Consider the following 107991-nt stretch of genomic DNA (forward strand, 5'->3'; position numbering starts at 1 on the left):
GGTCCGGCGTGGTCCGCGCTGCTGCAGCGGATGACCGCCACGGATCCCGAGGACCGGCCGAGTGCCGCCGGCGTCTTCGCGGCGGTGTCCGCGCTCGCACAGGATCCTTCGCTGCCGCCCCGCCCGCCGGTGCCGGCCCCCATCGCCGCCGCAGCATTCGAGGATCGGACACCGACCGGCCCCTCCGCGCCCCCGACGCAGACCCGCGTGCTTCCCGTTCGTCCGTCTGCCGAGGGGGCGATGCTCCGCGCCCGGGCCCCTCGCACGCAGCGCGTCCGGCGGCGCCGCGGGCTCCTGACCGGCGCGGTCGCGGTCGCGGTGGCGCTCACCGTCGCCGGAACGCTCTGGGCGGCGGGGGCGCTCAACCCGAATCCCGCGGTGACGCCTGTCGACACCGAGCCGAGCCCTCGTTCATCGCCCACGCCGGCAGTCGTGGTGCCCGTGACCGTCCCGGAAGACGGGGAAGAGCCGTCGACACCGGCCGAGGCTCCGCCCGCGGCACCGGAACCCGCGCCCGGCGTGCCGGCCGACAAGAAGGCGGAGAAGGCTCAGGAGGCCGCGGAGAAGGCCACGCAGAAGGCCGCCGAGGAGCAGCGGAAGGCTCAGGAGGACGCGCAGAAGAAGGCCGAGAAGGCTCAGGAGCGCGCAGAGAAGGAGGCGGAGAAGGCCCAGGAGGAGGCGGAGAAAGCGGAAGCGGAGGACGCCGACCTCGAGGACTGAGTCCTCGGGCCTGCGACCTCCGCGTCGGCGGAGCCGGTGTCAGACGGTGAGGTCCGCGAGCTGCCGGGAGGCACTGCTCGTCTCGGTCGGCTCCGGCACCAGGTACAGGCCGTTCGTCGTGTTCGCGGTGTACGCCAGAGCGTCCACCCACCGCCGGTTGATGGCCGGGGGCCTGCTGCCGAAGAACTTGAACACGATGTTCGCGTTCGCGTGCACCCAGACTGTCGTCCGGCCGCCGCCGACGGAGGCGTCTTCCTTCCACGAGAACGGCATCGGCTCTCCGCGCCGGAGCTTCGTCATCATGACGAGCTGGATATGTGTGAGAGCGCGGTCCTCGATCTCGACCTTCGGACCGCCCTCGTAGATGAACTTGCCCATTGGATGGATCCTTCGTTCCATCACCACAGGAACCCGTTGCCAAGAGGCGCAACCACGCTGATCGCTGGTGGGGATATCTCTACGGTCTCACCTATCCCGGATTCGCAACACCCCACCTTCGTCCAGGGAGTCGCCCGATATCGCGCCGGAAGGTCGTCGCCGGTTCATCCCCACGCTGAGGAGATGGTCGGCTGCGGTGGCGACCGCGGCGAGGGCGACGACCCCGACGGCCGCGACGAGGAGGGTCGAAGGAGCGGAGGGGGCGACCAGGCCGGCGAGCGCGACGCCGCCGGCGGAGCACGCCACCTTCACGCCCGCCATCGTCATGAACACCTGCGCGCGGGCGGCGGACGCAGCGTACTCGACCCTGGCAGCGAGGCTCGCGGTGAATTGGACGGCGCTCGCGGCACCCGTCACCGCGAACGCGGCGGCCGCGAGGCTGACGGTCGGGGCCAGGGCGCACAAGGCCAGGGCGCCGGCGACGACGGCCGTCGCCGCGGCGACCGCACGCTCCGGCGATCCCCGCAGGGGTGCGGCGGTGACGACGAGCGAGCCGAGGAGGGTGCCGATGCCGAACGCCGTCGCCAGCAGTCCGGCGACCTGCGCACCCCCGAGCTCACGCGTGGCGGTCACCGCCAGCGCCAGGATGGGTATCGCCCCCAGCGCGATCGCGGTGAGAGAGGTGCTGATGAGGACGCGGCGGAGCGGGCCGGTGGTGAGCAGCAGCGCCGCGTTCCGCCACGAGCTCCCGACCGTCGCGACGCCCTGTGTGCTCCCCATCGACCGGGCCACCGGCAGGGTGAGGAGCGCGACGGCTCCGGCGATCGCAGCGGCGGCCATCGCGAGGACGCCGATGAGGGGGGAGAGCGCCCCGGAGGCCGTGACGACGAGAGGTCCGCCGGCGGCTCCGAGACCATAGGTGAGCGCATCGAGGCCCTGAGCGCGGCGCTGCCGGCGGTCGTCATGTCCGACGAGTTCGGCGAGGCGACTGCTGAGTCCCCCGGTGTGGAGGGGACCGCACAGGCCGGCGACGGTCGACAGGGCGATCGCGGCGAGGAGCCACCCGGCCGTGACCGCCATCGCCGCGGCGCCGATGCTCAGCCCGAAGATGAGGAAGGCGGGGAAGAGCACCCGGAGCGGCCGCCGGGCACGATCGAGCAGGGGAGCCACGAAGGGGCCGGCGAGATGAGGAGCCGTGAGTGCCGCCACGAGAAACCCTGCGGCTTCGGGTGGGAGCGGCGCTGCGGATGCCAGCAACACGAAACCGACCGCGGCACCGGCATCGGCGCTTCGGACGAGGGTGGCCGTGAGGACGTAGAGGCCGAGCGTCCCTTTATGTACCGTCACCGCACCCTCCTCGTCGTCACCTCCTCGACAGGTGATGGGGTGCACAAGTCTTGCGCTCGGAGTCGTCACCCGTCAAGGTGGTGATGTGGAGTTCGCATTCGTCGCGGGAAACCTGGCACTCGACTTCGTCGCGACCGTCGCTTCGCGGGACACGGTTGCCGTCGAGCGCGTGCCGACACCCGCCGCCCTCGCGGAGTGGTTCGCCCTCAGCGGGGCCGTGTCCGAGCCGCCGGAGGTGTCGTCGGCGGACTACAGTCGAGCGATCGCGCTGCGGGAAGCGCTGTATCCCGCTCTGCGTGCGCGGGCGTCCGCCGCCCCGGTCGATGAGGAGACGGTGGCTCTCGTGAATTCCCTGGCGTCTCGTCCGACCCCCGTCCCGGAACTCGTCGACGGCCGGATCCGCACCTTCGGGTCGGCCGAGGGTGTCCTGGCGCTCATCGCCCGCGCCGCACAGAACGCGCTCACCGATCCCCGCCTGCGGTTCTGCGACGGACAGGACTGCACCCGGCCGTTCGTCGACGCGTCCCGTGGTCGCACGCGACGCTGGTGCGGAATGGCGGGATGCGGCGATCGCGCGAAGGCCGCCGCCTATCGCCGTCGTGTCACCCGGAGACCGCGGAACGCCGGCGCCGAGGACTGAATGGCGGAGCGCGCCGAACGGTCAGATGCGGCGAGGGCCGGGACCGTTCTCGCCCAAGGCGTCCTCGGGGTTCAGCAGGCGGCAGGCCTTGAGGGACAGGCAGCCGCAACCGATGCAGCCCGCGAGCTCGCGCTGCAGATGCTCGAGCTGCGTCCGTCGCTCCTCGAGCTCGGCGCGCCAGCGTTTGGCCACGCGGCGCCAGTCGCCGTGCGAGGGCGGCGCGTCCACGGGCAGGGTCTGGAAGAGCTCCTGCACCTCGCTGAGCGGGATGCCGATGCGCTTGGCCACGACGATGATGGAGATCCGGCGCAGCATGTGTCGGCGATATCGCCGCTGGTTGCCGGGCGTGCGCGTCGAGGCGATGAGACCGAGCTGCTCGTAGAAGTGCAGCGCGGAGGGGGCGACGCCCGTGCGTCGGGTGACCTCTCCGATCGGGAGGAGATCGTCGGGTTCCATCCGCCGCCCTTCCGTAGACCTCAACAATAGTTGAGGAACGGGCGGAACGGGTCAGCGCGACGTGGGCGGAAGCTTGTCTACGCCGTGGCGGTTCGGCTTGTCCGGCTCTGCCGCCGTCTCCGGCGTCACGTCCGGGCTGTCGGCGGGTGCGCCGGACGTCGGATAGTGCGGCTCGTCGATCTCGACGGCCTTGTCCCGCTCATCCGCCGGGGGGAGGTGGTCCAGGGGCTGCTTGATGTCATCGGGGTGGTGGCTCATGGACCCAGGGTGCGCTGTTCCGCCTCCATCGCCCAGGGGGTTGTCATCCGGTCGGCGGTGTGGTCGGTGGGGAGCGCTACGGTGAACGGACACGACCACGGAGGGTTTCCCACATGGCATCCGTCCTCACCGGACTCGACCACATCCAGCTGCCCGTCGCCGATCTGGCCGCGTCCATCGCGTGGTACCAGCGCCTGCTCGGCTTCCGCGTCCTCACCGACTACGGCACGAGCGCCATGCTCCGGGCCGAGGGTGGCCCGGACCTCATGCTCTGGGAAGCGCCGGGGCACGCGCCGATGAAGCTGACGGTGGCGGGGGAGGAGCGGCCGATCTTCTTCCTGCGCACGACCGAGATCCACGCCCTCGCGGAGCGGTTCGCGGCAGAGGGCGTCGATGTCGTGAGCTTCGACGACGGCGGCTTCGCTCTCTTCCTGAAGTTCTTCGACCCTGACGGCACCCTGCTCGGGGTCATCCAGCACGCCGCCTGACGCAGAGGCCCCGCCACCCTGTCGATGCCCGCCCGCCTGGGCTATCGTCGGGGCACGGCTCCGTGCGGCGGGGCTGCGAGGAGGGGCGCATGGAGCAGGTCGACGCGGTGATCGTGGGCGCGGGCGTGGCGGGCTTGACCGCTGCGCGGCTGCTGCAGGGCGAGGGGCGGACGGTCGTGGTGCTCGAAGCGCGCGACCGGGTCGGCGGCCGGGTGCATACGGACCGGACCGACGGCATCGTCGATCTCGGCGCCTCGTGGATCCACGGTGTCGACGGCAGTCCGGTGGCTGCCGCCGCCGAGGCCTTCGGCATGCGGACCGTGGAGTTCACCGTCGGCGGGTTCCAGGTGGACAGCCGGCCGATCGCGTATCACGGTCCCGACGGTCGCCCGCTCTCGGCGGAGGAGGCGCGCGCCTTCGCCGCGGATGTCCACGCGGTGGACGAGGCGCTGCCGGCTGTCATCGCCGCCTCCGGCCCCGAGGCCTCCTACCGCGACGTCACCGACCAGGTGCTCTCACGCCGGCAGTGGAGCGCGGACCGCGCCCAGCGAGTGCGTGAATACCTGGAGCATCGCGCCGAGGAGCAGTACGGGGCGTGGATCGAGGACCTCGCCGCGCATGGCCTCGACGATGACGCGATCGAGGGCGACGAGGTCGTGTTCCCGGACGGGTACGGGGTGCTCCCGGAGCGCCTCGCCGAAGGGCTGGACGTCCGGCTGGAGCACATCGTCACCCGCGTCGACTGGAGCGAGGACGGCGTCTGGGCGCGGACCTCGCGCGGGGACTTCTCCGGCGACACGACGGTCGTCACGGTCCCGGTCGGCGTGCTGCAGTCCGGGACCATGGAGATCGTCCCTCCGCTGCCGCCCGTCAACGCCGAGGCATTGGGACGGCTGCGCATGAACGCCTTCGAGAAGGTCTTCCTGCGGTTCCCCACCCGGTTCTGGCAAGACGGGGTCTACGCGTTCCGGCAGCAGGGGCCCGAGGCACGGTGGTGGCACTCCTGGTACGACCTCACGGCGCTGCACGACGAGCCGCTCCTGCTCACCTTCGCCGCCGGGCCCGCGGCCGTGGCGACGAGGGACTGGAGCGACGACCAGGTGCACGCCTCGATCATGGTCCAGCTCCGCCGGCTGTACGGGGACGGGATCCCGGATCCGATCGGCCTGCATCGTACGGCCTGGCAGGACGATCCGTTCGCGCACGGGTCGTACGCGTACATGACGGTCGGGTCGACCACCGCGGATCACGACGACCTCGCCACCCCGGTCGGCGGCGTGCTGCACCTGGCGGGCGAAGCCACCTGGACCGACGACCCGGCGACCGTGCCGGCGGCCGTGTTCTCCGGGCATCGCGCGGCCGAGCGCATTCTCGGACGGACGGTACCGATCGAACGGCTCTGGACGCAGGGATGACGCCCCGGCGCATCGGCAGTGTGGCCGTCGCCGTGTCCCCGGTCAACCCCCTGCGTCACCGGGGCCGGCGCGCATACGGTCGTCGGAACGAACAGAGGAGGAGAGCATGAGCGACCCCCAGAACACGCAGGGCACTCCCGGCGCCGACGAGGAAGCCGACACGGCCTCCGGCGGCGCTCCCGACGACAGCGGCGAGAGCACCGACGACGTGCTCGAGCGCGAGACGACGGACGACGAGGGCAAGCCCCTCGAGAACCCGTCCGGCGGCTGACCGCCGCACCGCCCGAGGGTCAGCCGCGCCCCAGGCGGCGCGGCTACCCTCGGGTCATGCGCCGAATCGCCATCGTCCCCCTGCTGCTCGCCGCCGGACTTCTGGCCGGGTGCGCCCAGGTCACTCAGGCTGCCGGAGACGCGTTCGGAGTACCGGTCGCGGAGACCTGCGCGACGATCGATGACGCATACGCCCAGTACCAGGCGCTGCTCGCGCAGGGCGACGTGTCCGCGGAGCAGCTCGACGCCGCTCGCGACGACCTCGTCGCCACGCTCGACCGCGTCGCCGACGGCATGGACGGACAGCTCGGCGACCTCATCCGCTCCGGCGCCGATCAGCTCGGCGGCATGACCGACCTTCAGGCTCCGGAGACCGTCGAGGCGATCGAACGCCTCCACGACGGGCTCTCCTCGTTCTGCGGCTGAGCCGAATCCCGCGGTCGCGTCGCCACGAACCACTGTCGGAGCAGCAGCACGATGAGCAGCACGTCCACCGCGTCACCGGCGTAGAACATCAGCTCCGCCCCGATCCGAGCGTCCCCGACGTCGACGCCGACGGGCGGGTGGGCCCACAGCCACTTGGCGAGGATCGAGTGCGCGGCGACGAAGACGATGAGGACCCCGGCCCGCACGGTGACCGACGCGCGGTGCGGATCCGGATCGAGCCCCACGATGCTCGCGGTGAACAGGTATCCGGTCAGCAGCACGTGAAGATGCACGGCGGCATGCAGCCATGGTGAGGCGTGCATCAGGGGGAACAGCGGTGTGGCGTAGAGGAGCCAGAGACCGCCGACATTGAGGGCGCCGGCGACCACCGGATGCGTGAGCACCCGGATCGGGCCGCTGCGCAGCACTCGGGACAGAGTGCGCGCCCGCGAGACGGGGAGGGCGCGCAGGGCCAGCGTGACCGGCCGCCCGAGCACGAGGAGGAGTGGCGCCAGCATCCCCACGAGCACGTGCCCGGCCATGTGCACCGGGAAGCTGCTGTGGGCCAGGGCGGCGAACGGTCCGACCATGCCGACTCCGGCGCAGAGCAGACCCGCCATCCAGGCGGCCGTCCGCGGCCGGGGCCAGGGGCTGCGGTCCCGGGTCCGCCGCAACCCGACGAGATAGAGAACGGCTGCGGCGAGGAGGGCGACGAGCGCGACCGGCGCGAGCAGATCGATCCCGCCTCCGACGGCGTCGGTGTCGATGCCCGGCGTCTCGGGCGGTCCGTGGTGTCCGTCGTGACCCTCGCGCATGGCCGTCACCGCGCCGGGTCCGGGCGGGTCCGCCACACCACGAGGATCCCTGCAGCGAGCAACAGGACGGCCGACACGATCCAGACGGTGTCGTAGAGCACGAGGTCGACGCCGTAGCGGATCTGGTGGATCCCGAGGAGCTTGTGATCGACCACGCCGTCGAAGAGCTGGAAGAACCCGACCCCGGTGATCACCGCGCCCGTCCAGCGCGTCCATCGCACGGGGCCACGACGGCGGACGTCGGCGAGGAGGAAGACGCCGAGGATCGTGATGAACCAGCCGAACGCATGGAAGAACCCGTCCGAGACGAGGGCCACGTCAGAGGTCGACAGATCGTAGAAGTGGTGCCAGTGCAGCACCAGGTGGAAGACGAAGAGGTCGATCATCGAGGCGGCGATCCCGCAGCCGAACAGGAAGCCCGACAGCAGCAGGCGCCGGTCGAGGTGGGGCATGGCTCCGGAGGTCATGCGGTCAGGGTCGTCCGTCCCGCCCACCCCGGCGACGTCCTTGACCCCGGCCTCCGAGTGCGGTAGCCGCCGATAGTTGCGAAACCGCAACTATCGGCGTATGGTTGATCTCGATCAACTTTCTATGCAGGAGCATTCCCCCGTGACACACACCTCATCCTCTTCCGAGACCACGCGCTCGGCCCGCGAGGTCTTCACCGCGATCTCCGGCCTCATCGTCGGCATGTTCGTCGCCGTGCTCTCCGGCACGGTCGTCTCGACCTCGATGCCGGTCATCATCGCCGACCTCGGCGGCACGCAGTCGCAGTACACCTGGGTCATCACCGCGAGCCTTCTCGCCACCGCCGTCTCCACCCCGATCTGGGGCAAGCTCGCCGACCTGGTCGACCGCAAGGTGCTCGTCCAGATCTCGCTCATCCTCTTCACGGTCGGCACCGTGATCGCCGGATTCTCGACCGATACGAACATGCTCATCGCTGTCCGCGTCGTGCAGGGCATCGGCGTCGGCGGTCTCATGTCGCTCGTCATGATCGCGGTGGCCCTCATCATCTCGCCGCGTGAGCGCGGCAAGTACATGGGCGTCGTCGGCGGCATCATGGCCCTCGGCACGATCGGCGGACCGCTGCTGGGCGGACTCCTCACCGACGTGTGGGGCTGGCGCTCCAACTTCTTCGTCGGCGTCCCGTTCGCGATCCTCGCCCTCGTGCTGCTGCAGTTCACGCTGCACCTGCCCAAGCCGCAGCGCGGCACGAAGGTCTCGATCGACTACTTCGGCATCGTCCTGCTCGCCGTCGGCGTCTCGACGCTCCTCATCTGGGTGTCCATGGGTGGCAACCAGTTCGACTGGGACTCCGGGACGAGCATCGCGCTCATCGTGACCGCGGTCGTCGCGATCGCCGCCTTCATCGTGGTCGAGTTCTTCGTCAAGGAGCCGATCGTCCCGATGACGCTGTTCCGCAACCGCACCTTCACGCTGTCGGTCATCGCCTCGATCGCGATCGGCGTCTCGATGTTCGCGACTTCGGTCTTCCTCGCGCAGTACTTCCAGCTGGCCCGGGGCGCGACGCCCACCGAGTCGGGCCTGATGACCATCCCGATGATCATCGGTCAGATGGGCGCGTCGATCATCATCGGCCAGCTCGTCAGCCGCTTCGGCAAGTGGAAGAGCTGGATGGTCACCGGCTCCATCCTCGCCACGATCGGCGTGAGCCTGATGGCGACGCTGCGCTACGACACCCCGTTCCCGCTCGTCGCTGTCTACATGTTCGTCCTCGGTGCCGGGCTCGGCATGGTCATGCAGAACCTGACCCTGATCGTGCAGAACGACACGGCTCCGCAGCAGCTGGGCGCGGCCTCGTCGAACGTCAACTTCTTCCGTACGATCGCCGGCACCATCGGTGTGACCGTCATGGGGTCGCTGCTCTCCACGAGCGTCGCCGACTTCATGAAGGACGGTCTGAAGGGCTTCGTCCCGACCACGCCCGACGAGATCAGCGCCCTGGAGCGCCTGGGTTCCGGCGACGTGCCGAAGGTGGGCGAGCTGCCCGACACGATCCGCACGATCGTCGAGAGCGCCTACGGGCACGGCATCGCGGACGCGTTCATCCTCGCCATCCCGCTGGCCGTGATCGCGATCATCGCGATCGCGTTCATCAAGAACAAGCCGCTGTCCACCAAGAACGCCGCGGAGCAGCTGCGCGAGCAGGCCGAGGAGTCCGTCATCGAGGTCTCCGAGGCCGAGGTCGGCGCGAACCTCTCGACCGGGACCATTCGCACCGGGCAGGCCGAACCGGCGACCACCACGGGGTCCGTGAGCGTGCTCGAGCGCGACGATCGGAAGCAGGAGCGCTGACATGAGCGCGTCCGAGGCGGTCGGCACCCCCGACGTCGATACCGCCCTCAGCGACCTCCAGGCGCATCTCAACCTCATCTTCGCGCGGACCCGGTCGCTGTGGAAGGAATCGGCGTCCCGGGTCCACCCGGAGCTGCAGGTGGCGGGGTACAAGCTGCTCACCTTCATCGACCGGGCGGGCTCGGCCAGCGCGCACGAGCTCGCCGAGCGCTTCGAGATGGACAAGTCCGTCGTCAGCCGCCAGGTGCGGATGCTGGAGGAGCTCGGGCTGATCGCCTCGGTGCCGGATGAGCGCGACGGCCGGCTCCGGGTGCTCACCGCGACACCGGCCGCGTGCACTGCGCTCACCGATGTCCGCCGGGAGTACGGCAGCCGACTCCGCGCTGTCATCGATGAGCTCACGCCCGCGGAGATCGACGCCGCATCCAAGGTGTTCCGGCTCCTCGCCGAGGTCTGAGCACAGCCCCGCGACCGCATCCGGTCGCGGGGCTTCGCCGTACACTGGCGATATGAGCGCCCCGTCCGACGAACCCGCCGACGGCGCTCCGATCGACGACCTCGACCAGGCGGTCGCCCGCGTCGAGCACGAGCTCGGCCGGCTGTTCGCCCGCATCCGCGTCGGGTGGCGCGAGGCCGCGGTCACCGTGCATCCGGATCTCCAGCCGCTGGGCTACCAGGTGCTGACCTCGATCCTCGCCGGACGGGCGACCTCGGCGGGAGCACTCATCGAGCGCCTGCAGACGGACAAGTCCGCGGTGAGCCGGCAGGTGCGTCAGCTCGAGCAGCTCGGGCTCGTCGAGAGCATCCCCGATCCCGAGGACGGTCGCGCCCGGGTGCTGGTGGCGACCCCGCTGGCCGAGGAGCGCGTGGCTCTCGCCCGCTCCCGGTATGAGGGGCGCATCGGCGAGCGCCTGCGCGGCTGGACCGCCGCCGACCTCGACCACTTCGCGAACCTCGTCGCCGATCTGGGCGGTTGATACACCGGAATACGTCATCGATTCACGGGAATACAGTGGCGGTCGGACGCCTTGGCCCCACTGTGACTCTCTACGACTCCGCCGACTTCGGCTCGCTGCACCTGTCCAACCGCGTCGTCATGGCGCCGCTCACCCGCACCCGTGCGGACGCGGAGGGCGTGCCGACCGCGATCATCGAGGAGTACTACCGCCAGCGGGCCGGGCAGGGACTCATCATCTCGGAGGGGGTCTGGCCGGTCCTCGAAGGCAAGTCGTACCCTGGGCAGCCGGGCATCGTGACCCCCGCGCAGATCGATGGATGGCGCCGCGTGGCCGACGCCGTGCACGCCGAGGGCGGCACCATCGTCATGCAGCTCATGCACGGCGGCCGTGTGGGCCATCCGGACATCTCCGGCGAGCCCCGCGTCGTCGCGCCGAGTGCTCTGGCGGCCCCCGGGCAGACGCGGACCCTCAAGGGCAAGGCCGATCTGCCCGTCGCGCATGCCCTCACCCTGGACGAGATCCCCGTGGTCGTCGAGCAGTTCGTCCAGGCCGCGCGTAACGCGATCGCGGCCGGCTTCGACGGCGTCGAGGTGCACGGTGCCAACGGCTACCTCGTCCACGAGTTCCTGTCCCCGGTGTCCAACGTCCGCGACGACCGGTACGGCGGCTCGCCGGAGAACCGTGCGCGCTTCGCGGTCGAGGTGACCACGGCGGTCGCAGCAGCCGTGGGTGCCGACCGCACCGGAATCCGCCTCTCACCGGCCCACGGCATCCAGGGCGTCATCGAGGACGACCCCGCCGACGTGCTCGCGACCTACACCGCGCTGGCCGAGGGACTTGCGCCGCTGCGTCTGGCCTTCGTCGACGTGCTGCACGCCGAGCCGGCCGGAGAGCTCGTGCAGGCCATCCGCCGAGCGGCGGGCGCTCCGTTCATCGTCAACACCGGCTTCGGCGTCGAGACCACCCGAGCCGCGGCCGAGGAACTGGTCGCGGAGGACTGGGCCGACGCGGTCGCGGCCGGGCGTCCCGTCATCGCCAACCCCGACCTCGTGGAGCGGTGGCGGACCGGGGCCGAGCTGAACGAGCCCCGCCCCGAGCTGTTCTACGGCTCGACTGCCGAGGGGTACATCGACTACCCGTCGCTCGAGGGCGTGCGCGCCGGCGAGTGATGCGGGGTGCCCGCTGTCACAGGACGATGTCGTCGGCGGTGTGCAGCGGGCGCCATGCCGTCTCGCGGAGTCCGCGCCGGGGGAGCACATCGGCGTCGGGAAGGGGGCCGAGGTCGACCCCGGTGAGGGCTGTCACCTCGGCGACCGGTACCTGGAACGTGCGGAAGGCGCCGAGGCTCGCGACGGCGAAGGCACCCTCCCGCGTGTCCACGAGCTCGGTCTGGTCGAGGATGAATGCGGCGGCCGCGAGTCGGTCCTCGGAGCGCCACGCCACGATCTTCCAGTACCGCAGGGGCACGCGGATGCCGCGGTACGGCGGGTCGGCGTCCGCGAGCACCGGGGCCGTGAACGCCGATAGGCGCTGCGCCGTCGCCTCTGCATAGGCCAGCACGTGGTCCTCCAGCCCGAGCCAGAGGTCCTTCGACTGGTTGAAGGCGGCCGCCTGCGGGGCCGCGTTGGGGTAGGTGAAGGTGGCTTCCGCGGCGGCGCGGGCCTCGTCGAGCTCCCCCCATCCCGGGTCGCGGCGACGGACGAGGTGTCCGCGGTCGAGGTCGTTCCGGGCGTAGACGGCGGGCCCCGCCTGTTCCTCCGCGGGCACCCGGGGGTCGAGGCGCCACTCACCCGTGCGCGGGAGATCCCGCAGGCGGGCGCCGTCTATGGTCACGGCCGTCACCGCGGCGAGGCGCCGTTCCGGATCGAGCAGCACCGTGAACCGGGGCGCAGGGAGCGCGCGCACCGGCATCGGGGGCGCGGGCAGCGGCAGCGGGATGCCGAGGAACGCGGGGTCGTAGCCGTCCGTCATGCCTCCATCGTGCCCCGATCCGCCGACATCGCACCCCTTCCGCGGGCAGGTCCGCCCCGCTACTGTCGGGGTTCAGGCGGAGCCGATTCGCGCAGTACGGGAGCGCGCTGACAGAGGGGGACGGATATGACCGGAGCGAGCGGACTCGACGGGGTACGGAAGGACGGCGAGCTGCCGGCGCGGGAGTCGATCCCCGCGATCTTCGACGAGGTGGACTTCCAGTTCGCCTGCCAGGCCTACCTCTGGGCTCTTCCGCTCGTCTCCTACGCGCAGTGGAAGTCGCAGCACGAGGAGGTCTTCGGTGCGACGAGCAGTGATCTCGTCCGATACCTGACGTATCGCGACCGCCTCGGCCTCATCACGGCGAATGCCACGACGCCGTACATCCTGAACTTCTTCGACCTCGCCGAGACCGGAGCGCTGGTCATCGACCTGCCCCCGGGGCACACGGCCGGCGGCGTCTCCGACTTCTGGCAGCGGGAGGTCGGGGCGATGGGGGAGATGGGGCCGGACCAGGGGCGCGGCGGCAAGTACGTGATCGTCGCGCCCGGGGCGACCGTCCCCGCAGACATCACGGCCGAGTTCCGGATCCTGCAGTCCTCCGGGGTCAACATCATGTTCGGCTTCCGCACGCTCGACCCTGATCCGGAGCGCGCCGATGCCCTCGTGCGCGCCGTACGGATCTACCCGTACCGCGATCGGGAGGACCCCGCACCGACGCGCATCATCTCTCCGGACGGTCGGCCGTGGAGCGGCGATCAGCCGCGCGGCATGGACTACTGGCGTCTTCTGCACCGCATCTACCAGTCGGAGGTCGTCGACGAACGCGATCGCTTCTATCTCGCGATGCTGCGGCAGCTCGGCATCCGCGTCGGGGAGCCCTTCGCGCCGGACGACCGTCTCACCCGCATCCTGGAGCGCGGCGCCGAAGCGGGTGAGCTGATGGCGCAGGCGAACACGTTCGCGAAGCGCTTCGCGCAGGGGAGCTACTGGCCCGACCGTGTGTGGGAGCAGGCGATCGTCCTGGACAACTCCGCGCAGCGGGGCGACGGCTATGACGAGCTCCTCGAGAGGGCCTTATGGTTCTACGAGGCCGTCAGCTTCTCGGAGGCGATGAAGAGCACCACACCCGGTGTCGGGCAGGCCTACCTCGGTGCCTACACCGATGCCGACGGAGAGTGGCTCGACGGTGCCCGCACCTATCGCCTGCACGTGCCGGCGGACGTGCCGGCGAAGCTGTTCTGGTCTGCGACGGTGTACGACTCCGACACCCGCTGCCTCATCGACAACGAGCAGCAGCGCGGCGACCGCGGGTCGCGCGATGAGGACCTCCGATACAACGAGGACGGCTCCGTCGATCTGTGGTTCGGCCCGGAGCCGCCGACGGAGGGGCGCTCGAACTGGGTGCAGACGATTCCGGGGCGGCACTGGTTCAGCTACTTCCGTTTCTACGGGCCGCTGCAGCCGTACTTCGATCGGGCCTGGAAGCTCGGCGACATCGTCGCGGCCGACGCCGCCGGCTGACACCTCGTGACACGAAGCCGCGCGGGGGAGGGGCCTCAGGCCTGCCCGTTGTCCTCTGCCCGCCGTGCCGCGGCCTCGCGCATGCGGCGGCGGATGCGCAGCGCGATGAACACCAGAAGCAGCAGGATGAGCACGCCGACGACCACATCGGAGATCACGCCGCTCCACTGCTCGAGGATCGGCCGGATGGCAGGGCCGAAGGCGAAGCCCAGGCCGATCCAGATGCCGTTCCAGACCGCCGAGCCGACCAGCGTGTACAGCGTGAACTTCCACAGCGCCATGCGCTCGATGCCGGCCGGGATCGAGATGAACGAGCGCACGAGGGGCACGCAGCGACCGAACAGCACGGCGCCGCCGCCCCAGCGCGCGAAGAACGCCTCGGCCTTGTCGAAGTCGTCGTGGTCGAGAAGGGGGATGCGTCCGACGATGCGCCGCGTGCGGTCCCGGCCCACGGCGGCGCCGAGCGCATACCAGATCCATGCGCCGACGAGTCCGCCGATGGTGGCCGCGGCCCAGGCGCCCCAGGCGTTCATCCGCCCGTCATAGGCGAGGAATCCCGCCGCCGGGAGGATCGCCTCCGAGGGGATCGGCGGGACGAACGTCTCGATGAGCACGGCGAGGCCGACGCCGACCTCGCCCAGGGTCTCGATCAGGCTGAGCACCCAGCCGATGAATCCGTCGTAGCCGGGGGCGGAAGCGGCGAGGGGGAGAGTGCCGGGGGTCATCGTGTCCTCTGTCGGGGGATCGCGGTGATCGTGCGGGATGCGGGAGGAGATCCGTGGGGACCGACCGCTCCTGAACGGTAACCGGTGTACCTGGGCTCCGCCTGCGTGCATCGGGAGCCGGGCCACCGGAGGCGGCGTTGTCAAGGTGCTCGCTCCGGCAGCGCGGCGGGCCGATCATGGAGTCCCATCAACCGAGGAGGCATCATGACCGATCCGCGACAGGACGAGACGACCGGATTCCACGGCGAGCCCCCGACCGCGAACAACGGGGAGGGCGACGCGCCCGAGGTCGACGTGACCGACCTGGAGCCTGAGGAGATCGAGGACGGCGTGGAGGTCGACGACCGCCCCTGATCCCCGGGGAGATTTTGACATAGGTCAAAATCTCCCCTACCGTCGAGTCATGGCAGCGGCGGAGAGCAGAGACGACGAGACCGACGGGATCAGCGGCGTCACCGCCGCGGAGATCTCGGAGAGCGTGCGCGACCTCGTCGAACGGGGGACGCTCGTCGCCGGAGACCGCTTGCCGCCGGTCCGCACGCTGGCCGAGCGGCTCGGCGTCAATCGCAACACCGTGCTCGCCGCCTACCGCGCACTCGTCACCGCCCGCATCGCGACCACCGGCGGGCGCACAGGGACGACCGTGCTCGGACCCGCCGCCACGCCGGACGAGGGCTTCACGCCCGGAACCGCGCTCCGCGACATCGCCAACGGCAACCCTCAGGCGGCCCTCCTTCCCGACCTCGCCGCCGCTCTCGCAGCCGTGCACCCGAGCCCCGTCCTCTACGGCGAGTCGGTGATCGATGCCGGTCTCGCCGAGTGGGCGACCCGATGGATCGCGGAGGACCAGCCTCGCCCCTTCCGTCTTTCGGTCACCGCCGGGGCGGTCGACGCGGTGGAGCGCCTGCTCGCTCAGACGCTCGTGCACGGCGACCGGGTGGGTCTCGAGGATCCGTGCTTCCTCTCGAGCATCCAGACCGCGCGTCTGGCGGGGTACACGCCCGTCGCGATACCCGTCGACGACGAGGGCATGACCGTGGAGGGCGTGCGTGACGCTCTGGAGAGCGGTGTGCGCGCGATCGTCTGCACGCCCCGCGCGCACAACCCCACCGGGGTCAGCATCAGTCCCGCGCGTGCCGCGGCGCTGCGCGAGGTGCTCGCTCCGCACCCCCACGTCCTGGTGATCGAGGACGACCACTTCTCGCTGCTCGCCCCGACTCCGTACGCCACCGTCATCGGACCGGGCCACGAACGGTGGGCTCTCGTGCGGTCGGTGTCCAAGTTCCTCGGACCCGACATGCGGCTGGCCCTCACCGCGTCCGACCCCGTCACCGCCGAGCGCCTCGCCCTCCGGCTCAGCCCCGGCACGATGTGGGTGAGCCACGTCATGCAGCAGCTCGCCGCGACCATGCTCCGTGACGAAGACGTGCACCGGCTCATCGCGGAGGCGGGGGCCCGATACGCCGCGCGCAACAGGTCCTTCGCCGCGCTCGTCTCCGCCCGTGGATCGGCCGTCACCGCGGAGAGCGGTCTGAATGCGTGGGTCGATGTCCGCGAGGAGGCCGCGGTCGTCGCCGAGCGGCTCGCGCACCGCGGATGGCTCGTTCGACCGGGGTCCGAGTTCGCGCTGGAGGACGGCTCGACCGGCGGCCACCATCTGCGTCTGACGGTGCACGACCTCGACGACGCCGACCTGCGACGACTGGCCGACGACATCGCCGCCGCTTCCGGTCCGGCCGAGGCCGAGGGGGACGAATGACGGCCAGGGCCCCGTTCCGGATCGGCCGATCATCGCGCCTGGACGGCGTGCTCTACGACCTGCGGGGTCCGGTGGCCGAGCGTGCGGCCGAGTTGGAAGCCCGCGGCGAGCAGATCCTCCGCCTGAACATCGGCAACCCGGCCCCGTTCGGTTTCGAGGCGCCGCCGGTCATCGTGGACGCCCTGCGCGAGGCTCTTCCGCACGCCCATGGGTACTCGGAATCACCGGGCCTTCCGGAGACGAGGGAGGCGATCCGCGTGCACTACTCGCGCCGGGCCGGGTTCCCGTCCCTCGGGATCGAGGCGGTGACCGTCGGCAACGGCGTGTCCGAGCTGGTGGGTCTCACGTTGCAGGCGCTGCTGGAGCCGGGCGACGAGGTCCTCATCCCGAGTCCCGACTATCCGCTGTGGACCGCATCGACTGTCCTCGCCGGGGGTGAGCCCGTGCACTACCGCTGCGCGGAGGAGGCCGGGTGGCTCCCGGATCTCGAGGCCATGGCGGCGGCGATCGGCCCACGGACCGTGGCCATCGTCATCATCAACCCGAACAACCCCACCGGCGCGGTCTACCCGCGGGAGACCCTGGAGGGCGTGGCGGAGCTCGCCCGTCGCCAAGGTCTGCTGCTGCTGTCGGACGAGATCTACGACCGTGTCGTGTACCCCGGATTCACGCACGTCTCCACGGCGCAGGTCGCCCCCGACGTGCCCTGCGTCACCTTCGCCGGCCTGTCGAAGACGCACCGCGTCGCCGGGTATCGGGCCGCCTGGGCGTTGACGACCGGGTTCGCTGCCGATGACCCCTTCCTCTCCGGTCTGCGGCTGCTCGCCTCGATGCGGATGTGCGCGTCCGTGCCGGCACAGCACGCGATCACGGCGGCCCTGGAGCACGACGCATCGCTCGACGCGCTCGTCTCGGCCGAGGGGCGGCTGACAATGCAGCGCGACGCCGCCACGGCCGCGCTCCGAGCGATCCCCGGCGTCGACGTGCAGGAGGCGGGTGGCGGGCTCTACCTCTTCCCGCGCCTCGACCCTGAGGTGTTCGGCATCCGTGACGACGAGCGTCTGGTGCTCGACTTCCTCGACGCGGAGCACATCCTGCTGGTGCACGGCCGCGCCTTCAACGGCGCCGACACCGATCACGTGCGCCTCGCCTTCCTGCCCGAGACCGACACGCTGATCGATGCGGTGCAGCGCTTCGGCCGCTTCCTGCAGGGGTACTCGCCGCCGGGCGCGTGAGGACATCTGACCCGGTGGAGTGACCGAGTGGCCAGGTCGCGGTCCGCAAGACCGTGCACGCAGGTTCGATTCCTGCCTCCACCTCCGATCCGGCTCGCGCCGAGCCGTTCCCGACGAAGGACATACCCATGCAGAAGGACTTCATCCCGGCCGCCGCGCCGCTCATCGGCGACGACGAGGTGGCAGCCGTCGAACGCGTGCTCCGCAGCGGCATGCTCGCCCAGGGCCCCGAGGTGGCGGCGTTCGAGCGCGAGTTCGCGATGCACTTCGTGGGAGGCCGCACCACCGTCGCGGTGAACTCCGGGACGAGCGGTCAGCTCCTGGGCCTGCTCGCCTCCGGTGTCGGCCAGGGCGACGAGGTGATCGTGCCGTCCTTCACCTTCGCGGCGGTCGCGAACTCCGTGGTCCTGGCCGGCGCGACGCCGGTGTTCGTCGACATCGAGCCGAGGCACTTCACGCTGGATCCGGCGCGGGTCCGTGCCGCCGTCACCGCCCGCACGAAAGGCATCATGCCGGTGCACCTGTACGGGCATCCGTTCCTCGTGGACGACATCGAGGAGGTCGCCGAGGACCATGGCCTGGACATCTACGAGGACGCCGCGCAGGCCCACGGCGCCGCCTGGCGAGGGCGGCCGGCCGGGACCATCGGCAGGTTCGGCATGTTCAGCCTCTACCCGACGAAGAACATGACGGCGATCGAGGGCGGCATGGTCTCGTGCGTCGATGAGCAGGTCGCGCGCCGGGTCCGACTGCTGCGCAACCAGGGTATGGAGACCCAGTACGCGAACGAGGTCGTCGGCTACAACAACCGGATGAGCGAGGTGCACGCCGCGGTCGGTCGGGTGCAGCTCGGGCGGGTCGCCGCCTGGACCCGCCAGCGCCAGGAGAACGCCGCATTCCTCGACGCCGCGCTCGCCGGCATCGACGGGCTCACCGTGCCTGCGGTCGCGGAGGGCGCCGAGCACGTCTACCACCAGTACACGGTGCGGGTCGCCGCGGGGGAGCGCGACCGGGTGCGCGACGCACTCCGCGACGAACACGGGGTGGGCTCCGGCGTCTACTACCCGATCCCGAACCACCGGCTGCCCTCGCTGGCGCGCTTCGCGCCGGCCGACGAGCTTCCGGAGACCGAACGGGCGGCGCAGGAGGTGCTCTCCCTCCCCGTGCACCCTTCGCTCACGGCCGGCGACCTCGACCGGATCGTGACCGGGGTCGCTGCCGTGATGTCAGCCGGCGGCTGAGCTCAGGCGGCGAGGCCGAGCCAGGCCCGCGGAGAGCGACCGAGCCGCTGGGCGAACGCGCGGGAGAAGGCGGAGGCGCTCGCATAGCCGAGGTCGGCGGCCACAGCGCTCACGGACATCCCCGCACGGAGCTGTTCCTGGGCGATCGTGAGACGCCACTCGGTGAGGTAGTCGCCCGGCGCTCGGCCCACGACCTCCTTGAAGCGCGCCGCGAAGGCGCTGCGCGACATCGCGGCGGTCCGCGCGAGAGTGTCGAGCGTCCACGGCTCGCCGGGGGCCTCATGCATCGCCACGAGGGCGGGTGCGAGGCGTTCGTCCGCAAGGCCGGGCAGCAGCCCCGGCGGGAGGGTGAGATCGCCGGAGTGGTCGAGCATCCAGCGCAGGAGCTGGATGAGCACGACCTCGAACATCCGGTCTGCCAGCAGCGGACGACCGCAGCGCACGTTGTCGACCTCGGCGAACAGGAGGTCCAGCGCGGGGGCGAGGGTGGACACCTCGTCGAGCGGCAGGACGATCACCGGGGGGAGGGTGCGGACGAGCGGGTGCGTGGCTCCGCCGTCGAAGTCGATCGTCGCGCAGGCGAAGTCGGATTCATCGGTCGGGGCGCTGAGGAAGGTGTGGTCGACGGGGCGGGGGAAGAACAGCAGGCTCGGGCGGGTGATCGTCTCGCGCTCGATGCCGCCGTCCGGGCGCTGGTGCGTCACCTCCATCTCGCCGCGACGCAGCACGTGGAGGAAGCCGTGGCCCGCACTCGCGGCGAAGACCGTGGTCCCGCACAGGGGTCCGGTGTGGAACAGGCGGCTGCGCACCCGGAAGCGGTCGAGCAGCGGGGTGAGGCGGTCCAGCGGTGGCATGCTTCCATTCTTCTGGACGATATGTCACGAACGCAAGACCAGATGATGCGTATCGTACTGCGCGGCGAGCAAGACTGAAGGGGAAGCCGAATCCGGCCCGTCCCGACACACAAAGGAGCACCCCATGCCCAACGTCCCTCTCGTCGACCGTGAGACCGCCACCGGCCCCGTCAAGGAGCAGCTGGAGCAGATCGGCTCCGTCTTCGGCGCCGTCCCCGCCATGTTCCGCGCGGTCGCGAACTCGCCCGCCGCGCTCACCAGCATGTGGAGCGCCTTCGGCGCCTACGGTGGGGGCACGCTCGGCGCGGCCCTCGGTGAGCAGATCGCGGTCGCGGTCGCGAACCGCAACTCCTGCGGCTACTGCCTCGCGGCGCACACCGCGCTCGGCAAGAAGGCGGGCCTCACGACCGAGGCGCTCGCCGAGGCCCAGGCCGGCAACTCCGACGACCGCCGTACGGCCGCTCTGCTGGCCTTCGCGCTCAAGCTCGTCGAGGAGCGGGGTCAGGTGACCTCGGCCGACGTCGACGCTCTCCGCGCGCACGGCTGGAACGACGAGCAGATCGTCGAGACCATCGGCCAGGTCGCGCTGAACCTCTTCACGAACTACGTGAACATCGCGCTCGACGTGCCGATCGACTTCCCGACGGTGCCGCTGCGTCGCGCCGCCTGAGGTCGAGGGGAGCAGAGGCCGGATTCGCTGGGGGTCCGGCCTCTTCCCCTGCCCGCCTGCTACGCCTCGACCTCGTCGAGCCAGTCGCTCAGCACACGGATGGCGAGGGCCTCGAGCCGCGGGCCGTGCCGCTGCGCCTGCTCCCGGATCGTCCGCGGGTCGATGCCGTGGTGATGGAGCTCGTGCGCGTGACCGATGAGCCAGCGCTCGATGACGCGGTGGTCGGCTTCCAGGTGGAACTGGAGTCCGAGCGTGCGCGCGACGGCGAAGGCCTGATGGGGGAAGCCGGGCGTGTGCGCCAGGGAGTGCGCCCCGGCGGGGATCGCGAACTCGTCGCCGTGCCAGTGCAGCACGGGCTCGCCGTCGAGAGGGGCGAGGACGGACTCCCGGCCCTCGGGGGTGAGTGCGAGTGGGCCGTAGCCGATCTCGACGGCCCCGGTCGGGCGTACCTCTGCGCCCAGAGCCTCGGCCAGGAGCTGGGCGCCGAGACAGACGCCGAGCGTGGCGCCGCCCGTGGCGAGCCGGGTCGCGAGAGCCGCCTTCGAGGAGTGCAGGAAGGGATACCGATCCTCGTCGTACACGCCGATCGGTCCGCCGAGGACGAGGAGCAGGTCTGTGTCCGCGACGGCGTCCGGGTCGATCGCGTCGATGCCGGCGTCGAGCAGTGTGGTCTCGTAGCCGCGCGCCGCCAGCAGCGGGGCCATGATCCCGAGGTCTTCGAAGGGGACGTGGCGGACGGCGATCGCCGTCCGGGGCGTGCGGGACGCGGACATGCACTCTCCTCGGATAGATTTGACCTATGCCAAAACTAGCACACGAGGTTCGAGGTGCCGAGGTGATCGTGCGCGCCGCGGGGGTCCTGTTCGACTGCGACGGCGTGCTGGTGGATTCCGTCCCCTCGGCGGCGATCGCGTGGGACGCCTGGGCGCTCCGGCACGCCCCGGGATTCGACTTCCTGCGGGACGCGCCTCATGGCATGCGGCCGAGTGAGGTGGTCGCGGCGATCGTGGGGCCGGAACGGGCGGCCGAGGCGACGGCCGACCTCCTCGCTCGGGAGCTCGCCGTCGCCCCGGCGACGACCGGGATCCCCGGCGCCGCTGCCCTGCTCGCGGCGCTGCCCCCCGAGGTGTGGGCGGTCGCGACGAGCAGCAACCGAGCTGTCGCGGCCGCCCGGATGGGTGGAGCGGGCATCCCGGCGCCCGCGGTGCTCGTCGCCTCCGAAGACGTGGACAGAGGCAAGCCGGCGCCCGACCCGTACCTCCGCGCCGCACGGCTCCTCGGGCGGGACCCGGGGGAGTGCGTGGTCTTCGAGGACTCGGCGCCGGGGGTCAGCGCGGCGCGAGCGGCCGGTGCCGGCCTCGTGGTCGGGGTGGGCGCAGGCTCCGGGGCGGCTGACCCCGACCTGGTCGTGCACGACCTCGCCCGCGTGCGGTGGAGCGGGGAGGCGCTGTGCCTCCGCGTGCTCAGCGGAGCGCGCTGAGGGCCTCGTCGATCACGTCCACGGCGACGTCGAGCTGCTCGTCGGTCGTGGTCAGAGTGGGGAGGAAGCGGATCACGTTGCCGTCGCTGCCGGCAGTGAGGAGCAGGATGCCGCGCTGGGCGGCGAACTCCGCGATCATGGAGGCGGCCCCGGCCAGCGGTCGCGTCGTCCCGGGGGTGCTCAGCTCGAAGGCCTGCATGGCGCCGACCCCGCGCACGTCGCCGATGACCGCATGGCGAGTGCGCAGACCCTCGAGTCGGGCGGACAGGTGGGCGCCGATCCGACGGGCGTCGGCGAAGAAGGTCCCGTGCTCGAGCTCGTCGAACACTGCGAGGGCGGCGGCGATCGAGACCGGGTTGCCGCCGAATGTGCCGCCGAGGCCGCCAGGGTCGGGCGCGTCCATGATCTCGGCGCGGCCGGTCACCCCGGCCAGGGGCAGCCCGCCGGCGATGCCCTTCGCCGTGAGCACGAGGTCCGGCACGAGGTCGAAGTGCGTGCTCGCGAACCACGTCCCGGTGCGCCCGAGGCCCGTCTGGATCTCATCGGCGATGAACACCACGCCATTCTCCGTGCACCACTCCTGCAGGGCGGGGAGGTAGCCCGCGGCCGGGACGACGAAGCCGGCCTCGCCCTGGATGGGCTCGGCGATGACGGCCGCGAGGTCGTGGACGCCGATCCGCTGTTCGAGATGGGCGATCGTGCGCGCGGCGGCTTCCTCGCCGTCGAGGCCGTCGCGGTAGGGGTACGAGTTGGGGAGGCGGTGGACATCGGGCGCGAACGGACCGAACCCGGTGCCGTACGGCGCCGCCTTGTGGTTCATCGCGAGTGCGAGGTTGGTGCGCCCGTGGAAGGCATGGTCCAGGGCGGCGACGGCGCGCCGTCCCGTGTGCCTCCGGGCGATCTTGACCGCGTTCTCGACGGCTTCGGCGCCGGAGTTCGCGAAGGCCGTGCGGGTCTCGTGGGTGCCGGGGACCTTTTCCGCGAGCAGTTCGGCGAGGCGCACGTAGCCCTCGTAGGGGGTGACGGTGAAGAGCGTGTGCGTGACCCGGTCGAGCTGCTCCGCCGCGGCGGTGACGGCTGCGAGATTGGTGTGGCCGATGGTCGTCACGCCGATCCCGCTGCCGAGGTCGAGGAAGCGGTTGCCGTCGACGTCGGTGACCCAGGGGCCGTCGGCGTGCTCGATGTAGACGGGGAGCACGCTGCCGACGCCGCGCGGGACGACCCGCTGCCGGCGCTCGTGCAGCGCCCGGCTCTGCGGCCCTGGCACCTCGGTGCGCAGGCGCGGGGTCGACAGGGCGGTGTCGGAGAACAGGCCGGGTGCGGACATGGACGGGCTCCTTCGTGAAAGGGGCGTCGGCGGGTACGCGACGTGGTGTCGAAGCTATGTTAGATTTTGACCTATGTCAAAGATCGAGCGTGTGAGGGAGAGCGCCGAGCGCTACCCGACGGCCTTCACCGCCGCGGACTTCCGCGCCAACGTCGCCGACGTCCGCGCCCGCATCGACGCCGCCGCGGAGCGCGCAGGACGCGACCCCGGTGAGGTGCACCTGCTCCCGGTGAGCAAGACGGTGCCGACCGATCGGGTGCGGGTGGCCATCGACGCCGGGCTGCGCCGACTCGGCGAGAACAAGGTGCAGGAAGCCGTGCGCAAGCACCGGGAGACGGCCGACCTGGACGTGGACTGGGTGGTCATCGGCCACCTGCAGACGAACAAGGCCAGGGACGTCGCCTCCTTCGCCGCCGAGTTCCAGGCGCTCGACCGGCTGCGGGTCGCCGAGGCTCTCGACCGGCGCCTGCAGGCCGCGGGGCGCAGCCTCGACGTGTACGTGCAGGTGAACACCTCGGCCGAGGACTCGAAGTTCGGGATGCCGCCGGAGGAGCTTCTCGACTTCCTGAAGGCGTTGCCCTCGTACGGTGCTCTCCGTGTGCGCGGCCTGATGACGCTGGCGCTGCTCACACCGGACGATGCCCGGGTGCGGGACTGCTTCGCGCTGCTGCGGACCCTCCGTGACAGAGCACGTGAGGAGAACCCCGAACTCATCGGCGACGGCGCCCTGTCGATGGGTATGTCCGGGGATTACGAGATCGCGGTCGAGGAGGGCGCGACGTGCGTGCGGGTCGGGCAGGCGATCTTCGGTGCGCGCGCCATCCCGGACAGTCACTACTGGCCGGAGGGCTGACGCCCGCTCAGTCCTCGGTGCGGAAACCGGCCGCCTTGTGTGTGCCGTCGCAGAACGGCTTGAGCGCGGAGAGCCCGCAGCGGCACAGCGCCACGGTCCGCCGACGCGGGTCGATCACCGTGCCGTCGCTCGCGTGCAACTCGATCTCTCCGCGCACCAGGAGGGGGCCGTCCGGGTACGCCGTGACGGTGACCGGCTCGTCCCGGGCGGTCATGCCGTCGTCCTCTCCCGCAGCGCCGAGCGGCCCTCGGTCCACGCGTCGAGGGTGTGCGCACCCGCCCAGCCGTCGACCGTGAGGCACGCGGCCGCGCCGAACAGGATGTCTGCGAGCAGCTCCGGACGGTCCTCGGCGAGGCTGCCCGCGAGGTCACGGGCGGCGATCTGCTCGTGCACCGCGTCGGCCTCCACGTGCTCCTCGAAGTACGCGGCGACATCGTCGGCGAACCCCAGCCGGTGCAGGCCGTCGGCGTAGAAGCGGCACGGGATCGACGAGGTCATCTCGTAGGCGGCGAGGTGACCCACGATCGCGCCCACGAGGCGGCGGTTGAGGCCGAACAGGCTCATCATGTTGTGCGAGGCGAGCGTGATCGCGGGGGCGTCGTCGACGTAGGCGCCGTATGTGTCGTCGAGTCCGGCGGCGCGAAGGGCGCGGGCGTAGAGCTCCGCGTGCACCCGCTGCGGTCGGCCGCCGCCGTACTCGTCCGACTGGATCTCCACCAGCGCTGCCTTGGGGCGGCCGGTCAGCCGTGGGATCGCCCAGGAGTGCGGATCGGCCTCCCGCAGCGTGTACACGGAGCGGAGGATCAGCGACTCCTCGGCCTGCTCGCGGGTGGCCTTCCTGGCGATGTGCCGCGACAGGCTGGGGCCCGTATCGGCAGCGGCGAGGGCGAACAGGGCACGCCCCACGGCGTCGACTGTCGGCTCCGGAAGCTCGGGCACGGGCACGGTCTCGCGCAGTGCGGCCTCGAAGGCGTCCTCGAGGATCCGGCGCGCGGTGACCACCCCGGCCTCCCACTCCAGCGCCGCATCGAGCTGCGGCAGCGAGCCGTACGAGGACGCATAGAGGACGAAGAGGGCGAGCTGGATGTCGTCGTCCCGGACCACATCGCTGCTCCCAGCGACGGCTGTGGTGGCGAGGTCGGGCAGGGCGGCGGCGTCCTCGCCGCGACCGGTGAGGACGTCGAGCACGGCGCCCGACAGAGGACCGCGCGGCGAGAAGGCGACGGCGGTGTCGGGGTCGAGGGTGGAAACGGTCATGAGGAGGGGCTCCCATCGAGTCGATCACCGATATCCTCGTCCGCGCGAACGGGGGCCGCCAGGGACTTGACGCCGAGGCGCTCGGCAGGCAAGCGCCTCCGTCGATCGTCAGGGGCACCCGGCGAAGACGTACTCCTCGTCGTCCGGCGTGACGAGGTCGCGATCGCGGAGCACGAGGGATGCCGGGGCGTCCGGGTCGGCGCACAGCTCCGCGAACGACCGCGGGAGCTGGTCGGTGTACTCGATGTCGATCACGTGCGGCCCGTAGACCGCGGTGTATGCGCCGCACTCGGCGTACGCGGCGCACTCCTCCGTCACGGCGAAGTCGAAGCCCGCGCGCTCCTTCAGGGCCTCCGCATCCTCGGCAGCGTTCTTCTGTCCGGCGGCGAGCCCGACGCCGTGCGCCGCGTCGACGAGGAGCTCTGCGAGCGCGAGGTTGTGGTCCAGAGTCAGGAGGCCGAGCGAGCGTGAGAAGGAGTCGAGGTTGTCGAACTCGACCGCCTGGAAGCCGGAGTCCGCGCAGCCCTCGATCCAGGGGATCACGATCTCCGCGATGCGGGACCGCTGCGCTGCGCTGCCGGTATCCAGAAGGGCCTCGTCGGGCCAGTCCGGGTCGAAGACCACATCGTCACCGTCATGCAGGAGGAGGTCGTCGGGCCACTCGGCGAGCTCGCCCGGCTGGGTCTGGAATCCGTTGACGTAGCAGACGGAGTAGAGTCCCGCGACCGGCTCCGCGCTGCGGTCTCGCCCGACGATGCCCACACCCTCGGCCGGATCATACGCGCCGCCGAGCTGGTAATCCGGAAGGGCTCCGGCCGGAGGAAGCACGACGCCGGCCGATGACCCCGTTCCCTCCGCAGGGAGGGCGGTCGGGGCGGCGCAGCCGGCGAGAGCGAGGATCCCCATCGCGACGCACGCCGCCAGCGTCAGGGACACGCGTGCCGTTCTTCGACCGCGTCGAGAGCGCGGCGCGGTCATCGCGGCTGAGGCGTCGGCTGCGCGGGGGCGTCGACCGGCGGCGCCGCCGCCTCCGAGGGGTTCCGGCGGATGCCGATCCACGACACGACGCCGCCGAGCACGAGGAGCGCCGCGGTGACCCAGGCGGCGTTGTGGAACCCGTTGAGGTCGAGGGAGCCGCCGACGATGGTCGACAGCATCGCGACGACCAGCAGCCCCGCGACGCGGGAGACGGCGTTGTTCACGGCGGAGGCGATGCCGGAGTGGTTCTCGTCGATGGCCCCGAGGATCGCGGCCGTCAGTGGGGCGACGGTGAGCGACAGGCCCAGCCCCATCACGATCATGGCCGGGAGCACCTGCGCCCAGTAGTCGAAGGCGGTGTTCACGGTCAGCAGCATCAGCGCTCCGACGGCCATGATCAGCGGCCCGACGGTCATGAAGATGCGCGGGCCCCAGCGCCCCGCCCACCCGCCGGCGCGGGAGCTCAGCAGGATCATCAGGATCGTCATCGGCAGGCTCGCGAGTCCCGCCGCCGTCGCGCTGAGTCCCGCCCCCTGCTGGAGGTAGACGCCGACGACGAAGCCGTTGAGCGAGAGCGCGGCGTAGACGAAGAGCGTGGCGAGGTTGCCCCACCCGAAGTCGCGCACCCGGAACAGCCAGAGCGGCATGAGCGGCGTGGCCGAGCGGCCCTGCCGCCACAGGAAGACGGCGAAGAGCGCGGCCCCGACCACGGCGGGGATCCAGATCGCGGGGGAGGCCCACCCGAGGTTCGGCTGCTCGATGAGGGCGAACACGATGGCGCCCAGGCCCAGCGCGCACAGTGCTCCGCTCCACCAGTCCACCCGGACGCCCCGAGGGTGCTCCGGCAGGTGCAGGCGGGCGAGCAGCACCAGCGTCACTCCGATGGGGAGGACGTTGATGAGGAACACGAAGCGCCAGGAGAGGAAGTCGACGAAGAGCCCGCCGAGGAGGGGGCCGACCAGTTGGGCCGCCGTGGTGAAGGCGGTCCAGACGCCGATGGCCCTCGCCTGCAGGTCGCCGCGCATGGTCGCGGTGATGAGGGCGAGGGAGCTCGGGACGAGGAGGGCGCCGGCCGCTCCCTGCGCTCCGCGGGCCACGATGAGCATGAGCGGATCGATGGCTGCGGCGACCGCGACCGACGCGATGCCGAAGGCGATGAGCCCGATCCGCATCACCAGGACCCGGCCGTAGGCGTCGGACAGGGACCCGGCGAGCAGGATCAGCGCGCTGAGGGTGATGAGGTACGCGTCGACCACCCACTGCTGCGTGGTGATCCCGCCGCCCAGCTCTTCACTGATGGCGGGAAGCGCGACGTTCACCACCGTTCCGTCGAGGAACGTGACGAACGAGGCCAGCACGGCGATCGCGATGACGAGCCGCTGGAGCGGGGCGAAGGATGACACAGGCCGACCCTACTCCCGGGGTCGGACGCGAGGGGCCGGTCAGTCAGCCGATGTCCCGGTACCTTCCGCCAGCAGCCGTCGGAGTGCGGGGAGGCCGTCCCGTCCGTGCGCCGCGCGCTGCCGCGCCGCGCCGGTGCCGTCCGCCCGCATCCGGGCGAGTCCCGCTCGCACGGTGTCCGCATCGCCCTGCTCGTCCAGCACCGGGCCGATGTCGTCGAGCAGGTGCTCGGCCACGGTCCAGGCCGGGGCGACCTCGCCCGTGAGCGGATCCAGGATGCGGGCCGTCATCCCCGCTCTCGACGCCATCCAGATCGACGCGTCGATCGTCTCCGTCTCGTCGGCGACGATCCGCTGCGCGGACGACAGGGCGATGCCGCGGGTCAGCAGCGCGGAGAGAACGGCGTCCTCCGCGGTGAGCTGCGTGTCCGCGACGCGCGCCTCGACCGTCGGGTAGCGCTCGGACAGGCGCACCGCCCAGGAGAGGGAGGTCGCCTCCCCGATGGTCCCGAGATCGAGGAGCTGGTCCACGCGCGTGCGGTAGTCGTCGACATCGGCGAACCGGGGCGGGCACCACGACGAGGGGAGTCGGCGGATGAGCATGCTCCGCCAGCTGGCGAAGCCGGTGTCGATGCCGTTGCCGAACGGACTGTTCGTGCTGAGGGCGAGCAGCAGGGGCAGCCACGCGCGGAGTCGATTCAGCGCACGGACCCGCTCCTCCTCGTCCGGGACCTCGACGTGCACGTGCAGCCCGTTCACCTCGTGTTCGCGGGTGAGGTGCGCCAGGCGCCGGGCGACGTCGTCGTAGTGCGCCGACGGCGAGAGCCGGGGAGAGCGGAGAGTGGTGAACGGCGAGCCGGTCGGCGCCGCGATCGCGCGCCGCGCGCGGGCCTCCGCGCCGATGGCAGCCCGCAGCGTCGTCAGTTGCTGCAGGGCCTCGGCTCCGGTCCGCACCGGATCGGTGAGGGCCTCGAGCTGCGAGGCCAGGTACTCGGTGGTCACGCGTCCGGCGGCGACCTCGCCGCCGATGCGCTCCAGGATGTCACCGCTGAGGGCGACGGGGACGAGCGAATCCTCATCGAGCAGGAGGAACTCCTCCTCGATCCCGAAGCGCGTCATCCGGGTCAGTGGTTTCGCAGTTCGGAGATGAGCTCGGCCTTGCGCTTGCCGCTGTAGCCCGTGAGGCCCAGTTCCTTCGCGCGCTTCCGCAGCTCGGGGACGGTCCAGTCCTCGTAGTCACCGTGCTCCCCGCCGCGCCGGCCGACCGAGCTGCGGCCGTCTCGTGCGGCGGCGTTCGAGATGCGGGCGGCCTTCTCCTTCGAGGCGCCGTCGTCGCGGAGCTCCTCGTACAGTTCCGGATCCTTCAGGGAATTGTTGCGTCGTCCTGGCATTGCTCTGCTCCTTCGCGCATCGGGAGGGTCGAAGTCAACCCCCTCCAGGGAGGGTGTGGTTCGGGTCTAGCGTGGTGTCACCGCAGTCGGGCGCCCGCGCCCCCAGAGAAGGGAAAGACCGATGAACATCCTCCTGATCATCGTCATCGTCATCGCCGTGATCCTCGCGATCACCGGAGGACTGGTGCAGTCGCTCCAGTTCCTGCTGTGGGTCGGTCTGGTGCTCCTGGCCATCGCCGTGATCGCCTGGCTGATCCGAGCGATCACCGGCAGCCGCAAGGTCTGACCCGAGTGCGGAGGGGGAGGCTCGCCATCGGCGAGCCTCCCCCTCTTCATGGGTTCAGCGGGTGGGGGATCAGCGGTTGAACGCGTCCTTGACGCTGTCGCCGGCCTTGCCCGCGGCGTCCTTGACGTTCTCGCCGGCCTGCTTCGCGTCGGCCTTCACCTGATCCGCCTGGCCTTCGGCCTCGAGCTTCTCGTTGTCGGTCAGCTTGCCGAAGCCTTCCTTGGCCTTGCCACCCAGCTTCTCGGCGGAGTTCTTCATGTCATCTGCGCCACTCATAAGAGGCTCCTCTCCTTGACGGATCGATTGCTCTTCGAGCCTCCCACCGGCCCTCCGCACCGTCCACGGGATTGACATTCGCGCAGCGGCGTGTCAGCGTCCCGCGACCATCGACTCCCGTCCGCGCAGGGGTTAGCCTGGCGCCAGGCGGGTGTCCTGCCCGTCGTCCTCGACGAAGGGAGCGGTGTGCGATGGACGCGATGATGATGGGTGCCATGTCCAAGAACATGGAGTCGATGCCGGACATGGCGATGATGGACATGTCGGTGCTGCAGGCCTGCATGGATGCCTGCGCCGCCTGCGAGCAGGCCTGCACCGTGTGCGCGACCCAGGAGATGGACTGCGCTCCGGCCTGCATGAACTGCGCGGACATGTGTCACACGATGATGCGGTCGATGCTCCGCATGCAGGGGATGACGCCGGCCACGATGATGGCGATGCTGGACGCCTGCATCGCGATGTGCCAGATGTGCATGGACGAGTGCATGCAGCACGCCGATCACAGCGACGTCTGCCGGCTCTGCGCTCAGGCGTGTCAGGCCTGCATGAACGCTTGCATGGCGGTCCGCGACATGATGATGGCGAGCGCCTGACCCGAGGGGATCAGGGCATCGTCACACGACGGCGACGTTGAAGCGGGTGCGCCCGACGGCGAGGACGGCGTAGTCGAGGTGGAGGGCGACCGGGCTGCCGATCGCGGCCTCCAGCGCGGCGCCGGAGCCGTTCCACAGCGTATGCGTGGTGCCGTCGAGCGTGCGGACGACGAGGTCTCCGGCGACCGGATCCGCCGCGATCACGAACGCGTCCGCCCACCCTGCCGGAGTCGCCGCCGCGAGGCGCTCCTGGATCAGGTGCAGGGCGTGGCCGGGTGCCGACGACGAGCAGCGGCCGCCGTTCCCGCACATGCACGTCGCACGCTCACGCACCTCGAGGGGCGGACGGCGGTGCAGCGGCGTGGACACGGGGACTCCTTCGGATCGGCGTCCCGCCAGAGTACGTCGACCGGGTCGGGATCCCGCAGCGCCCCCGACACGCGACGAAACAAACGGGTGTAGGCTCGCCGGGTGCTGTCGTCGATGAGCGCCCTCGGGGCGCGGAGCGGAGCTGCAGGCGCGTTCAGCGCCGCAGGCAGAGGCTGAGGACCGGCCGGAGGCGGAATCCCGTCCCCGGTGCTGCGTCGTACCCCGGCACCGTCCGGGTGATCCTCCGATCCGTCTCGCCGTTCCGGCGATCACACCGAAAGCTCTTCCCCTATGCGTCCCATCGACGAGCGCGCTCTGCGCGCCTCCTTCCGCAACGCCTCCCGCAAGGAGATCTCCGACATCACCCTGCCGCCCGGCTTCGCCGAGACGGACTTCGACCGGCTCGACTACCTCGGCTGGGTCGACCCGAAGCTGCCTCGTCGCTCCTACGTCGTCACGTGGATCGACCACGAGCCGGTCGGTGTCGTGCTGCAGCGCGCCGAGCAGCGCGTGCTCGCCCGCGCGCAGTGCTCCTGGTGCGAGGACGTGACGCTCCGCAACGACGTGCAGCTGTACGTCGCCCGCCGCGCCGGGGCCGCCGGTCGCAAGGGCGACACCGTCGGCGTGCTCGCATGCGCGGAGTTCGGGTGCAATGTCGCGGTGCGCAGGCTCCCGCCGCTGGCCTATCCGGGGTACGACCGCGAGCTCGCGCGCGAGATGCGGATCCTGCGGCTGCAGGAGCACGTGACCGGGTTCGTCCGCGAGGTCGCCGGTCTGACCCTCTAGGCCGTCACGGCGCGCACGTGGGCGAGGGCGGGTGCCTCCCACGCCGCCGACAGCCGGGCGAACGCCTCGAAGCTGCGTCCGCCCGGCCAGTCGGCCGGCAGCATCGCCGGGGGCAGCCCGGGATCCGTGTAGGGCAGCACCCGCCACCGGTCGATGAGGTGCACGTAGGCCGGGAACGGCGCGTCGGGCAGGGCCGCGAGCGATGTCTGGAAGGACTCGTGCTCGGCGCGCAGCCCGTCCAGGTCCCACCACGCCGCGGCGGCCTCGGCCAGGGTCCCTGCCGCGGCCGGGGCCGACGCGTCGAACAGGGTCGCCCAGCGGCGGGCATCCAGCTCGTCGAGGATCTGCTCCGCTTCCTCCCGGAGATGTCCGGGGCAGATCCACAGGGCGGGGGAGACGACGCCGGCGCCGATCCAGTGCAGTCGGCGCCGCAGCTGATGGCGCACGCTGCGTGCGCTCTCCGGGATCGAGAACGACACGAGACACCACGGATCGTCGTCGGTCATCTCCCGCATCCGGAAGATCCGGCGGTCGCCCCGCTCCAGCATCGGCACCGCCGCAGGGCTGAGGCGGTAGCCGATCGCGTCGCGGCGCTCGGGGAGGAGCAGACCCTTCTGCTTGAGACGGGCGATGCCCGTCCGGGCGGGAGCCGCCGGGATTCCGAGGTCGCCGGCCAGCGCCACGAGATCGGCAGCGGAGATCCAGCCGCCGAGCGGGCGCAGATACAGGCCGATCAGGGTGCGCAGGAGCGAGGCGGTGCTGCCGGGGCGGGCGTCGATGTCATCGAGCACGACCGGTGCCGCGGGGTCAGGAGACACCGGACTCCAGTGCGTCCCTCACCGCGAGCACCCCGGCGACGGTCTCGGCGTGCGACGTGCTCAGCGGCGACAGCCCGAGCCGGATCCCGTCCGGGAAGCGGAAGTCGGGGATGACGCCGTCGGCCCAGAGCCGCCGCGTGACGTCGCGGAAGTCCGGGTGCCCGATCGTGATGTGTCCACCGCGCAGCGCGGGGTCGCGAGGGCTGAGCAGGCGGACGTCCAGGGGCGCGAGCAGCTCGTCGTACGCCCGGACCGCGAGCGCGGTGAGCGACTCCGACTTGGCGCGCACGCCGTCGATCCCCGACTGTTCGATGAGGTCGATCATGCCCTGCATCGCGAGCATCGAGGTCACCGGCGGCGTGCCGCTGAGGAGCTGACGGATGCCGTCCGCCGGGACGTACTCGGGGCCCATGGCGAAGATGTCGGCGGCGCTCCACCAGCCCTGGATCGGCTGCCGCAGCACGCCCTGCAGGTCGTGGCGGAGGTAGGCGAACGCGGGCGACCCCGGGCCGCCGTTGAGGTACTTGTACGTGCAGCCGACCGCCATGTCGACGCCCCAGTCGTCGAGCTGCATCGGCACGACACCCGCCGAGTGGCAGAGGTCCCACATCATCAGTGCCCCGGCCTCGTGGACGACGGCGGTGATGCCCGGCATGTCGGCGAGGGCACCAGAGCGGTAGTCGACGTGGCTGAGCGAGACGAGCGCGGTCCGCTCCGAGACCACGGCCGCGACGTCGTCGACCGTGACGCCGTGCACCGGATCGGGCGTGATCCAGCGCAGCGTGGCCCCCATCTCCGCCGCGACGCCTTCGGCGAGGAACCGGTCGGTGGGGAAGTTCCCCTCCTCGATCACGAGCTCCGTCCGCCTCGTGGGTCCCTGAGCCTCGCCCGTGGGTCCCTGAGCCGCGCCCGTGGGTCCCTGAGCCGCGCCCGTGGGTCCCTGAGCCTGTCGAAGGGCGCCCCGCATGAGCTTGTAGATGAGGACGCTCGTGGAGTCGGACACGACCGTCTGCCCCGCGCCCGCGCCGAGGGCGACGGCGCCGATGCGGTCGCCGAGTTCCATCGGCAGGGCCATCCACCGCTCGTCCCAGGAGCGGATGAGACGGGTGCCCCAGTCCTCGCGCACGAACGCGGCGAGCTTCTCCGGCACGTCGCGCAGCGGGCGGCCGAGCGAGTTGCCGTCGAGGTAGGCCGTGACGCCCGGGGCCTCGACGAAGGCGTCGAGGTGGGCCGCGAGGGGGTCGGACGCGTCCAGGGCGCGGGCGGCATCGAGGAGGGCGGTGTCGGCGGAGCGGTCGGTCATGTCACACCTTCAGGTCGGCGGGGGTGAGGGGGCGGGCGGCCAGAGGATCGGCGGATCCGGGTGGCAGCAGGAGGAGGAGAGAGCGGGGATCGAGCGGGTCGACGGGCGCGAGGGCGAGGAGGAGGGCGCCGTCGTCGAGGCCGGCGGTGCGGAGGGCGGCGACCTCAGCCGGGTTCAGGTCGACCGGGGTCGGGCCGTTGCCCATGTCGGTGCCGTAGCGGACGATGCCGCCGGCGGCGTGGAAGCGGGCGACGTTGTCGATCGCGATGGCCCGCGCGTGGGGGTCGTGGATGGCGAGGGTGCTGATCCAGGAGGTGCGGGCGGCCTGCTCCGCGATCTCCTCGTCGTCCAGGCGCTCGGAGAACGGGGCGTGGGCCAGCTGCGTCGCTCCGAGGCGGACGACGCGCTGCGCTTCGCCGAAGCCCTCCGCATGGGCGATCACCGGGAGGCCTCGGGCTGCGGCGAGGTCGGCGATCGTGCGGAAGAGGGCGTCGGAGAAGACCGGGCCGGCGGTGCTGTTGCTCGCGACCTTGACGCAGGAGACACCGGCCGCTGCCATCTCCTCGACCGCGGTCGCCGCTGCCGCGGGGTCGGCGATCTCCCGCACCGAACCCGCCGGCGCCCAGACGCGGTCCGAGGGGTATCCACCGGGAGGCGTGAGGAACGCGCCGGCGAAGTCGACGGTTCGCAAGTCAGGAGAATCCGGCCCAGGCGCACCCGGAACCGCCTCGGAAGCGCCTCCGCCGGTCGAAACTCCTGAGTTGTGAACGGCGATCCGCGCCACCGTGGACGGATCACCGCCGAGGTCGACCACTCGTCCGAGGCGGGACGAGGCCAGGAGCGCGTGGTCGACGAGCTGCAGGTGCACGTGGTGGTCCGTGAAGCCCCCGACGATGCGGCCGGAGAGGACCGGGCCCCCCGGCGCGGGTGTCTCCTCACCGAGCCGGGGGCGCCCGTCCTCGCCGAGTCCGACGACGCCGTCCCGCCAGCGCTCGCCGTCGAAGAACGTCGCCGTGAGCATCAGGAACCGATCTCGGTGCGGACGGTGTAGAGCTCGGGGAAGAAGGTCAGGTCGAGGGCGCGCTGCAGGAAGCCGACGCCGCTCGACCCGCCGGTGCCGACCTTCATCCCGATGGTGCGGGACACGGTCTTGAGGTGACGGAAGCGCCAGAACTGGAAGTTGTCCTCGAGATCGACGAGGTCCTCGCAGGCCTCGTAGAGGTCCCAGTGGGTGCGCGGGTCCTGGTAGATCGCACGGATGGCAGGTACGAGGTCCGGGGTCTCGCGGTAGGGCTCCCGCACGTCGCGGTCCAGGATCTCGCGGGGGATCGGGAGGCCGCGGCGAGAGGCGTAGCGGAGGAACTCGTCGTACAGCGTGGGCTTCTCCCACTCGGCCGTGAGGAGCGCGAGATTCGCCGGGTGGTCGCGGAAGACGCTCAGCATCTTCTCGTTCTTGTTGCCCAGCGCGAACTCGACGGCCCGGTACTGCACCGACTGGAAGCCGGACGAGTTGCCGAGGGCGCCGCGGAACTGGGCGTACTCCGTCGGGGTCAGCGTCGCGAGCACCGACCACTGCTGCGTCATCACGTCCTGGATCCGCTTGACCCTGGCGATGCGCTTGAGGGCCTCGCGCAGGTCGTCCGCCGCGAGCAGCTCCCGCGCCGAGCTGAGCTCATGCAGCAGCTGCTTCAGCCAGAGTTCCGTCGTCTGGTGCTGGATGATGAACAGCATCTCGTCGTGGTGCTGCGGGTCGCTCACCGGATGCTGTGCCGTGAGGAGCTGGTCGAGCGCGAGGTACGAGCCGTAGGTCATACGCCCGGAGAGATCCGTGACGATCCCCGACTCGAGTGCGCGTTCGTTCTCCGTGTGCATCCCGCGAACATATCACTTCCGTGCCGATCGTCACAGACATGTTATGTCCAGATCCCGCCCCGCCTGCACGACCCGGCGCCAGTGGCACGGGTATCTCCCGGATTCGGTCGTGCACCCGTGCCCGGGTCGTGCACCCGTTGCCCGGGTCGTGCACCCGTGCCCGGGTCCGTCTCCACCCGTGCCGAGGTCCGCCTGCACGACCGGGGAACGGATGAACAGACGTCCGGCCGAACGAGTCGTGCCGTCGTGTCGGGATCGTGCGACCGTGGCAGCCCCGCCGGACGACAGGGGCCGGGTCAGCGGGTGTGCGCGTCGAGGAAGGCGATGGTGTCCGCCAGGGCCTTTCGAGCCTCGGGCAGATCGAGGTGGAACTGGTACTCGTGCGGGAGGGCGGGCTCGTGCGGCGCGGGCCAGAACACAGGCGTCACATCGACGCCGAGCTCCTGCAGCCGCTTCGCCATCGGGATCGACTGGAGCCAGGTGAGTCCGTCACCGTTGCCGCCCGAGATGTACGTCGCGGGGAAGTCGGAGGTGACCCAGTCCACGGTCGACATCGTGGCGCCGGTCGAGTCCTCCGCCCAGGTCTTCGTCCCGGAGTACGCCCACATCGCCGACTTGAAGCCCCACCCCGGGACTCCGTCGAGCTCGGCCAGTGCGGCGAGGTCGTAGACGCCGCAGTTCAGCACGGTCGCGACGAGCTGGTCGGCGCGGATCGACGGGCGGATACCGAGGATCTCGGCGTAGTCCGGATTCGTGATGAGCGTGGCCATCTGGCTGGCGAGCTGAGCGCCCGCGGAGTCCCCCGCCAGCACGATGTGACGCGGGTCGACGCCGAGTTCCGCCGCGTGCGCGTCGATGTAGGCGAGGGCCTCGTCGAGCTGGTGGACGGCGAGCGGGTACACGCCCTCGGGTCCGCGGGTGTAGTTCACGCCGATGGTCGTGTAGCCCTCCGCGGCGAGGATGCGGAGGTAGGGATCGACGTCCTCCTTCGAGCCCGAGATCCAGGCACCTCCGTGGACCCACACGACAGTCGGCAACGCGCTGTCGGCGGAGGCGGGGCGGAAGACGTCCATCGTCGTGTCCGCGCCGGCATCCCCGTAGGCGATGTCCTTCCGTTCGTCGAGAGGCGTGTCCGGGACGTGCTTCGTCATCTCCGCCGCGGTCTCGTCGCCGCCCTTCGTGAACACCGAGCGGATGATCATCGCGGATGGCCACGGCGTGAGCGCCCCGATGATCGCGACGACGGCGGCGACCGCGGCGAGGACGCCCACGGCGATCTTCGTGCGACGCCAGGGCGACCGGTCGGTCTTCGCGGCCACGGTACCGGCGGTGCTGCGGGAGTCTTCCACGGCCTCAGTGTGCCAGTATCCGCCGTCGTGGGATCGAAAGCGTTCCGGAATCCCCGAACGAGGGCGCGCTTTCGATCCCGCGGCCGGGCTGCACCTCGTGCCGGGATCGAAAACGGGCCGGATGGGGCGCGCGAAGGTGCGATTTCCGTCCCGCACGGGCGCGGGGCCGGGGGCACGGGCACGGATGGGGCCGGGTCAGGGAGAGAGGAGGGTGGCGGTGTCGGTCACGGTGATCTGCGGGGGATACAGGGACATGACCTGCACGGCGGCGGCGTGGTTCTCGGCCGTGGAGCCGGCGCAGGCGTCGGCGGCGAGCGTCACCCGTGCTCCGGCATCGGCGGCGGCGAGAGCGGTGGACACGACGCAGCAGTCCGTCGACACCCCCGCCAGCACGATACGGCCACCGTGCCCGACGATCGCCTCGAGCTCCGGGCCCCACTTGCCGAACGTGGGCAGGTCGACGGTCGGATGAGGAGACAGGCCTTCCGCCTCGGGGACCAGTGCATAGAGCGGGTCGTCGGCGGACCGATCGGCGAACGGCCACGCCGCGAAGTACTCGCCCCAGGAGGTGGAGCGGTCGGCCGTCGGAAGCCAGCGGGTCACGAGCACGCGCTCGCCGAAGGCCTCCGCGAGCCGACGGATGTTCGCCATCGCCTCGGAGAAGAACGGCGAGCCCCAGGCGGAGTCGGGCGATGCGAAGATCACCTGCGGATCGATCACCACGAGCCAGCTCTCGGTCCCTGAGCCTGCCGCCTCCTGGGTCCCTGAGCCTGCCGACTCCGGGGCTCCTGAGCCTGTCGAAGGGCTCACGACTCCTGCCGCCGGATCCTCCCCGCCCGGGCGAACCAGGTCACGAGGAACGACAGCACCAGCGCCACGAACACCCCGAGGTTCGCATACGCCCAGTCCCCGTCCGTCCCGCCGACGAGGAACAGGAGGTACCCCTGCCAGTTGTTCCACGGCGCGGCGTCCGCGAAGCCGTTGAGGACGAGACCCCAGCCGATCACGCTCGCGACGACCATGGTGCCGATCGACGTCCAGTCCCAGGCGCCGTAGCGTCCGCGGCTGTCGAAGAGGGCCTCGTCGTCATAGTCCTTGCGACGGCGCAGGATGTCGGCGATGAGGATGCCGGCCCAGGAGGCCAGCGGCACGCCGAGGGTGATGAGGAAGCTCTGGAACGGGCCGAGGAAGTCGGTCGCGAAGAACACCACGAAGATGGTGCCCGCCGTGAGGATCGCGCCGTCGATCGCCGCCGCCGACGGCCGCGGGATGCGGATGCCGAGGCTGAGCAGGGTCAGGCCGGAGGAGTAGATGCCGAGCACCGCGCCGGAGACGAGCGCGAGCACGGCCGTGAACAGGAACGGCACGAGGACCCACACCGGCAGGATGCTCGCGAGCGCGCCGATCGGGTCCGCGGCGATCGCGTCCATGAGCTCGGCGTCCGATCCCGCGAGGAGCAGACCGAAGACGACGAGGATGACCGGTGCCACCGAGCCGCCGATCGTGTTCCAGGCGACGATCGCCCCGTCGGACGCGGTGCGCTTCTGGTAGCGCGACCAGTCCGCGGCGATGTTGATCCACCCCAGTCCGAACCCGGTCATCACCATCACGAGCGCGCCGACGACCTGGCCGATGCCGCCGTCGGGACGGGCCATCACCGCAGCGAGGTCGATACTCGGCGCCGCGAGGATGATGTACACCACCGTCACGACGCCCGTGATCCAGGTCAGCACCGACTGGAGCCGCATGATCGTGTGGTAGCCGAGCACCGAGGCGGCGACGATGAGTGCCGCGACGATCACGGTCGCGAGGATCTTCAGCCAGAGGCTGTCCCCGTCGCCGCCGAGCTGCGTGATGACCGTCGCCGTCGCCAGTACCGCCATGATCGCGAGGAAGGTCTCCCAGCCGATCGACGTGAGCCAGGACACGATCCCTGGGACCTTCTGCCCTTGGACGCCGAACGCGGCCCGGGAGAGCACCATCGTCGGCGCCGACCCCCGCTTGCCCGCGATCGCGATGAGTCCGCACAGCAGGAATGACACGACGATGCCGACGACCGAGACCACCGTCGCCTGCCAGAAGGAGATGCCGAAGCCGAGCACGAACGAGCCGTAGGACATCCCGAACACCGAGACGTTCGCCGCGAACCACGGCCAGAACAGGTCGCGGGGCTGGGCGGTCCGCTCGGACTCGGGGATGATCTCGATGCCTGCGCGCTCGATGAGAGCCGGCCTGATGTCGGTCATCCTCACATCCTGGCACTCCGCGAGCGCACTCGTGACGTGGATCAGGGCACCGCGCCGGGCGCGCGGCTCAGCCGGCGAAGAAAGCCCCGGCCACGCGCGTCAGGTCGTGCAGGTCCGAGACCCCGGCGAGCTCGCGCGCGGAGTGCATCGAGAGGATGGGGATGCCCACGTCGACCGTGCGGATGCCGAGCCGTGTCGCGGTGATCGGTCCGATGGTCGAGCCGCACGGCACGCTGTTGTTCGAGACGAACTCCTGCGTCACCACCCCGGCCCGATCGCACCAGTTCCGCCAGGACGCGGCGCCGACCGCATCGGTCGCGTAGCGCTGGTTGGCGTTGAGCTTGAGGATGGGCCCGGAGCCGAGCACGGGCTGCACGACGGGGTCGTGTCGGCCGACGTAGTTCGGGTGCACGGAGTGCCCGACGTCGCTGGACAGGCACCAAGACGACGCGTACGCCTGGCGGCGGGCGGAGCCGTCGGCCCCGAGCCCTGCGTAGAGCCGCTCCAGCACATCCTCGAGGAAGGGGCCCGCGGCGCCGGAGCGCGACTCGGAGCCGAGCTCTTCGTGGTCGAACGCGGCGAGGATCGCGACGGGGGCTCCCGCCTCGGGTTCATGGGCCGCGAGGGCCACCACGCCCGCGTGCACGGAGGCGAGGTCGTCGAGCCGACCGGAGGCGAAGAACGCGTCGTCCTTGCCGAACACCGCGCCCCGCGCGGCATCGGCGACGACGACGTCGTAGCCGCGGATCTCTGCGGGGTCCACGGCGGCGGATGCCGCGAGCTCGGCCAGCACGTCGGCCTCGGTCGGGTCGCCGAGACCCCACACCGGCTGCGTCTCGGTCTGCTTGTCGAGCGCGAGGCCGTTGTTGACCCCCCGATCGAGGTGGATGGCGAGCTGGGGGAGGCGCAGCAGGGCTCCGGTGTCGGCGAGGACGACCCGACCGTCGGCGAGGGCGAGCCGGCCGGCGAGGCGCAGCTCCCGGTCGAGCCAGGAGTTCAGCAGCGGACCGCCGTACACCTCGACGGCGGCCTGCAGCCAGCCGCGGGCTCCGGTGGTCGGCTGTGGCTTGAGCTTGAAGCCGGGGGAGTCGGTGTGCGCCCCGAACACCTGCACGGGCGTCGTGGCGGTCGCCCCCTCCGGCACCACCCACGCGATCGTCGCGCCGTCGCGGACCACGAGGTACCGGCCTCCGGGCTGCGCGGGCCAGGCGTCCTCCTCCTGCAACCGTGTGAATCCGGCCTCCTCCAGACGGCGGGCCGTCTCGGCGGCTGCGTGATAGCTCGACGGGGAGGCGGCGACGAAGTCGGCGAGGTCCTCGGCGTGGGCGAGGGCGTCCGGGGTGACGGGCATGGCGTGACCTTCCTGCGCGGGGTGTCCTTCGAGCGTAGTCGCGCCCCGTCACGAACCCCGTCTCGCGGCCTTCCCGGTCGGGGGTAGGGTGGTGGCGATAGCGCCTAGGGTTCCGGGGTCTGCACCCGTCTGGTCCGAGCGGCGCCACGGTCCTCCTCCGCAGGAGGGTCGTCATCTGACAGGACAAAAGCCCGGAGGACCCGATTCGTCGCGCCCGCGGCGGAGGGAAGGGTCTGCCGTGTCCGCCGTCGCTCTCGTCCTCGTCCTCGCCGCCGCGATCGCCCACGCGTCCTGGAACGTCATCGCGCACGGCATCAGCCGCGCCGGCTCGCCGTTCCTGTGGTGGGGTGCCGTCGCCAGCACGGTCGTCTGGATCGGGGCCGTGCCGTTCACGGGCGGACTCGGTGCGGCCGACCTCGGCTCGTTCGCGCTCGGAGTCTCCGTCTCCGCGGTCCTGCACGTCGCCTACATGGCCGTGCTGCAGCGCGGCTACCGGGAGGGCAGTCTGTCGACGGTCTACGCGACGGCGCGGGGCACCGGGCCTTTCCTCTCGGTCATCGTCGCCGTGCTCCTGCTCGGGGAACGCCCCTCGGCCCTGGCGCTCGTCGGCGTCGCCGCGGTGATCGTCGGGGTCGTCGCGATCGGGTTCGTCGACCGCCGGCCGGCAGGGAGCGGGCGCCGCATCGACCCCGGTCTGCTGTTCGGCGCCCTCACCGGCGTGGCGATCGCGGTCTACACGATCTGGGACGCCCACGCGGTGCGCGAGTGGGAGCTGGCACCCGTGGCGTTCATGGTCGGCACCACGCTGCTGCAGGTGCCGTTCTACTCCGTGGCGGTTCGTGGACGATGGGGTGCGGTCGTGGCGCTGGGGCGCACGCAGTGGCGCCGCATCCTGGCCTTCGGCATCCTGTCGCCGCTGTCCTACATCCTCGTGCTGACCGCCATCCAGATCGCTCCCGTGGCCCTCGTCGCACCGCTGCGGGAGGTCAGCGTCGTGCTCGTGAGCCTGTTCGGCGCCTTCGTCCTGCGCGAGTCCCGGCCGGGATGGCGGATCGGCGCCTCGCTGATCGTCCTCGTCGGGATCGTGCTGCTCGCGCTCTGAGGCCGCGCCTCAGCGGAAGGTGACGAGTCCGGCGTGGGCGGCCGTGACGAGGATCTGCACGCGGTCGCGCAGGTGCCACTTCGACATCATGCGGCCGAGGTGGGCCTTCACCGTCCCCTCCGAGACGATGAGCGCCTTCGCGATCTCGGCATTGGACATGCCCTTCGCGAGGCACTGGAGCACCTCCTCCTCGCGCTCGGTGAGCGGTTCGAGGGTCTCCGCGGCCGCAGCGGGCGTGGAGTCGCGCACGTGGCGGATCAACATCGACGCGATGCGGGGCGACAGCGAGCTCGCTCCGGCGAACACCTCGCGAACACCCGTGACGATCTCCTCCGCGCTGGAATCCTTCAGCAGGTAGCCGGAGGCGCCGGCGCTCAGCATGGGCAGCACGGTGTCGCTGCCGTCGAGCGTGGTGACGGCGAGGATGCGGACGTCCGGCCATCGTTCGGCGATCGCCGCGGTCGCTTCGATGCCGTTCATCTCCGGCATCTGGACGTCCATCATCACGACGTCCGGCTTCTCGCGCTCGACCGTCGTGAGGGCCTCCAGGCCGTCCTCCGCCTGCGCCACGACCGTGATCTCGGGCGCGCGCGACACGAAGTGCGACAGCGCGGAGCGGACCAGAGGATCGTCATCGACGATCACGACGCGGATTTCCTGCATGGAGGAAGCCTAACGGCGTGAAGCGGGCGCTCTGAGGATGTAGACCTTTGGCTATCGAGGTCTGGACGAAGGCCAGATGTGCGCTCCGCGCGCCGCCGAGAAGATGAATACAGACATCGACAAATGACCACATCAAGGAGGTGAACAGTATGTCTTTCTGGCAGCAGGTTGGCAAGCTCTTCGGTCTCTACCGCTAGAATAGCTGGCAAATAGGAGATAGTGCACCATGGCCTTCGACCAGACGAAAAGGGCGACGCCCGAAATCTTCCGCCTCGGTCGAGGGGAGCGGCTCAGCCGTGTGGAGCGCTATGTGATCCTCGCGATCATCTGCATCATGATCGCCGTTGACGTCAGCGGACTCATCACCGATCCGAACGTCAATCCCCTCACATCCGCGGTGAGCATCGCTTCGACCGCGGTCTTCGCCCTCTTTCTCTGGTCCCCCCTCGTCGCGACCTGCGCGATGGGAGTGGCCCTCGGGCTCTCCTTCCTCACCGGAACCGAGACCCAAGTGCTCATCACCGCCGCTTTCGCGGCGGCCCTGGTGATGCGGCTGGGATGGACGTCACTCGTCCTCTCGTACACGGCTGGATTCCTGGTCGCGACAGGCGTGATCGCCTACGGTGACTCGGAAGTGCCGGTGAACGTTGGCATCTACCTGATCTTCGCAACCGCGGCCGGTGCCGTCGGGCTCGCGCTTCGTCTCGCATTCGCGCGCGGACGTCGCCTCGAGCACGAGCTGGAGGCAGCGGCTGAGCAGGAACGGGAAGCCGTCCTCGCCGAGCGACGATGGATCGCCGGCGAGCTGCACGACAGCATCGCGCACCACCTCACCGTGGTGTCGCTGCACGTACAGATGCTCGAAGACCCCGACGCCAGCGATGGCTCCCGTGAGGCGATCCGCGTCGCCGCCCGCAAGGCCATGACAGACCTCCGTTTCGTGATCGACCTCGCCGACGACGGCCCGCGCGCTGCGGGCATGCCGACCGGTGACCTCGTCGCCGCGGTCGAGGAAGCGCGGACCGAATTCGAAGCGGCCGGGCACGACGTCATCCTCGACGGCGACCCCGGCGACGAGCGCATTCCCCGCGCGGTCGAGATCGTGCTCGCGCGCATCGTGCGCGAGTCGGCCACGAACGTCCTGAAGTATGCCGGCCCCGGAACCGTCGAGATCCGTCTCGCGGTGGACGACGACAAGGCGCACCTCTCACTGCGCAGCCCGCTCCCCACGACGCCGCGTCGGGAGCTCTCCTCCAGTCGGACCGGCCTGGGGCGGATGGCCGAACGCGTGATGGGCGCCAGCGGCGAGTTCAGTGCCGGGGAGGTGGACGGACACTGGCTCGTGTCCGCCGTGTTGCCGGTGGTCTGAGCCCCGCGTATCCTGAGACGACGCCCGTGATTCCGCCCCCGAGGCCGTAGACGAAAGTCTACGAGTGTCTCGACATTCGGCACTTCAGAGGCTTCGCGGCGCCGACATATCCTGAAGGCTCCCCAGATAAAGCGTCCCCAGCGCTGCGATCGCGGGCGCGATCTTTCTGGCTTCTTACACTCCCGCGCCCGCGGTCGCGAATCTGTCTCCGGCCTCAGCCGCCCACTGCTCTCATGTAGTGTCCGTCCGTCGATATACCGGACGCCGCCACGGTGAAGCGCACCACCTCGCTGAGGTAGCGGTCCTCCGATGCCTCGAAGATGCGCCCCTCGGCGTCCCGCGACGTGCGCGTCAGCCGCAGGATGGGCGTTCCTCGCGGCACGCGGAGAAGCGCGGCGTCCTGATCGTCGGCGGCGACCGCGTCGATGACGTGCTGCAGTGCGACGATCGGATGCCCGACCGACGCGAGGTACTCGGTGATCGACACCGCGTCGAGGTCGATCTCGAACAGCCGACGGCCGACGTCCTCGGTGTAAGCGAGGCGCTCCAGCATCGTGGGACGGCCGTCGAGGAGCCGCAGGCGCACCACGCTCACGATGGTGTCGTCGCGTCCGACACCCAGCGCCGGGCCGAGATCGCCCGCGCGCCGCAGACTCAGCTCCTGCGTCTGCGCGCCAGGGGTGACGCCGAGGTCGCGCGCCCATCGGGTGAACGGGACGGAGACGTCCACGGCCTGATTCGCCTTGCGCGCCACCACGCGCGCCGGCCGGCCGCGGGTCGTCTCGATGAGGCCTTCCGCGCGAAGGGCCGCCAGCGCGTTGCGGATCGGACCGCGCGACGTGCGCCAGTGCTCCGCGAGCTCGGCTTCCGTGGGCACGTCATCGCCGGGGCGGAGCGTGCCGTCCGCGATCCGCGAACGGAGGTCGTCGGCGATCTGGGTGTACACAGCTTCGGCCACATAGGTACATTACTTCGTTCGGTGCCACGAAGGGCGGTGTGTTGCGAGGGTGTTCACCCAGGCGAATGGCGGGTGAACGCCGACTGAACTCTTCTGAGATAGGTATACATCTCAGCGAGGCTGCTGGGAGAGTCGTCCGTGGATCACTCCTCCCACCCTGAAAGGTCCTCATGAAGCTCCGCGCTCTCCCCGCCCTCGCCGGCGCTGCGATCCTCGCGTTCGGTCTCGCCGCCTGCTCCGGATCGGCCGATGCCACCGACGCCCCCGGCGACGCACAGTCGGCCGGTGGATTCGCCGTCGACGAGAACACCCTCGTCTTCGGCGTCGTCCCCGACTCGGTGGACACCGAGACGAACTACCAGCCGCTCATGGACTATATCGCCGAGGTCACCGGCAAGACCGTCGAGTACCACGAGTCCACCGACTACGCCGCGCTCATCGAGGCCGCCGTCGCCGGGAAGGTCGACGTCGCCTCGTTCTCCGGATTCACCTACGTCACCGCGACCAACAACGGCGCGAAGCTCACCCCGATCTCGTCCATCGTCACCGAGGAGGGCCAGGAGCCCGGCTACTACTCGCAGGCGATCGTCCCGGCGGACAGCGACATCTCCAGCCTCGAGGACTTCGCGGGCAAGAAGGTGTGCTTCGTGGACCCCTCGTCCACCTCCGGCTACCTCTTCCCGTCGTACAACCTCATCGAGGCGGGCGTGGACCCGAAGTCCGACATCACGCCCGTGTTCGCGGGCAAGCACGATGTGAGCGTGCAGAAGGTCGGCGAGGGCGTCGAGTGCGAGGCCGGTTTCGCCGAGGACTCCGAGGTCGAGAAGTCCGACAAGGTGAAGGTCATCGCCGAGACCATGGTCCCGGGTGCTCCGCTCGTCTACTCCTCGTCCCTGCCGGATGACGTGGCGAAGCAGCTCGTCGACGCCCTCGGCGAAGTCACGATCGACGACATCATCGCGGCGGGCATCGACAGCGCGGACTCCGACGCGTTCCGCAGCGTGTTCTTCGCCACCAAGCCGGTGGACGACGGGTACTACGACCTCATCCGCGACATCTGCGCCGAGACCGAAGCCGAGCAGTGCCAGGGCTGACGCCCCGCGCCTGACGACAGGAGAAGCCATGACCGCGGCATCCGACCCCCTCATCCGCCTCGCCGGCGTCACCAAGACCTTCGGCAGCACCACCGCCCTGAAGGACGTCACGCTCGAGGTGGCGCGGGGAGAGATCGTCGTGCTGCTCGGGCTCTCCGGTTCCGGCAAGTCCACGCTGCTGCGCCATCTCGACGGCCTGGAGCTCCCCAGCTCCGGGTCGGTCGCGGTGCTCGGCGCATCCGTTCCCTCGACGAAAGGTCGGGCGCTGCGGGAACTCCGCAGCAGCGTGGGCTTCATCTTCCAGCAGTTCGAGCTCGTGCCCTCCCTGACCGTTCTGGAGAACGTGCTGACCGGATCGCTGTCGCGGATGCGCGGCCCGAGGCTCGGGCTGTGGAGCTACCCCCGCGCCGCGAAGCTGACCGCGCTGGAGCACCTCGATCGCGTCGGCCTCCTCGACCGTGCCTATCAGCGCAGCGACACCCTGTCCGGGGGTCAGCAGCAGCGGGTGGCGATCGCCCGGGCGCTCATGCAGAAGCCGGCGATCCTCCTCGCCGACGAGCCCGTCGCCTCGCTCGATCCGGAGTCGAGCGAGCAGGTGATGGCCCTCATCCGCGAGATCGCCGCCGATGAAGGACTCACCGTCGTGTGCAGCCTCCACCAGGTCGACCTCGCGATCAGCTGGGCCGACCGGATCGTCGGGCTCCGACACGGCGAGGTCGTCCTGGACACCCCGACGGACGGACTCTCCAAAGCCGAGGTGATGGAGATCTACGGCCGCGTCGCGACGACGACGGCGGAGATCCGTGCCGTGCAGGTGGAGCTCGTCGACGCCGTGACCGCGGTGGGGGCGTCATGACGGCGGTGGGGGCGTCGACACGGGGCGCTTCGACAGGCTCAGCGACCCAGGGCGGCGGCTCAGCGACCCAGGGCGGCGGCTCAGCGACCCAGGGCGGCGGCTCAGTGGCCCGGGGTGGCGGGAGCGTCGCGGAGCGGGCGCCGAAGCGGCCGCTGTCCGCGGAGCGCATCGCAGCGGGACTCACTCTCCTCGTCCTCGTCGTGCTCGGCATCCTCGCGGTGCGCGACGTGGGGATCTCGATCCCGGCGATGGTCCAGAGCTGGGGCAACGCCGAGAACTTCCTCGGCCGCGTCGGCGGGCTCTCCTTCCCCGCGCCGGCCGACCTCGCCTGGCTCATCGCGCTGACCGTCGGCCTCGTGCTCGTCGGCACGCTGCTCGCGGCCGTGCTCTCCGTGCCCATCGCCTACCTCGCCGCCGCCAACACCACCCCGGGCGCGGGCTGGCGCGCGGCCGCCCGATTCATCGGCGTCCTCACCCGCGCGCTGCCGGACGTGGTGCTGGCCATGGCGTTCGTGCTCATGTTCTCGCTCGGCACGCTGCCCGGCATCCTCGCCATCGGCATCCACTCGATCGGCATGATCTCCAAGATGTTCGCGGACGCCATCGAGCAGATCGACGAAGGGCCACGTCTCGCGATCCGCGCCGCGGGGGGCTCGAAGCTGCAGGAGTTCACGGCGGGCATCCTCCCGCAGGTGCTGCCGAGCTGGGTGGCCACAGTGCTGCACCGCAACGACATCAATCTGCGCGGGAGCGTCGTGCTCGGCTACGTGGGCGTTGCCGGCCTCGGGCTCGAGATGTCCTACGCCTTCAAGTCGCTGAACTACGGCAAGGGCCTCGGGATCGCGCTCGTGATCTTCGTGCTCTGCATCGTGATGGAGATCGTCTCGAGCACGGTGCGCGGCGCGATGCTCGGCGAGCAGAAGCAGACGCGGTCCTGGATGGACCGGATCGTGCATCCGCGCATGCGCCGGCGGCCGTCCGCCTCCGCCGCCGATCGCCCCGCGTGGGCGGAGAGCCCGCAGACCGCGGTGCGCCGTCCGTGGACCGCCCAGCGGGTGCGTCACACGGCCGCCGGGATCGTCGCGGTCCTCGTCGTGGTCGGCAGCGTCGTCGTGAGCCAGATCACCTGGTCGGATCTCTTCACCTTCTGGGCGAAGCTGCCCGACGTCGCCGCCCGGTTCTGGCCGCCGTCGTTCGGCAACTACGACACGGTCGCGATGCTGGAGGCCATGCGGGAGACCGTCGCGATCGCGCTCGCGGCCACCGTCCTCACCCTCCTGCCGTCGCTGCTGCTCGGCTCGTTCGCCGCGCGCAACGTGGCCCCGCATGCCGCAGGGCGCGGCACCGCCCGTCTGCTCCTCGTGGGCATCCGCGGCATCCCGGAGCTGATCCTCGCCATCGTCCTCGTCGTCATCACGGGTCTCGGCGCGCAGGCCGGCGTCATCGCTCTCGCGATCGGCGGGATCGGACTGCTCGGCAAGCTCATCGCCGACTCCTTCGAGGAGGTCGACCGCGGGCCCGAGCGCGCTCTGCGGGCGGTGGGCGCCACCCGGATGCAGACGTACACGTCGGCCACGCTGACGCAGGGCACCCGCGCGCTCATCGGGCACAGCTTCTACATGCTCGACACCAACATCCGCGCAGCCACGATCCTCGGCATCGTCGGCGGCGGCGGGGTCGGCTACTACCTGCTGAACGCCAGCCAGGGCTCGCGCTACGAGACGGTGACCGCGATCGTGCTGATGATCCTCGTGACCGTGCTCGCCGCCGAGGGGCTCGCGATGTGGATGAGGAAGGTGTTCCGATGCTCGCGATGTGGATGAGGAAGGTGTTCCGATGAACGGGGCGAAGCAGAACCCCGACGTCGTCGTCGTCGGTGCAGGCATCGTCGGCCTCGGGGCCGCGTACGCGGCCGTGCGCCGGGGGCTCCGCGTCGTCGTGGTCGACCGCAGCGCGACCCCGACCGGCGCCACGATCCGGAACTTCGGCCACCTCTGCATCGGCGCGCAGGGCGGGGAGGCACGGCGATACGCGGATGCCTCGCGCGATCTCTGGCTGCAGCTCGCCAGGGACGCGGGCTTCTGGATCCGCGAGTCGGGCACGCTCGTCGCGGCCCGGCATGAGGACGAGCTCGCCGTGATGACCGCGGCGGCGCAGGACGGCGGCATCCGGATGCTGGAGGCCGATGAGCTCCTCCGCCGCGCCCCGCTGCGTCGGGACGGCCTCGTCGGCGGCGCCCTCATCGAGGCCGACCTGCAGACGGACCCGCGGACCGCGGCGACGGCCATCGTGCGGCACCTGACGGCCCGGGGCGTCGAGTTCCGCTTCCGCACCGCGGTGACGGCGCTCGGCGCAGGGCGGGTGGAGACCACGCGCGGTGCGATCGACGCGGGGGCCGTCGTGGTGGCGGTCAACCACGACATCGATCAGCTCCTGCCCGAGGTCGCCGAGCGCCACGGCGTGATGCGTTGTGCGCTCGACATGATGCGGGCGGCGGTCTCGTTCCCGCGACCGCTGACCGCGCCCCTGCTGACCGGCTGGTCGCTCATCCGGTACGGGCGGTTCGCCGATGGACCGGAGGCCCGAGTCCTGCGCGAGCGTCTGCACGCCGAGCGCCCCGACCTCGCGGCCCTCGACCTCAACCAGATGTACACGCAGCTTCCCGACGGCACGCTCATCCTGGGTGACTCGCATGCCACCGGCGCCGCCCCCTCGCCGTTCCAGCCCGAGGCCGCGTTCACCGCGTTCCTCAGCGAGGCCGAGGCCCTGTTCGAGTGGGGTGCACCACGGATCATCGAGCGGTGGCAGGGCGTGTACGCGAAAGCCCCCGGCGAGTTCCTCGTCGACCGCGGAGACGACGGTGCGCTCGTGCTCGCCGCCACCACCGGCATCGGCATGACCTGCGGCCTCGGGCTCGCCGACCTGCACCTCACCGCCGCCCTCGGCGGCACCCCTGCTCTGGAAGGAACCCCATGACCACTCCCATCGAACTCGTCGTCCTCGACATGGCCGGCACCACCGTCGTGGACGACGGCGTGGTGGAGCAGGCGTTCCAGCGCGCCGCCGAACGCACCGGCGTCGCCGCACGGCTGCCCTGGGACGATGCCCTCGGCTATGTCAGGAAGACCATGGGACAGTCCAAGCTCGATGTCTTCCTGCACCTGGCCGACGGCGATGCGGTCGCGGCACGGCAGGCCACCGCGGCGTTCGAGGCCGCGTACGCCGAGATCGTCGCCGAAGACGGCGTCGCGGAGATCCCCGGGGCGGCGGACGCGATCCAGGGCTTGAAGGACGCCGGGCTCACCGTCGCACTGACCACCGGGTTCGCGCCGGTCACCCGACAGGCGATCCTCGACGGCCTCGGGTGGGGAGGGCTCATCGACCTCGCGCTCTCCCCGGTCGACGCCGGCCGCGGACGCCCCGCGCCCGACCTCGTCCTCACCGCCCTTCTGCGCACGGGAGCGTCCGCGGTGCAGGCTGTGGCCGTCGCCGGCGACACCGTGAGCGACGTCGAGTCGGGCCGCCGCGCGGGTGCCGGTTTCGTCGCAGGAGTGCTCACCGGCGCCCACGATCGCGCGGCTCTGAGCGGAGCGGGCGCCCACGCCGTGCTCCCCGACGTCACGGCGCTGCGGGGGGCTCTGGCCCAGCGAGAGCTCCTTCCCGCTGCCGTCGCCTCCGTCTGAGAGTCGAGTCATGGGAACGCTGCTGATCCGCCCGCCCGGACACCGGAGGGACGTCGCGCTGCGCCCCGCGGCCACCGCGATGGTCTGGGTCGGCGAAGGGCACCCGCACGAGACGATCGCGGTCCCAGGGGTCGCGCTCGGCGATCAGGACGTGCTCGTCGCCGTGGAGATGTCCACGATCTGCGGGTCGGACGTGCACACCGTGCAGGGGCGCCGGTCCGCGCCGGCGCCGCTCGTCCTCGGGCACGAGAGCGTCGGTCGCGTCATCGCGATGGGCGATGACGGTGCGGACGCGGTGGACGGCACGCCGCTGCGGATCGGCGACCGTGTGGTCTGGTCGGTGACGGTGTCGTGCGGCACCTGCGACCGCTGTCGGCGCGGCCTCACGCAGAAGTGCCGTGTTCTCGGCAAGTACGGCCACGACCGTGTCGGCGCCCACGGCGACCTGACAGGGGCGTTCGCCAGCCACGTGCAGCTGCGGGCCGGCACCGCGATCGTGCGCGTGCCGGAGGCGCTGCCCGCTGCGGTGCTGGCGCCGGCCGCCTGCGCGACAGCCACCGCGTGGGCCGCAGTGGCGCGTGCCGCCCGTGACATCGACCTCGACGGCGCCGCGGTGCGCATCCACGGCGCGGGACTCGTGGGGATCAGTGCCGCGGCGATCGCCGCCGAGCACGGTGCCGTCGTCGAGGTGCGCGATCCGGACGACGACCGGCGCGCCTTCGCCTCCCGGTTCGGGGCCACCGCGCTCGACCGCGACCCCGACGTCGTCATCGAGGCCTCAGGGCATGCCGTCGGGGAGGCCCTCGCGGGCGTCGCCGTCGGCGGGACGGTGGTCCTCGTCGGCAGCGTGTTCCCCGCAGCCCCGGTCCCGCTGGACGCGGAGGATCTCGTCCGCCGACTCATCACGGTCGCGGGGGTGCACAACTACGGTGCCGACGACCTCGCGGCAGCGGCGTCGTTCCTCGCGGGGCGCGGGCGCGCGTATCCGTTCAGCGAGGCCGTGGGTGCGGTGCGATCGCTCCTCGACATCGACGCCGCCCTCACGGAGGCCACAGCGCCGGGAGCCCCGCTGCGGGTCGGTCTCGTGCCGGGGCGCTGAGTTCTCAGTCCGAGCCGGAGCGCCGCGGTCCTGCGGGGTGCAGCCCCTCGGCGTGGAAGGCGAGCAGTCGTACTGCGGCGTCGACGCTCGCCGACAGGATCTCGTCCGGATCGCCGGTCAGGGCCAGCCTCCGGTGCCCCGCATCGTCGGCGGTCGCCCAGCCCAGGTAGACCGTGCCCGCGGGGTGACCGCCCTCCGGACCCGGCCCGCCCACGCCGGTGGTGGAGACGCAGATGTCGGCGTCGAAGAGCTCCCGCGCTCCCGTGGCGAGCTGCTCGGCGCAGGCCGCGGAGGTGGGGTCCGTCCCCGGGGTCAGCCCCAGCACCCGCTCCTTCACCTCCGTGAAGTACGCGACGATGCCGCCGGCGAACCAGCCGGAGGCCCCCTCGCCGGCGCCGATCGTGTTCGCGAGGCGTCCGGACGTGAGCGACTCGGCCACGCTCACGCGCAGGCCTCGGCTGCGGGCGAGTTCGCCGAGGCGTTCGAGGTCGGGGGTCTCGTTCGGTGCGGTCATCGGGCGCTCCTCTCATCGGTTCCGCCAGGCTACGGGTGCCGCGGAACCCTGATGGAGGGGATTGACAACCGTGTCCGCGTCAAGCCCCTGGAGGGCACTCATCCTGCGCGCCATCGTCGGACCGTGGTCACACCGACGAAGGAGGCGGACATGGCGGAGGATGCGCGCGACACCGCGGGAATGCGGGCGGTCTTCTGGATCTGGGCGGGGATCATCGGCGTCGGGCTCGCCGTGATGATCGGCCTGCCGCTGGGAGGGCGATGACGATGCGCTCGCGGATCAAGGACCATGCCCTCAGCCTCTTCTTCCTCGCGCTGTTCGCGCTCGCGCTCGGGGGCCAGGCGCTCGCGGGCTACCTCCGCAACAACGAGGAGCTCCTCGACCACGGGCAGCGGGCGATCGGCTTCGGGGACTTCCTCTGGTCGTCCGACTTCGCCGTCGACGTCGCCGAGAACTGGCAGTCGGAGTTCCTGCAGTTCTTCCTCTTCATCGCTGCGACGATCTGGTTCGTGCAGAAGGGGTCGCCGGAGTCGAAGAAACCCGGCGATGAGGGGCCGGGCAGCGATGCGGATCAGCTCGTCGGCCCGCACGCCCGCCCGGATTCGCCGCGGTGGGCCCGGGCGGGCGGATGGCGAGCCGCCGTGTTCGGCAACTCGCTGCTGATCGTGATGGGGGCGGTGTTCGTGCTGTCCTGGTTCGCGCAGTCGCTCGCCGGCACGGTCGTCATGAACGAGGAGAATGCGATGCACGGCGTCGCCGCGATCACCTGGGCCGACTACGTGACCAGCTCGGACTTCTGGGACCGCACGCTGCAGAACTGGCAGTCCGAGTTCCTCGCGGTCGGGACGATGGTCGCGTTCGCGATCTACCTCCGGCAGCGGGGGTCAGCGGAGTCCAAACCCGTCGGCACCCCGCACCATCAGTCGGCCTTGGAGTCCGACTGAGAGAGCTCGTCGTTGACGTCGGCCTGCGAGAGCCGCTCGTCGTCGGCGTCGTAGCCCGGACGCGCCTCCTGCAGCGGCTGGTCGGAGAACTCGCCACCGAGGCGTCCGCCGAAGGGCCGGCCGTGGTCGGCGAACTCCTCGCGGGCGAACACCAGCTCCCACGGGCCCACCGTGAAGCGGGATCCGGTGCGCAGCGTCTCGGTGCGCTCGCCGGGGTGGGTGGCGTCCGCGTCGGGGTTGGAGTTCATCTCGCCGTCGGCGTGCAGGGTCACCACGTACTCGTCACGGTCGTCGTGCACGACCGTCGCGTGCACGGGCTCGGTGTCGGCGAGGCGCAGCTCGTTCCCTGCGGCGGAACCGATGCGCACCTCCTCCATGTCGAGCGCGAACTCCGTGCGCTCGTCGTCGCGCCGCACGCGCAGTCGCGGGTTGCCCGCGCCGCGCTCGGCGTGGGTGGTGCCGGGCGTGTAGCCCTCCTCGGGACGGTCGTCGATGTGGCGGTCAGTCATGGCGGTGCCCTCCTCGGATGTCGATGATTCGAGGCTAACCCCCGCATGGATCGTGCGCAGGGCCTTGACTTCGACGCGTGCGTCGCCCTCCGAGGCCGATTTGCCGCGCGCCCCGTCCGAGGGCTTACCCTCTACCCATAGGCCGATCCCGGCAGTGTCCGCCGGGCTGAGGACCACCCGACCGAGGAGCATCACCCGATGGGCAAGTTCATCTACGAAGGCAGCGTGAAGACCGAGATCGAGGATCGGGCGCTCACGCACCTGCAGCTCGTGATCACGGCCAAGCTGCGCCGCGGCGAGCCGTTCCCGTTCAGCTGGCGTGAGGACGCCAGCGTGGGCGGCGGCCGGACCACCGTCTGGATCCAGCCGGGCAGCTCGCTCGTCTTCAAGTACTTCGGCAGCCGGCAGCCCGCCGTCAACCGGGCCTGGATCGAGGCGCTCGCCTTCACCGCCAACGCTCCCACCGGGCTCTACCTGGTTCCCGAGCCCGCCGAGAACGCCGAGCCCCCGCACGGCGACGCCCCCTCCGCCGGCTGAGGCGGGTTTCCCGGAGACCGCCCGGGGCTGTCAACCCCCTGCCGTCCGCCCTCCGAAGCCGCGAGGCTCGATCACGACCTGATCGTCAGCCCCATGACAGGAGGAGCGGAAATGACCGACACCACCCGCGACGGCGGCCTCACCGACCCCCGACACGCGCACCACGAGGACGGGTTCCCGGCGCAGAGCCAGGACCAGCCCGGCCTCACCGAGAAGACCACCCCGGAGCCCGATCACGGCGAGCAGTCCTACGTCGGCCACGGGCGGCTCGAGGGGCGGCGTGCCCTCATCACCGGCGGCGACTCGGGGATCGGGCGTGCCGTCGCGATCGCCTTCGCCCGCGAGGGTGCAGACGTGGCCATCGTGCACATGCCCGAGGAGCAGGAGGATGCGGAGGAGACGCTCGCGCTCGTCCGCGAGGCCGGTCGCACCGGCGTCAGCATCCCCGGCGACGTCCGCGAGGAGGCCTTCGCGACCGACGCCGTGCACCGCGCGCGCCGCGAACTCGGCGGACTCGACGTGCTCGTCCTCAACGCGGCCTACCAGCACGACATCGACGGGTTCGAGAACCTCGACACCGAGAAGATGCGTCGAGTGTTCGACACGAACCTCGCCGGTCTCGTCTTCTCGGCACGTGCCGCCTTCCCTGACCTCGAGCCCGGATCGAGCATCATCGTGACCTCGTCGGTGCAGTCGGCGCAGCCGTCACCGGGTCTCATCGACTACGCCATGACGAAGGCAGCACAGGTCGCGTTCGTCAAGGCGCTCGCAGAGGAGGCAGGGCCGCGCGGCGTGCGCGTCAATGCCGTCGCGCCCGGTCCGATCTGGACGCCGCTGATCCCCGCGACCGGATGGGGGCCGGAGCGCCTGGAGACGTTCGGGCAGCACACGCCGCTGGGGCGCGCCGGCCAGCCCGCCGAACTCGCCGGAGCCTACGTGTACCTCGCCTCGGCGGAGTCGTCGTACGTGTCCGGAGCAGTCCTCGCAGTGACGGGCGGCAAGCCGCTCTGATCCGCGTGAGGAGGGCGCAGGCGGCGGGGAGGCAGGACCCCGCCGCCTAAGCTTGTCTGGTGCAGAGACCCGCGACATCCGGACCCCTCGTGGGCGTCGCCCTCGTCATCGGATCCTGCCTCTCCTTGCCGTTCGGCGCCGCCGTCGCCGCGCAGCTCTTCCCCGTCCTCGGGCCGTGGGGCGTGACATCGCTCCGCGTCGCGATCGCCGCGCTGCTGCTGGTCGTCATCGTGCGACCGCGGCCCCGCGCCTGGACCCGGTCGCAGTGGCTCGCCGCGGTGCTGTTCGGGGTGTCGCTCGCGGCGATGAACGGCTTCTTCTACGCGGCCATCGACCGCATCCCCCTGGGGCCGGCCGTGGCGATCGAGTTCCTCGGGCCGCTCGTGCTCGCCGCCGTGCTGACCCGTCGTCTCCGGGATGCGGTGTGGGTGGGCGTGGCCCTGCTCGGCATGGCGCTGCTCGGCGTGGACGGCCTCGTCGGCGCCGAGCCCCTCGACCCGCTCGGCGTGGTCTTCATCCTCATCGCGGCCGGATTCTGGGTCATGTACATCCGGATGAGCGCGCGCGTCGGCGCCCTCATCCCCGGCAGCAGTGGGCTCGCGATGGGACTCGTCGTCGCGGCCGTGCTCCTCATCCCCGTGGGTGTGCCCGCGGCGGCGACCGTGGCGCTGGACCCGCAGCTCCTCCTGCTCGCGGCGGTCACCGCGGTGCTCTCGTCCGTCATCCCGTACAGCTTCGAGCTCGCGGCGCTCCGTCGGCTCCCGCAGCGGGTGTTCGGGGTGCTGCTGAGCCTCGAGCCGGCGTTCGCGACGCTCGCCGGGTGGCTCATCCTCGGACAGGACGCCACGCCGCTGCGGCTGCTCGCGGTGGCGCTCGTGATCGCGGCGAGCGTCGGGACCACTCTCGGCGTGCGCCGCGACCGGAGGGGCGACGGTGCCGCGGGACCGTTCACCGCTCCGATCCCGCTTCCGGACTGACCCCTCCGGCCGAGCGGCTCTCACGCCCGGACGACGGCCGGCTGCGGCAGCGGGTAGCGGCGGCGCAGGATCACCCGCTGCACGAGGGTCCACACCACCGTGACCGTGAGATAGAGCGCGGCGGCCAGGGGGACGAAGGCCGCGAACACCGCGGTGAGGTAGTGCAGCGCCGACATCATCCGCAGCATGCCGGGGGAGCTGAGCGGGGAGTCGTCGCCTTCGACGGGGACGGGCCGGAACACCCGCCGGGTGACCTCGGCGACGGCGATCATAACGGCCAGCAGCACGACGAAGACCGCGACCGTCGCCGGGGTCGCTGTGCCGCCGAACAGGGCCGACACCAGGCTCGTGCCGAGCGGGGCGCCGAAGAGGTCGTGGGTGAGCAGCTCGTTCGGGTGTCCGGCGATCTCCGGTCGCAGGAACAGGGTGTACAGCAGCCCGACGACGGGTGCCTGCGCCAGCACGGGCAGCATCCCCGCGAAGGGCGAGGTGTTCTCGGCCCGGTAAAGCGCCATCATCTCCTGCTGCAGGCGCTCCGGGTTCTTCCGGTGGCGCTGCTGCAGCGCGCGCAGTTTCGGGGCGAGGCGGGCTCTGGTCTGCTCGGCTCGGGCCTGGGAGATGCCGACAGGGATGAGGAGGGCGCGCACGAGGAGGGTCACCAGGACCACGGCGAGGGCGGCGGCGGAGGGGCCGGCGAGGGGTTCGAGAAGGGTGGAGAGGCCGTTCAGGGCGCCGTAGGCGGTGTCCAGGAGCGCGGCGAGGGGAGGGAAGGCGAAGATGTCCACGGGAAGGTCCGTTCGATGAGGTCGGGAAGGGTCGGCGAAGGCCGCGCGGTCCCGGTCGGACGGACTACGCGGCGGTCGCGACTCCCGGCGCTCGCGGACGAGGGTGCCCGGCGGCATCCGGATCGCTCTGCGGGAGGAGCGTTCCGACATCGATCGCCCGCAGCGGGTGCGGGGCATCGGCGGAGGCCTGGTGGCGCACGCTCAGCACGAGCGCGAGCGTGAGGACGGTGACGGCGAGCAGCGCGATCGCGAGCCCGAGCGCGGCGGCATCCGGCATCGTCACAAGGCCGATCGCGGCCGCGACGAAGCCGAGCATCTGCCCGAACCACTCGCTCATGCCGCGAGCTTACCCCGTTCGAATCGCCTGAATCGCTGTATCCGGGCCGCCGATGGAGTCATTCAGACGATTCGAAGGCGTACCGTCGGGGTATGGCGACAGAAGAACTTCTGGGAGTGGAGAATCCGATCGTGCTGGGGGCGTTCGGGGGGACCTCGTCGGTGGAGCTGACGGCGGCGGTGAGCGCGGCCGGCGGGCTCGGATCCTACGGTCTCTACGGCTACGACGGGGACCGGATCCGGGAGGTCGGGGCCGAGCTGCACCGCGCCACCGACCGCCCCTTCGCGCTGAACATCTGGCTGCCCCTGGGTGACGAGGCCGTGCCGAACCCGCAGCACACGGTCTTCGCGCAGGCGCTGGAGCCGTTCTACGAGGCCGTCGGGGTTCCGGTGCCGGCACGCCCCGAGCGCTACATGCCCGACCTCGACGAGCAGCTCGACGCGGTCTGGGAGGTCGCCCCCGCCGTGCTGAGCGTGGTGTTCGGGGTGCCGTCGCCCGCCGTCGTCGCCGAGGCCCGCGACCGCGGCATCCGGGTCGTCGGCACCGCCACCACGGTCGCCGAAGCGGTCGCGCTCGCCGAAGCCGGAGTCGATGCCGTCGTCGCGTCCGGAGCCGAGGCGGCCGGGCACCGCGTGTCGTTCCTGCGCCCCGCGACCGAGTCGCTCGTCGGCACCATCGCGCTCGTGCCCCAGGTCGTGGACGCGGTCGACGTGCCCGTCATCGCCGCCGGCGGGATCGCCGACCGCCGCGGGGTCGCGGCGGCCTTCGCCCTCGGTGCCTCCGGCGTGCAGGTGGGGACGGCGTTCCTCGCGACCGCCGAATCCGCCGCGACCGCAGCGCACCGCGACGCCATCCGGACCACTGCCGCCGACGAGACCGTGCTGACGAAGGCGATGAGCGGACGCCTCGCCCGCGGAGCCCGCAATCGCGCGGTGCGGGCGATCGAGGCGAGCGGCACGATCGCCCCGTTCCCGATGCAGAACTGGCTCACCGGACGCTTCCGCGCGGCGGCAGGAGAGCAGAATCTCGGCGAGCTGCAGTCGCTGTGGATGGGGCAGGCCGCCCCGCTCGCGCGCGGGACGACCGCCGCCGAGGTCTTCGCAGAGCTCGCCGCCGGAGTCCCCGGCCGGTGAGGAACGCCGACCGCTGAGCGGCCGGTGCGCTAGAGGATGACGGTCGAGCGGCCGTGCACGATCACGCGGTCCTCGGCATGCCACTGCACGGCACGGGCGAGCACCAGACGCTCGACGTCGGCGCCCCGGCTCTGCAGCTCGGCCGCGGACTCGGAGTGCGTGACCCGCGTGACGTCCTGCTCGATGATCGGCCCCTCGTCGAGGTCGGCTGTGGCGTAGTGCGCCGTGGCACCGATCAGCTTCACGCCGCGCTCCTTCGCCCTGGCGTAGGGGTTCGCGCCGATGAAGGCGGGCAGGAACGAGTGGTGGATGTTGATGACCGGGGCTTCGAGGCGCGTGATGAAGTCGTCGCTGAGGATCTGCATGTACCGGGCGAGCACGACGAGATCGACGTTGCCGCGGAGGAGGTCGAGCTGACGCTCCTCCATCGCCTGCTTGTCCGTCGAGGGGATGTGCACGAACGGCACTCCGAAGGAGCGGACCGCCTCGGCGAGGTCGGGGTGGTTCGAGACGACCATGGTGATGTCGATGTCGAGCTGCCCCCGCTGCGTGCGCCAGAGCAGCTCCATGAGGCAGTGGTCGTACTTCGAGACGAAGATCGCCACGCGCTTGCGCCGGGCGACGTCGTGCAGCGACCACTCCATGCCGAAGCGCTCCGCGACCGCCGCGATGTCGGCCTCCAGGGCGGGGCGCGCGGCGGACAGACCGTCGAGGTGGATGACCGTCCGCTGGAAGAATCGGCCACCCTCGGAGTCGGTCGAGTGCTGGTCGAGCGAGATGATGTTGGCCCCGTGCCGGGCGAGCACGCCGGCGACCGCGGCGACGATGCCGGGCTGGTCGTCGCAGGCGATCAGCAGTCGGGCGGTATCGGGCTGGGTCATGGCTGCTCCTCGGGGTGTGCATCGATTCTGCCGTGTCGCGCGGGCGGGGAGCGAATCGCCCGCGGCGTCGCTACCCTGAGACCGTGGATGCGAGCGACGTCGGACTGGTGCTGATCCCGCTGCTGGCGGTGGCCGCACCGCTTCTCGCACGCGGCGTCCGTCCGCTCGTCCGGGTGCCGATCGTCGTGTTCGAGCTCGTCCTCGGGATCCTCGTCGGTCCTGCGGTGCTCGGCTGGGTGGAGCCAGGGCCCCTCCTGGAGAAGCTCAGCGACTTCGGCCTGGCCGTGCTGTTCTTCGTCGCCGGCTCCGAGATCGACTTCCGCCAAGTGGCCGGGAAGCCCCTGGGCCGGGCGTCGCTGGGCTGGCTGCTCAGCGTGCTGCTGGGCATCGGGCTCGGATTCTTCTTCGCCCCGGGCGAGGGCATGGTCGTCATCGGGATCGCGTTGAGCTCGACCGCCCTCGGCACGCTGATGCCGATCCTGCGCGATGCGAAGGAGCTGGACACCCCGTTCGGCCGTGCCATCAGCACCATCGGCGCCGTGGGGGAGTTCCTGCCGCTGATCGCGATCTCGATCTTCCTGAGCACCCGGACGACACCCCTGGCCACCGCGGTGCTGCTGACTTTCGTCGTGCTGGCGGGACTCGCCGTCCTCGTCGCGCACCGGGTGCCGCACGGGCGCCTGCACGGCATCGTGCGCGCGACCCTCCACACCTCCGACCAGTTCGGGGTGCGCTTCGTGATCCTCCTCATCGCGGCCCTCGTCGGCCTCAGCGTGATGCTCGACCTGGACATGCTCCTCGGCGCCTTCGTCGCGGGGTCCATCTGGCGCATCATCATGGCGCGGGCGCCCGAGAAGGATGCGGCGGAGGTCGAGAGCAAGATCGAGGGGCTCGCGTTCGGCTTCCTCGTCCCGGTGTTCTTCCTTTACACGGGTGTGACCTTCGACCTGCAGGCGCTGCTGACGTCCCCCTCGGCGATGTCCCTGGTGCCGGTGTTCCTGCTGGCGCTCCTGGTGATCCGCGGGTCGGCCGCTCAGCTCTCCGCCCCGGCGGGCGCGAGCGGACGTGAACGTGCCGCCCTCGGCCTGCTCGCGGCCACCGGGCTGCCGATCATCGTCGCGGTCACCGCGATCGGTGTGGATCAGGACATGCTCGACTCCGGGACCGCGGCCGCGCTCGTCGGGGCGGGCATGCTGTCGGTGCTCCTCTACCCGCTGATCGGGATGACGCTGCGTGGCGATCGTGCGCAGGTCGCCGGCCCGCGCCTCGCCGACCAGACAACGCTGGGGGAGCTGTGACCACCGCCTCCGCCCTATTGACCCAGGCCGTGCAGGAGCTGGCCGGTGCACCCCGCGAGGGCCTCGGCGAGGAGAAGGACTCGCGCTGGCGCGGGCGGCGGATCGTCCGTGTCGGCGAAGCCTGGCACCTCGGCGTCATCCTGCTCACCGACACGCATGCCCTGGCGACGGCGGAGGTACTGCGAGCCGCCGACCCCGGACGGCGGGGATACACCGCCGAGTCGGCGCGCGCACGGGCCGAGCGCCGGGCCCTCGCCCTCCGGGGCGGCTTCCACGAGGGGGATGTCGTGCACGTCGGCTGGAGCGTGATCGACGTCGACGCGGTGGATGCCGGAGGCTCCTCCGGTCCGCTCGCGCTCATCGACGGCGTGCCGTCGGTGCGCTGGAGTCAGGCGGGCGGTTTCATGCCGCTGGACGCCTACCTGCGCGAGCGCATCCCGCTGCTCCGCGGTGATGCCCCGACCTGAGACGCCCAACAAAGAATGAGAAAAGCACCGCGGGCCGGGCCAGCGGTGCCTTTCCCATCTAGTTGATCGGCGGAGCGTTACGACGCACCCAGTTCGAACGGTTCTTCTTGTACGCCCGCATCATGTACGACCGTTTGGATCCAGGGATCTTTCATCGGCAGGGCCCGCCAGAGACGCGAAGAGCGCTGAGGCACATTCGGGCTGCCGGCCTCGAACCAGATCGCGCAACAATCGACTCACTCATCGATAGCTACCTTTCCTTCAACCCGCCTCACTAGGGCACCATCACCGTACAAGGGCGCACATCGGCCTGTGTATCCCCTCTTCGGAGGTGTCAGATCTCTATGCGAGTGGCCCTGTCCGTCAGGCGCCATGGCACCGGAAAATCCGCAATCTTCATACCATTCGAGGACATGTGACTGACCTCATCGGCATAGGCATCCGCGTCTTCGCGGTTGTCGAAGACGCCGTAGATGCCAGCGTCATCCTCGTCGTCGAACACGATCCATACAGACTTCATCCCTGCATTCTGCCGTCGACGCCACCTCTACGCGCCGGGTATCGCTCAGCCGAACAGCTCGGCGAAGCGGCGGAGCAGGGCGGCACCCTCGGTGACCGAGGCCGCGAGGACCTCCTGCTGCACCGCGTCGAACTGGGCCGGATCGAAGTACCCCGTCGTGCGGTAGAACGTCATGCGGTCGGCGAAGTCGCGCGGCGTCGGCTCGGGATGGAACTGCGCGGCGTACAGGTGCGTCCCCACCCGGTAGGCCTGCACGGGGCAGACCGCGTTGGTGGCGAGCAGCACCGCCCCCGGCGGAGTCGTGGCGGCGCTCTCCTTGTGCGCGGTGAAGACGGTGAGCGCCGGACCGGACGGGCCGAACACGGGATCGACGGCGCCCTCCGGCGTCGTGTCGATGACGGTCGCGCTCGCCGCCTCCGGCATGGTCGTCACGACCTCGCCGCCGAGGAGGCGGGTGAGCACCCCGATGCTGAAGCACGTGAAGAAGGCGGCGATCCGCTGTTCCCGTGCGGCGCGGGCGAGCGTCTCCAGATCGGCCTCCACGCGCCGCTGCACCGGGGTCTTCTCGACGTCCGTGACGTTGAACGGCGAACCGCCGATGACGACGCCGCGGTAGCGATCCAGGTGGGCCGCGGTCAGCGGCTCGTGGAGCAGGTCGAGACGATCGACCACGTCGACCCCGAGGGCCCGCCGGAACGAAGCGTGCTCGGCATCCGCCGCCCCGGTCTCGGGTCGCACGCAGACGTAGAGAAGCGAGGCCATCAGGCGATTCTAACGAGGGGGAGCGTCCCGGCCCGACGGCTCAGCGGGACGAGTTCGCGGTGCGTCCTCGGACGATCCCGACGAAGGTCTCGACGTCAGGCGTGGTTCGGTCGCGCGGCCAGGCGAGGGCCACGGTCGAGACCGGGCCGTCGGCGAGGACCCGATAGTCCGCGTCCTTCCGGTGGTGCAGTCGGGCCAGTGACATCGGGACGACGACGACGCCCACACCGGTCGCCGCCGTGGCGATCGCGTCGCCTGTCGACAGGGGTCCGACGCGTGCAGGGATGGTGCCCGGCAGCTCGACCGGCCCGAGCACGTCGTCGGACAGGGAGAACAGCACCTCGCCGTCGAGGTCGGCGGTCGTCAGCTCGTCCGCCGCGAGCAGGTGCGAATCGGTCGAGGCCACGACGACGGGGACCTCGTCGTACAGCGGGATGACGTGCAGGGCGTCGTCGTCCAGCGGGAGGCGCACGAGGGCGGCGTCGAGATCATCGAGCGCCTCTCGCTGCCCGGCGACCTCGATCGCGACGAGCTCGAGGGCCACGTGGGGCAGGCGCCGCTTCCACGTGTCGATCCACTTGCCCGGCGTCGCTCCGGGCACGGCGCCGAGGCGGAACGTCCGCGGCTCCTCGGGTGTGGCGGTCGGAGCGTCGAACACGACCTTCTCGGCGCGGGGTGAGCGGCGCGGAGCCGGCTTCCCCTGGCGTGAGCCGCCGCCCGCGGCACGGCCCCGGTGGGCGGGTGAGCCCTTGCCGGAGCCTTTCGCGGGTCGTCGTCCCTGGTGCGCCATGGGATCCAGGCTACTCGGGGTCCTCCGAGTCCTCGGCGGGGGAGTTCCGCTGAGTCCGGCGGACCAGCCCGGCGACACCGCCCACGAGGAACAGAGCTCCCGCGGTGAGGAGCACGATCGTGAGCAGGGTGGCGGGAGTCATCGTCCCCACGCCGTCGGCCAGCGCGGCGCGGCGATCCGCGTCGGCGAGGAACCACAGCGCCCCCACGGCGATCGCGGCGAAGGTCGTGCCCCAGATGATGGATGCCCAGCGCACCCGTGGTGCGGTGATGGTCTCGGTGCTCATTCCTGGCCCTCCTCGGGCTCCTGCAGGGTCACGACGATGACGCCGCTCGACTGGTCGATGGTCACGGGCTGGATCGTGGAGGGGCTGCCCTCCTCGGCGGAGATGTTCGCGGTGAGGACGTTCTCCTCGCCCCGTGGCCGGGTCGAGATGACGCCGGTGTCCATGACCATCGGATCGTCCGGATCGACGCGGAGCCAGCTCACCTCCACGGCGTCGCCGACAGTGCCGCGGAGCTGCAGCTGCACGCCGGCGTCGACGAAGATCTCGGTCCGCCCCGATCCCTTCTCGATCTCGATGGGGCGGGGGCCGCCGTCGTGCGGGTGGAGCTGCAGGTACAGATCACCGAACGGCTGTCGGATGTGCGCCTCCTGGTTGTTCGTGAGCGAGGCGTACCCGAGGGTGAGACCGGGCATCGTGGACAGGAAGCCGGTGAGGAGACCCGCGGCAAGCGTCAGCACGGTGAGGAAGGCCAGGGCGCCGCTGCGGCGACGGAGGGCTCCCGCCGTGATCATCGCCAGGGCCAGGACGAGAGCGCCGGACAACAGCCCCAGCGCCCCACCGACGGGTTCTCCGACGGCGAGTCCCACCCCGGCGCCGACGACGATGGCGAGGCCGAGGGCGGTCATGACGAACGGGAAGCCGGCGCGCGGGTTCGATGCGCGGCGGAGGCGTCGGCGCTCCGCGGCCTCGGCGGCGAACACGGCGGCTTCGGCCTGACGCTCCCGGCGGAGCTGGTCGCGTGCGGCGCGCTCCGCATCCTGCTGCTGACGGCGCCACGCCTGATCCTGCTCCTTCCAGGCGGCGTGCTGGGCGCGCCAGGCTTCCAGCGCGGCGGGGTCCTGCGTGCCGGGTGGCAGGGGGGCCGGAGGCGCGGGGATGGCGAGGACGTCGTGCCCGACGGCGTCGGCGAGCGGAAGCGGGGGAGGCGCGTCCGCCGCCGGGGAAGGAGTGGCGTCCGCCCCCGTGGCGGGACCCGAACCCGCGAGGGGGGCGGACGCGGCCGGGGCCGCCGGATCTGCGGAAGCCCCCGGCAGATCCGGCGCGGAAGCGCCCGGAGTGCGGCGCGAAGCACGCACGATGAGGAAGAGCAAGGCGGCGGCGAGCACGAGCCCGACCACCCAGGTGAACGTCGACAGTGCCGACCAGCCGTCGTAGCCGAGGCCGAACAGGCGCCCGGTGAGCGGGGCCGTCGGGAAGAGGCCGATCACGGCGAGGGCGAGGATGCCGAGTTGCACGGGGTCGTACCGGCGCTGCAGCAGATCACGCAGATGCACGCGGCCGTCGACGTCGGGTAGTACGGCCCAGGCGAGCGCATAAAGGAACAGGGCCGGAAGACCGAAGAGGGCGGCGACGACGAGGATTCCGCGCACGATCAGCGGATCGATGCGCAGCCGGATCGCGATGCCCGCGGCCACGCCGCCGAGCCACCCGTCGGTGCGGACGACGCCGAGGCCGGCGACCCACAGCAGGAAGCGGTCGGCGCCGCGCGGTCGGCGCGGGGCATCCTGTGCCGACGCCTGGTGGTCGGCGGGCGGCGGCGGAGCGGTCGGAATCGTCATGTGTCGATCCTCGCGGTCGCCGGCGCCGCGGTGCCATGGGGGGATCCCCTGAGCGCACCCTGATTCCGCGCTGGGGAGGACCCCGAGCGGGGGTGCGGATGGTTGGATGACGGTATGTCTTCCGCCGTGTCCGCGCCCGCCTCCCCGGCACCGGCGACCGCGCGTCCGGCGCTGACCCGCGACCGCGACGCTCTCGTGACCGGAGTGAGCGCCGGGCTCGCGCGGCACCTCGGAGTGCACGTGGGCCTGGTGCGGGCGCTGTTCGTCGCCCTGACGCTCTGCGGGGGTGCGGGCGTGCTCCTGTACGCCTGGTGCTGGACCTTCATGCCGTGGACGGAGGGGACGACGGCGCCGACGCGTCGCCTCCCGGTCGCCTGGCTCCTGCTGGTCCCCGCGGCCGTCGGCGCCCTCGTCGTCGTGGTGTGGCGCGGGGGCAGCGACTGGCTGAACGGCTCGATCCCTCCGGGGACGGCGGCCGTGGTGGTCGGCGGGACCACGCTGTGCGCGACCGCCTCCGGGCTGTGGGCGACGCTCATCGATCGCACCGACACGGCGCGCGGCCCCCGGCACACCACCACCGTCCGCATCCTCGCGGTGCTCATCCTCGGCCTCGTGGTCCTCCTGCTCCTCTCGTGGCCGATCGCCCGCTCGGGCGTCGTCCTCGTGCTGCTCCCGCTGACCGGGCTGGTCGCGGTGGTGGCTTCGGCCCTCATCCCGCGCTGGCGGGAGCTGGCCGGAGAGCGCGTGCGCCGCATCCGGGAGGAGCAGCGCAGCGTGATGGCCGCCCACCTGCACGACTCGGTGCTGCAGACGCTCGCCCTCATCCAGAATCGGGCCGGGGCATCGAGCGAGGCGGCACGGCTGGCCCGTGCGCAGGAGCGGGAGCTGCGCGCGTGGCTCTACGACGGGGACGCCCCGGCCGACAGCGACCTGCCGACCGACCTGCGCGACTACGCAGCGGCGCTGGAGATCGACCACCCGGTCCGGATCGATGTGGTCTCGGCCGGGCTGTCGGCGGAGCGGGCGAGCGGCGAGCTGGCCGCCGCGGCGCGCGAGGCGATGCTGAACGCCGCGCGGCACGCCGGCGGCGAGATCTCGGTGTACATCGAGGGGCGCATCGACGGGGTCGACGTGTTCATCCGGGATCGCGGTCCCGGGTTCCGGCTCGCCGACGTGCCCGGCGATCGCCTCGGTGTGCGGGAGTCGATCATCGGGCGCCTGCGTCGCGCGGGTGGCACGGGGTCCGTGCGCAGCGACGACGCCGGTACCGAGGTGCATCTGCGCCTGCCCACCGTCTCGTCCCCGGAGCGGGGCGCCGGCCGACAGGAGCCCCGTGGCTGACCGTCTCCGCGTCGTGATCGTCGACGACCACTCCATCTTCCGCTCGGGCCTGCGGGCCGACCTCGATGCGAGCGTGGAGGTCGTGGGGGAGGCCGCAGACGTGCCCACGGCGATCGCCGTGATCGCGGAGACGGCGCCCGACGTGGTGCTCCTCGATGTGCACCTTCCGGGCGGCGAGGGTGACGACGCGACCGGCGGGGAAGCCGTGATCCGAGGGACGGGACCGACGACCACGCGCTTCCTGGCCCTCAGCGTCTCCGATGCCGCGGCCGATGTCGTGCGGGTCATCCGGGCCGGGGCGCGCGGCTACATCACGAAGGGCTCGTCAGGCGGCGAGGTGAGCGCCGCCGTGCACGCCGTCGCCGAGGGGGATGCGGTGTTCTCGCCGCGGCTCGCCGGTTTCGTGCTCGACGCGTTCGGCGCCGTCGCCGGCGAGACCGCCACCGCGACGGACGAACTCGACCGCCTCTCCTCGCGCGAGCAGGAGGTGATGCGGTTGATCGCCCGCGGCTACGCGTACAAGGAGGTCGCCGCGGCCCTCTTCATCTCGATCAAGACCGTCGAGACGCACGTGTCGTCGGTGCTGCGCAAGCTGCAGCTCTCCTCCCGCCACGAGCTCACCGCGTGGGCGTCGGAGCGGCGCCTGCTCTGAGAGCGATCAGGCGGCCAGCCAGAGACCCTTCTGATCGGTGGCGACGGTGAGCCCCGCTGCGACGGTCTCGTCGTCGCCGATGCGGGCGCCCCGCACAATGCGGGCCCCGGCCCCGATGTCGGTGCGGACCCCGACGTGCGCGTGGTCGCCGACCGCCGCGCCCTGGCCGACGTGCGCGTGGGCGTCGATGTACGCGCCTTCGCCGATCACAGCATCCTCGTCCACCCACGCACCGCGGGCGATGATGGCCCCCGCCCCGACGCGTGCTCCCGGTTCGATGTAGGCTCCCGCCTCGATGTGCGCCTTCGGATGCACCTTGGCGCCATGCGCGACGAGACCGCGACCGTTGGCGTGCTTGCGGTACCGCAGCGTCGCTCCGTGGTCGTTCTCGATGTCGACGTAGTTCTTGCCCACGATTCCTCCCGTGCTCCGGAGTTCTCCGGATATATCAACAACCACGGGAGGGGGAGATTCATTCCCGCGGATGGATACCGCTCAGCGCTGGCACCGGGGGCACCAGAACGTGATCCGCTCTCGGGTGGGATCCGCCCCCAACTCGCCGCGACGGATGAGCGTTCCGCAGCGTCGGCAGGGGCGTCCGGCGCGTCCGTAGACCCATGTGGACTGCCCCGGGCGGTCGATGCCGGTGAAGGTGCGGTTGCGGCGGTCGCGGTTCGCGCGGATGGTCCGCACGCCCAGGTCGAGGAGGGCGGCCACGTCGACCTCCTGAGTCGGCGTGGTCGGCAGGATTCCCCGGAGGAACAGGAGTTCTGCCGCGTACTCGTTGCCGAACCCCGCGACGTTGCGCTGATCGAGCAGCGCGACGTGGATGGCCCGGGTGTCGGCGCCGAGCCGCCGTGCGGCCTCGATCGGATCCCAGTCGGCCGCGAGAGGGTCGGGGCCGAGGTAGCCGACGAGGTCGTCCTCGTCGCGGGTGGGGACGACCTCGACTTCGGCGATGTCCACGCCCACGGCCTCGCGTTCGGCCGTGCCGACGATCGCCCGCACCTTGAACGCGGGATGCCGCCACTTCTCACCGGGCCGGTACACGAACCACGCACCGTCCATGCGCAGATGCGAATGGAGCGTGCTCTCGCCGATCCGCAGCAGCAGGTGCTTCCCGCGGGGGACGGCGCCCTGCACCCGCTGGCCGGTCAGATCGAGGGTCGCGAAGCGCGGAACGCGGAGGTCGAAGCGCGTGACCTGCCCGCCGGCGAGGGCCTCGTCCAGGCGGCGTGCGGTGCGAAAGACGGTATCGCCCTCGGGCATCAGGCGATCCCGGGTGTGCGGTCGTGCGGCACGGCCGCACTCGCCGTCGGCTGGACGGCGGCGAGTGGGGTGCGGGCCTGCATGTCTCGCGCCAGCATCGTGCTCCCCGCGACCGCGGCCGGCATCACGGCGACGGCACCCCCGGGGATCAGGAAGCACAGCTGGGTCGCGACGCCGAAGCCCAGCACGCGGGCGCGACTGCCGGAGAACAGCGCGGCCCGGGCGGCGGGGCTGAGGTCACGGGCGTCGAAGGCGCGACCGGTCAGCTCCCGCGCCAGCAGGCGGCCCGTGAGGACGACACCGGAGACCGCTCCGAGGACACCGCCGACGCCGGGCACCAGACCGATGAGGAGCACGAGGAGCGCGATCAGGATGCCGAGCACGACGAGCCGGAGGCCCTCGCCGACGGTCGTCCAGAAGCTGCCGCCATCCGCAGGAGGCGGGTCGCCGAGGTCCTTCTCGACGGCGTGCCAGATGCGCTGGTAGAACGGGTCGCCGATCGTGAGGGTGAGAGCGCTGAACACGGAGCTGGCCAGAGCGAGTGCGGCGGCGACGACGACGAGGCCGACCGCGGTCCGCAGGACGCCGCGCCAGGGCTCCACCCAGCCGTCGGCGAACGGGGTGAGCCAGGCTGCCAGCGAGGGCATCGACAGGATCAGCGGCACGAGGACGGCGGCGAGGAGGACGAGCGCGATGATCGCGGGGACGAGCCCGAGCGCCATCAGCCCCGGACGGGTGCGCCACACGCCGAACCCGCGGAACAGGGTGCGGACGCCGGCGGCGAACTCTCGGATCATGGCTCCAGGGTAGGGGTGGGTCGATGGTGGTCGTGGTCAGGCCGGGTCAGACGGCCTTGCGGAGGGTGAAGCCGCGCGGTGTCTGCACGAAGCCCGCCTCCTGCAGGGCCCGCGCGAGGATCGTGCCGTACACCCCCTCGCCGTTCACCTTCTCGACGGTCAGGGTGTCGAGGCGGCGGTCCCTGGCTGTCGTCGCGAGGTCGGCGGCGGCGGCCTGCAGCACCTCCTCGTCGTCCGTGAAGCACAGCACGGTCCGTCCGCCGCGCTCGAGCGACAGAACGAGCGCGCCGTCGACGAGCACCACGAGCCCGCCGGCCTTGCGCCCCGGGCGATGCGAGACGCCCTCGAGCTTCGGCCACCCGAGCGCCGCGCCGTAGGGGTTCGCGGGGTCGGTGGCCGCCAGGGTGACGGCCTTCCGCGGCGGCGGATCGGCGAGACCGGCGTAGGTCCGCAGACGGTCGACCGTGGCCGATGCCGCGAACTGTGCGGCGCCGAGCTTCTCGATCACGTAGCCGCGGCGGCAGTGCCCCGCCTCCTCGAATCCGGCCAGCACACGGTACGCCTGCGCGAACCCGCCTGGCACGCCCTCCGACTGCACGGCGCCGCGGGTGACGACGCCATACCGGTCGAGGAGCAGGCCGGCGGTGACGGTCGCGCGGCGCGCCGGGTCGGTCTCGACCTCGGGGAGCAACGACCAGCGTCCGCCGATCGAGGTCGGTCGAGGAGCCGTGCGCGTGAGGGACATGCCGCGATAGGTGCGCGCACGCGGAGCACGGCGCTTGACCTTATGGGCCTGGGAGCCGCCGGTCAGCAGCGAGCGGATCGGCGCGAACGTGTCGTTCGTCACATGCCCCGACCAGGTCAGAGACCACAGCGCCTCCAGCACGGACTGCTCGTTCTCGGCGCCGGTCATCTCCTTGAGCTGCGCCGCGAAGTAGGCGCCGCCCGCCGCGAGGGCCGCGAGGAGGCGCGCTTCCAGCGACTCCGCGGCGATCTCCGCGTCCGGATCGGGCAGCGTGAACGGGGCGAGATCGGCGGGGTGCAGCGAGACCCACCCGTCGCGCCCGGGGAGCGTGCCGTGTCCGGACCAGATCACCTCGCCCGCGGCCGTGAGCTCGTCGAGCATCGCCGGGGAGTAGTCGCGCACCCGCGATGGCAGGACGAGCGACTCCCAGGCGCTGGCCGGGATCGGGACGCCGGCGAACTGCTCGATCACCGTGAGCACGCCGTCGATGCCCTCCAGGGGGCGACCGAGATGCTGCCAGTCCGGAAGGAAACGCGCGTACGCCTCGGGCGAGACGGGTTCGACGGATCCGCGGATCGCCGCGAGCGACCGCATCCGCAGCCGCCGCAGGACCTCGGAGTCGCACCACTCGAGGTCGTCGCCGCTGCCGGCCGCGGTGGGGAGGAAGTACCCGCTCGTGAGGCGGCCGTTCGTCTCCAGGCGCTGCAGGGTGTGCCGGGCGACGGCGGCGCCGAGGCCGAACCGCTCGGTGACGGCCGTGGTCGTGAAGGGGCCGTGGGTGCGGGCGTGACGGGCCACGAGGTCGCCGAGGGGATCCGCCAGGGGCTCGAGGAACGCGACGGGGATGCCGGTCGGCAGGGCCGCCCCGAGCGCATCCCGCAGGCGCCCTGCATCTTCGATCGCGGCGACCCTGGACACCCCGGCGATCGTGACCGGGATGGCACGTCGCGCGGTCACGAGGTCGTCGAGCAGTGCCGCCGCGGTCGCCCCGGCGGTGGAGTCGGGATCGAGGCGCGCGGCGACCTCGTCGGCATCGAGCGGGCCGAGCAGCCGGAGCAGGTCGGCGACGCCCTCCAGGCCGCGCGCCCGGCGTTCCGGATCGAGCCGCTGGGCCTCGCGCTCGAACTGGGCGATGACGTCGGGGTCGAGGAGCTCGCGCAGCTCGACCGTGCCCAGCAGCTCGCCCAGCAGCGCCGGGTCGACGGAGAGAGCGGCGGCGCGGCGTTCCGCGAGCGGTGAGTCGCCCTCGTACATGAACGCCCCGACATAGCCGAAGAGGAGGTCGCGCGCGAAGGGCGACGGCTGCCCCGGCTGCGTCTCGACGAGGCGGATGCGGCGGTCGGCGATGCTCGTCGCGAGCTTGCGCAGCGACGGCAGATCGTAGACGTCCTGCAGCACCTCGCGCAGGGTCTCCAGGATGACGGGGAAGGTGGGATGGCGTCGCGCGACCTCGAGGAGTTGCGCCGAGCGCTGGCGCTGCTGCCACAGCGGCGTGCGGCGGTTGGGGTTCGTGCGCGGCATGAGCAGGGCCCGCGCGGCGCACTCCCGGAACCGCGAGGCGAACAGCGCCGAGCCGCCGACCTCCTGCGTGACGAGCTGTTCGAGCTCATCCGGATCGAAGACGAACAGCTCCGCGCCGGGCGGTTCCGACTCGGCGTCGGGGATGCGGACGATGATGCCGTCGTCGCTCGCCACCGCGGAGCCCTCGACGCCGAGGCGCTCTCGCACCCGTGCGTTGATCGCCAGCGCCCACGGCGCATGCACCTTCATGCCGTACGGGGAATGGAGGATGACGCGCCAGTCGCCGACCTCGTCGTGTCCGCGCTCGACGGTCAGCGTGCGGTCTGTCGGCAGGGTGCCCGTGGCCTCCCGCTGCTCGGAGAGGTGGGCGAGGAGGTTCGCGCGCGCCTGCTCATCGAGTCCGGCGGCGATGAGGCGCTGCTCCGCCTTCTCCGGCTTCGCCGCGGACACCTCGCGGGAGAACGCACCCAGTGCCTCGCCCAGCTCGAACGGACGCCCGATGCCGTCGCCGTGCCAGAACGGGACCTTTCCCGGCTGGCCGTAGGCGGGGATGACGTTGACCCGGTCGTGGGTGATCTCGGCGATGCGCCAGCTCGTGGTCCCCAGGGTGAACACGTCGCCGACGCGGGACTCGTAGACCATCTCCTCGTCGAGCTCGCCCACTCGGGCGCCCGTGGACTCGCCCGCCACGAAGACGCCGAAGAGCCCGCGGTCGGGGATGGTGCCGCCGCTGGTGACCGCGATCCGCTGTGCGCCCGGGCGGCCGGTGAGCGTGCCGGCATCGCGATCCCAGACGAGTCGCGGCCGCAGCTCGGCGAACTCGTCGGAGGGGAAGCGGCCGGCCAGCAGGTCGAGCGTGGCCTCGTAGGCGGAACGGGGGAGTGACTGGAAGGGGGCGGAACGGCGGACGGTCTCGAACCACTCCTCGACGCTGATGGCGCCGAGGGCGCTGGCCGCGACGGTCTGCTGGGCGAGGATATCGAGCGGATTCCGCGGCACCTGGATCGCCTCGATCTTCCCCGCCAGCATCCGCTCCGTCACGATCGCGGTGTGCAGCACGTCGCCGCGGTGCTTGGGGAACAGGGCCGCGCGGCTGATCTCGCCGACCTGATGCCCGGCGCGACCCACGCGCTGGAGTCCGGAGGCCGCGGACGGCGGCGCCTCCACCTGGATCACGAGGTCGACGGCACCCATGTCGATGCCGAGCTCCAGGCTGCTCGTGGCGACGACGCACCGGAGCACGCCCGACTTCAGCTCCTCCTCGACCTGCGCACGCTGCTCTTTCGACACCGAGCCGTGGTGGGCCTTGGCGAGCACGGGATCGGCGCCCGCGGTGGACCCGGCCTGCGCCATCATCGCGGCGGGCACGGTCGGCTCCGGAAGCGCGACGCCGATCCGTTCCGCGTAGATCTCGTTCAACCGTCCGGTCAGCCGTTCGGCGAGGCGGCGGGAGTTCGCGAAGACGATGGTCGAGTTGTTCTGGAGGATGCGGTCGACGATCGCCTCCTCGACGTGCGGCCACACCGACCCGGTGACCTCGGTGTACTCCGCGTCGATGCCCGGCGCCTCCGGCGGGGCCCCGGGTGGCGGCGGCGGGTTGGTCATGTCGTCCATCGGCACGACGACGCCGAGTTCGAAGGTCTTCGAGGCCGGCGGGGCGACGATCTCGACCGGATCCCCGCCGCCGAGGAAGCGCGCAACCTCGTCGATGGGGCGCACGGTGGCGGACAGGCCGATCCGCTGCGCTGCGGTCTCCGCGCCGTGGGAGCGACGGAGGGCGTCGAGGCGCTCCAGGCTGACCGCGAGGTGCGCGCCGCGCTTGGTGGCGGCGACGGCGTGCACCTCGTCGATGATGACGGTGTGCACGTCGCGCAGCGTCTCGCCCGCCCTGCTCGTCAGCATCAGGTACAGCGACTCGGGCGTGGTGATGAGGATGTCGGGCGGATCGGACACGAGCTTGCGCCGATCGCTCGACGTCGTGTCGCCCGAGCGGACGCCCACCGTGATGCCGGGGGCGGTGAGGCCGAGCCGCCGGGCGGACTGCCCGATGCCGATGAGCGGCGAACGCAGGTTGCGCTCCACGTCCACGCCGAGGGCCTTGAGCGGGGAGATGTAGAGGATCCGCGTCCGGGACCCGTCCTTCTTCGGCTCCTCCGGCGCGTCGGCGCGCTCGCGGAACACGCTGTCGATGGCCCAGAGGAACGCCGACAGCGTCTTGCCGGATCCTGTCGGCGCCACGACGAGGGCATGCTTGCCGGCGGAGATCGCCTCCCACGCGCCCGCCTGGGCCGGTGTGGGTGCGGTGAAGGCACCCCGGAACCAGTCCTGTGTGGCTGGGGTGAAGCGGTCGAGCACGTCGCTCATGCCTCCATCATTCCCGACCCCACCGACATCCGGCTCGGACCTTGACAGCCCCCTCTCCCGCCCGCACGACCCGGTCCCGCCCGCACGACCGAACCGTGGTTCCGGTCGTGCGGGCGGACAAGGGTCGTGCAGACGGAATGGATGACGAGGTCACACGACCTCCTGCAGCACGCCGTCCGCGTCGATCTCGAGCGTGAGGTCGAGGTCGAGCCGGTCGAGGAAGGCGTCGTCGTGACTCACCACGAGCACCGCGCCGCGGTAGGCCCGCAGCGCCTCGACGAGCTGGTCGACCGTGTCGAGGTCGAGGTTGTTCGTCGGCTCGTCGAGGACGACGAGGTGCGGAGCCGGATCCGTGAGGAGCAGCCGGGCCAGAGCGACCCGGAACCTCTCCCCGCCGGACAGCGCGGACACCGGGCGGTCGGCCGTCCCGCCCCGGATGAGGAACCGTGCGAGCCGGTTGCGGAGCTCCTTCTCCGGGACCTGCGGTGCCGCGGCGGCGACGTTCGCGAAGACGGAGAGGCTCTCGTCGAGACCGTCGACGCGCTGCGGGAGGTAGCCGATCCGGTCAGTGAGCGCCTCCGCCCGGAGCTCCTGCCGTTCACAACTCAGGAGATCGCGCCCGATCTCCGCCTCCGGCGTCGGATTCGGACGTTCCGGCGCCTCTTCTCCTGAGGTGTGCACGGCCCCGTCGACCAGCCGCTCCAGCAGGGTCGTCTTGCCGGCGCCGTTGCGCCCGACGAGGGCCACGCGCTCCGGACCCTGGATCACCCACGACCGCTCGGGCCCGCTCAGCTCGGCGATCCGCCGGCTCCGCGACACGTCGGGGTCCGGCAGCTCGATCTTCATCGACGCGTCGGACCGCACCCGCCGTCCCGCCGCATCGTGTGCCGCACGTGCCGCGTCCTCCTTCGCGCCGACCTCGGTGCGCAGCTTCCCTGCGGACACCTCGGCGGCCATCTTCCGACCGTGCGCGATGATCTTCGGAACGCGCTTCTCGACCTCGGCCTTCTTGGCGGTGCGGGCCCGGTGAGCGAGCTTGACCTCGGCCTCGATCCGCTGCCGCTTCTCCTTGCGGAGCACCTGGGCGGCGGCGACCTCGGCCTGCTTCGCCGCGTCCTGTTCCGCATCCAGCCACGCGCGCCACTCGGAGTACGGCCCGCCGAACACCGAGAGGTTCCGTCCGTAGAGCTCGGCGGTGTCGTCCATGAGCTCGAGCAGTGCGAGGTCGTGGCTCACGACGATGAGCGTGCCCTTCCACGACTGCACCATCGCGGCGAGGGTGGCCCTGGCGTCGCGATCGAGGTTGTTCGTCGGTTCGTCGAGGAGCGTGATGGGTGCCCGCCGCAGCCGGATCCCGGCGATCGCGACGAGCACGGCCTCCCCGCCGGACAACTCGCCGACCGTGCGGTCGAGGAACGCGGGGACGAGCCCGGCCTCCGCGAGGGAGGCCTCCGCCCGTGCCTCGATGTCCCAGTCGTCGCCGACCGCGTCGAAGTGCGCGGGGTCGACGTCGCCCGCCGTGATGGCGCGCACGGCGTCGAGTGCCGCCGTCACTCCGAGCAGGTCGGACACCCGGCGGTCCACGTCGAGCGTGAGCTGCTGGGGGAGGAAGGCGACCTCGCCCGAGGTGTTGAGGGATCCGGAAGTGGGGTCGAGTTCCCCGGCGATCAGTCGGAGCAGGGTGGACTTGCCGGCGCCGTTGCGGCCGACGAGGCCCGTGCGCCCGGCACCGAAGGCTCCGGAGACGCCGTCGAGCGCGACCGTGCCGTCCGGCCAGGTGAAGGAGAGCCGGTCGAGGACGACCGAGGCGTGCGAGGAAGAGGGGTGTGACATGGGGTGTCTCCTGTCGAGTGCGAGGGTGCACTGACACCGAGCCCCTGCCGGGCCGTGGAGTCACGGAAGCGGAGGAGGGCGTCTGCCGGGGAGTCGGCGATCGTCGGGTCAGCGCGCGAGAAGAGGGGCGCGGAGGCGACGATTCAGATCAAAGGACTTCCAGACACGGCGGACAGGACGCCACGACGATACCCGGGCGTGTCGCGTCGTGCAACTCATGGGCGTCGCGTTGCAGAACTGGGCGCTCGGCCTCGTCTTCGGCGTCGCCATCGGCATCGCGCTGTCCGTGGCTTTCCGCGGATCGGGAGGCAGCGTCGAGAAAGGGTCGGACGGCGCCGACGCCGTCGACGGCCCGGACTCCGGCGACGACACTCAGGACGGCCGAGGCCCCTCCGCCTGATCCGCGTCGATCCCCGCGACCCAGGTCGTGAGGAAGCGGTGGACGTCGCCGAGCTCCTCCTCGGAGATGCTGTGGGTGAGGCCGCTGTAGACGCGGCCGGAGAGGGTCGTGTGCGCGGGGAGCCATTGCGCCGTGTGGGCGATCAGCGGTGCGGGGATGACGTCGTCGTGCGTGCCGCGGCCCCAGAACACCGGAGGGCTGACCTCCGCCAGATGCTCGTCCTGGGGAAGGGCGTCCGGGGCGGCGTACCCGCTCAGTGCGACGACCGCACCGAACCGCTCGGGCGCGAGCCGCAGGGCCTGGAGGGATACCGCGGCACCCTGGGAGAACCCGAGCAGCGCCACCGACGGCGCGTCCGCCGCGGCCTCGTCGAGCCAGCGTAGGAACGCCTCGGCCGCGAGGGTGACGGCGGCGGAGCTGCGTCCGTCGAGCCCCTCGATCGGGTACCAGGAGCGACCGGGGGTCGGCCACGGCGGGGCGAGCGGAGCAGCGACCGAGGCCACGGCGATGCCGGAGGGCAGATACGGGACGAGGCCGAAGAGGTCGTGCTCGTCGGCGCCGTACCCGTGCAGCAGGACGAGCAGCGGGAGCCCGGCGGGGTCAGGGGGCGACCAGCGCGTCGCGGCAGCGTCGATCGTCAGGTTCTCGGTCACACCGTCATCCTGCCAGGGCTCGCGCCGGTGCTCCCCATCGACGAGGACGGCTGGTAGAAAGGAGGCATGGCGGTGCGCACACCCGATCCGGAGCCGGAGCCCGACGACGAGGGCCTCGGTTCGTTCCGCGACGCGAACCCGCCGAGCCCGGACGCGAACCCCGGCTGGCTGAGCGACGTCGAGCTGGAGGAGGCGCGGCGCCACCTTCCGATGCTCTACGTCGAGGCGATCCCCGTGCGCACAGACGGCTCCGGTCAGGTCACAGAGATCGGTGTGCTGCTGCGCTCCACCCCGCTCGGCGAGATCACGCGCACGATCGTGTCGGGCCGCGTGCGCTTCGGCGAGACGATCCGCGACGCGCTGTTCCGTCATGTCGAGAACGACCTGGGTCCCATGGCCTTCCCGCTGCTGCCGCCGCAGCCGCTGCCGTTCACGGTGGCCGAGTACTTCCCGATCCCGGGGGTGAGCGCGTACCACGACGACCGTCAGCACGCCGTCTCCCTCGCCTTCGTGGTGCCTGTGACCGGCACGTGCGAGCCGCGTCAGGACGCGCTGGAGGTGACGTGGTTCTCCCCGGAGGCCGCCGCCTCCGATGCCGTCGCCGCCGAGATGGAGGGCGGCCGCGGCACCCTCATCCGGCACGCGCTCGCCAGCCTCGGCCTCCTCCGCTGACCCTCTTCGCGCCCTCCCCGACGAGACCCCGGCTTCGCGTCGAGACCCCGGGCTTGACCCGTGCGGAACGCGGGGTTTCGACGGCGGCCCGGGGTCTCGGCGAATGGCGCAGGAATCCGAGCTTGTCCTCGGAGCGTGGGAGCGGTATTCATGACGAAGGTGATCTGTTCAGAACGCCCTGATCCGCGCGGTCATCGACCGCGTCCGTCCCGAAGGATGCTCATGGCGTTCGCCGCTCCTCTCCGCACCCTCCGCGCGCTGGCCGTCACGGTCGCCGCCGCGCTCCTCGCCTCCGGGCTCGTCTTCGTCGCGGCACCCGCCAGTGCGGCGACGGCGTCCGACCCGGCCTTCCCCGGGGTCGCCGAAGCGCTTCCCACGGCAGTGGAAGCGGCCGCGGAGGTCGCCGCCGCTCCCGGTGAGACGGACCCGGACGGCACCGCCGTCGTCTCCGGACAGGTCACGTTCCCGGACGGCATCGATCTGAGCACGGGACGGACCTTCGTCGCGGCCTATGCACCCGGGGCGGATGCCGGTTCCCCGCTCGCGGCCGTCGGTGTGACAGACGGGTCGTACTCCCTGCGCGTCCCGCAGGGCGACGTCGTCCTCGGTGTGGTGTCGGAGGGACGCGCAGTCTTCGATCAGGGGGGCCCGCAGGCCGGCGACGTCGTGTCTGTGGGGCCCGACGGGTTCGTGCGCGACGTGGTGCTCGAGCGCTCCGCCCTCGTCTCCGGGCGCGTCACCGCGCCGACCGGCGTGGACATCACCGGGCAGCGGGTCGTCGTCGCCGTCTACCCGGTGGCCGGAGCCGGGGCCGCGGTCACCGCCGCCAACGTCGTGACGGACGCCGGTACGTTCGCGGTCGGAGGGCTGCCGGCGGGCGAGTATCGCGTCGCCTTCGTATCGTCGGTCGCGGGCGCGGTCTCGGAGTGGTGGCAGGACGCATCTCGATTCGAGAAGGCGCGGCCGCTCGTGCTGGCTGCAGGGGAGGCGCGGCCGGGGATCGATGCCGCACTCGAGGCGCTGCACCGCATGGAGACCTCGGTACCCACGATCAGCGGTACGCCCGTCGTCGGACAGACCCTTCGAGCGCTTCCGGGGGCCTGGACCGCGGGTGCCGCGCTCAGCTACCAGTGGTACGCGAACGGAAAGGCGATCGCCAAGGCGACGGCCTCCTCCCTCGCGCTGACGACGGCGCACGCGGGGACGCGCATCACCGTCAGGGTGACCGGGAAGAAGGCCGCCTTCGCGTCGGCGACGGTCGGCTCGGCTGCGACGGCCGCGGTGCTCCGCCCGCTCGTCTCCCCGACACCGTCGATCACGGGCACGCCCACCGTCGGGCAGACCCTCAAGGTCAGGACCGGAACCTGGACGGCGGGGACACGGCTGACGTATCAGTGGTACATCAACGGTGCCGCTGTCGCACGAGCCACCGCGGCCTCGTTCACGCTTCCGTCGTCGGCGGCCGTGAAGACGGTGACCGTCGTCGTCTCCGGGACCAAAGCCGGGTACGCCGCCGCATCGCGGCGCTCGAAGCCGACGGCCGCGGTGAAGGGGATCCTGTCCGCACCGACGCCTCGGATCACCGGATCCGCGATTGTGGGCTCCCGCCTCACGGCCGTCCCGTACACCTGGACGAGCGGCACCCGGCTGAGCTACCAGTGGTACATGAACGGGCGGGCGATCTCCCGTGCGACCGGCTCGACACTCGTCGTCACCCCGGCGATGGTGAAGGCGAGGATCACGGTCCGGGTCACCGGCACGAAGAGCGGCTACATCTCCGCCGCGCGCACATCGGCTCGGACGGCCGCCGTCGTCTATCCGGGGCGCACCACGCCGATCTCGACCTGGAACTGCCCCGCGTGGGCTCCCATCAAGGGCAACGCGCAGTCGATGATCTATCACGTGCGGAGCGGGGCGTACTACGCGAAGACGAAGCCGGAGGCGTGCTTCTCCACGGAGAGCGCCGCCGTCAAGGCCGGCTACCGCAAGTCGAAGCGCTAGGCGACCTTCTCCCGCCGAGACCCCGGTTTCGCGCCCACACCCCGGCGTAGACGCGCAAGCACCCCGGGGTCTCGACGCGAACCCGGGGTGTCAGGGGCGCGTGAGGCGGGCGAGGGCGTCGACGAAGGCGTCCACGTCGGACTCCTCGGTGTCGAAGCCGCACATCCAGCGCACCTCGCGGCGCGCCGCGTCCCAGTCGTAGAAGCGGAACACGTCGCGGAGCTGATCGGCGACGCCCTCCGGCAGAGTCGCGAACACGCCGTTCGCCTGCGTCGGCTGCGTGAACTCCACTCCGACGATCGACCCGTCGGCGAGACCGTCCTCGATCCGCCCGCGGAGCCGGGCCGCCATGGCGTTGGCGTGCCGGGCGTTGCGCAGCCACAGGTCGCCGTCGAGCAGGGCGATGAGCTGCGCCGAGACGAACCGCATCTTCGACGAGAGCTGCATGTTGAACTTGCGCGCGTAGTTGAGGCCGACGGCGGTCTCCGGGTTCAGCACGACGATGGCCTCGCCGAGCATCGCGCCGTTCTTCGTGCCGCCGAAGGTCAGCACGTCCACCCCGACGTCGGTCGTGAACGCCCGCAGCGGGAGGTCGAGGGCGGCGGCCGCGTTCGACAGGCGCGCGCCGTCGACGTGGAGCTTCATGCCGCGCGCGTGGACGTGATCGGCGATCGTGCGGATCTCCTCCGCCGTGTACAGCGTGCCGAGCTCGGTGGACTGCGTGATCGAGACCACCAGCGGCTGCGCGCGGTGCTCGTCGCCCCAGCCCCAGGCCTCGCGGTCGATGAGGTCGGGGGTGAGCTTGCCGTCGTCGGTGGGGACTGTGAGGAGCTTGAAGCCGCCGATCTTCTCGGGCGCTCCGCCTTCGTCGACGTTGATGTGGGCGGTCGAGGCCGCGATCACGGCACCCCAGCGCGGCAGCATCGACTGCAGGCCGGTGACGTTCGCCCCGGTGCCGTTGAACACGGGGTACGCCGCGGCGGTGTCGCCGAAGTGCGCCTGGAACACCTCCTGTAGGCGGGCGGTGTAGGCGTCCTCGCCGTAGGCCACCTGGTGGCCACCGTTCGCGGCCGCGAGGGCCGCCAGGACCTCGGGGTGGATGCCGGAGTAGTTGTCACTGGCGAAGCCCCGGATGGCGGGGTCGTGCGGGATGCTCACCGGACAAGCCTAATCGCCTTCCCCTACCGGATGTCGGAAGCCCGCTCTACCCTCGAACCCATGGAGCGCAGCGCGGCGAAGACCGCTTTCGCGAACGTCCTCGTCAACACGTTGATCGCCAACGTCACGACGAGCTTCCTGTGGTTCGCCCTCACGTTCTGGGTCTACATCGAGACCCGGTCCGTGCTGGCCACGGGCATCATCGGTGGTGCGTACATGCTGTTCGTCGCGTTCTTCGCGATGATGTTCGGCACCATCGTCGACCGGCACCGCAAGCACCGCGTCATGCTGCTGTCGAGCGTCATCTCCGCGGCGGCATTCCTCGTCGCAGGCGTGCTCTACCTCTGGCAGCCCGAGGCCTCCCTGCTCGACCTCGGCGGACCGTGGTTCTGGCTCTTCTCCGGCGTCATCCTGTTCGGCGGGGTGATCGAGCAGCTCCGCAACATCGCGCTGTCCACGACGGTGACGCTGCTGGTGCCGGAGGAGAAACGGGCCAACGCCAACGGTCTCGTCGGCACCGTGCAGGGGATCGCGTTCCTCGTCACGAGCGTCTTCTCCGGCCTGTCGATCGGCTTCCTCGGCATGGGGTGGACGCTGGGAATCGCGATCGCGGCGATGGCCCTCACCTTCGCGCACCTGCTGTTCATCCGGATCCCGGAGGCGGAGCCCGAGGTCGATCCGGAGGCGAAGAGCGCCGTGGACTTCCGCGGCAGCGTCCAGGCGATTCGCCAGGCGCCCGGACTGTTCGCGCTCATCGTCTTCTCGACCTTCAACAACCTCATCGGCGGCGTCTACATGGCGCTCATGGATCCGTACGGACTCACGCTGTTCGACGCGCAGATGTGGGGGTTCGCCCTGGCCTTCGCCTCGACAGGTTTCCTCATCGGCGGGGGACTGGTGGCCAAGTTCGGCCTCGGGAGGAAGCCCGTCCGCACGATGCTCCTCGTCGTGATCGCGATGGGGCTCCTCGGCGCGATCTTCATGCTGCGCGAGTGGTGGCCGCTGTACGTCCTCGGCATGTGGGTGTACATGGCGCTCGTGCCTCCCGTCGAGGCCGCGGAGCAGACCGTGATCCAGAAGGTCGTGCCGTTCGCGCGCCAGGGACGGGTGTTCGGTACTGCGGCCGCGATGGAAGCGGCGGCGGCTCCGATCACCGCCTTCCTCATCGCCCCGATCGCCGAGTTCCTCGTGATCCCGTACATGGACAGCGCGCAGGGGCAGCGGCAGTGGGGGTGGCTCCTCGGCGAAGGCGAGGCGCGGGGCATCGCTCTGATCTGCCTCTTCGCGGGGCTGATCATGGTGGTCGCCGCGAGCCTGGCCTTCTTCACCCGGTCGTACCGCACCCTCACCGAGCTGTACGCCACCGCCCCGGATCCGGCACCGGAGGAGGCGCAGGCTCAGGATTCCGCCGTCGACGACGCGGAAGGGGCGAAGGACAGGCCGGACACGCATCGCGACGCCCCGCCGATCGTCCCCGGGATACCGCCCGAGTCCCGGTGACGGCGCGGACCGGGACTCAGCCCAGGTCGAGCACGCGGTCGTTGAGGTCGGCGGCGCTGGTGTCCCAGAGCCCGACGAGACGCGCGGCGAGGGCATCGGGATCGAGCGCCTTGGCGCGGAACACGACGGCAGCGGCGCGTAGCGGTTCGTCGGCTTCGCGGGCCGTCTTGGCGTACCCCTGGGCGACGGCACGGGTCCAGGCTTCGCTCGCCGCCTTGACCGCCGCGTAGTTCGCTCCGCCGGCGAGGGGCCGTGCGACGGCGGTGGACGACACGATCGCGAACCGTCCGGCGGCCGAGGCGCGGAGACGGCCGTCGAAGGCCCGGCTCGTCGCCCGCACCGCTTCCAGCGCCGGAAGCAGCGCCGCGAAGTCCTCGTCGGTCTGCCCGGCGAGTCCGCCTCCACCTCGCCAGCCGCCCACGAGGGGCACGACCGCATCGACCGTCTCGAGCCGCCCGGCGAGCGCCGTCATGTCGGCGAGGGAGGTCGCGTCGGCGACCGCCGTCTCGGCGCCCGCCTCGGCCAGGGCGCGTAGTCGCTCGGACGTACGGCCGGTGGCGACCACCCGGGCGCCGGCATCGCGCAAGGCCCTCGTCGCCGCCAGTCCCGCTGCGCTCGTGGCCCCCGCCAGCACGACCACGCGGCCCTGCGCTTCCCGGCTCGTCGGCGTCGTCATGCGGTGTCCTCTCGGTCGGAGATGCCTCTGCGGCCGGACCCGGGATCCGGGTCTCCGGCCGCAGAGGTGGTGCGCCCCAGCGTCACAACGGAGCGGTGCGGATCAGTCGTCCGTGCCGCGGATGCCGACCGTCGACTCGATGACCGGCTTCATCTTCTTGTCGAGCGTCTCGAAGAACATCGACAGCGGGAACTCGTCGTCCAGGACCGCGTCCGTGTAGCCCTTCGGTGCCCCGGCGAGGATCTCGTCCGACAGTCCGCGGGCCCACTGCGACGCGGGGTGCGGCGTCAGCGTGCTGCGGACCAGCTCGTAGGCGGCGAGCCAGTGCGCGACCTTGGGGCGGTCGATCGAGTGCCAGTACAGATCGTCGATCGCGTCACCGAGCGCCACGACGGCGTCTGGCACGTTCTCCCAGTCGAAGGCGAGCGCCGTGTCGGTCCAGTGCAGCACGCCGCGCTGGTGCAGCCACGCGAACAGGAGCTGGCCACCCACCGCGTCGTAGTTGCGCACGCGCGTGCCGGTGATGGCGAAGCGGAAGATGCGGTCGAAGATCACGGCGTACTGCACGAGGTGCGCGTACTCGTGCATCTCCCGCTCGGTCTCCGTGAGCTCTTCGCCCGCGGCGACCCGGGCATCCAGCGCCCGCTCGATCTTCACCGACTCACGGAACGCCGTCATGTCGCAGCGCATCTCTTCCAGCGAGTAGAGGAAGAACGGCATCCGCTGCTTGATCATGAACGGGTCGAAGGGCAGGTCTCCGCGCATGTGCGTGCGGTCGTGGATGATGTCCCACATCACGAAGGTCTTCTCGGCGACCTCCTGGTCCTCCAGCATCGCCGCCGCGCGCTCGGGGAGGTCGAGGTTGGTGATCTCCGAGGCCGCACGGACCACGCGGCGGTAGCGGGCGGCCTCGCGGTCCTGGAAGATCGCGCCCCAGGTGAACGTCGGGATCTCGCGCATGGCGACGGTCTCCGGGAAGAGCACGGCGGAGTTCGTGTCGTAGCCGGGCGTGAAGTCCACGAGCCGAAGCGAGACGAAGAGCTTGTTGCCGTAATCGCCGGCCTCGAGCGCGGCGATGAACTCCGGCCAGATGGTCTCGACGATGAGCGCCTCGACCAGGCGCTCGCTCGAACCGTTCTGGGTGTACATCGGGAAGACCACGAGGTGGCGGATGCCGTCGACGCGATGCTGCTGCGGCTGGAAGGCCACGAGCGAGTCGAGGAAGTCTGGCACGCCGAAGCCCTCGGCCGTCCAGCGCTCGAAGTCGGCGATGGAGGCGGAGAGGTAATCCGCGTCGTGGGGGAAGGCGGGGGCGAGGGCCCGGATCGCGGCGGTGATCTCCCCGACGAGCGCGGTCGCCTGGTCCAGGGTCGCCGAGCTTGTCGAAGCGCCAGGGATCGAGCCGTCCTTGATCTGCAGCTCGCGGATGGCGATCGCCGCCTGCTTGAGCTGCGCCCAGGCGGCGGAGTTCTCGACGATCGACGCATCTTCGACGACCTCGGGTTCGCCGACGATGGCCTGAACAGCGGAACTGTTGGCGGAAACGAGGGACATCGGAACCTCCGATCGCAGTGAAAAACGGAAAGATTCCGGTGATAAGGGAATCCTGACGATAATCTTACAGCTATGGATGATTCTGTCGACCGTGCGATCCTGGCGACCATCTCCCGTGACGGGAGGGCGACGCTGTCCCAGCTCTCCGAGGCCGTCGGGCTGTCCGTGTCGGCGGTGCAGTCCCGGTTGCGGCGACTCGAGACCCGCGGCGTCATCACCGGCTACCGGGCGATCCTGGACCCGGAGCAGGCGGGGACTCCGCTGTCCGCCTTCATCGAGATCACGCCACTCGATCCGGCCCAGCCCGACAACGCCCCCGAGCTCCTGGAGCACCTCGACGCGATCGAGGCGTGTCACTCCATCGCCGGCGACGCGAGCTACATGCTGTTCGTCCGCGTACCGACGCCGCGCGACCTGGAGCAACTCGTCCGCGACGTCCGGCTCGCGGCGAACGTGAGCACCCGCACGACCGTGGTCCTGCAGACCTACTACGAGCACCGGCCCATCATCCCCATCGCGTCCGCCGAGTAGACCGGGCGACGTGGGATCATCATCCAGACGTTCCTCGACGGGGCGGAGAGTGGAGAGAACCATGTCCTTCCAGGCATACCTCGACAAGGTCGAGACCCAGACCGGCCTCACGCCGCGGCAGTTCATCGCCCTCGCCCACGAGCAGGGGTTCGACGAGAGCACGAAGTCCACAGTCGTCCTCAACTGGCTCAAGCAGGAGTACGGGCTCGGTCACGGCCACGCGCAGGCCATGGTCCACGTCATTCTGAAAGGGCCGAAGATCAGCGACAAGCACGTCGGCACGTCCGGGGCGCACGCCGACAAGACCGACGAGCTCTGGCTCGACGGCAAGGACAGCAACCCGCACCGCTGAGCTCGCCGCCTCGCCGCGACGACTAGGATTCCGTGGGTGGCAGCATCCTCCCAGCGCAAGAAGAAGTCCGGTCGGCGCACTCCGCCGCGCACCAGCGGAAACCCGGCCAAGCGGCCGGTCGTCGAAGCGGGTCCCGTGACGATCGGCGACTGGATCGGTGCGGCGCGTCTGCGCACGCTGCCCCTCGCGATCGCCCCCGTCGTCATCGGTACGGGAGCCGCACGCAGCACGGGTCCGGAGTTCCACTGGGTGATTGCGCTCGCGTGCCTCGCTGTGGCGGTCCTGCTGCAGATCGGCGTGAACTTCACCAATGACTACAGCGACGGCATCCGCGGCACCGACGCCCATCGGGTCGGCCCGGCGCGGCTCACGGCCTCCGGCCGCGTGAAGCCGCGCACGGTGCTCGTCATCGGCCTCGTCTTCTTCGCGCTCGCCGCCGTGGTCGGTGTGGCGATCGTCGTCCGCACCGGGCAGTGGTGGATGCTCGCGGTCGGCGCGGCCTGCATCGTCGCCGCGTGGTTCTACACCGGCGGGAAGAGGCCCTACGGGTACTACGGCCTCGGCGAGGTCTTCGTCTTCGTGTTCTTCGGGCTCGTGGCCACCCTCGGTACCACGTGGGTGCAGGTCTTCATGCTCCCGCAGCAGGCCTGGCTGGGAGCGATCGCCGCCGGACTGTTCGCCTGCGCGGTGCTGCTGGCCAACAACCTCCGCGACATCGATCAGGACCGCGAGGTCGGCAAGCGCACCCTGACGGTCCTCATCGGCCGCCGCGCCACGCAGGTCCTCTTCACGCTCTTCGTGCTCGTGCCGTTCGGCATCGCCGTGTTCCTCGCGCTGCTGTTCCCGATCGCCTGGATCTCCCTGCTCGCGCTGCTGGCCGGGCTTCCCGCGATCGTGATCGTCTGGACCTACCGTCAACCGCGGGAACTGGTCATCGCCCTCGCGCTGACGTCGCTCACCTCGCTGCTCTACGCCGGCGCCCTGTTCTGGGCCTTCGCCGGCTGACTCCGCTCCCCGTCTCCCGTCGGGCACAACTTCGGAGCTCGCGACCGACACGCCGTCGTCTTGGTCCTCTCCCCGGCGCGTCGTGCGATCGCTCCGAAGTCGTGCGCGGTGACCCCCGCACAGGGGCCGAGATGTCGGTCGAACCTATGGCTTAGCCGAGAGTTTTAAGACCGAGTCCAACAATGGAGACGCGGACAGGGCCGGTCACGACTTCGGAGACGGTGGACGACACGCCGCGTTGATGACCGCGCGGGCGGCGTGCCGCGGCGGATCTCCGAAGTTGTGCGCGGGTGCGCGAGGCGGAAAGCGTCAGGGGCGCTCGTCGGGGGAGCGGTCGACGAGTTCGTCTTCGGCGTCGGCGTCGGCCTGCTGTCCGGAGACCTTGCCCTGCCGGCGCTCGTGCAGACGCGCGGAGGCGTCCGAGAGCGGGGTGCGCAGGAAGAGCATCGAGATGCTCGCGCCGATGAGGGCGGCGAAGATCGCGGCGAGCCACCAGAACTCGCGGAAGATCGGGAAGAAGAACCACAGGATGGCCAGCGGGACGAGGAACGCCAGCAGGCGCAGCACGGTGTAGACGAGGAGGGGGGCGGGCTTCTTCACCCCCTCAGTCTACGTTCGCGGTCCCGTGGCCCCGCCGGGAACCCGGAGCCCGAGGCTGACGAAGGGGATGCCCCGCACCACGCGCCGCCACGGATGCTCACCCAGCGTCCACAGCAGCTCGTCGTCGGGGTCGAGGGCCAGATCCTCGCAGCCGACGGGCAGAGCCATCGGGTGCCGGGTGAGCGCATCGTGGCCGCCGGACCACAGCACCCCGGGCCGGAGGTGATCGGACTGCGAGACGAGGTAGCGGTCACCCCACCGCACGGCTCCCTGCATGTGCCGGATGCCCGGAGTGAAGCGCTCGAGTTCGACGAAGCCGTCGTCGGGTCCGAGGGGGATAGTGAACTCGCCGACCTCTCCCGTCTCCTGACCCCGGTACTCGCCGATGAGCACGCGGGGGAGCGGCGTCCCGTCCTCGTCGAACACGCGACCGAGAAAGGAACACCGCAGCGTCACCGGGTGGCGACGGGTCCGCACGGCCACCACCGTCGTACGCCGATCGCGGCGCCGTCGACCGCCGCGCACCCGCTGGGCATCGGTGCCGTGCACCCGCCGGAGCGCACCGAGGTCGAACTCCCAGATGCCCTGCCCGGTGGCGGCCGCGAACAGGCGGTCGCCGAACCAGGCGAGTCCTCCCGCATGGATCGGTGCGGGCTGCAGGACGCCGTCGTCGTCGGCGACGGCCAGCACGATGTCGAGGCGGCGGGCGCGTTCGCGATCCACGAGGGTCACGCGCGAGGCGAGGTGGCGCCCCGACGGGTCCTGGCGGAACCAGCTCACCGCGAGAGCGCGTCGTCCGCGGCGCTCGCCGACGTCGATGCCCTGGGGGTACCAGCGCTGGGTCCACGACCGTGCCGTGAGCCAGCGCAGCTCGATGCCTCCGACGCGCTGGCGCCGCCACATCGGGCGCCATATCGTGCTCCAGGGCCACCGCATCCGTCCATCGTCGCCGATCCGGAGGCTCGGCGCGAATTTTCACGGATTGACCTAGGCCGATTCGCGCGATCGAACAGACGGTTGTATCGTGTTACGTGTTGAGTGCTGATCTTCATGGAGTCGCTCTCGACGACGCCTCGCGGTTCGCTGGTGGGGGCCAGTACCGCCGCGGGGTGGCCGTCGCCTCACGGTGACGGTTCACCGGGTGTTCGCATCCGGCAGTGCAACGCACTGGGGGTGTGGCTCGTTCGGGTGCGGGCCACACCTCAGCGTTCACCTCGCGCGTCACCGGACGTTCACCGCACGGTCGCTCTCCGGCCACCGTCGCCTGCCACGATGACGAGCCCATCGCCCACTCCGGGAGCTCCGTGCGCACGCCCCTCGTCACCGTCATCCTGCCTGCGAAGGACGCCGGCCCGTACATCGGCACCACCCTCGAGACGCTCACCCGGCAGTTCGACGATCCCGCCGCTCTGAAGCTCGTGGCCATCGACGACGGCTCCCGCGACGAGACCGGCGCGCTCATGGCGCACTATGCGGAGCGGTTCCCGCACGCCCAGGTGCTGCGGAACGCCGAGCCGCGCGGGCTGGCGTCGGCACGCAACCAGGGGCTCGCCCACGTCGAGGGCGAGGCGTTCTGCTTCGTCGACGGGGACGACTGGATGCAGCCGCAGCGCCTCGCGGTCCTCGCCGCGCGCCTGCGAGAGCTCCGGTGCGACTTCCTCCGGACGGATCATGTCACCGTCACCGGGATGCGGCGTGCGCTCGTCCGGGCTCCGTATCCGTGGAGGGAGCGGGTCGGGCCACCCCGGGAGGCGATCCTTCCGGTCGATGAGCCGAGCATGGTGGACTACCCCTTCGCCTGGGCGGGACTCCTGCACCGCCGTGTGCTCGACCGTGGGCTCGCCGCGTTCCCCTCCGGCCTCTTCACGGCCGAGGACCGCCCGTGGATCTGGCGCCTGCATCTGGAAGCGGCCTCGTTCGCCGTGGTGGACGCCCCGGCGCTGCTCTACCGCCGAGGCGTCGAGACGTCGCTCACGCAGGTGCACGATCGCCGCCAGCTCGACTTCGCCCCCGCGCTGGCGGAGGTGATCGAGCTCGTCCGGAAAGACCGCGATGCCGACCGCTTCCTCCCGAAGGCCGTCTGGACCGCGCTCGCCCTCAGCGCGCATCACCTGGTGCGCTCGCGGCGCATGGCGCCACCCGTGCGTCGCGAGATGCGGAGGCGGATCCGCACACTGCTGCACGACCTCCCGGCGGCGGAGGTCGCCACGGTGCTCGCCCGGCTCGATGGTCCGCGACGTCGGGTGCTCGCGCGCAGCCTGCGCGGCGGAGGCCACGCGACATGACCCGCCTCTTCGCCCTGCACAGCGCCTACGGACTCGCGACCGCGGCCGCCGCGATCGATGCGGGCCTGCTCGACGCGGGCTCCGGCGCGGGCGCTCACGCCCCGGAGCGGGTGCTCGTGCCGTTCACCTCGTCGCGGGTCCCGGAGACGGTCGTCGGCATCGACACGGATCCCGCGCTGCACTCCCTCCGCGGCCGGTTCCATCGTGTCGAGCCGTTGGCCGACGTGCTGGGACCCCTGCATCCGAGCGCCTGGGAACCCGCGGACGCCGACCTCCCGGTGCTGGGGCGACTCCTCGCGCGAGCGTGGCGGCTCGACCCGCGGGAGATCGAGCTCTTCGTGCAGAGCCCCCAGGTCGCACCGGCCCGTACTCTCCTCTCCCTGTTCCCCGAGGCGCGGGTGACCATCGTCGGCGACGGCCTCATGACCTACGCGCCGATGCGGGTACGGCTGCCGCACGCGGTCACGGCGCGGATCGAACGGGTCGTGTACGCCGACGTGGTGCCCGGTGTCCGTCCGCTGGTGGCCTCTCCGCACGCGGTGGCGGTCCCGGTGCCTCCGGAGTCCTTCGCGGCAGCGCTGCAGGAGACGGGAGAGTCGTCGCAAGGGTCGACCGCCGCAGGGCCGGCGACCGTGCTCGTGCTGGGACAGTACCTCGCGGCCCTCGGTCTGATGACCGCGACGGAGGAGGTCGCGCTCCAGCAGCGTCTGGTCGACCGGGCGGCGGAAGAGCTCCCGGAGCGGATCGTCTTCAAGCCCCATCCCGCAGCACCGCCGCAGCTCGCCCACGCCGTGCGCGCTCATGCGGAGAGTCGCGGTCTGGCGTTCGTGGAGGACCGCGGTCGTCTTCCTGCCGAACTCCTGGCGGAGCGCCTCGACGCGCGCGCCGTCGTGGCGACCTTCTCGACGGCTCTGCCCACGGTCCGCACCCTGTTCGGGCGGAGGATCGGCGCCGCGGGCGCGACGGAGCTGCTCCGCACCCTGACCCCGGTGGAGAACAGCAACCGCATCCCCCTGACGATCGTCGATGCGCTCACACGGACACTCTCCCCCTACGCCGATCCGGATCGGTTGCAGCTCCTCGTGGACGCGGTGGGCTACACGATGCAGCCGGAGATCGCGGGGCACCTTCGAGCCAGGGCGGAGGAGCTGCTGGACGGCTTCGACCACGAGGAGCGTCGGCGGTACTTCGCACCGGAGCGGCTGACCGCGCTCGCCCTCCCCGGGCGGTCGGCGCCGCGGGGCGTGCACCGCCTGCTGGCTCCGCGCGGCGGCGTGGGACGGATAGAGGAATGGCGGCTGTCCGCTGTCGGCGCCCGACGCCGCGCCGGCCGTGCCTGGCGGGAGATCCGCGGACGATGAGGAGACACGACATGGACGAGCGCCTGCAGACGACGGTGGCGATCATCCCCGCGCGGGGCGGATCGAAGCAGATCCCGCGGAAGAACCTCGAGCGTGTGGGAGGTGTCCCCCTCGTCGCCAGAGCCGTGCACGCCGCGCGGGCGGCGGCGTGCTTCGACCTCGTGATCGTCTCGACCGACGACGACGAGATCGCCGTGGCGGCCGAGGAGGCGGGCGCGCGGGTGATCCGGCGGCCGGTCGAGCTCTCCGGAGACACCGCGACCTCGGAGGCGGCGATCCTCCATGCGCTCGATGAGCTGGAGCGCGAGGGTGAGCGGTTCGAGGTCGTCGCGTTCCTGCAGGCCACCTCGCCCTTCCTCCCGAGCGCCGCGTTGGCCGATGCCGTCGCCGAGGTGCAGCAGGGAGAGTCCGACAGCGTCTTCTCCGCCGTCGAGACCTACGGTTTCCTCTGGCGCCGGGGGGTCGACGGCACGGCCGAGGCGATCAACCACGAGGCCGGCCACCGCCCTCGCCGCCAGGACCGAGAGCCGCACTATCTGGAGACCGGAGCCTTCTACGTGTTCCGGGTCGACGGATTCCGCGCCCACCGCCACCGCTTCTTCGGGCGGATCGGGATCGCCCCCGTGTCCGAGGAGACCGCGATCGAGATCGACGATGCCGCGCAGCTTCAGGCCGCACGGGCCCTTGCCGTTCTGCATGAGAGCCCGGTGCGGATCCCCGTCCGCGCCGTGGTCACCGACTTCGACGGGGTGCATACCGACGACACGGCGATCATCGACGCGGATGGCGGAGAGCGGGTGCGGGTCAGCCGGGAGGACGGGATGGGCGTCTCGCTCCTGCGGCGGGCGGGGGTGCCGATGCTGGTCCTTTCTACCGAGGTGAACCCCGTGGTGCGAGCCCGAGCCGACAAGCTCCGCGTCCCCGTCCTGCACGGGATCGCCGACAAGGAGGCCGCGCTGCGGCAGTGGGCGCAGGAGCAGGATGTGGCGCTCGCCGACGTCGCCTACCTCGGTAACGACGTCAACGACCTTCCCGCCATGCGGATCGTGGGCTGGCCGGTCGCCGTCGCGAACGCCCACCCGCTCGTCCGTGCGGAGGCGCGCGTCGTGCTGGGGAGGCGAGGCGGCGACGGGGCCGTGCGGGAGCTCGTCGAACGGGTGTTGTCGAGCTGACCGCCCCCGGTAACCGTCCGGTCGATCGGTGTTCACCCGCGGCCCGTACTCAGGAAGGACGGGGCGGTTGACCGTTCGACGACCGGAGGAATCATGACTGTCAGCATCGGATCGCACGTGATCGGCGGCGGCCGTCCCGCCTACGTCATCGCGGAGATCGGCCTCAACCACAACGGCGACGTCGACATCGCCAAGCGCCTCATCGACGTCGCGGCCCGAGCCGGCGCGGACGCGGTGAAGTTCCAGAAGCGCACGCCCGAGATCTCCACCCCGGAGCACATGCGCGACGTGCCGCGAGAGACGCCGTGGGGCACCATGAGCTACCTCGACTACCGGCGCCGAGTGGAGTTCGGCCGCGACGAATACGTCGAGATCGGCGACCACGCGACGATGCAGGGCCTGGACTGGTTCGCCTCGCCGTGGGACGTGCCGAGCGTCGCCTTCCTCGAAGACCTCAACGTCGTGGCGCACAAGGTCGCGTCGGCGAGTCTGACCGACACCGAGCTGCTCGTCGCGCTGCGCGAGACCGGGAAGCCGGTCATCCTCTCGACGGGCATGTCCACCATGGAGCAGATCGACCGCGCGCTGGACACGCTCGGCACCGACCGTGTCGTCCTCATGCACGCGACCTCGACCTATCCGCTCGAGCCCGAGGAGGCGAACCTGCGGGTGATCGCGACCCTGCGGGACCGCTATCCGGGGATCCCGGTCGGCTATTCGGGACACGAGCGCGGCCTGCAGATCTCCCTCGCCGCGGTCGCGATGGGAGCCGTCGCCGTGGAGCGCCACATCACCCTGGACCGGACGATGTGGGGTTCTGATCACGCCGCATCCCTGGAGCCCGGGGGCCTGGAACACCTGGTCCGCGACATCCGTGTCATCGAGAGCGCGGTGGGCGACGGCGTCAAGCGCGTCTTCGACAGCGAGCGCGCGCCGATGGCGAAGCTCCGCCGCGTGCCCGCATGACCGCCGGCGCCGGGATGCGCGTCGTCGCCATCGCGGACGCCGACTCGTTCGTGAAGTGGGCGGCATCGTTGCTGGGGGCCGTGCCCGACCTGCGATCGCAGCTCCTGCTGGTACGCACGCCGTTGACGGTGAGCGCCGGGCAGCAGGATGCGGCACTGGCGGGCACCGGCTTCGGCGCCGCCGACGTCACGCGGCTCGACTTCGAGCGCGTGGCCGGATGGCTCGAAGTCCAGCGCCCGGACGTGGTGCTGCTCGCCGGGCGGGGACCGTTCGTCCGCCTCCTGGGCCGAGTCGTCGATGCATTGCGGCATCGTCCGGTGACCGTCTCGGGGCTCCCCGGCATGGCGATCCCCGCCCAGCGCGGGGCGCTCGACTACCGGCGACACACCGACCTGCTGATCGTGCACTCGCACCGCGAGCGCCGTGCCTTCGCCGAGCTCGGCGAGCGCATCGGGGTGCGGACGCCGCTCGCTCTGGCGACCCTGCCCTTCGCGCGGGGTCGCGAGCGGTGGAGTGGCAGCCGTCTCCGGGTGTCCGCGGCGGCCGGAGTGCTCTCCGGGGGTGCGGGCGGCATCGCTCTGGCGGAACGTCCTGTCGACGGAACACCCGCGGCGGTCCGTCGGCCCGGGGCGACGGACGTCGTCTTCGCCGCGCAGGCCCTCGTGCCCCGACGGCCGGAGGAGCGCGCAGCGATCACCGCCATTCTCGTGCGCGCCGCGGAGGCCGATCCGTCGCGCCGGGTGGTCGTCAAGGTGCGGTCCCGGCCGGGGGAGGCCGAGACCCACCTCGACCGTGATCCGTACATCCGTCTCTTCCCGGCGGGCCGCCCGGCGAACCTCGTGTTCTCGCACGCGCCGATGGCGACGGTGCTCGACTCCGCCGCCGGTCTGGTCACGGTGAGCTCGACGGCGGCGGTCGAGGCGCTGGCCCACGGGGTCCCTGTGATCGCGCTCGACCGCTTCGGGGTGCGCAAGAGTCTCCTCAACACGGTCTTCATCGGCAGCGGTCTGCTGGGCGGCGCGGGCGAGGTCGTCGCCGGCCGGTTCCGCCACCCGCACCCGTCCTGGCTCCGCGACAACTACTTCCACCCGGAGTCGGAGGCGGACTGGTGGGATCGGGTGCAGGAGCTCGTGGCGCTGCGTCGGGCCGGTGCTCTGCCGCATCGACGGGTGCCCGCGGCCCGGGGCGGGGCGCTGCACGAGGCCTGGCATCGCGCGAGCGTGCTCGGCCGCGCGGACCGCTCCCTCACCGGCCGCCTCGCGCTCGCCGCAGGCGTGCCTGCGACGCATGCGCTCTCCGCCCTGCGTTCGGGCCGCCACCGGTCCGCCCAGGACACCTGGGCGGACCCGACCACGGACTACACGCTGGAACCGAACCCGTTCCGGGACTCGATCCGCCGCTGACCTGCGCTCAGACCGTGCGCCAGTCGTGGCTCTCGATCGCCGCGCCCGCCTGCGGTCCCATCTGCAGCATGCCGCCGTCGATCACGACCGAGGCCCCCGAGATGTAGGCGGCCTCCGGCGAGGCGAGGAAGGCGATCAGCGCAGCGACCTCGCGGGCATCGCCAGGGCGTCCGAGCGGGATGCCGGGGCGGTCCTCGGCGTGCGGGTCGGTGTCCGTCTGCCCCGTCATCGGGGTCGCGATCTCACCCGGGGCGACGCTGACGGCGCTGATCCCGTACCGGCCGAGCTCGAGCGCGAGGTTCTTCATGAGCCCGCCGAGGCCGTGCTTGGCCGTGTCATACGCGCTCGCCCCCACCATCGGCTGGTGCTCGTGCACGCTGGTGACGGAGATGAGTCGTCCGCCCCGACCTGCGGCGACCATCGACCGGGCCGCCCGCTGCAGGCAGACGAAGGCTCCGGTGAGGTCGGTGTCGAGCACCCGGTTCCACTCGTCGAGCGTCACGTCGAGGAACGGGGTCTGGAGCCCGGCGCCGGCGTTGTTGACGAACACATCGACGCCGCCGAGCTCCGCGATCAGCCCGTCGATCACGTCGCCGCAGGCGGGGATGTCGGAGACGTCGAGCTGCGTCACCACCGCCCGGGCGCCGTGACTGCGCACCTCGTCCGCGGTCTCCTGGGCCCCGGCCTCGTCGCTGTGCCACGTGATGCCGACGTCGATGCCCGCCGCGGCGAGGGCCACGGCGGTCGCGCGGCCGATGCCGGAGTCGGCCCCGGTCACGATCGCGCGGCGGGCCTCGGCCTCCAGCCGCGCCTGCGGATCCCCGGCCTCCGCCATCGGCGTCGGGGTCTTGTCGTTGTGCTGAGATTCGGACATGTCGGCCTCCTGCTCGGACGTCATCGGTGCGAGCGACGGTACGGGGAGGGTCGGGAGTGGTCGAACCGGTTGACGACGAGCGGCGGCGACGCTAGCCGTCCTCGTCATCCGGCGACTCATGGTGTTATCCCAGGCAACGGTCCTGGCGGGGAGGATCACGGCCGGGTAACGTCATCCCCATCGCGGCGATCCGGGCGGTCCCGGGCCCCGGCTCATATCCGGAGGCGTTGCGGGTTCGACTCCCGCCGTCGCGTCCACTCGGCGCTCGCGGCCGTTCATCCTCGATGATGGAGGCATGCCTTCCGCCCCTCGCCCCGGACTCCGCGTCTCCGCGGGTCTGACGATCCCGGAGGCCGAACTGTCGTGGCGTTTTTCGCGATCGTCGGGGCCGGGCGGTCAGGGCGTGAACACCACGGACTCCCGGGTGGAGCTGGTCTGGGATGCGGCGAACTCCGCGGCCCTGTCGCCGACGCAGCGCGACCGGCTCCGGGAGCGGCTCCGCGGGCGCCTGGTCGACGGTGTGCTGACGATCGCCGCGTCCGAGCACCGCGCGCAGCTGCGCAATCGGGAAGCGGCCAGAGAACGGCTCGCTGCGCTCGTCGCGGAGGCCGTGCGTCCGCCGGCGCCGACGCGGCGGGCGACGAAGCCGAGTCGAGGGTCGAAGGAGCGTCGGCTGACGGCGAAGCATCGCCGCACCGACGTCAAGAGCCTGCGGCGGCGCCCCCGCGAGGACTGAGGTCCGGACCCGTTCGTGCGCTCCGCGAGCCGGCGAGCTGCTCCTCGATAGGGGCCCAGCCGTGTTCGAGGAGTGTCGAGCCGGCGTCGAGCACGCTCTGCTGATCGTCGCTCTCGGTGACGAGGATCTGCATCTGCAGGACGAACCGCGCGTACACGCGGACCTCGGGGGTGGGGGCCGGGATGTCGAGCTCGTCGGCGATGGCCTCGGCGAGCGCGTCCTCGTGGCGCAGCCACATCTTCGACGCGTAGTCCCGGAGCGCCGGCGTCTCGTTGAGGAAGCGCAGGAAGATGCGGGCCACGTCGTCGCCGTGCTCATCGAGGTTGGCGGCGATCTCGGCCGCATAGAAGTCGTGGATGGCCTTGTTGATCGTCACACCGGTCGACCGGCCGCGCACGGCCGAGACGAGGCGGTCGCGCTGCTCGTCGTCCTCGTCGAAGACCAGCGCCTCCTTCTGCGGGAAGTGGGCGAACACGGTGGTAGGGGAGACATCGGCGGCGTCCGCGACCTCGCGGATGCTGACGTTGTCGAACCCGCGCTCCAGGAACATCCGGGTGGCCACGTCGGAGATGTTCTTGCGGGTCGCGGCCTTCTTGCGCTCGCGGCGACCCAGGGGCGGGGGCGTCGTCATGCGGCCACCCTATCGTGCACTGGACCAGAAAGTGTATTGACACCAAAACTGGTATCACTACACTTTCGGTATGACTTCACCTCGTTTTCCCGTTCGCGACGCCGGCCGCGCGTGGGTCATGCTCGTCGTCCTGACGATGCTCACGGTCATCGGCATGACCGTCGTCCTGCCCGTGCTGCCGTTCGTCGTGCTGCAGTACGTCGCGCACGAACACGACCTCGCCCTCTGGGTCGGGGTGCTGGAAGCGGTCAACGGGCTGTGCGCCTTCCTCGCCGCACCGCTCCTCGGGCGGCTCTCCGACCGGTTCGGACGACGACCCGTCATCATCGTCGCGGCGTTCGGCGCAGCCTTCTCGATGGCGCTGTTCGGCGTGGGCGGGGCGATCTGGGTGCTCGTGCTCGCCCGTGTCATCCAGGGGCTGACGGCCGGAGACCTCCCTGCCCTGTTCGCCTACCTGGCCGACATCACGCCGCCCGAGAAGCGCGCGCAGCGCTTCGGTTTCCTCGGCGCACTGACCGGCATCGGCACCATGATCGGTCCTGCCATCGGCGGTCTGCTCGCCGCGATCGATCTCCGTCTGCCCGTCTTCCTCACTGCGGCGGTCGGCCTCACGATCGCGATCCTCAGCATCTTCCTGCTGCCGGAGAGCCTGCGACCGGAGAACCGGATCGCCAGGATCGCCCTCCGCGACGTCCAGCCGTTCGGCGTGTTCCGCACCGCCTTCGGCCGCCCCGAGCTCCGCGGGCTGATGATCGCGTTCGCGCTGCTCGCGCTACCGTTCGGGTTCTTCGTGAACAACTTCAGCGTCCTCGCCCTCGACGCCATCCAGTGGGGGCCGACGCAGATCGGCCTGCTCACGGCGGGGGTCGGCATCATCGACATCCTCATCCAGGGGGTGCTGCTGGGCTTCCTTCTCCCGCGGATGGGGGAGCGCGGCGTGATCGTCAGCGCCATCGTCGCGCAGGCGATCGGTCTCGCCGGCCTCGCAGTCGTGGCCTCGCTGCTCGCCCAGCCGTGGCTCTTCATCGTCGGTGCGCTGATGCTCGCCGCCGGTCAGGGCGCTGCCCAGGCCGCGATGGACGGCGCGATGTCCAACGCCGTGGGCGACGACGAACAGGGCTGGCTCGGAGGTGCCACCCAGTCCCTCAACGCCGCGATGAGCACCGTCGCCCCGTTGATCGCGGCCGCCCTCTACACCGCTGTCAGCCATGCCGCGCCGTACGGGCTCGGCGTCGGGATCATGGTCGTCGCCGCGCTCGTCGTCGCGCGGGCGCACATCGCGAACACGGCGAAGCGTCCGGCTGCGGAGACTCGGGATGGCGTCGCCGGGGAAGTGGCCGAGGCGCGGGCCTGAGTCCGGCGACGCGCGGGCCCGGGCGCGAGGATCAGTGCTCGCCGCGGACGAGCTCCAGCCCGGCCCCGGCGAACTGCCGCAGCGTGGCGTCGGGGAGGAAGGCCCGGGTGAGCGCTCCGCCGATGCGGGTGAGGTCGCTCTCGTCGCGGAAGAGGAGGTACATGGTCTCGTAACGGGGGTGGAACTTCTCCTTGAAGCGGTGCAGCGAGCGGAAGCCGTACACGGGCTCGAGCGCATCGGCGAGCCGGTCGCTCAACGCGGCGATCACACCGGCGTCCGGCGGGTAGTCGTGCGCGAGGGGAGCGCCGGAGAGCGACATGAACTCGGCTCCCTCCTCCGAGAACTGCTGCGCGGAGGCGCCGATCAGATACTCCATCACCGGTCCGAAACCGCCCTCGCGACGCCGCATGAGGTCGAGGGTCCAGCCGCGGACCACCCCGCCCTCCCCGTACACGGGCAACCACGAGAGGAAGCCGTCGACGTCGCCGTTCGGAGCGATCGCGAGGGCGAGCCGCACCTCGGGGTCCTCCGCCTCCTCCAGGGTTCCCAGGGTGAACCGCATCTCCGGAAGGTCCTTGTCGCCGACCCACGCCTCGGAGATCCCACGGAGCTGCTGACGGAGGCCCCAGGTCTCCGCCGCGAGATGGGTGAGCCGGAAGGTCATCTGCTCCCGCCCGGCCCGGTTGAGCGATGTGCGCACCGGCTGCCAGCGTTTGCCGGTGAAGGTGAGGCCGGGAAGGTCGACGATCGTGTCGTCCGCCACCACGAGGCTGCGCCACGTCTCCGGGATTGCCGCCCTCGTCGCCTCGTCCGCGCTGAAGAAGCAGGGGACGAGGCCCGCGTCCTCTGCCGTGCGGATGAAGTCACGGACCGCGGCGAACCGGGACTCCGCCGGGCCGATCGGATCGGCGAGGGCCAGGGCGACGCCGTTGCGGCGCTGGTACGCGACGATCCCGCCGTCCACGCGGGCATAGCCGTTGCCTTCCCATGTCGTCATCCAGGAGAGCGTGCCCCCGCCATGTGCCCGCAGTTCGCGCCGGAGTTCGTCTCCCGTCGGGGCAGGCTGCCGGCCGAGCGCCGTCGAGCGGCGCGCACGGAAAGCCCGGCGTACCGCGATCAGATAGGTGAGCACCAGCGCCCAGAGGATCCCGGTGGCGAGCGTGAGTTCGGTCTCCGCATCGATCACCGTCTCGAGCTGTGCCTCGCTCGTGAGGATGATGAGGACCAGCACGAGCGTGGCGGCGAGCACGTTGAGCGGGCCGAGGATGACGGCGACGACCCACGCCCAGCGGCGACCGCGCCGCAGGCCGTTCGCGATGAAGAGGATCACCGCGACGTCGATCGCCGTATCGATGAAACCGCCCGAAGCGGGATCGGTGGGACCGAACGGGCCGTCGGTCGGCACGAGGACCGTGATGATCTCGATGGCCACGAGCGTGAGCACCGCCATCACGGCGATCAGTCGCTGCTCCCGGACCGTGGTGCGCCGCACGCGGAGACTCCGGTCCACGAAGAGGATCAGCAGGACCGCGAACAGGTGCTCGAGGTCGGCCAGCTCTCCCCAGAACATCATCGCGACGAACACGAATCCGAGGAGCACCAGCCACGCGCGCACCCGCCAGGGCGGACGGAACAGGCCGACGGCGGCGGCGATGCAGGCCATGGTCCCGCCGGATGCGCCGACGTCGAGGGCCTGCGCCTGAGTCTGCGCCCACGCCCACGGAAGCTGCGATACGAGGAGGAGGAACAGAGCCGTCGCGAAGATCGCGAAGAGCTGCCCGACCGTGAAGTAGGCGAGGGCGACCCGGGTGCCGCGGCGGTGCTCCAGGTAGCCCATGCCCCAGAACCCGGCGATGGTGAAGAGGTACACCCAGGGTTCGTTGACGAAGAACGTCCCCGTGACCGGCGTCCACCACTTGCCCTCGGCCAGGCTCGGCAGCCCGTAGGCGACGGCGGGGAAGAGCGCCGAGTCCTCGAACGGCCGCCACAGTCCCTGCCAGATCACGCCCGTGAGCAGGACCAGGCCGATCATCGTCAGCGTCGCCGGCGTGGTCCGCAGGGCCCCGAACAGGAGACGGGCCGACGAGGGGCGCTCCGAGGTCATGCGCTCAGCGTAGAGGTGGGGCCGCCGCACGGCGACCCCACCGCCCGACTCACTCGTCGATGGCCGCCGCGATCGCCTCCTCCAGGTCGTTCCACTCGACGAGCTCGACCTTCTCGCCGTCGACGAAGAACGTCGGGGTGCTGCTCACCCCCAGCCGCTCGCCGTCGCGCTTGTCCTGCTGCACGCGGGCGAGGGTGGCGGGGTCCGCGACCGCGGCGTCGTACGCGGCCAGGTCGAGCCCGAGCTCCTCGGCGAACGCGCGGAACACCTCCGGCGTCTCCGTCGACTGCTCGCCCCACTGGGCCTGCGTCTCGAACAGACGGTGGAACATCTCCTCGTAGCGGTCCTGCTGTGCGGCGGCCTCGGCGGCCAGCGCGGCCTGCGTCGAGTTCACATGCCCCGGCAGCGGGAAGTACCGGGTGACGTACCGGATGTCGCCGTCGTAGGTCGCGCGCAGCTCCTCCACGATCGGGTAGAACGCGCCGCAGGCCTCGCACTCGAAGTCGAGGAACTCGACGACCGTGACGGCGTCGGGGCCCCCATCATCGAGGACGTGGGAGTCGGTGCGGACGGTGGGCAGCTTCTCGCCGGCTTCGGGATCGGGCTTCGCGGGCTGCTGGCTGAGGGCGTAGACGATGCCGGCGACGAGCAGCACGACGGCGACGGCGACGGCGATCAGGGTCGCCTTGACGGGGGTCTTCATGGGGTCTCCAAACACGGGGGATACGACGAGGGGTGCCGCGGAAGCGGCGGGAGCCGGTGTCGGATCAGGTGCGGGAGATGGAGAGCTGGACGAGCGAGACCGCGGGGAGGAGCGGGCGAGGGCCGGCGCGGAGGCGTGCGGTCGCCCGGGGCAGGAGACCGCGGAGACGGACGCCGCCGCGGGTGCGCAGGTGCCGGAGGAGCAGGACGAGGGCGACGCAGCAGAGGGCCGCCACCGCGCACGCCGCCGCATCGGAAGCCAGATCGGCCGAGGGGCCATCGACGATCGGGACTCCGGCTGCCGTGGCGTCGGCGGGCTGCGAGACGCCGGGGGCGAGGCACAGGGTCGCATGCGGATCCACCGACCCGTGGGAGGCCGACCAGGCACCGACGACGAGGAGGAGCGCGAGGCCGACGGCGATCATGATCCGGCTCGGCAGGATCCGCTCGGCGCGCGCTCGCGGCGTCGGGACGGGGGCGAGGGGCGGCATGTCCCGCGCAGTCTAGCAACGGGGCCTTTGCCGTCTCCGGGCCCGACCGGCCCCGACGTGCCTAGACTGGAGGGGTGGCGAGACTACTGATCATCGGCGGCTTCCTCGCCGCCGTGTTCTGGGTGTACAGCATCGTCGACTGCGCCGTGCAGCCGGCGACGCGGCACCGCGGCGTGCCCAAGGCCGCCTGGGTCGCCATCGTCGTCCTCATCCCCGTCATCGGCGGGATCCTCTGGTTCGTCATCGGCCGTCGCCGGGCGAACGACCAGGGTGTGCCGCGCACCGTCGCCCCGGACGACGACCCCGCGTTCCTCCGCAGCATCAGCAAAGCGGAGCAGGACGCCCGGATCCGTCGCCTCGAGGAGGAGCTCGCGCGGCTCGACGAGGAGACCGACGAGCCGCCCGCCGCGGATCCGCGCCCGTGACCTCGTCGCCGGCGATGGAGGCCGCGGCCTCCCTGTTCGCCGACCTCGTGTCCCACGGCGTGCGTGACGTCGTCCTCTCGCCGGGGTCGCGTTCGCAGGCTCTTGCGCTCGCCGCGGCGGCCTTCGCCGACGAGGGCCCGCTCCGCGTGCACGTGCGGATCGACGAGCGGGTCGCCGGATTCACCGCCCTGGGCATCGCCAGGGAGACCCGCGTCCCCGTCGCGGTCGTGTGCACCAGCGGCACGGCCGTCGCGAACCTCCTCCCGGCCACGATGGAGGCCTTCCACTCCGGAGTGCCGCTGCTGCTGCTCACCGCGGATCGGCCTCCCGAGCTGCGGGGGGTCGGTGCGAATCAGGCCACCGTCCAGGAGGGGCTCTTCCACCCCTGGGTGCGGGCGCAGATCGACGCCGCCGTCCCCGGGGACGGCGACTGGGACGGCCTCGCCGCGCGAGTGGTCGCCCTCGCGCTCGGAGCGGCGGATGCCGAGTCCGGGCTTCCCGGCGTGGCCGGCCCCGTGCACCTGAACCTGCCCTCCCGCGAGCCGCTGTCGGGCGCGATGCCCTCACGCACGCTGACACCGGGGGAGCCGCCGCGGCTTCCGGAGCCGGAGGCGTTCCCGCTGGAGCGCGGTCCCCGGACGGTCGTCCTGGCGGGCGCCGATGCGGGCGCTGAGGCGGAGGAGGTCGCCCACGTCGGCGGCTGGCCGCTCATCGCGGAGATCGTCAGCGGCGCGCGATTCGGGCGCCAGGTGGTCCACGGGTACCGGCGGCTGCTGTCCCGCGACGACCTCGGCGGGCGCATCGAGCGGGTGGTCGTGCTGGGCCACCCGACGCTCAGCCGCGAGGCCGCGCGCCTGCTCTCCCGCGCGGACGTGGAGGTGGTCGCGGTCCGCAAGGGCGGCGAGGAGCTGAACCTCAACCACCGCACGCGCGCCGTCGCGGCCGTCGCGGTCGCCCCGGGGGAGACCGACAGGGAGTGGCTCGGAGCGTGGATGCGGGCCGCCGCCGCCGAGGCCGTGGATCTCAGTGAGAACGCGCCCGACACCGAAGGGCTCTCCTCCACCGACGTCGCCGCCCGCCGCGTCGCCGTGCGCGCGGAACTCGACGCCGTGCGCCGCCCGCTCGACCGCGAGCGCCTCGTGGATGCGGTGTGGCGGGCCACCTGGCCGCACGACCGCCTCGTGTTCGGATCGTCGCGCCTGGTCCGCGTCGCCGACGAGGTGCTCGGCGGCAAGAAGGTCCCCGTTCACGCCAACCGCGGACTCGCCGGGATCGACGGCACGATCGCCACCGCCACGGGCGTCGCGGTCGCGAGCCAGGCCGCCGGGGCGCCGGGTGTGACCCGGGTGCTGCTCGGCGACCTCGCGTTCCTCCACGACGTCGGTGCGCTGCTGTTCCCGAGTGACGAGACGGAGCCGCGCCTCCAGGTCATCGTCGGCAACGACGGAGGCGGCACGATCTTCGACGGCCTGGAGGTGGCGGGCACCGCCCCCTCCGCGCACCTGGATCGTGTGTTCTACACCCCGCACGGTGTCCGCCTGGAGCACCTCGCGCTCGCCTACGGCTGGGAGTATCAACGGGTCACCACGCGCACCGCTCTCGACCAGGCGCTGACGACGCCGCGCGGCGGTCGCCAGATCATCGAGGTGCCGCTGCCGCGGTGACTGGCATCATGTGCGTATGAACGCGCACACCTGGACGCAGAACCTGCGGGTGCGGCCCGGCTTCCGCCTCGCCGACGTCGACCCTGAGAGCAAGCCCGGCTACGACCGCGGCAAGTCCCGCGGCACGGCCGACCTCGAAGCGGGTCTCGAGCAGCTGAACGACCTGCAGGAGCGGCTGTTCGCCGAGAGCCGGGTGGGCACGGCGCAGGATGCGGTGCTGCTCGTCCTGCAGGCGATGGACTCCGCGGGCAAGGGCGGCATCGTGCGGCACGTGGTCGGCGGTGTCGATCCGCAGGGCGTGGCGCTGGCGGCGTTCAAGGCGCCGACGGAGGAGGAACGCCGGCACGACTTCCTGTGGCGGGTCGAGAAGCGGCTCCCGGAGCCCGGGTTCATCGGGGTGTTCGACCGCTCGCACTACGAGGACGTGCTCATCGGACGGGTGCGGCAGCTGGCCGATCCCGCGGAGATCGAACGCCGCTACGATGCGATCAACGCGTTCGAGGAGCACGTCGCGGCCTCCGGCGTCCGCATCGTCAAGGTCATGCTGCACATCTCGCCGGAGGAGCAGAAGGCGCGGCTCATGGAGCGTCTGGAACGCCCGGACAAGCACTGGAAGTACAACCCGGGCGACGTCGACGAGCGGATGCTCTGGCCGCAGTACATGGAGGCGTACCAGACCGTCTTCGACCGCACGTCGACGGAGGCCGCTCCCTGGTACGTCGTGCCGGCGAACGCGAAATGGTACGCCCGGCTGGCCGTGCAGGAGCTGCTGCTCGCCGCCCTCGAGGACATCGATCCCCAGTGGCCGGTCGCCGACTTCGATGTCGAGGCCGAGAAGAAGCGCCTCGCCGCGAGCTGACCGCGGCGGACGTCAGGCCAGCGCGTCGACGAGGGGACGGAACTTCACCCGCGTCTCGAGGAGTTCGCTCTCCGGATCCGATCCGGCGACGATCCCGGCCCCGGCGTAGGCGGTGACCGTGATCGCGTCCTCGGCCGTCGTGAACTGTGCGCACCGCAGGGCGATGGCCCACTCGCCGTTGCCGTCCGCGTCGACCCAGCCGACCGGCCCGGCGTAGCGGCCGCGGTCGAACGGCTCGAGCTCCCGGATGGCGGCGATGGCCGTCGGTGTCGGAGTGCCCGCGACGGCCGCGGTCGGGTGCAGGGCGCGCACGAGGTCGAGGGCCGAGCGGCCGTTCTCCATCTCGCCTTCCACGTCGGTCGCGAGATGGAAGAGGTTGGGCAGCTTGAGGAGGAAGGGCTGCTCGCTCGCCGCCAGCGCCCTCGTGTACGGGCGGAGCGACGCGAGCACGCTCTGCACGGCGTACTGGTGCTCGTCGAGGTCCTTGGTGCTGGAGGCGAGGTGCGCGGACGCGGCGGTGTCGGCGTCGGCGTCGGCCCCGCGTCCGATCGTCCCGGCGAGCACCCGAGCGGTCACCGTCCGGTCCTGCACCGTGACGAGGGTCTCCGGGCTCGCGCCGATGAGTCCGTCGACCGCGAAGACCCAGGTGTCCGGGTATCCGGTGGCCAGCGCGCGGACGAGTCGCCGCAGGTCGGAGCCCGCGGGGATGGTGCCCTGGAGGTCGCGGGCGAGGACCACCTTGCTGAGCTCGCCGTCCGCGATGCGGGCCAGCGCTCCCCGCACGGCGTCCTGGTAGCCCTGGGGGCTCTGCGCTCCGGGGCCGACGGTGCCCGCCCAATGCGGTCCGTACTCCGCGGGCTCGACGGCACCCGGTGCACGCTCGTCGTCGGAGCGGCGGATGCGGGTCTCCCAGAAGCGGTCGCCGTGGCGGCCGAGGATCAGCGAGGGGATCGTGAGCACGCTGTCGGCGCGCGAGTCCTCGTCGAAGGTGAAGGCCCCGAACGCGACGAGTCCGGTTCCGGGGAGTCGCAGCGGGTCGGAGACCTCGGCCGCCGCCGCGAGGCCCTGCCAGAGCGCTGCGAGGGTCTCGGCGCGGGTGCGCCCCTCCTCGGCCGACGGGCGGAGCTCGGCGAACGGCTGGCCCACCGCCACGATCCCGTCGCCGCGGCGGAACCAGGCGAGCGGGCGGGCGGGGTCCGCGAAGGAGAGGAGGTCTTCGACCGGATCGATCTCTCGGGTCTCCACGACCAGGGGGGTGTGCTGCACGACTCCAGCCTATTCCGCGGGGCGTGCCCGCAGCCCGCGGACGTAGGGTGGGCGGATGAGCGATGCGCGTCCCGCAGCCGGTGCCGAGATGATCTTCCAGTGGCGCAAGTGGGACGGGTCGCCGCACTGGCGTCACGAGTGCGTGTACCTCGGCGCCGACCGGTGGGGCGACTGGGTGGGGCAGCCCGCCGGCTGGCACAGCGCCCGTCCGGGGGCGGAGTTCCATGCGGCCACGCCCAACGTCACCCTCGTCCCGCCGAGCGCCGACTTCGCGCTCACCGTCAATCGCCGCCACCCCCGGGGCATGCGTGTCTACATCGATCTCGGGTGGGACGTCCGGTGGTCGGACGATCCCCTGCTCGCGATCGGCATCGACATGGATCTCGACGTCGTCCGCGTGGAGGGCGAGCGCGGCACCTGGGTCGATGACCGGGACGAATGGGCGGAGCACAGCGCCCGCTACGGGTACCCGGCCACCGTCATGCGGCATCTGGAGGAGCTGGCGCTCGACCTCGAGACGCGGGTCAGGGAGCGCACGGCGCCGTTCGACGACGCCACGGCCGATCCGTGGCTGGACCGGCTGGAAGCGCTGGAGCTCGCGCCTAGACTGGACGCGTGACCGCGAACGACAAGAACCGCGCCGATCTCGGCAAGGACCCCGCCCGCGTCAGCGGCATGTTCGACCAGGTCGCCGCCGGGTACGACCGCACGAACACGGCGATGACGTTCGGCAACGACGCGCTGTGGCGGGCCGCGACCACCCGCGCCGTCGCCCCGAAGCCGGGGGAGCGCATCCTCGACCTCGGCGCGGGGACCGCGTCTTCCTCCGCCTCCCTCGCCCGCAGCGGCGCGCAGGTCGTCGCGGCGGACTTCTCGCCCGGCATGCTCGCCGAGGGTCAGCGCCGCCACGGAGCGATGCGGAACCTCTCCTTCGTGCAGGCGGACGCCACGGCCCTGCCGTTCGCGGACGACGAGTTCGACGCGGTGACGATGTCCTACGCGCTGCGGAACGTCAACGACCCGAAGAAGGCACTGCGCGAGCTCTACCGGGTGACCAAGCCGGGCGGCCGCCTCGTCATCAACGAGTTCTCCACGCCGCCCGGGAAGCTCTTCCGCGGGGCCTACCGGTTCTACAACGCGCAGGTGCTCCCGCGCGTGGCCCGCGTCGCCGGCACGAACGGCGACGCCTACGACTATCTGAACGAGTCGATCCGCGACTGGCCCGACCAGAAGCGGCTGTCCGAGTGGATCAGGGAGGCGGGCTGGCGCGACGTCGCGTACCGCAACCTCACCTTCGGCATCGTGGCCCTGCACCGGGCTCGCAAGCCCGCGTGACCACGGCGCGAACGGCGGCACCCGACGCAGGTAGGCTGGGACCGTGACTTCGAGCCCCAGCGCCCCGGGTTCGCGACTCGCGAGCCGTCTCGGCTTCAGCGATCGCGTCTTCGTCGGTCCCGCCGCGCGTCGCATCGCCCGCAGCATCGAGGACGGACTGGAGCTGGTGGAGACGGGGCTCGCGGACGACGTCCGCGTCGCCGACCCGCTCGCCGACGCCGCCAGCCGCTACCTCTACGAGGCCGGTGGCAAGCGCATCCGTCCCGTGCTCACGCTGCTCGCGGCCCAACTCGGCGACGGGAACACCCGAGAGGTGATCGACGTCGCGAAGGCGCTGGAGATCACGCACCTCGGGTCGCTCTACCACGATGACGTCATGGACGGCGCCGACCGCCGACGGGGGGTTCCCGCCGCGCAGACGGTGTGGGGCAACAACATCGCCATCCTCACCGGCGACATCCTCTTCTCGCGGGCCAGCCAGCTCATGTCCCGCCTGGGTGAGCGGGCCATCCGACTTCAGGCCGATACGTTCGAGCGCCTGGTCCTCGGGCAGATGCACGAGACCCTCGGCCCGCAGCCGGACGACGACCCGATCGCGTTCTACATCCAGGTCCTCGCCGACAAGACCGGTTCGCTGATCGCGGCGGCCACCCAGGGCGGCGTGATCTTCTCGAACGCCCCCGCGGAGTACGAGGAGCCGCTGCGCGCCTACGGCGAGAAGATCGGTGTCGCCTTCCAGCTGCTCGACGACGTGATCGACCTGTCGGCCAAGCCCGAGGAGACCGGCAAGGTCCCGGGGACCGACCTCCGCGCCGGCGTCCCGACCATGCCGTACCTCCTGCTCAAGGCGGAGGACGACGACGCCGCGGCCGATCTCGCCGCCCGCATCGACGACGGCGTGGCCCTCATCGCCGACGGCGCCGACCCCGCCATCCTCGACGGACCGCTGGACGAGCTCCGCGACCACGCCGTCACCCAGAAGACACTCGAGCTCGCCCACGCCTGGACGCAGGAGGCGATCGACGCCCTCACCGCCCTTCCGCGCGGCACCGTGCGCGAAGCGCTCACCCGATTCGCCGAGACCCTCGCCGAGCGCTCCAGCTGACATCGCGCGGGCCGAAGGCCCGGGTGTCTGCCGCGACGGCACACGAAAGGACCTCCATGACCAAGCTGAGACTGGCCATCGTCGGTGCAGGCCCCGCGGGCATCTACGCCGCGGACATCCTGCTGAAGGCCGAGCGCAAGTTCGACGTGTCCATCGACCTGTTCGAGCAGCTCCCCGCCCCCTACGGACTCGTCCGGTACGGCGTCGCCCCCGACCACCCGCGCATCAAGGGCATCATCACCGCCCTGCGCGACGTGCTCGACCGCGGCGACATCCGTCTCTTCGGCAACGTCCGCTTCGGCGAGGACATCACGCTCGACGACCTCAAGAAGCACTACAACGCGGTCATCTTCGCCACCGGAGCGATCCGCGACACGTCGCTGGACATCCCCGGCATCGACGCGGTGGGCTCCTACGGCGCCGCCGACTACGTGAGCTGGTTCGACGGGCACCCCGACGTGCCGCGCGAATGGCCGCTGGACGCCGCGTCGGTGGCGGTCCTCGGCAACGGCAACGTCGCCCTCGACGTCTCCCGCATGCTCGCGAAGCACGCCGAAGACCTCCTCGTCACCGAGGTCCCCGAGAACGTGTACGAGGGCCTCAAGGCGAGCGCCGTCACGGACGTGCACGTGTTCGGCCGCCGAGGCCCGGCTCAGGTGAAGTTCACGCCGCTGGAGCTCCGCGAACTGGGGGAGCTGCGCGACGTCGACATGGTCGTCTACGACGAGGACTTCGACTACGACGAGGCCTCGAAGGACGCGGTCGCGAGCAACAAGCAGGTCATGGTCATCGACCGCATCCTGCAGTCGTGGCGCACGCGCGACTCCGTCAACAATTCCGGCGGCACGGCATCGCGCCGCCTGCACCTGCATTTCTGGGCCCGCCCGGTCGAGGTCCGCACCGACGAGAACGGCCGTGTCGCGGCCCTCGTGTACGAGCGCACCCAGCCGGACGGCCAGGGTGGTGCGGTCGGCACCGGGGAGCTGCGCGAGGTGCCCGTGCAGGCGCTGTACCGCGCGATCGGCTACTTCGGCTCGCCGCTGCCCGGTGTCCCCTTCGACAAGAAGCACGGCGTCATCCCGAACCACGAGGGCC

At 71.3% G+C, this 107991-nt stretch carries 115 protein-coding genes and 2 tRNA genes (2 of these 117 cut by a window edge); 61 read left to right on the top strand and 56 right to left on the bottom strand.

Annotation, left to right across the window (positions count from 1 at the left end):
* A protein-coding gene (locus tag ACIGJI_RS10180) for a protein kinase (protein ID WP_363446602.1) crosses the window boundary here: on the top strand, positions 1-720 show its 3' end. The gene continues 729 nt to the left of window position 1, outside the view; the window shows 720 of its 1449 coding nt (coding positions 730-1449); its start codon lies beyond the left edge, outside the window; its stop codon occupies positions 718-720.
* A gap of 39 nt (positions 721-759) precedes the next feature.
* On the opposite strand, the gene ACIGJI_RS10185 is transcribed toward ACIGJI_RS10180, so the two are convergent.
* Positions 760-1098, bottom strand: coding sequence for an ATP-dependent DNA ligase (locus ACIGJI_RS10185; protein WP_187662378.1), 339 nt, complete (start codon positions 1096-1098; stop codon positions 760-762).
* A gap of 87 nt (positions 1099-1185) precedes the next feature.
* Positions 1186-2445 (bottom strand): MFS transporter, encoded by a 1260-nt coding sequence (locus ACIGJI_RS10190; protein ID WP_363446605.1) that lies wholly within the window; start codon positions 2443-2445, stop codon positions 1186-1188.
* 85 nt (positions 2446-2530) lie between these two features.
* On the opposite strand from ACIGJI_RS10190, the gene ACIGJI_RS10195 reads away from it, so the two are divergent.
* On the top strand, positions 2531-3085 hold the full coding sequence (locus ACIGJI_RS10195; RefSeq protein ID WP_363446607.1) for a CGNR zinc finger domain-containing protein: 555 nt from the start codon (positions 2531-2533) through the stop codon (positions 3083-3085).
* 21 nt (positions 3086-3106) lie between these two features.
* Here ACIGJI_RS10195 and soxR read toward each other — a convergent pair whose 3' ends face one another.
* Together soxR and ACIGJI_RS10205 are read right to left on the bottom strand one after the other, a co-directional pair.
* Positions 3107-3541 carry a redox-sensitive transcriptional activator SoxR gene (soxR, locus tag ACIGJI_RS10200; RefSeq protein ID WP_060922707.1) on the bottom strand — a complete coding sequence of 145 codons (435 nt, stop codon included), beginning with the start codon at positions 3539-3541 and terminating at the stop codon, positions 3107-3109.
* A 51-nt stretch (positions 3542-3592) separates the two neighbouring features.
* Positions 3593-3799 carry a hypothetical protein gene (locus ACIGJI_RS10205; RefSeq protein WP_025102541.1) on the bottom strand — a complete coding sequence of 69 codons (207 nt, stop codon included), beginning with the start codon at positions 3797-3799 and terminating at the stop codon, positions 3593-3595.
* 113 nt (positions 3800-3912) lie between these two features.
* Here ACIGJI_RS10205 and ACIGJI_RS10210 point away from each other — a divergent pair, with 113 nt between their 5' ends.
* The 4 genes from ACIGJI_RS10210 (at position 3913) to ACIGJI_RS10225 (ending at position 6398) form a co-directional block, all read left to right on the top strand.
* Positions 3913-4287 carry a VOC family protein gene (locus ACIGJI_RS10210; protein WP_292797281.1) on the top strand — a complete coding sequence of 125 codons (375 nt, stop codon included), beginning with the start codon at positions 3913-3915 and terminating at the stop codon, positions 4285-4287.
* 89 nt (positions 4288-4376) lie between these two features.
* A complete protein-coding gene (locus tag ACIGJI_RS10215; protein WP_363446609.1) occupies positions 4377-5702 on the top strand; it encodes an NAD(P)/FAD-dependent oxidoreductase in 1326 nt (441 codons plus the stop codon).
* Positions 5703-5808: 106 nt separating this feature from the next.
* Entirely contained in the window at positions 5809-5973 is a 165-nt protein-coding gene (locus ACIGJI_RS10220) for a hypothetical protein (RefSeq protein ID WP_164498166.1), read from the top strand.
* A 56-nt stretch (positions 5974-6029) separates the two neighbouring features.
* Positions 6030-6398: a hypothetical protein gene (locus ACIGJI_RS10225; protein ID WP_292797286.1), complete on the top strand. Its 369-nt coding sequence runs from the start codon at positions 6030-6032 to the stop codon at positions 6396-6398.
* Here ACIGJI_RS10225 and ACIGJI_RS10230 read toward each other — a convergent pair.
* Positions 6332-7249 carry a cytochrome c oxidase assembly protein gene (locus tag ACIGJI_RS10230; protein WP_363446611.1) on the bottom strand — a complete coding sequence of 306 codons (918 nt, stop codon included), beginning with the start codon at positions 7247-7249 and terminating at the stop codon, positions 6332-6334. The genes ACIGJI_RS10225 and ACIGJI_RS10230 overlap by 67 nt on opposite strands.
* Entirely contained in the window at positions 7219-7680 is a 462-nt protein-coding gene (locus ACIGJI_RS10235) for a DUF2243 domain-containing protein (protein ID WP_363446613.1), read from the bottom strand. The genes ACIGJI_RS10230 and ACIGJI_RS10235 overlap by 31 nt, the downstream gene beginning before the upstream one ends.
* A 124-nt stretch (positions 7681-7804) precedes the next feature.
* Between ACIGJI_RS10235 and ACIGJI_RS10240 the strand changes: the two genes are divergently transcribed.
* From ACIGJI_RS10240 to ACIGJI_RS10255, 4 genes are all read left to right on the top strand, one after another.
* On the top strand, positions 7805-9532 hold the full coding sequence (locus ACIGJI_RS10240) for an MDR family MFS transporter (RefSeq protein ID WP_187662373.1): 1728 nt from the start codon (positions 7805-7807) through the stop codon (positions 9530-9532).
* A gap of 1 nt (position 9533) precedes the next feature.
* On the top strand, positions 9534-9989 hold the full coding sequence (locus ACIGJI_RS10245; protein ID WP_187662372.1) for a MarR family winged helix-turn-helix transcriptional regulator: 456 nt from the start codon (positions 9534-9536) through the stop codon (positions 9987-9989).
* A 52-nt stretch (positions 9990-10041) separates the two neighbouring features.
* On the top strand, positions 10042-10509 hold the full coding sequence (locus ACIGJI_RS10250; RefSeq protein WP_187662371.1) for a MarR family winged helix-turn-helix transcriptional regulator: 468 nt from the start codon (positions 10042-10044) through the stop codon (positions 10507-10509).
* A 62-nt stretch (positions 10510-10571) separates the two neighbouring features.
* Positions 10572-11660 (top strand): alkene reductase, encoded by a 1089-nt coding sequence (locus tag ACIGJI_RS10255; protein ID WP_363446615.1) that lies wholly within the window; start codon positions 10572-10574, stop codon positions 11658-11660.
* 16 nt (positions 11661-11676) lie between these two features.
* On the opposite strand, the gene ACIGJI_RS10260 is transcribed toward ACIGJI_RS10255, so the two are convergent.
* A complete protein-coding gene (locus tag ACIGJI_RS10260) occupies positions 11677-12462 on the bottom strand; it encodes a DNA/RNA non-specific endonuclease (protein ID WP_363446617.1) in 786 nt (261 codons plus the stop codon).
* Positions 12463-12588: 126 nt separating this feature from the next.
* Between ACIGJI_RS10260 and ACIGJI_RS10265 the strand changes: the two genes are divergently transcribed.
* Positions 12589-13986, top strand: a complete 1398-nt coding sequence (locus ACIGJI_RS10265) for a DUF1254 domain-containing protein (protein WP_363446619.1) — start codon at positions 12589-12591, stop codon at positions 13984-13986.
* Positions 13987-14021: 35 nt separating this feature from the next.
* Here the strand turns inward: ACIGJI_RS10265 and ACIGJI_RS10270 are convergent, their stop codons facing one another.
* Positions 14022-14711, bottom strand: a complete 690-nt coding sequence (locus ACIGJI_RS10270) for a DedA family protein (protein WP_187662367.1) — start codon at positions 14709-14711, stop codon at positions 14022-14024.
* 204 nt (positions 14712-14915) lie between these two features.
* On the opposite strand from ACIGJI_RS10270, the gene ACIGJI_RS10275 reads away from it, so the two are divergent.
* The 5 genes from ACIGJI_RS10275 (at position 14916) to ACIGJI_RS10295 (ending at position 18946) form a co-directional block, all read left to right on the top strand.
* Entirely contained in the window at positions 14916-15065 is a 150-nt protein-coding gene (locus tag ACIGJI_RS10275; RefSeq protein ID WP_187662366.1) for a hypothetical protein, read from the top strand.
* A gap of 49 nt (positions 15066-15114) precedes the next feature.
* Positions 15115-16470, top strand: a complete 1356-nt coding sequence (locus ACIGJI_RS10280; RefSeq protein WP_363446621.1) for an aminotransferase class I/II-fold pyridoxal phosphate-dependent enzyme — start codon at positions 15115-15117, stop codon at positions 16468-16470.
* A complete protein-coding gene (locus ACIGJI_RS10285) occupies positions 16467-17705 on the top strand; it encodes an aminotransferase class I/II-fold pyridoxal phosphate-dependent enzyme (protein ID WP_363446623.1) in 1239 nt (412 codons plus the stop codon). The genes ACIGJI_RS10280 and ACIGJI_RS10285 overlap by 4 nt, the downstream gene beginning before the upstream one ends.
* A gap of 13 nt (positions 17706-17718) precedes the next feature.
* Positions 17719-17789: transfer RNA gene (locus ACIGJI_RS10290), tRNA-Cys, on the top strand.
* 44 nt (positions 17790-17833) lie between these two features.
* Positions 17834-18946: a DegT/DnrJ/EryC1/StrS family aminotransferase gene (locus ACIGJI_RS10295; RefSeq protein ID WP_363446624.1), complete on the top strand. Its 1113-nt coding sequence runs from the start codon at positions 17834-17836 to the stop codon at positions 18944-18946.
* 2 nt (positions 18947-18948) lie between these two features.
* On the opposite strand, the gene ACIGJI_RS10300 is transcribed toward ACIGJI_RS10295, so the two are convergent.
* Entirely contained in the window at positions 18949-19800 is an 852-nt protein-coding gene (locus ACIGJI_RS10300; protein ID WP_363446625.1) for an AraC family transcriptional regulator, read from the bottom strand.
* A 124-nt stretch (positions 19801-19924) separates the two neighbouring features.
* Between ACIGJI_RS10300 and ACIGJI_RS10305 the strand changes: the two genes are divergently transcribed.
* Positions 19925-20470: a peroxidase-related enzyme gene (locus ACIGJI_RS10305; protein WP_363446626.1), complete on the top strand. Its 546-nt coding sequence runs from the start codon at positions 19925-19927 to the stop codon at positions 20468-20470.
* Positions 20471-20529: 59 nt separating this feature from the next.
* Here ACIGJI_RS10305 and ACIGJI_RS10310 read toward each other — a convergent pair whose 3' ends face one another.
* Complete coding sequence (locus ACIGJI_RS10310; RefSeq protein WP_363446627.1) at positions 20530-21243, bottom strand: glutamine amidotransferase; 714 nt, start codon at positions 21241-21243, stop codon at positions 20530-20532.
* A 26-nt stretch (positions 21244-21269) separates the two neighbouring features.
* On the opposite strand from ACIGJI_RS10310, the gene ACIGJI_RS10315 reads away from it, so the two are divergent.
* Positions 21270-21950: an HAD-IA family hydrolase gene (locus ACIGJI_RS10315; RefSeq protein ID WP_363446628.1), complete on the top strand. Its 681-nt coding sequence runs from the start codon at positions 21270-21272 to the stop codon at positions 21948-21950.
* Here the strand turns inward: ACIGJI_RS10315 and gabT are convergent.
* A complete protein-coding gene (gene gabT, locus ACIGJI_RS10320) occupies positions 21934-23277 on the bottom strand; it encodes a 4-aminobutyrate--2-oxoglutarate transaminase (protein WP_363446629.1) in 1344 nt (447 codons plus the stop codon). The genes ACIGJI_RS10315 and gabT overlap by 17 nt on opposite strands.
* A 73-nt stretch (positions 23278-23350) precedes the next feature.
* On the opposite strand from gabT, the gene ACIGJI_RS10325 reads away from it, so the two are divergent.
* Positions 23351-24130 carry a YggS family pyridoxal phosphate-dependent enzyme gene (locus tag ACIGJI_RS10325; protein ID WP_363446631.1) on the top strand — a complete coding sequence of 260 codons (780 nt, stop codon included), beginning with the start codon at positions 23351-23353 and terminating at the stop codon, positions 24128-24130.
* 7 nt (positions 24131-24137) lie between these two features.
* Here the strand turns inward: ACIGJI_RS10325 and ACIGJI_RS10330 are convergent, their stop codons facing one another.
* The 6 genes from ACIGJI_RS10330 to ACIGJI_RS10355 all read right to left on the bottom strand — a co-directional run bounded on the left by ACIGJI_RS10330 (position 24138) and on the right by ACIGJI_RS10355 (position 29156).
* Positions 24138-24344 carry a CDGSH iron-sulfur domain-containing protein gene (locus ACIGJI_RS10330; RefSeq protein WP_187662356.1) on the bottom strand — a complete coding sequence of 69 codons (207 nt, stop codon included), beginning with the start codon at positions 24342-24344 and terminating at the stop codon, positions 24138-24140.
* Positions 24341-25387: an iron-containing redox enzyme family protein gene (locus ACIGJI_RS10335; RefSeq protein WP_363446633.1), complete on the bottom strand. Its 1047-nt coding sequence runs from the start codon at positions 25385-25387 to the stop codon at positions 24341-24343. The genes ACIGJI_RS10330 and ACIGJI_RS10335 overlap by 4 nt, the downstream gene beginning before the upstream one ends.
* A gap of 108 nt (positions 25388-25495) precedes the next feature.
* Positions 25496-26365 carry an endo alpha-1,4 polygalactosaminidase gene (locus tag ACIGJI_RS10340; RefSeq protein ID WP_396667027.1) on the bottom strand — a complete coding sequence of 290 codons (870 nt, stop codon included), beginning with the start codon at positions 26363-26365 and terminating at the stop codon, positions 25496-25498.
* The gene (locus ACIGJI_RS10345; protein WP_363446637.1) at positions 26362-27768 is read right to left on the bottom strand and encodes an MFS transporter; all 1407 of its coding nucleotides are present in this window, start codon (positions 27766-27768) and stop codon (positions 26362-26364) included. Before ACIGJI_RS10345 ends, ACIGJI_RS10340 begins: the two co-directional genes overlap by 4 nt.
* A gap of 39 nt (positions 27769-27807) precedes the next feature.
* The gene (locus tag ACIGJI_RS10350) at positions 27808-28884 is read right to left on the bottom strand and encodes a YbdK family carboxylate-amine ligase (protein ID WP_187662352.1); all 1077 of its coding nucleotides are present in this window, start codon (positions 28882-28884) and stop codon (positions 27808-27810) included.
* A 5-nt stretch (positions 28885-28889) separates the two neighbouring features.
* Positions 28890-29156 carry a Rho termination factor N-terminal domain-containing protein gene (locus tag ACIGJI_RS10355; protein ID WP_187662351.1) on the bottom strand — a complete coding sequence of 89 codons (267 nt, stop codon included), beginning with the start codon at positions 29154-29156 and terminating at the stop codon, positions 28890-28892.
* A gap of 121 nt (positions 29157-29277) precedes the next feature.
* Between ACIGJI_RS10355 and ACIGJI_RS10360 the strand changes: the two genes are divergently transcribed.
* Positions 29278-29442: a hypothetical protein gene (locus ACIGJI_RS10360; RefSeq protein WP_164498167.1), complete on the top strand. Its 165-nt coding sequence runs from the start codon at positions 29278-29280 to the stop codon at positions 29440-29442.
* A 69-nt stretch (positions 29443-29511) separates the two neighbouring features.
* Here the strand turns inward: ACIGJI_RS10360 and ACIGJI_RS10365 are convergent, their stop codons facing one another.
* A complete protein-coding gene (locus ACIGJI_RS10365) occupies positions 29512-29718 on the bottom strand; it encodes a CsbD family protein (protein ID WP_101848342.1) in 207 nt (68 codons plus the stop codon).
* A gap of 215 nt (positions 29719-29933) precedes the next feature.
* Here ACIGJI_RS10365 and ACIGJI_RS10370 point away from each other — a divergent pair, with 215 nt between their 5' ends.
* Positions 29934-30311, top strand: a complete 378-nt coding sequence (locus tag ACIGJI_RS10370) for a hypothetical protein (RefSeq protein WP_231729507.1) — start codon at positions 29934-29936, stop codon at positions 30309-30311.
* A gap of 21 nt (positions 30312-30332) precedes the next feature.
* Here the strand turns inward: ACIGJI_RS10370 and ACIGJI_RS10375 are convergent, their stop codons facing one another.
* On the bottom strand, positions 30333-30680 hold the full coding sequence (locus ACIGJI_RS10375; RefSeq protein ID WP_268776623.1) for a hypothetical protein: 348 nt from the start codon (positions 30678-30680) through the stop codon (positions 30333-30335).
* Positions 30681-30971: 291 nt separating this feature from the next.
* Here ACIGJI_RS10375 and ACIGJI_RS10380 point away from each other — a divergent pair, with 291 nt between their 5' ends.
* Entirely contained in the window at positions 30972-31466 is a 495-nt protein-coding gene (locus ACIGJI_RS10380; protein ID WP_363446639.1) for an FBP domain-containing protein, read from the top strand.
* On the opposite strand, the gene ACIGJI_RS10385 is transcribed toward ACIGJI_RS10380, so the two are convergent.
* The 8 genes from ACIGJI_RS10385 to ACIGJI_RS10420 all read right to left on the bottom strand — a co-directional run bounded on the left by ACIGJI_RS10385 (position 31463) and on the right by ACIGJI_RS10420 (position 40405).
* Positions 31463-32284 (bottom strand): PaaX family transcriptional regulator C-terminal domain-containing protein, encoded by an 822-nt coding sequence (locus ACIGJI_RS10385; protein WP_363446641.1) that lies wholly within the window; start codon positions 32282-32284, stop codon positions 31463-31465. The genes ACIGJI_RS10380 and ACIGJI_RS10385 overlap by 4 nt on opposite strands.
* Positions 32274-33587: an aminotransferase class V-fold PLP-dependent enzyme gene (locus tag ACIGJI_RS10390; protein WP_363446643.1), complete on the bottom strand. Its 1314-nt coding sequence runs from the start codon at positions 33585-33587 to the stop codon at positions 32274-32276. Before ACIGJI_RS10390 ends, ACIGJI_RS10385 begins: the two co-directional genes overlap by 11 nt.
* Position 33588: 1 nt before the next feature.
* A complete protein-coding gene (locus ACIGJI_RS10395) occupies positions 33589-34608 on the bottom strand; it encodes a hydrolase (protein ID WP_363446645.1) in 1020 nt (339 codons plus the stop codon).
* Positions 34608-35459 (bottom strand): tryptophan 2,3-dioxygenase, encoded by an 852-nt coding sequence (locus tag ACIGJI_RS10400; RefSeq protein WP_187662345.1) that lies wholly within the window; start codon positions 35457-35459, stop codon positions 34608-34610. Before ACIGJI_RS10400 ends, ACIGJI_RS10395 begins: the two co-directional genes overlap by 1 nt.
* Positions 35460-35755: 296 nt before the next feature.
* On the bottom strand, positions 35756-36808 hold the full coding sequence (locus ACIGJI_RS10405; protein WP_363446647.1) for an alpha/beta hydrolase: 1053 nt from the start codon (positions 36806-36808) through the stop codon (positions 35756-35758).
* Positions 36809-37003: 195 nt separating this feature from the next.
* Positions 37004-37531: an isochorismatase family protein gene (locus ACIGJI_RS10410; protein WP_363446942.1), complete on the bottom strand. Its 528-nt coding sequence runs from the start codon at positions 37529-37531 to the stop codon at positions 37004-37006.
* 83 nt (positions 37532-37614) lie between these two features.
* Positions 37615-39054: a cytosine permease gene (locus tag ACIGJI_RS10415; protein ID WP_363446649.1), complete on the bottom strand. Its 1440-nt coding sequence runs from the start codon at positions 39052-39054 to the stop codon at positions 37615-37617.
* A 67-nt stretch (positions 39055-39121) separates the two neighbouring features.
* Positions 39122-40405, bottom strand: a complete 1284-nt coding sequence (locus ACIGJI_RS10420; protein ID WP_187662340.1) for a M18 family aminopeptidase — start codon at positions 40403-40405, stop codon at positions 39122-39124.
* A 238-nt stretch (positions 40406-40643) separates the two neighbouring features.
* On the opposite strand from ACIGJI_RS10420, the gene ACIGJI_RS10425 reads away from it, so the two are divergent.
* Positions 40644-41507, top strand: coding sequence for an EamA family transporter (locus ACIGJI_RS10425; RefSeq protein ID WP_363446651.1), 864 nt, complete (start codon positions 40644-40646; stop codon positions 41505-41507).
* Between the two features lie 9 nt (positions 41508-41516).
* Here the strand turns inward: ACIGJI_RS10425 and ACIGJI_RS10430 are convergent, their stop codons facing one another.
* On the bottom strand, positions 41517-42170 hold the full coding sequence (locus tag ACIGJI_RS10430; RefSeq protein WP_363446653.1) for a response regulator transcription factor: 654 nt from the start codon (positions 42168-42170) through the stop codon (positions 41517-41519).
* Positions 42171-42396: 226 nt separating this feature from the next.
* Here ACIGJI_RS10430 and ACIGJI_RS10435 point away from each other — a divergent pair, with 226 nt between their 5' ends.
* Positions 42397-43539 carry a sensor histidine kinase gene (locus tag ACIGJI_RS10435; RefSeq protein WP_268776632.1) on the top strand — a complete coding sequence of 381 codons (1143 nt, stop codon included), beginning with the start codon at positions 42397-42399 and terminating at the stop codon, positions 43537-43539.
* A gap of 214 nt (positions 43540-43753) precedes the next feature.
* Here ACIGJI_RS10435 and ACIGJI_RS10440 read toward each other — a convergent pair whose 3' ends face one another.
* Positions 43754-44497 (bottom strand): GntR family transcriptional regulator, encoded by a 744-nt coding sequence (locus ACIGJI_RS10440; protein WP_232089093.1) that lies wholly within the window; start codon positions 44495-44497, stop codon positions 43754-43756.
* 170 nt (positions 44498-44667) lie between these two features.
* Here ACIGJI_RS10440 and phnD point away from each other — a divergent pair, with 170 nt between their 5' ends.
* Genes phnD through ACIGJI_RS10470 form a run of 6 tightly spaced genes read left to right on the top strand, consistent with a single transcriptional unit; the run spans position 44668 to position 51229 of the window.
* Complete coding sequence (gene phnD / locus ACIGJI_RS10445; RefSeq protein ID WP_280564979.1) at positions 44668-45591, top strand: phosphate/phosphite/phosphonate ABC transporter substrate-binding protein; 924 nt, start codon at positions 44668-44670, stop codon at positions 45589-45591.
* A gap of 28 nt (positions 45592-45619) precedes the next feature.
* The gene (gene phnC, locus ACIGJI_RS10450; protein WP_363446655.1) at positions 45620-46447 is read left to right on the top strand and encodes a phosphonate ABC transporter ATP-binding protein; all 828 of its coding nucleotides are present in this window, start codon (positions 45620-45622) and stop codon (positions 46445-46447) included.
* Entirely contained in the window at positions 46444-48270 is a 1827-nt protein-coding gene (locus ACIGJI_RS10455; protein ID WP_366244101.1) for an ABC transporter permease subunit, read from the top strand. The genes phnC and ACIGJI_RS10455 overlap by 4 nt, the downstream gene beginning before the upstream one ends.
* Before the next feature lie 13 nt (positions 48271-48283).
* The gene (locus ACIGJI_RS10460; protein ID WP_363446659.1) at positions 48284-49423 is read left to right on the top strand and encodes a TIGR03364 family FAD-dependent oxidoreductase; all 1140 of its coding nucleotides are present in this window, start codon (positions 48284-48286) and stop codon (positions 49421-49423) included.
* Complete coding sequence (locus ACIGJI_RS10465) at positions 49420-50130, top strand: HAD family hydrolase (protein ID WP_187662334.1); 711 nt, start codon at positions 49420-49422, stop codon at positions 50128-50130. Before ACIGJI_RS10460 ends, ACIGJI_RS10465 begins: the two co-directional genes overlap by 4 nt.
* A 10-nt stretch (positions 50131-50140) precedes the next feature.
* The gene (locus tag ACIGJI_RS10470; RefSeq protein ID WP_363446661.1) at positions 50141-51229 is read left to right on the top strand and encodes an alcohol dehydrogenase catalytic domain-containing protein; all 1089 of its coding nucleotides are present in this window, start codon (positions 50141-50143) and stop codon (positions 51227-51229) included.
* Between the two features lie 4 nt (positions 51230-51233).
* Here the strand turns inward: ACIGJI_RS10470 and ACIGJI_RS10475 are convergent, their stop codons facing one another.
* Positions 51234-51743, bottom strand: a complete 510-nt coding sequence (locus ACIGJI_RS10475) for a CinA family protein (protein ID WP_187662332.1) — start codon at positions 51741-51743, stop codon at positions 51234-51236.
* A gap of 266 nt (positions 51744-52009) precedes the next feature.
* Here ACIGJI_RS10475 and ACIGJI_RS10480 point away from each other — a divergent pair, with 266 nt between their 5' ends.
* The gene (locus ACIGJI_RS10480; protein WP_259954344.1) at positions 52010-52687 is read left to right on the top strand and encodes a DUF6766 family protein; all 678 of its coding nucleotides are present in this window, start codon (positions 52010-52012) and stop codon (positions 52685-52687) included.
* On the opposite strand, the gene ACIGJI_RS10485 is transcribed toward ACIGJI_RS10480, so the two are convergent.
* Positions 52663-53196, bottom strand: coding sequence for an FHA domain-containing protein (locus ACIGJI_RS10485; protein ID WP_187662331.1), 534 nt, complete (start codon positions 53194-53196; stop codon positions 52663-52665). The genes ACIGJI_RS10480 and ACIGJI_RS10485 overlap by 25 nt on opposite strands.
* A gap of 198 nt (positions 53197-53394) precedes the next feature.
* Here ACIGJI_RS10485 and ACIGJI_RS10490 point away from each other — a divergent pair, with 198 nt between their 5' ends.
* From ACIGJI_RS10490 to ACIGJI_RS10500, 3 genes are all read left to right on the top strand, one after another.
* Complete coding sequence (locus ACIGJI_RS10490) at positions 53395-53733, top strand: ATP-dependent DNA ligase (protein WP_187662330.1); 339 nt, start codon at positions 53395-53397, stop codon at positions 53731-53733.
* Positions 53734-53844: 111 nt separating this feature from the next.
* A complete protein-coding gene (locus tag ACIGJI_RS10495; RefSeq protein WP_366244099.1) occupies positions 53845-54744 on the top strand; it encodes an SDR family oxidoreductase in 900 nt (299 codons plus the stop codon).
* A gap of 59 nt (positions 54745-54803) precedes the next feature.
* Positions 54804-55721, top strand: a complete 918-nt coding sequence (locus tag ACIGJI_RS10500) for a DMT family transporter (RefSeq protein WP_187662328.1) — start codon at positions 54804-54806, stop codon at positions 55719-55721.
* Between the two features lie 20 nt (positions 55722-55741).
* Here ACIGJI_RS10500 and ACIGJI_RS10505 read toward each other — a convergent pair whose 3' ends face one another.
* Positions 55742-56506 (bottom strand): membrane protein insertase YidC, encoded by a 765-nt coding sequence (locus ACIGJI_RS10505; protein ID WP_363446664.1) that lies wholly within the window; start codon positions 56504-56506, stop codon positions 55742-55744.
* A 64-nt stretch (positions 56507-56570) separates the two neighbouring features.
* Positions 56571-56843 (bottom strand): DUF6412 domain-containing protein, encoded by a 273-nt coding sequence (locus ACIGJI_RS10510; RefSeq protein ID WP_085606466.1) that lies wholly within the window; start codon positions 56841-56843, stop codon positions 56571-56573.
* A 92-nt stretch (positions 56844-56935) separates the two neighbouring features.
* Here ACIGJI_RS10510 and ACIGJI_RS10515 point away from each other — a divergent pair, with 92 nt between their 5' ends.
* Complete coding sequence (locus ACIGJI_RS10515) at positions 56936-57976, top strand: nitronate monooxygenase family protein (RefSeq protein WP_187662326.1); 1041 nt, start codon at positions 56936-56938, stop codon at positions 57974-57976.
* 29 nt (positions 57977-58005) lie between these two features.
* Here the strand turns inward: ACIGJI_RS10515 and purU are convergent, their stop codons facing one another.
* Positions 58006-58857, bottom strand: a complete 852-nt coding sequence (purU, locus tag ACIGJI_RS10520; protein WP_187662325.1) for a formyltetrahydrofolate deformylase — start codon at positions 58855-58857, stop codon at positions 58006-58008.
* An 83-nt stretch (positions 58858-58940) separates the two neighbouring features.
* Here purU and ACIGJI_RS10525 point away from each other — a divergent pair, with 83 nt between their 5' ends.
* Positions 58941-60155 (top strand): cation:proton antiporter, encoded by a 1215-nt coding sequence (locus tag ACIGJI_RS10525; protein WP_363446666.1) that lies wholly within the window; start codon positions 58941-58943, stop codon positions 60153-60155.
* Entirely contained in the window at positions 60152-60622 is a 471-nt protein-coding gene (locus ACIGJI_RS10530; protein ID WP_280564953.1) for a glutaminase, read from the top strand. Before ACIGJI_RS10525 ends, ACIGJI_RS10530 begins: the two co-directional genes overlap by 4 nt.
* Positions 60623-60956: 334 nt before the next feature.
* Here ACIGJI_RS10530 and ACIGJI_RS10535 read toward each other — a convergent pair whose 3' ends face one another.
* The 5 genes from ACIGJI_RS10535 to ACIGJI_RS10555 are packed head-to-tail and all read right to left on the bottom strand — an operon-like array spanning position 60957 to position 64539.
* Positions 60957-61142, bottom strand: a complete 186-nt coding sequence (locus tag ACIGJI_RS10535; protein WP_280564951.1) for a hypothetical protein — start codon at positions 61140-61142, stop codon at positions 60957-60959.
* 45 nt (positions 61143-61187) lie between these two features.
* Positions 61188-61904 (bottom strand): GMP synthase, encoded by a 717-nt coding sequence (locus tag ACIGJI_RS10540; protein WP_280564949.1) that lies wholly within the window; start codon positions 61902-61904, stop codon positions 61188-61190.
* 40 nt (positions 61905-61944) lie between these two features.
* On the bottom strand, positions 61945-62694 hold the full coding sequence (locus ACIGJI_RS10545) for a substrate-binding domain-containing protein (protein ID WP_187662322.1): 750 nt from the start codon (positions 62692-62694) through the stop codon (positions 61945-61947).
* A 10-nt stretch (positions 62695-62704) separates the two neighbouring features.
* Positions 62705-62980, bottom strand: coding sequence for a hypothetical protein (locus ACIGJI_RS10550; RefSeq protein ID WP_187662321.1), 276 nt, complete (start codon positions 62978-62980; stop codon positions 62705-62707).
* Entirely contained in the window at positions 62977-64539 is a 1563-nt protein-coding gene (locus ACIGJI_RS10555; protein ID WP_363446669.1) for a PspC domain-containing protein, read from the bottom strand. Before ACIGJI_RS10555 ends, ACIGJI_RS10550 begins: the two co-directional genes overlap by 4 nt.
* A 114-nt stretch (positions 64540-64653) precedes the next feature.
* Between ACIGJI_RS10555 and ACIGJI_RS10560 the strand changes: the two genes are divergently transcribed.
* Positions 64654-65880 carry a PspC domain-containing protein gene (locus ACIGJI_RS10560; protein ID WP_363446671.1) on the top strand — a complete coding sequence of 409 codons (1227 nt, stop codon included), beginning with the start codon at positions 64654-64656 and terminating at the stop codon, positions 65878-65880.
* Positions 65873-66532 (top strand): response regulator transcription factor, encoded by a 660-nt coding sequence (locus tag ACIGJI_RS10565; RefSeq protein WP_363446673.1) that lies wholly within the window; start codon positions 65873-65875, stop codon positions 66530-66532. Before ACIGJI_RS10560 ends, ACIGJI_RS10565 begins: the two co-directional genes overlap by 8 nt.
* A gap of 6 nt (positions 66533-66538) precedes the next feature.
* Here the strand turns inward: ACIGJI_RS10565 and ACIGJI_RS10570 are convergent, their stop codons facing one another.
* The 5 genes from ACIGJI_RS10570 to ACIGJI_RS10590 form a co-directional block, all read right to left on the bottom strand.
* Entirely contained in the window at positions 66539-66946 is a 408-nt protein-coding gene (locus ACIGJI_RS10570; RefSeq protein WP_363446675.1) for a DapH/DapD/GlmU-related protein, read from the bottom strand.
* Positions 66947-67027: 81 nt separating this feature from the next.
* Positions 67028-67801 (bottom strand): DNA-formamidopyrimidine glycosylase family protein, encoded by a 774-nt coding sequence (locus ACIGJI_RS10575; protein WP_363446677.1) that lies wholly within the window; start codon positions 67799-67801, stop codon positions 67028-67030.
* Positions 67801-68598, bottom strand: coding sequence for an EI24 domain-containing protein (locus ACIGJI_RS10580; RefSeq protein ID WP_187662316.1), 798 nt, complete (start codon positions 68596-68598; stop codon positions 67801-67803). The genes ACIGJI_RS10575 and ACIGJI_RS10580 overlap by 1 nt, the downstream gene beginning before the upstream one ends.
* A 46-nt stretch (positions 68599-68644) precedes the next feature.
* Positions 68645-73228: an ATP-dependent helicase gene (locus ACIGJI_RS10585; protein WP_366244092.1), complete on the bottom strand. Its 4584-nt coding sequence runs from the start codon at positions 73226-73228 to the stop codon at positions 68645-68647.
* A gap of 150 nt (positions 73229-73378) precedes the next feature.
* On the bottom strand, positions 73379-75061 hold the full coding sequence (locus tag ACIGJI_RS10590; protein ID WP_363446681.1) for an ATP-binding cassette domain-containing protein: 1683 nt from the start codon (positions 75059-75061) through the stop codon (positions 73379-73381).
* A 208-nt stretch (positions 75062-75269) separates the two neighbouring features.
* Here ACIGJI_RS10590 and ACIGJI_RS10595 point away from each other — a divergent pair, with 208 nt between their 5' ends.
* Positions 75270-75461, top strand: a complete 192-nt coding sequence (locus ACIGJI_RS10595) for a hypothetical protein (protein ID WP_366244090.1) — start codon at positions 75270-75272, stop codon at positions 75459-75461.
* Here ACIGJI_RS10595 and ACIGJI_RS10600 read toward each other — a convergent pair.
* Positions 75434-76114: an alpha/beta hydrolase gene (locus ACIGJI_RS10600; RefSeq protein ID WP_187662312.1), complete on the bottom strand. Its 681-nt coding sequence runs from the start codon at positions 76112-76114 to the stop codon at positions 75434-75436. The two genes, ACIGJI_RS10595 and ACIGJI_RS10600, sit on opposite strands and share 28 nt — an antisense overlap.
* Positions 76115-76180: 66 nt before the next feature.
* Between ACIGJI_RS10600 and ACIGJI_RS10605 the strand changes: the two genes are divergently transcribed.
* Both ACIGJI_RS10605 and ACIGJI_RS10610 read left to right on the top strand, forming a co-directional pair.
* Complete coding sequence (locus tag ACIGJI_RS10605) at positions 76181-76786, top strand: DUF4916 domain-containing protein (RefSeq protein WP_268776644.1); 606 nt, start codon at positions 76181-76183, stop codon at positions 76784-76786.
* 222 nt (positions 76787-77008) lie between these two features.
* Complete coding sequence (locus ACIGJI_RS10610) at positions 77009-78787, top strand: hypothetical protein (protein WP_363446683.1); 1779 nt, start codon at positions 77009-77011, stop codon at positions 78785-78787.
* A 90-nt stretch (positions 78788-78877) separates the two neighbouring features.
* Here the strand turns inward: ACIGJI_RS10610 and ACIGJI_RS10615 are convergent, their stop codons facing one another.
* Positions 78878-79945, bottom strand: coding sequence for a low specificity L-threonine aldolase (locus ACIGJI_RS10615; RefSeq protein WP_363446685.1), 1068 nt, complete (start codon positions 79943-79945; stop codon positions 78878-78880).
* A 60-nt stretch (positions 79946-80005) separates the two neighbouring features.
* On the opposite strand from ACIGJI_RS10615, the gene ACIGJI_RS10620 reads away from it, so the two are divergent.
* Positions 80006-81445 (top strand): MFS transporter, encoded by a 1440-nt coding sequence (locus tag ACIGJI_RS10620; protein ID WP_259954328.1) that lies wholly within the window; start codon positions 80006-80008, stop codon positions 81443-81445.
* A gap of 16 nt (positions 81446-81461) precedes the next feature.
* Here the strand turns inward: ACIGJI_RS10620 and ACIGJI_RS10625 are convergent, their stop codons facing one another.
* Positions 81462-82121: an SDR family oxidoreductase gene (locus ACIGJI_RS10625; protein WP_363446687.1), complete on the bottom strand. Its 660-nt coding sequence runs from the start codon at positions 82119-82121 to the stop codon at positions 81462-81464.
* A 102-nt stretch (positions 82122-82223) separates the two neighbouring features.
* Positions 82224-83675: a DUF6421 family protein gene (locus ACIGJI_RS10630; protein ID WP_363446689.1), complete on the bottom strand. Its 1452-nt coding sequence runs from the start codon at positions 83673-83675 to the stop codon at positions 82224-82226.
* 72 nt (positions 83676-83747) lie between these two features.
* Here ACIGJI_RS10630 and ACIGJI_RS10635 point away from each other — a divergent pair, with 72 nt between their 5' ends.
* The 3 genes from ACIGJI_RS10635 (at position 83748) to ACIGJI_RS10645 (ending at position 85563) form a co-directional block, all read left to right on the top strand.
* Positions 83748-84206 carry an Lrp/AsnC family transcriptional regulator gene (locus ACIGJI_RS10635; protein WP_363446691.1) on the top strand — a complete coding sequence of 153 codons (459 nt, stop codon included), beginning with the start codon at positions 83748-83750 and terminating at the stop codon, positions 84204-84206.
* Between the two features lie 61 nt (positions 84207-84267).
* On the top strand, positions 84268-84558 hold the full coding sequence (locus ACIGJI_RS10640; protein WP_363446693.1) for a DUF4287 domain-containing protein: 291 nt from the start codon (positions 84268-84270) through the stop codon (positions 84556-84558).
* A gap of 36 nt (positions 84559-84594) precedes the next feature.
* The gene (locus ACIGJI_RS10645; RefSeq protein ID WP_187662303.1) at positions 84595-85563 is read left to right on the top strand and encodes a 1,4-dihydroxy-2-naphthoate polyprenyltransferase; all 969 of its coding nucleotides are present in this window, start codon (positions 84595-84597) and stop codon (positions 85561-85563) included.
* A gap of 309 nt (positions 85564-85872) precedes the next feature.
* Here the strand turns inward: ACIGJI_RS10645 and ACIGJI_RS10650 are convergent, their stop codons facing one another.
* Positions 85873-86163: a DUF4229 domain-containing protein gene (locus tag ACIGJI_RS10650; RefSeq protein ID WP_259954334.1), complete on the bottom strand. Its 291-nt coding sequence runs from the start codon at positions 86161-86163 to the stop codon at positions 85873-85875.
* Between the two features lie 9 nt (positions 86164-86172).
* Positions 86173-87066: a hypothetical protein gene (locus tag ACIGJI_RS10655; RefSeq protein ID WP_363446696.1), complete on the bottom strand. Its 894-nt coding sequence runs from the start codon at positions 87064-87066 to the stop codon at positions 86173-86175.
* Positions 87067-87467: 401 nt separating this feature from the next.
* Between ACIGJI_RS10655 and ACIGJI_RS10660 the strand changes: the two genes are divergently transcribed.
* From ACIGJI_RS10660 to ACIGJI_RS10680, 5 genes are all read left to right on the top strand, one after another.
* Positions 87468-88448, top strand: coding sequence for a glycosyltransferase family 2 protein (locus tag ACIGJI_RS10660; RefSeq protein ID WP_363446698.1), 981 nt, complete (start codon positions 87468-87470; stop codon positions 88446-88448).
* Positions 88445-89809, top strand: a complete 1365-nt coding sequence (locus ACIGJI_RS10665; RefSeq protein ID WP_363446700.1) for a polysialyltransferase family glycosyltransferase — start codon at positions 88445-88447, stop codon at positions 89807-89809. Before ACIGJI_RS10660 ends, ACIGJI_RS10665 begins: the two co-directional genes overlap by 4 nt.
* An 11-nt stretch (positions 89810-89820) precedes the next feature.
* Positions 89821-90981: an acylneuraminate cytidylyltransferase gene (locus ACIGJI_RS10670; protein ID WP_363446702.1), complete on the top strand. Its 1161-nt coding sequence runs from the start codon at positions 89821-89823 to the stop codon at positions 90979-90981.
* Between the two features lie 93 nt (positions 90982-91074).
* Positions 91075-91947, top strand: coding sequence for an N-acetylneuraminate synthase family protein (locus tag ACIGJI_RS10675; RefSeq protein WP_197971849.1), 873 nt, complete (start codon positions 91075-91077; stop codon positions 91945-91947).
* The gene (locus ACIGJI_RS10680; RefSeq protein ID WP_363446704.1) at positions 91944-93350 is read left to right on the top strand and encodes a DUF6716 putative glycosyltransferase; all 1407 of its coding nucleotides are present in this window, start codon (positions 91944-91946) and stop codon (positions 93348-93350) included. Before ACIGJI_RS10675 ends, ACIGJI_RS10680 begins: the two co-directional genes overlap by 4 nt.
* 7 nt (positions 93351-93357) lie before the next feature.
* Here the strand turns inward: ACIGJI_RS10680 and ACIGJI_RS10685 are convergent, their stop codons facing one another.
* On the bottom strand, positions 93358-94185 hold the full coding sequence (locus ACIGJI_RS10685; protein WP_187664219.1) for an SDR family oxidoreductase: 828 nt from the start codon (positions 94183-94185) through the stop codon (positions 93358-93360).
* A gap of 220 nt (positions 94186-94405) precedes the next feature.
* Between ACIGJI_RS10685 and ACIGJI_RS10690 the strand changes: the two genes are divergently transcribed.
* Positions 94406-94481, top strand: a tRNA-Met gene (locus ACIGJI_RS10690).
* Positions 94482-94519: 38 nt separating this feature from the next.
* Positions 94520-94960: an alternative ribosome rescue aminoacyl-tRNA hydrolase ArfB gene (gene arfB / locus ACIGJI_RS10695; RefSeq protein WP_187662297.1), complete on the top strand. Its 441-nt coding sequence runs from the start codon at positions 94520-94522 to the stop codon at positions 94958-94960.
* Here the strand turns inward: arfB and ACIGJI_RS10700 are convergent.
* Complete coding sequence (locus tag ACIGJI_RS10700; protein ID WP_292794148.1) at positions 94926-95591, bottom strand: TetR/AcrR family transcriptional regulator; 666 nt, start codon at positions 95589-95591, stop codon at positions 94926-94928. The genes arfB and ACIGJI_RS10700 overlap by 35 nt on opposite strands.
* Before the next feature lie 70 nt (positions 95592-95661).
* Here ACIGJI_RS10700 and ACIGJI_RS10705 point away from each other — a divergent pair, with 70 nt between their 5' ends.
* On the top strand, positions 95662-96945 hold the full coding sequence (locus ACIGJI_RS10705) for an MFS transporter (RefSeq protein ID WP_259955216.1): 1284 nt from the start codon (positions 95662-95664) through the stop codon (positions 96943-96945).
* Between the two features lie 31 nt (positions 96946-96976).
* Here ACIGJI_RS10705 and ACIGJI_RS10710 read toward each other — a convergent pair whose 3' ends face one another.
* The 3 genes from ACIGJI_RS10710 to ACIGJI_RS10720 form a co-directional block, all read right to left on the bottom strand.
* The gene (locus ACIGJI_RS10710) at positions 96977-99049 is read right to left on the bottom strand and encodes a bifunctional lysylphosphatidylglycerol flippase/synthetase MprF (RefSeq protein WP_292794160.1); all 2073 of its coding nucleotides are present in this window, start codon (positions 99047-99049) and stop codon (positions 96977-96979) included.
* Positions 99050-99098: 49 nt separating this feature from the next.
* Positions 99099-99752 (bottom strand): thioredoxin domain-containing protein, encoded by a 654-nt coding sequence (locus ACIGJI_RS10715; protein ID WP_292794163.1) that lies wholly within the window; start codon positions 99750-99752, stop codon positions 99099-99101.
* Between the two features lie 64 nt (positions 99753-99816).
* Positions 99817-100242: a hypothetical protein gene (locus ACIGJI_RS10720; RefSeq protein ID WP_292794166.1), complete on the bottom strand. Its 426-nt coding sequence runs from the start codon at positions 100240-100242 to the stop codon at positions 99817-99819.
* 74 nt (positions 100243-100316) lie between these two features.
* Here ACIGJI_RS10720 and ACIGJI_RS10725 point away from each other — a divergent pair, with 74 nt between their 5' ends.
* Genes ACIGJI_RS10725 through ACIGJI_RS10735 form a run of 3 tightly spaced genes read left to right on the top strand, consistent with a single transcriptional unit; the run spans position 100317 to position 103190 of the window.
* Positions 100317-100667, top strand: coding sequence for a PLD nuclease N-terminal domain-containing protein (locus ACIGJI_RS10725; RefSeq protein WP_101848410.1), 351 nt, complete (start codon positions 100317-100319; stop codon positions 100665-100667).
* 14 nt (positions 100668-100681) lie between these two features.
* Positions 100682-102331, top strand: coding sequence for a 2-succinyl-5-enolpyruvyl-6-hydroxy-3-cyclohexene-1-carboxylic-acid synthase (menD, locus tag ACIGJI_RS10730; protein ID WP_259955228.1), 1650 nt, complete (start codon positions 100682-100684; stop codon positions 102329-102331).
* 16 nt (positions 102332-102347) lie between these two features.
* The gene (locus ACIGJI_RS10735; protein ID WP_363446708.1) at positions 102348-103190 is read left to right on the top strand and encodes a polyphosphate kinase 2 family protein; all 843 of its coding nucleotides are present in this window, start codon (positions 102348-102350) and stop codon (positions 103188-103190) included.
* Positions 103191-103202: 12 nt separating this feature from the next.
* Here the strand turns inward: ACIGJI_RS10735 and ACIGJI_RS10740 are convergent, their stop codons facing one another.
* Complete coding sequence (locus tag ACIGJI_RS10740; RefSeq protein WP_363446710.1) at positions 103203-104456, bottom strand: chorismate-binding protein; 1254 nt, start codon at positions 104454-104456, stop codon at positions 103203-103205.
* Positions 104457-104511: 55 nt separating this feature from the next.
* Here ACIGJI_RS10740 and ACIGJI_RS10745 point away from each other — a divergent pair, with 55 nt between their 5' ends.
* The 4 genes in view from ACIGJI_RS10745 to ACIGJI_RS10760 are tightly spaced (at most 56 nt apart) and all read left to right on the top strand, a layout consistent with a single transcriptional unit that may run on beyond the window.
* Positions 104512-105075, top strand: coding sequence for a hypothetical protein (locus tag ACIGJI_RS10745; protein ID WP_187662290.1), 564 nt, complete (start codon positions 104512-104514; stop codon positions 105073-105075).
* Complete coding sequence (locus tag ACIGJI_RS10750) at positions 105072-105791, top strand: class I SAM-dependent methyltransferase (RefSeq protein ID WP_259955222.1); 720 nt, start codon at positions 105072-105074, stop codon at positions 105789-105791. Before ACIGJI_RS10745 ends, ACIGJI_RS10750 begins: the two co-directional genes overlap by 4 nt.
* Positions 105792-105834: 43 nt before the next feature.
* Complete coding sequence (locus ACIGJI_RS10755; RefSeq protein ID WP_363446712.1) at positions 105835-106896, top strand: polyprenyl synthetase family protein; 1062 nt, start codon at positions 105835-105837, stop codon at positions 106894-106896.
* Positions 106897-106952: 56 nt separating this feature from the next.
* A protein-coding gene (locus ACIGJI_RS10760) for an FAD-dependent oxidoreductase (RefSeq protein ID WP_363446714.1) crosses the window boundary here: on the top strand, positions 106953-107991 show its 5' portion. 335 nt of this gene lie beyond the right edge of the window; the window shows 1039 of its 1374 coding nt (coding positions 1-1039); its start codon is at positions 106953-106955; its stop codon lies off the right edge, out of view.

Source organism: Microbacterium sp. NPDC064978, from assembly GCF_044543605.1.
GTDB lineage: Bacteria > Actinomycetota > Actinomycetes > Actinomycetales > Microbacteriaceae > Microbacterium > Microbacterium meiriae.

Excerpts from the sequence above, each read along its gene's own strand:
- ACIGJI_RS10185 (WP_187662378.1), bottom strand. The coding sequence starts at position 1,098 with ATGGGCAAGTTCATCTACGAGGGCGGTCCGAAGGTCGAGATCGAGGAC.
- soxR (WP_060922707.1), bottom strand. The coding sequence starts at position 3,541 with ATGGAACCCGACGATCTCCTCCCGATCGGAGAGGTCACCCGACGCACG.
- ACIGJI_RS10205 (WP_025102541.1), bottom strand. The coding sequence starts at position 3,799 with ATGAGCCACCACCCCGATGACATCAAGCAGCCCCTGGACCACCTCCCC.
- ACIGJI_RS10210 (WP_292797281.1), top strand. The coding sequence starts at position 3,913 with ATGGCATCCGTCCTCACCGGACTCGACCACATCCAGCTGCCCGTCGCC.
- ACIGJI_RS10215 (WP_363446609.1), top strand. The coding sequence starts at position 4,377 with ATGGAGCAGGTCGACGCGGTGATCGTGGGCGCGGGCGTGGCGGGCTTG.
- ACIGJI_RS10220 (WP_164498166.1), top strand. The coding sequence starts at position 5,809 with ATGAGCGACCCCCAGAACACGCAGGGCACTCCCGGCGCCGACGAGGAA.
- ACIGJI_RS10225 (WP_292797286.1), top strand. The coding sequence starts at position 6,030 with ATGCGCCGAATCGCCATCGTCCCCCTGCTGCTCGCCGCCGGACTTCTG.
- ACIGJI_RS10235 (WP_363446613.1), bottom strand. The coding sequence starts at position 7,680 with ATGACCTCCGGAGCCATGCCCCACCTCGACCGGCGCCTGCTGCTGTCG.
- ACIGJI_RS10240 (WP_187662373.1), top strand. The coding sequence starts at position 7,805 with ATGCAGGAGCATTCCCCCGTGACACACACCTCATCCTCTTCCGAGACC.
- ACIGJI_RS10245 (WP_187662372.1), top strand. The coding sequence starts at position 9,534 with ATGAGCGCGTCCGAGGCGGTCGGCACCCCCGACGTCGATACCGCCCTC.
- ACIGJI_RS10250 (WP_187662371.1), top strand. The coding sequence starts at position 10,042 with ATGAGCGCCCCGTCCGACGAACCCGCCGACGGCGCTCCGATCGACGAC.
- ACIGJI_RS10260 (WP_363446617.1), bottom strand. The coding sequence starts at position 12,462 with ATGACGGACGGCTACGACCCCGCGTTCCTCGGCATCCCGCTGCCGCTG.
- ACIGJI_RS10265 (WP_363446619.1), top strand. The coding sequence starts at position 12,589 with ATGACCGGAGCGAGCGGACTCGACGGGGTACGGAAGGACGGCGAGCTG.
- ACIGJI_RS10270 (WP_187662367.1), bottom strand. The coding sequence starts at position 14,711 with ATGACCCCCGGCACTCTCCCCCTCGCCGCTTCCGCCCCCGGCTACGAC.
- ACIGJI_RS10275 (WP_187662366.1), top strand. The coding sequence starts at position 14,916 with ATGACCGATCCGCGACAGGACGAGACGACCGGATTCCACGGCGAGCCC.
- ACIGJI_RS10280 (WP_363446621.1), top strand. The coding sequence starts at position 15,115 with ATGGCAGCGGCGGAGAGCAGAGACGACGAGACCGACGGGATCAGCGGC.
- ACIGJI_RS10285 (WP_363446623.1), top strand. The coding sequence starts at position 16,467 with ATGACGGCCAGGGCCCCGTTCCGGATCGGCCGATCATCGCGCCTGGAC.
- ACIGJI_RS10295 (WP_363446624.1), top strand. The coding sequence starts at position 17,834 with ATGCAGAAGGACTTCATCCCGGCCGCCGCGCCGCTCATCGGCGACGAC.
- ACIGJI_RS10300 (WP_363446625.1), bottom strand. The coding sequence starts at position 19,800 with ATGCCACCGCTGGACCGCCTCACCCCGCTGCTCGACCGCTTCCGGGTG.
- ACIGJI_RS10305 (WP_363446626.1), top strand. The coding sequence starts at position 19,925 with ATGCCCAACGTCCCTCTCGTCGACCGTGAGACCGCCACCGGCCCCGTC.
- ACIGJI_RS10310 (WP_363446627.1), bottom strand. The coding sequence starts at position 21,243 with ATGTCCGCGTCCCGCACGCCCCGGACGGCGATCGCCGTCCGCCACGTC.
- ACIGJI_RS10315 (WP_363446628.1), top strand. The coding sequence starts at position 21,270 with ATGCCAAAACTAGCACACGAGGTTCGAGGTGCCGAGGTGATCGTGCGC.
- gabT (WP_363446629.1), bottom strand. The coding sequence starts at position 23,277 with ATGTCCGCACCCGGCCTGTTCTCCGACACCGCCCTGTCGACCCCGCGC.
- ACIGJI_RS10325 (WP_363446631.1), top strand. The coding sequence starts at position 23,351 with ATGTCAAAGATCGAGCGTGTGAGGGAGAGCGCCGAGCGCTACCCGACG.
- ACIGJI_RS10330 (WP_187662356.1), bottom strand. The coding sequence starts at position 24,344 with ATGACCGCCCGGGACGAGCCGGTCACCGTCACGGCGTACCCGGACGGC.
- ACIGJI_RS10335 (WP_363446633.1), bottom strand. The coding sequence starts at position 25,387 with ATGACCGTTTCCACCCTCGACCCCGACACCGCCGTCGCCTTCTCGCCG.
- ACIGJI_RS10340 (WP_396667027.1), bottom strand. The coding sequence starts at position 26,365 with ATGACCGCGCCGCGCTCTCGACGCGGTCGAAGAACGGCACGCGTGTCC.
- ACIGJI_RS10350 (WP_187662352.1), bottom strand. The coding sequence starts at position 28,884 with ATGACGCGCTTCGGGATCGAGGAGGAGTTCCTCCTGCTCGATGAGGAT.
- ACIGJI_RS10355 (WP_187662351.1), bottom strand. The coding sequence starts at position 29,156 with ATGCCAGGACGACGCAACAATTCCCTGAAGGATCCGGAACTGTACGAG.
- ACIGJI_RS10360 (WP_164498167.1), top strand. The coding sequence starts at position 29,278 with ATGAACATCCTCCTGATCATCGTCATCGTCATCGCCGTGATCCTCGCG.
- ACIGJI_RS10365 (WP_101848342.1), bottom strand. The coding sequence starts at position 29,718 with ATGAGTGGCGCAGATGACATGAAGAACTCCGCCGAGAAGCTGGGTGGC.
- ACIGJI_RS10370 (WP_231729507.1), top strand. The coding sequence starts at position 29,934 with ATGTCCAAGAACATGGAGTCGATGCCGGACATGGCGATGATGGACATG.
- ACIGJI_RS10380 (WP_363446639.1), top strand. The coding sequence starts at position 30,972 with ATGCGTCCCATCGACGAGCGCGCTCTGCGCGCCTCCTTCCGCAACGCC.
- ACIGJI_RS10390 (WP_363446643.1), bottom strand. The coding sequence starts at position 33,587 with ATGACCGACCGCTCCGCCGACACCGCCCTCCTCGATGCCGCCCGCGCC.
- ACIGJI_RS10395 (WP_363446645.1), bottom strand. The coding sequence starts at position 34,608 with ATGCTCACGGCGACGTTCTTCGACGGCGAGCGCTGGCGGGACGGCGTC.
- ACIGJI_RS10400 (WP_187662345.1), bottom strand. The coding sequence starts at position 35,459 with ATGCACACGGAGAACGAACGCGCACTCGAGTCGGGGATCGTCACGGAT.
- ACIGJI_RS10415 (WP_363446649.1), bottom strand. The coding sequence starts at position 39,054 with ATGACCGACATCAGGCCGGCTCTCATCGAGCGCGCAGGCATCGAGATC.
- ACIGJI_RS10420 (WP_187662340.1), bottom strand. The coding sequence starts at position 40,405 with ATGCCCGTCACCCCGGACGCCCTCGCCCACGCCGAGGACCTCGCCGAC.
- ACIGJI_RS10430 (WP_363446653.1), bottom strand. The coding sequence starts at position 42,170 with ATGCAGGAAATCCGCGTCGTGATCGTCGATGACGATCCTCTGGTCCGC.
- ACIGJI_RS10435 (WP_268776632.1), top strand. The coding sequence starts at position 42,397 with ATGGCCTTCGACCAGACGAAAAGGGCGACGCCCGAAATCTTCCGCCTC.
- phnD (WP_280564979.1), top strand. The coding sequence starts at position 44,668 with ATGAAGCTCCGCGCTCTCCCCGCCCTCGCCGGCGCTGCGATCCTCGCG.
- phnC (WP_363446655.1), top strand. The coding sequence starts at position 45,620 with ATGACCGCGGCATCCGACCCCCTCATCCGCCTCGCCGGCGTCACCAAG.
- ACIGJI_RS10455 (WP_366244101.1), top strand. The coding sequence starts at position 46,444 with ATGACGGCGGTGGGGGCGTCGACACGGGGCGCTTCGACAGGCTCAGCG.
- ACIGJI_RS10460 (WP_363446659.1), top strand. The coding sequence starts at position 48,284 with ATGAACGGGGCGAAGCAGAACCCCGACGTCGTCGTCGTCGGTGCAGGC.
- ACIGJI_RS10465 (WP_187662334.1), top strand. The coding sequence starts at position 49,420 with ATGACCACTCCCATCGAACTCGTCGTCCTCGACATGGCCGGCACCACC.
- ACIGJI_RS10470 (WP_363446661.1), top strand. The coding sequence starts at position 50,141 with ATGGGAACGCTGCTGATCCGCCCGCCCGGACACCGGAGGGACGTCGCG.
- ACIGJI_RS10475 (WP_187662332.1), bottom strand. The coding sequence starts at position 51,743 with ATGACCGCACCGAACGAGACCCCCGACCTCGAACGCCTCGGCGAACTC.
- ACIGJI_RS10480 (WP_259954344.1), top strand. The coding sequence starts at position 52,010 with ATGCGCTCGCGGATCAAGGACCATGCCCTCAGCCTCTTCTTCCTCGCG.
- ACIGJI_RS10485 (WP_187662331.1), bottom strand. The coding sequence starts at position 53,196 with ATGACTGACCGCCACATCGACGACCGTCCCGAGGAGGGCTACACGCCC.
- ACIGJI_RS10490 (WP_187662330.1), top strand. The coding sequence starts at position 53,395 with ATGGGCAAGTTCATCTACGAAGGCAGCGTGAAGACCGAGATCGAGGAT.
- ACIGJI_RS10495 (WP_366244099.1), top strand. The coding sequence starts at position 53,845 with ATGACCGACACCACCCGCGACGGCGGCCTCACCGACCCCCGACACGCG.
- ACIGJI_RS10510 (WP_085606466.1), bottom strand. The coding sequence starts at position 56,843 with ATGAGCGAGTGGTTCGGGCAGATGCTCGGCTTCGTCGCGGCCGCGATC.
- ACIGJI_RS10515 (WP_187662326.1), top strand. The coding sequence starts at position 56,936 with ATGGCGACAGAAGAACTTCTGGGAGTGGAGAATCCGATCGTGCTGGGG.
- purU (WP_187662325.1), bottom strand. The coding sequence starts at position 58,857 with ATGACCCAGCCCGATACCGCCCGACTGCTGATCGCCTGCGACGACCAG.
- ACIGJI_RS10535 (WP_280564951.1), bottom strand. The coding sequence starts at position 61,142 with ATGAAGTCTGTATGGATCGTGTTCGACGACGAGGATGACGCTGGCATC.
- ACIGJI_RS10540 (WP_280564949.1), bottom strand. The coding sequence starts at position 61,904 with ATGGCCTCGCTTCTCTACGTCTGCGTGCGACCCGAGACCGGGGCGGCG.
- ACIGJI_RS10545 (WP_187662322.1), bottom strand. The coding sequence starts at position 62,694 with ATGGCGCACCAGGGACGACGACCCGCGAAAGGCTCCGGCAAGGGCTCA.
- ACIGJI_RS10550 (WP_187662321.1), bottom strand. The coding sequence starts at position 62,980 with ATGAGCACCGAGACCATCACCGCACCACGGGTGCGCTGGGCATCCATC.
- ACIGJI_RS10555 (WP_363446669.1), bottom strand. The coding sequence starts at position 64,539 with ATGACGATTCCGACCGCTCCGCCGCCGCCCGCCGACCACCAGGCGTCG.
- ACIGJI_RS10560 (WP_363446671.1), top strand. The coding sequence starts at position 64,654 with ATGTCTTCCGCCGTGTCCGCGCCCGCCTCCCCGGCACCGGCGACCGCG.
- ACIGJI_RS10575 (WP_363446677.1), bottom strand. The coding sequence starts at position 67,801 with ATGCCCGAGGGCGATACCGTCTTTCGCACCGCACGCCGCCTGGACGAG.
- ACIGJI_RS10580 (WP_187662316.1), bottom strand. The coding sequence starts at position 68,598 with ATGATCCGAGAGTTCGCCGCCGGCGTCCGCACCCTGTTCCGCGGGTTC.
- ACIGJI_RS10585 (WP_366244092.1), bottom strand. The coding sequence starts at position 73,228 with ATGAGCGACGTGCTCGACCGCTTCACCCCAGCCACACAGGACTGGTTC.
- ACIGJI_RS10590 (WP_363446681.1), bottom strand. The coding sequence starts at position 75,061 with ATGTCACACCCCTCTTCCTCGCACGCCTCGGTCGTCCTCGACCGGCTC.
- ACIGJI_RS10605 (WP_268776644.1), top strand. The coding sequence starts at position 76,181 with ATGGCGGTGCGCACACCCGATCCGGAGCCGGAGCCCGACGACGAGGGC.
- ACIGJI_RS10610 (WP_363446683.1), top strand. The coding sequence starts at position 77,009 with ATGGCGTTCGCCGCTCCTCTCCGCACCCTCCGCGCGCTGGCCGTCACG.
- ACIGJI_RS10620 (WP_259954328.1), top strand. The coding sequence starts at position 80,006 with ATGGAGCGCAGCGCGGCGAAGACCGCTTTCGCGAACGTCCTCGTCAAC.
- ACIGJI_RS10625 (WP_363446687.1), bottom strand. The coding sequence starts at position 82,121 with ATGACGACGCCGACGAGCCGGGAAGCGCAGGGCCGCGTGGTCGTGCTG.
- ACIGJI_RS10630 (WP_363446689.1), bottom strand. The coding sequence starts at position 83,675 with ATGTCCCTCGTTTCCGCCAACAGTTCCGCTGTTCAGGCCATCGTCGGC.
- ACIGJI_RS10635 (WP_363446691.1), top strand. The coding sequence starts at position 83,748 with ATGGATGATTCTGTCGACCGTGCGATCCTGGCGACCATCTCCCGTGAC.
- ACIGJI_RS10640 (WP_363446693.1), top strand. The coding sequence starts at position 84,268 with ATGTCCTTCCAGGCATACCTCGACAAGGTCGAGACCCAGACCGGCCTC.
- ACIGJI_RS10655 (WP_363446696.1), bottom strand. The coding sequence starts at position 87,066 with ATGTGGCGGCGCCAGCGCGTCGGAGGCATCGAGCTGCGCTGGCTCACG.
- ACIGJI_RS10665 (WP_363446700.1), top strand. The coding sequence starts at position 88,445 with ATGACCCGCCTCTTCGCCCTGCACAGCGCCTACGGACTCGCGACCGCG.
- ACIGJI_RS10670 (WP_363446702.1), top strand. The coding sequence starts at position 89,821 with ATGGACGAGCGCCTGCAGACGACGGTGGCGATCATCCCCGCGCGGGGC.
- ACIGJI_RS10675 (WP_197971849.1), top strand. The coding sequence starts at position 91,075 with ATGACTGTCAGCATCGGATCGCACGTGATCGGCGGCGGCCGTCCCGCC.
- ACIGJI_RS10680 (WP_363446704.1), top strand. The coding sequence starts at position 91,944 with ATGACCGCCGGCGCCGGGATGCGCGTCGTCGCCATCGCGGACGCCGAC.
- ACIGJI_RS10685 (WP_187664219.1), bottom strand. The coding sequence starts at position 94,185 with ATGGCGGAGGCCGGGGATCCGCAGGCGCGGCTGGAGGCCGAGGCCCGC.
- arfB (WP_187662297.1), top strand. The coding sequence starts at position 94,520 with ATGCCTTCCGCCCCTCGCCCCGGACTCCGCGTCTCCGCGGGTCTGACG.
- ACIGJI_RS10700 (WP_292794148.1), bottom strand. The coding sequence starts at position 95,591 with ATGACGACGCCCCCGCCCCTGGGTCGCCGCGAGCGCAAGAAGGCCGCG.
- ACIGJI_RS10705 (WP_259955216.1), top strand. The coding sequence starts at position 95,662 with ATGACTTCACCTCGTTTTCCCGTTCGCGACGCCGGCCGCGCGTGGGTC.
- ACIGJI_RS10710 (WP_292794160.1), bottom strand. The coding sequence starts at position 99,049 with ATGACCTCGGAGCGCCCCTCGTCGGCCCGTCTCCTGTTCGGGGCCCTG.
- ACIGJI_RS10715 (WP_292794163.1), bottom strand. The coding sequence starts at position 99,752 with ATGAAGACCCCCGTCAAGGCGACCCTGATCGCCGTCGCCGTCGCCGTC.
- ACIGJI_RS10720 (WP_292794166.1), bottom strand. The coding sequence starts at position 100,242 with ATGCCGCCCCTCGCCCCCGTCCCGACGCCGCGAGCGCGCGCCGAGCGG.
- menD (WP_259955228.1), top strand. The coding sequence starts at position 100,682 with ATGGAGGCCGCGGCCTCCCTGTTCGCCGACCTCGTGTCCCACGGCGTG.
- ACIGJI_RS10735 (WP_363446708.1), top strand. The coding sequence starts at position 102,348 with ATGAACGCGCACACCTGGACGCAGAACCTGCGGGTGCGGCCCGGCTTC.
- ACIGJI_RS10745 (WP_187662290.1), top strand. The coding sequence starts at position 104,512 with ATGAGCGATGCGCGTCCCGCAGCCGGTGCCGAGATGATCTTCCAGTGG.